Consider the following 115,343-nt stretch of genomic DNA (forward strand, 5'->3'; position numbering starts at 1 on the left):
GGGTCAGGAGCCGACTGAGCGCCAGAACCTTCTGTCGCCATCAAGTCGCGGGCGGCTCCGAGAGGGAATTGCCCGGTGCGATCGTGATCAATGACGAGGTAGGGCCGGCTCGTCATCAGAATCCAGCGGAAGTTTGGAATTGCTCGTTGCCGGGCGGGACGTCGGCAGGTCCCGGCATCGCCGGATCGGGGAGAAGAGCAGGATCAGTGCGGCGAGTGGGACCCCCGCTGTCATGATGGCCATGGCACTGCGGAGGCTGAGTGCGGTTCCGAGTGCGCCGCCGAGCAGTGCTCCGATGGGGATCGTTCCGTAGCTGAGAAATGCGGTGCTTGCGGTGAGGCGACCGAGGAGATCCGGCGGGCAGTAACGTTGCTGGAAGCTCGCCTTGATGATGTTGCCAGCGACGACGCCCGCGGAGACGCTGAAGCCACCTGTCACAAAGAGCAGGATCCCGGCTCCGCCGACGGTCAGCGGGATGAGCAGACCGAGCACGGGAAGGCCCAGTTCGAACAGCAGTATCGCGCGGGCCGTGCCGATCCGGTGAGCAACCCGGCGTGCGGCGAATGCCCCAGCTACGCCTCCGGCACTGGTCGCCGCGATCAGTACGCCGACCGTCCCCGGGGTCAGGCCGACGCTCCGGACCAGAAAGTCCACCTGGATTGACTGGTATCCCATAAGAGCCAGGTTGGAGGCGGCCCCGAAGAGTGTGAACGTGCGAAACCAGGGGTCGACGGCGATCAGCCGCAGGCCTTCGCGGACTTCACTGATCAGTGAAGTGGGGCGATGTTCGGTTCTGGTGATGCGTGGCTCGCGGTGCCGGATGCCTGCGAGGCACAGGAGGGAGACGAGGAATGTCGCGGCGTTGGCGAACATCCCGTTCACCGCACCTGCCAACTGTGCGATCAGGCCACCGGAGCCGAGCCCGGCAATCTGCGCGGCGGATGCGCTGCCGTGCAGTTTGGCGTTGCCTTCGGGCTGGTCATCGGGTTCCAGAATGCTGGGGAGATAGGCGCTGTAGGCGGTTTGGAAGAACACCGCTGCCGTGCCTGTCAGCAGGGCGACGGCCAGCAGTAGTCCGATACTCAGCTGGCCGGACCATGCGGTGACCGGGACGCTGGCGAAGAGTACGACGGAGACCGCGGCGGCGGCCAGCATGATCGGTCTGCGTCGCAGCCGGTCCACCCAGACACCGACCGGGAGACCGATGATCAGCCAAGGGGCCCAGGCGGCGGCGCTCAGCAGGCCGACCTCGAACGTACTGACGTGCAGGATGGAGACGGCGACCAGTGGCATCGCCACCCCGGTGACGGACGCGCCGAACTTGCCGGCGGTCTCGCCGCACCACAGCAGGCGGAAGTCGCGGTGGCGACGCAGGAGGCCACCGCGTATGCCGTAGCTCATGCGGAGCCACGCTCCTTGCGGGGGAAGGACTGGAGCTGCACGACGACAGGAAGCGCGTCCGGGGCGGGCTCTGCGTCCGGAGCAGGGGTATGGCGGGCGATGACAGCCATCAGCTCCGCGTTGAGCGCCTCCAGCTGCTTCGGGGTCATCCGCAGGTCACTCCAGTCCGAGACGGTGCCGGCGCTCCGCCACCTGTCGTCCCAGTCCTCGCTGATGTAGTTCACGACCCGGCTGAAGTACTGCTGCAGCAGTTCGTGCAAATAGACCGACAGCGCGCCCCGGGTGTCGGGATCGTCGCGGAAATCGGCAGTGTTCAGCTCATTCGAGACGTCGACCCTTCTCCACCAGCGCTCGCGTTTCGTGCCCCGTCCGGTTTCCTCCACGATGAAGCCGTGCTCGGCGAGGTGGCGTAAGTGCCAACTGATGGTGCCGGTGTTCTCCCCGAGGCGTTCGGCGAGCCTGGTGGCGGTTGCAGGGCCGTCCAGACTGAGCAGTTCAAAGATGTTCATCCGCAGCGGATGGGCCAGCCCCCGCAGGCTGCGCGCATCGAGGCGCCGGGTGGGCTTGGCGGGCTGTGATGTGCGTTCGGGTTCGTCGGACATGCCAACAGCGTAAGATGCAGAGTCTCCTCTGCATAGGGGTCTCTGCAGAGAAGGCTCTGCCAGTGCGTGGCCTCGCTGTCGGCTCGGTGGGTGAGACGGGACAATCGATGTCCCGTCTCATTTGATCTTTGCCGTTTGCATGGTGCCTGAACTGGGCTGATGTAACGGGTCGTGAGACCGGATGGCCTCGCTGGTCTCACATCTCGTTGTCGCTCAGGCGGGTTTGGTGCCGGGCGTCTCAGGTTCGGTTGCCGCTGATCTGCGTTTCGAGGTGGGAGAGGTTGAGGAGTCGATAGACCGTCGACTGGGAGACCTTGAACTTCTTGGCCAGGGCGGGAACGCGGGCGCCGTCAGCGTGCTGCTGGATGAGGTCCTGGACCTGGTGGTCGGTGAGCTTGGAAGGACAGCCGCCGATGCGCCCACGGACTCGGGCGGAAGCGAGGCCGTCGTTGGTGTTCGCGGCGACGAACTGCGCGTTGAGATCGGCGAGGATGGCGAGCATGCCGAAGAGGTCGCGGCCGTCGAGGCTTTCGCTGTCGATCTGCCGCTGGAGGCGGACGCCGCGGTTGCGGAGGTCGGTGCCCAGGACGACCAGGTTCTGGACGGAGTAGAAGAGTCGGTCCAGGCGCGTGATCTTGAGGGTGTCGCCGGCCCGGAGGCGGGGCAACAGCAGGTCGTGCTCGGGCCAGGCTGATTTGTGGCCGTTGGCGCGCTCGACGTAGATGTCCTTCTCGGCGACGCCGGCCGCGAGGAGCGTGCTGATCTGGGTGACCGGGCTGGGCCGATCACGGTGCGGACATAGCCAACGGTCATCGGGCCGTCGGCGCGTTCGACCACCGGGGAGTCGAGCCGGCGGTTGTTTCGGGTCATCGGGCTCCCGCGTGGGTGTGGTGGTGGTGCTCGGCCTCGATCCAGAGGGTGAGAGGGTCGTTGGAGGCGATCTTGTCGTCCCAGTAGCCGAGGGCGGCGCGGTCGCGAACCTCCTGGACGAAGCGCCGGTAGTCACCGGTGCCGCCGGTGAACGGCAGCGCCCGCAGGGCGGGTGTCAGGAAGAGGTCAGCCAGCGCGACGACCTCGGGATAGCTGCAGGCCGCGAGGGTGACGCTCTGGCCGTGACCGGCCTAGGCCGGGCCGCGCAAGGCGGATCGGCGGCGGTCCAGGGCCTGGGTGAAGCGCCGGTTGTCCCACCACGTGCCGCAGATCCGCAGAGCGTCGTCCATCGCCCGGCCGACGTCCTGCCAGCCGTGCCGGCGGATCAGCCGGTAGTGGCGGCGCTGGGCCTGGATGCCCTGGCAGGGGGCCGGCTCGGCGGCTGCGGGGGCCTTCGGTGCGGTGTGATCGCGGCGGGCTTCGAACCGGTGGACGCGGGTGCGGTGTCCGGGGCGTTGCGGGTGCTGCCGCCGGTGCCGGCGGACGGGACGGTGGACATCGAGGAGGCCGTCGGAGCGGGGGTCGTCGAAATGGCGGGCGCCGAGGCGGGCACGGTGGCCCTGAGCGACGGGCCGGTTGCCGTCCTGATGTCTCCGTTGTCGCTGCACGCGGCGATCGAGAAGGCGGCGAGCGCGACGCTCGCGCCAGCGGTGAACAAGCGGGTGCGGGAGGTGCGGACGGACATGCGGTCGTGCCCCTTTCTGCATGTGCCCAGGTGGTGCGTCGATCGGACGACCGAAGCTTGCTGAGCGAACCGTCCCAGCCGCCACGCCTGGCGCCAGGACAGGAATGCTGGGACGGCGAAAGAGGCTCTGACCAGCTGGTACGGGAAGAGCCTGGAACGCCGGAATGGGACGCCGGGGGTACGGCGGGGACGGATGCCGGAGGGCACGGGGGCCGCGGAGACGGAGGAGCTCGCGCGGTTGGCACGCGAACTCAAGGCCCGCTCGGGCCCGAGCTACGGAACGCCGGCCAAGCGGCTGCACCCGAGCGCGTCGACGCCGCACCGCTCCTGCAACGGCACGGCGCTGCCCCACGAGCACGTGCCGGCGGAGCACTTCGCACGGGTGCGCCGGGCGGCCCCGGAAGAGCCGGCGCTCGCTGATACACGACGGATACAAGGCCCGGACGGAGACCGGCCGGACGACCGGCGCGTGGTGTGACCAATGGCCGGGTACCAAGGTCCTACCGGGTTCTTGGTGTGAGGGGGCATCGAACATGCGTCTGCTCTTTTGGTCAACGGCCTTGGCGAGTAGCAGCGTTGCGGTCGCGCTCGCACTGTGGGCGACCCTCGGGGACGCCGCCGGGGCCGAGCTCGCGAGTGCCGTCGTCGGAGCGGTCGTCGGGCTCGCCGGGCTCGTCGCCTCGGTGTACGCGCTGCGGCGGGACGGACAGGCCGCGGGCAGCGCCGTCCGGGCCGACGGGCGCGGCGCGGTCGCCGCCGGAGGAAGCGTGACCGGTAACGCGATCGGCGCCGACAGCAGGGTCGCCGGCGCACCCCGGGCCCCGCGCTCCGTGTCCGGTCCGACGAGAGCCGTCTTCGCCCAGGGCGAGGGCGCGGTGGCCGCCGGGGGCGACGTCGCCGGCAACGCGCTGGGCCAGGGCGGCGAGGTGGCCGGCTGATGCCGGGGTCGCGCTTCCGGCGGCGCGGGAAGCAGGATCCTTCCGAACCCGAGCAGCCGACCGAGCACGTGGAGGTCCGCGGCGGCGGGGTCGGGGCCGGCGCCGATGTGGCCGGCAATGCCATCGGACCGCGCAGCTCTGTGACGAACAACTTCAACTACTACGGGACAGCGGAGCCCGACCCGCACACCGGTACCCCGGTGCCGACCGGCACGGCACCCCCGGTAACGATCGTCCAGGACGAGCGCCGTTACCAGGTGTTCGTGAGCTCGACCAGCCTTGACCTCAAACGGCACCGCGAAGCCGTCATCGACGAACTCGTCAAGGAGGGGTACATCCCCTCCGGCATGGAGCTCTTCGACGCCCGGTCGGAGGGCGCTTGGGAGGTCGTAGAGCGGGTGATCAACGACTGCGACTACCTCGTCCTCATCCTCGGGGCGCGCTACGGCGACCTCGCCGGAGGCGAAGTTGGTTTCACAGAGCGGGAGTACGACCACGCCCGCTCTCTGGGCAAGCCGATCCTGGTCTTCGTCCACGCCAACCCGGTCGAGTTGCACACCGACAGCTGGCAGCCGACACCGGAAGACATGGAGCGGCTCGAGGTCTTCCGGGAGAAGGTACGGACCGAACGCCTCTGGAAGCCGTGGCGCACGACCGCGGACCTGAGGAACGGCGTCACCCGGTCGCTGCGGCTGGCGGTCCGGCACAATCCCCAGCCCGGCTGGGTCAAGGGTAACTCGACCGCTCACACCTTCTCCGCCGAGTGGCAGAACCTGGTGGCCCCGGGAACGCAGATCGGGGTGGTTCGGATCAGCGTGGACGGGCAGGCCGGCAACGCCCTGAGCGAGAACCTCGGGAAGGCCTCGTCGATCGGGATCATGTCCACCAGCGGGAAGCGGCTGATCGAGATCCAGACGCCCTACCTGACAAAGGCACTCGCCGCCGGCGCGCGGATCCGCGTCCTGGTACCGCTCCCCGACGGGCAGTTCCTCGCCGACGTCGACGAGTCCGAGTCGCTGTGGGACCAGCGCTCGCCGATCACGGCCGAGGTGCGCGAGGTCGAGGCACGGCTGCGGGCGATCGTCCGTGAGGCCGGGGCGCGCAGTACGGCCGCCGGATCGGTCGAAATCGGCTTCTTCACCACCCACTTGCGGTCCACGATGATTCTCTGCGACCGGGCCTGGGGATGGGTCACGCTGACCCTGCCGCCGGCGAGGGCCCCGGAGACCCCGTCCCTGGAACTCCGCGGGACCCCGGACTTCGGTCTGATCGACGCCTGCTGGAAGCACTTCGATCGGACCTGGGCCATCGTCGGGGAGCGTGGCGAAGTGAGGACGATCTCGTGAGGCGGACTGCGATGGACCTGTGGGACACGGTGGCCCTCTCCCCCGCTGCGGCGAACCGGTGGCGCAACCGGCTCTCCACGGCCCAGGCCTTCATGCGGGAACGGCAGCACCTGCCGGGTGTGCTGATCGAGGTCGCGGCCCAGCACCCGCTGGTCGACCGGGCCACGCCCGGCGAGGAGTTCGCAGCCCGGCTGCGTCGCGGCCACGAGCTCTTCCAGGAGTACGCGGACACCGGTCGACCGGTGGAGATCTACGTGCCCGGCAGCCGCCACCGGCACCTCGGGGTCGAGGACGAGAGCAGCCTCAGCCGGGCGGGCGGGGACTTCCTGGGAAAGCTCGGCATCCCGTCCTCGGCCGTCCACGGCGACGACCTCAACGAGCGGTACAAGGGCGACGCCGGCGTCTACGGTTCGGCGGACGAGTGCTTTGTCGCCGCCTCGTACTTCAAGGACGGGGACTTCGGCACGCTCGTCTCCGTCTGCTCACCGGCCCAGATGATGCGCAAGACCGTGCACTACCTGCAGTTCGGGGTGTACCCGCTGAACCACACGGCGCCGACTCCGGAAGGCTTCCACGACTTCCTCTACGAGCTCCTGGTCGCGGTGCCCCAGGTCATGAGCACGGACGACACGCTCCAGGACGCGGGCTCGGACGGAGCGGAGCGTCTGCGGGCCGACCGCCGTCCTCCGCCCCGCTGACGCACGCCTCGACGGGGCCGTCGGGAATCTACTGGTCACTTCCAGGACTTCGGCTCGTTGGTCTGGTATGGGGCGTTTCGATGAGCTGATCGGTCCGTTACGGACGAAACTGGAGGCGGTGACCCCGCATCTGAACGAGCGTCAGCGTCGGCTACCGTACGCGGCGGAGGCCCGTCAGCTCGGTCACGGCGGGATCGCCGCGGTCGCCGCGGCGGCCATGGTCTCCAAGAGCTGCATCCGCCGGGGACTGGCCGACCTGGAGGAGGATGCCCAGGCGGACAGCCGGGTACGGTGCCCCGGCGCGGGGCGCCCGTCCGCAGCCGAGAAGGACCCCGGGCTGCGTGGCGCACTGACGGCCCTGGTCGAGGACCATACACAGGGCGACCCGATAGGGCCGCTGACCTGGACCACGAAGTCCCTGCGCCATCTGGCGGAGGAACTCGTCGCCCAGGGACATGCGGTGGGGCGGGACACCGTCGCCGCGCTGCTGAAGGAGGCCGGGTTCGGCCTGCGCGGCAACGCCGGAGTCCTGGCCGGCAGCTCGCACCCGGACCGCGACGCCCAGTTCCGGCACCTCAACGACAAGGTGCGGGAGTTCTTGGACGCCGGGGACCCGGTGATCAGCGTGGATGCCAAGAAGAAAGAGCAGATCGGGCTGTTCGCGCAGGCAGGGCGGGAATGGGCCCCGCCCGGCGCGCCGGTGAAGGTCCTCGACCACGACTTCCCCACCCAGACGACCGGCACCGCGATCCCCTACGGCATCTACGACGTGGGCCGCAACACCGGCTTCATCGTGGTCGGAACCGACCACGACACCGCCGCGTTCGCGGTCGCCGCCCTGCGCCGCTGGTGGACCGAGGAGGGCCGCACCGCCTACCCCACCGCGCGGCGGCTGCTGGTCACCGCCGGCGGCGGCTCCAACAGCTCCCGCGCCAGAGCATGGAAGGCCAACCTCGCCGTGCTGGCCACCGAGACCGGCCTGGAGATCACCGTGTGCCACCTGCCGCCGGGAACATCGAAGTGGAACCGGGTCGAGCACCGCCTGTTCTCCTTCATCTCCATGAACTGGCGTGCCCGCGCTGACCAGCTTCGACGTGGCACTGAACCTGATCGCTGCCACCACCACCGCGACCGGACTGCGCGTCACCGCCCGCCTCGGCAGCGACTCCTACCCCACCGGAGTCGAGATCGACACCCAGCACGCCGCCGCGCTGACCGTGAACCCCGACCAGTTCCACGGCGAGTGGAACTACACCGTCCCACCCCAGCCCGGCGTCCCCACGGTGCCGCTGCAGCCGCCCGGACGCCGCTCCCACCCCCGCGCGGCCCACACCTTCGACGCGGCCCTGACCACCCACCCCATCCTGACCGGCCTCACCCGCCAGGCCCTCGACCATCTCGTCGCCAAGATCCGCGAGATGCTCGACGCACTCCCCCCGAAACAGCGGCCCCCCACCGCAAACTCACCGCCGAGAACATCATCTGGGCCGCCGTCCTGGACCAGCGCGGCCTGCCCTGCTCACTGACCGCCTACCTCTTCCGCATCGGCGAAAACCAGATGCGCACCCTCCTCCGGCAGATCAGACCCCTGCTCCAGCAGCACGGGCACCAAAGCGAACCTCTCCCCGTCCGTCTCATCGACCCCTGCGGACTCGCCAGATACGTCACGCACGCGACGTCAACGAAGAGTTGACACGACACGCACCACTAATTCATCGACGGCCCCCGGATGCCGAGAATGAACTCGGTCATGGAGCGGTGGGTACAGACTTGCCGCCGTGAGCTGCTGGACCGGACATTGATCTGGAACGAGCGGCACCTGCTTCACGCCCTGCGCGAGTCCGAGAAGTTCTACAACGACCACAGGCCACACCAGGGCATCGCCAACGCCCGCCCGCTCCACCCGCTCCCCGAACCGATCGCCGATCCAGAGCAGGTCGCCCGCATCGACATACGCCGAACCGACCGACTCGGCGGCATCCTCCACGAGTACCAACACGCGGCCTGAACAGGGCGGATGAGGTTTCCGGCAAGAGCAGGGGCCGACCCACCAGAATGAGGAGCACAGCATGAGCGCCGCGGGGCAATCCCCGCGCGTGCGGGGCCGATCGCTCCCGAGCTGGGAGGAAATCCCCGCGCTCGCGGGGGTTGCTCCCGCACGGGGGTCTGTTGGGTGGTCACTCCTTAGTGGTCGGCTCCGGAAGTCCTTCGGGGGTTGGCCCCGCTGGGCCTGACGGATGTGTTCACCGGTCGGCGTCGAAGGACAGCGCGATGAAGCTCGACCACTGCGAGCCAGCCCAGTTCCGAGCCGCTGAGCAGTGGTGGTTTGCCGAGGCATCGCGTTCGCCCGATCTCGTTGTCGTCTTCACGTACAGTGCAGCCAAAAGGGGGGTTCGGATCCGTGTTCGCAAAGCGGATCCTGGATGCCCGCTGCACGTGCCAAGTGTCGAACCGCAGGGCTGTGCGTCGCGCGCACGTGCTCGGCGGAGGCACCCAGGTGTCTCAGAGAGGTTGTTGCCCACGTGGAGGCAGTCGTCGAGAGCGTTGACATGTCGCACGATACGCGGCTGGCGGCTTACAGTGCCGTCTCCACGGCGCTGGCCCTGTGCAGTGATCTTGAATTGCGCGACCTCGTGGCTGCGGCTGAGCCGATGGGATCCGGTATCGGCGGGACATCGGCGCTGTTGGACATCGGCGGGACCGCGGTCTTCGTCAAGCGGGTGCCGCTGAGCGATCTGGAAAGGCAGCCGGAGAACGTCCGGTCCACGGCGAACCTCTTCGGGCTACCTGCCTTCTCCCATTTCGGTATCGGGGTCATCGGGGGGCCGGGCTTTGGGGCCTGGAGGGAACTGGCCGTGCACACCATGACGACGAACTGGGTGCTCGCACAGGACTATGAGGGCTTCCCGTTGATGTACCACTGGCGGGTCCTGCCGCACCCCGGGCAGTCGCTTCCCGAGGAACTGGCCGACGTGGAGAAGGCTGTCACCTACTGGGGAGGCGGATCGCAGGTGCGCCGCCGGATCGAGGCTGTGCGAGATTCCTCGGCGAGCATCGCACTGTTCCTGGAGTACATCCCGCAGAACCTGCACGACTGGCTGGGTACTCAGGTCAAAGCCGGGGACGAGGCGGCCGAGAGGGCCTGCGCCATGGTCGTGAGGCAACTGCAGGCTGGGACCTCGTTCATGAACGCCCGCGGTCTCCTGCACTTCGATGCCCACTTCCAGAACATCCTGACCGACGGTAAGCGTCTGTTCTTTGCGGACTACGGCCTCGCGATCTCCTCCCGGTTCGACCTGTCCAAGGAAGAGGCCGACTTTTTCGCCGAACACCGGACCTATGACCGTTGCTACTCCGTCACACATCTGGTGATCTGGCTGGTCACCGCCCTGTACGGGTATAGGGGGGAGGAGCGCAGTGCGTTCGTGCGCGCATGCGCCCAAGGGGAGCGCCCGAAGGGGATTCCGCCGCAGGTCGCGGCGATCCTCACCCACCACGCCCCGCTCGCCGCGGTGATGACGGACTTCTACCGCAAGTTCCAACTGGAGAGCAGACAGACCCCGTACCCGATGGAGGAGATCGGCCGGATCGGCGGGTTGGGCAGCTCGTCCATCGTCTGATGGACGGGTGGCCATCAGACGTCAGCGCCTGCGGCAGGCTGTGGCTGCCCTGATCTACTTCTGCCGATCGGCCTGCCTGCCTTGCCTGTTGCCACCGCGCGCCCGATAGTCCTGACCGCCGCCGAGCGGCACCGGCTGAAGAAGGCCGCCTACGGTCACAGGACCGAGTACCGGGACCGGGTGCGGGCGCGGATCGTGCTCCTGGCGGCTCGGAGCAGGTCCAACGCGCGTATTGCCGTCGAGGCGGGAGTGCACGTCGACACGGTGCGCACATGGCGAGGCCGGTTCGCCGACCTGGGTCTGCGCGGCTTGCTCGACCGTCAGCGCACTGGCCGGCCCCCGTCTTCACACCCCTGCAGGCCGCGCAGGTCAAAGCGTTGGCCTGCCAGCTTCCCGCCGAGGCCGGCACGCCGCTGTCGCGCTGGTCGTGCCCGGAACTGGCCCGCGAGGCCATGTCGCGGGGCATCGCGTCGGTGTCGGCCTCCACCGTGCGCCGCTGGCTCGACCAGGACGCGATCAAACCCTGGCAGCACCGTTCCTGGATCTTCATCACCGACCCCGACTTCCGTCCCAAAGCGGCCCGCGTCCTGGACCTCTACGCCCGCAGCTGGGACGGCGAGCCGATCGGCGCGGACGAATACGTCATCAGCGCGGACGAGAAGACCTCCATTCAGGCCCGCTGCCGCTGCCACCCCACGCTCGCCCCGGGCCAGGCAAGAGCGATGCGGGTGAACCACACCTACGGGCGCGGCGGCGCGCTGGCCTACCTGGCCGCCTACGACGTCCACCACGCGAAGGTGTTCGGCCGCACCGAGGCGCGCACCGGCATCGAGCCGTTCATGGCCCTGGTCGCCCAGGTCATGAGCCAGGAACCCTACGCCAGCGCGAAACGGGTCTTCTGGATCGCCGACAACGGCTCCTCCCACCGCGGCACGAAGGCCGCCGACCGGCTGGCCGCGGCATTCCCGAACGCGGTCCTGGTACACACCCCGGTCCACGCCTCATGGCTGAACCAAGTGGAGATCTACTTCTCCGTGGTGCAGCACAAGGTCGTCTCGCCCAACGACTTCACCAACCTGACCCAGGTCAGGGACCGGCTCGGCGACTTCGAAGACCGCTACAACGCCACGGCGCAGCCGTTCCAGTGGAGGTTCACCACCTCCGACCTGGACGATCTGCTGGCCAGACTCGACCGGCACACCACCGATCACCAGGAAGAATCCTCCGCCGCCCAGCCAGACTGATCAACCCCCGAAGGACTTCCGGAGCCGACCACTTGGCTTAAGTTGATCAAGCTGCTGTTGGGATGTTGGCGAGGCGGACGGTAGGCGGGGTGCTGTGGCGGGTACCGGTGCCACCTGGGCGTTTGACGTGGTAGCTGTTGTGTCGGCGCGTTTGACGATACTTGGATAACTGCGTTCGCGGCGTTGGGGGTTGAGGTTCCTGGGGTGGGTGATGTCGTGACGTATAGCGTCGATGACACGGCCTTGGTGGTCAGGGGGAAAGGCCGCCGGCGTCGCGGTGACGTGGCGGCGGACGATCCGCAGGGTGCGGGTGAACTTGACCCGGTCGGGGTCGATTCCGGCATGGGTCGCGGCCCGGCAGATCAGGGCGCTGATCGCATGGTGCGTGAGCAGGTAGCCGTAGATCTCCTGGCGGATGAGGTCCGGGCTCTTGGATCGCAGGATCCTGCCCGGTCCGCGCATCGTGGTCTTGAGCTGCGCGGCTGCGACCTCGTGCTCCCACCGGTCGTGATAGGCCCGGGCCAGTTGTTCGGCGGTGACCGTGCGGGGGTCGGTGATCGTGGTGATCAGGCAGATCAGCTCCCGCTCCGCTTCAAGGCCGCGGTCGGGGATGTCATACTCGATCACTCGCACCAGCCGGGCCTGGTCGGGGTGCGGTTGCCGGCCCTCCCCAGCGGCCTGCACGATCCGGGCCTTGGCCTGCCTGGTATGCGCCTGACGGGAGAAGACCAGGGACAGGTAGGAGCCGTCCCCGAGGTCCTCGATCAGCGGCAGGCCCACCCTCACGCCGACCCGCCACAGCAGTTGCGCACCAGTGCCGGCCGCAAGGCGCCAGTCCTCGAAGCTGTAGAAGTTGCTGTCTGCCAAAAGGAGTTGGTCCTCTTGAAGGGTCGGGTAGAGCTGCCGGGCCAGGGACTGCTCGCCCGATCCCTCGCCGACCACCGGCCCGATCGCGGCGGCCAGGTGCGCATGCGAGGCGCACTCGCTGATGCTCACCAGCCTGGCCTTGGGGAACGCGGCTCCGCCGCCCGGGTATCCGAACGCGGCCGCGTTCTGCTCGCTGTCCGGCACGTCCCACTCCACCCCGTCGATCGCCATCAGGCGCCATGAGCCGAGGAACGCGCCCGGCGTGAGCAGGTCCGCGACCGGCTCGGCGACCCGCTCGAACACCTCCCGCAGCACCTCGGCCCCCATCCGCTGCCGGGCCTGGGTGATCCCACCGGTCGTCGGTGGCACCCACTCCACACCCACACTGCCCCAGGAGACCAGGGCCTGCGTCAGCCGGGCCATGACCTCCTCGTAGTCGTCATCGCCGAACAGCGCCAGCGCCATCGCGAAGTACACCACCAGATGCGGCGGCAGCTTCCCGCCCGTCCGCTGGGCTTGCCGCCCGCACACCGCGACCGCCTCATCGACCACGCCGCGCGGCGCCGACGCCGCCAGCACCCCGATCGAGACCTGATCCGGCAGGCCACCAGCTCGCTGACTCACAATCAGCAACGTAGCCCATGCCGCAGCTTCGCCAGCCAAGCACCCGCCCACACAAGATCAACTTAAGCTAAGCGGCATTGCCCATTGCCCCTTGACCCCCAGCCGGCGTCCCTGCTCCATGGCGGACAGCGGGTCGGCGAACAGGGCGAATCCCATTTCGGCGAGGGTGTCCATGAAGGCGGCGTGCTGTTCCAGTCGCAGCTGTCCAGTGATGCCCTGGCCGTCGGTCCAGGCGGCGCCCGCTTCGCGAGTGAAGGCCAAGTAGCGCATAGCGGGCCACCTCCTTAGAAATCGGTGTGCCCGGGCGAGCCGGCCGACTCAGGCGCGGGCGGTGGTGATCAGCCAGGTGGCTGACGGGTAGGGCACCGTGGTTGCGAGCGTGGCGACACCCTCACCCTGACCTACCCCGGCACGGGCCCCGGGCACGTCGCGCTGGTCGGTCACTACGACACCGTGTGGCCCACCGGCACCCTCGCCGGCTGGGCGCCGTCCGAGTCGGACGGCCGGGAGAAGCTCAGCGGGCCGGGCATCTTCGACATGAAGACCGGCCTGGCCCAGGGCATCTGGGCCCTCAAGCTCGCCCGGGAGTACGGCGTCTCGGTGCCCACGGTCACCTTCCTCTTCAACGGCGACGAGGAGGTCGGCTCCCGGTCCTCGCGCCCGGTGATCGAGGAGGTCGCGCACCACGCGGACGTGACGCTGGTGCTGGAGCCGAGCGCGCACGGCGGCGCGGTCAAGACCGCCCGCAAGGGCAACGGGACCTTCCGCGTCACCGCCAGCGGCGTCGAGGCGCACGCCGGGCTCGCGCCCGAGGACGGGGCCAGCGCCATCACCGCGCTGTCCGAGTTCGTGGTCGCCGCCGCCGCTGTCGCCGCCCCCGACAAGGGCACGACGATCAACCCCGGGCTCATCACGGGCGGCTCCGCCGCCAACGTCGTCGCCGGGCAGGCCACCGCGAGCGTCGACATCCGGGTCAGCAGCGAGGCCGAACGGGAGCGCGTGGACACGGAGCTGGAGGCCATCAAGGTCAGCGACCCACGGGTCCGGATCGACATCGACCACGCCTGGAACCGGCCCCCGATGACCCTCAACGCCGCCTCCGCCCCGCTCCTCGGCCTCGCCCGCGAAGTCGCCCGTGAACAGGGCCGCGACGGACTGCCCGCCGCCGCCGTCGGCGGCGCCAGCGACGCCAACTTCGTCGCCGCCCTCGGCCTGCCGGTGCTGTGCGGCATGGGCGCGGTCGGCGACGGCGCCCACGCCCAGGGCGAGTTCATCTACCCCGACACCGTCCCCGCGCAGACAGCCCTGATCGCGGGCCTGCTGGGACGACTGGCCGCACCCCTGCGCGGCTGAGCGGCGAACGCCGGAGGGCGGTCGGGCGGCTGCTGCCGTCGGCGCGGTGTTCGCCGAGTGGAGTGCCCGTTCCGACTGCCCGGCGGAGCGCCGGGGTCGGGAACGTGCGCAGCGCCAGAGGTACGCGCCGGCCGGCCGTCCGACGACGTCGCCCGACCGGTCGTCGGCGAACTCGACCCTCTCGATGACGACAGGCCTCGTCGTGCGTCGCGACCACGGAGTGACCTCCGGCGAGCCGGGGAGGGCCTGTTCCGGCAGAGTGAATGCGTAACCCTCGCGGACGGCGGTGCGGCAGTGCGCATGTGCGGATGTGCCGGCGGGCAGCCCCGACAGCGGCCAGGTCGCCGCCCGCCTCGACGGCGGACGGCGACCACGGGTCATCAGACGGGCAGGATCCAGATCTGGTTGGCCTGGTTGACCTCACTCACGCCGCAGCCGTCGACGATGATCGGGGTGGCGTCCGCGGTGTCGGACGCGTAGTCGTCCACGCACAGGTTCAGGCCGGTGTTCTGCAGGTAGCCGTTACGCTGGTAGGTCCATTGCTCGCTGGCCCGTCCGTCGCAGGGGTTCAGCACTGCCCAGTAGCCCACATGGCGGCTGTCGTTGCTCCGGTAGGCGGTGTCGAGGCAGCCTCCGAGGGTGCGGACGGTGCCGTCGCCCGGCATCGTCCAGCGCTGGTTGGCGCCGCCGTGGCAGCTGTAGAGGGTGACGGGGTTGTTCGGGCCCGTGCCCGCGTACGCGTCGTCCAGGCACTTTCCACCGATGCCGGCGATCTGTCCGGTGGGCTGCTGGCCGACGCAGCCCGCACCGGGGGTCACGCGGAAGATCGCGGTGCCGTGCGCGGGGAGCGAGGTGCTGATCGTGCCGGTGCTGGAGGAGCTCGTCCCGGTCCACAGGTCCTTGACGTCGGCCGAGCACCCGCCGCCCTGGAAGCCGACGGCGTTGAGCGTGGTGCCGGCCGTGATCGTGCCGGCGCCGCGGTTGAGCAGGGCGACGGCCCGGTCCCCGTTGGCCAGCGGGCGGGAGAGGACGTCGACGGTGCCGTTCCGGGAGACGATGCCCGCCTGCTTGCCGAGCGGGTCCTGGTCGATGGCGATGATGTCCGTGTTGGACAGCGTCGCCAGTGACGCGGCGGAGAGGTTGGGGATGTCGGTGCTGAGGATCAGTGGCGAGGCCATCATCGACCACAACGCGAACTGGCTGCGCGACTCCTCGTCGGTGAGTGCGTCACCGGTGATGAGGAAGTCCGGGTCGTTCCAGCTGCCGGGGCCCGAGTAGCGTGCGAGCTGCGAGTTGTACCCGTACTGGGCCATCACTCCTGCCTGGTTGCCGTCGTGGCTCCAGGCGTTGTGCGACGAGTGGTACATCTTGACGTCGTAGCCCTCGCGCCAGAGCTGGCCGCTCTGACTCGCCTGGTCGATGACCGTGTACCAGTTGGCGAGGTCGGACTGGCCGATGTAGAAGTAGGCGGGCGAGGATTCGGAGAAGACCATGTCGCGACCGCTGGCGTTGGCCTTCATGGCGGCGCCGAAGTCCTTGTACGCCTGGCCGTAGCCGGCCGCGGTGTTCGCCGAGGCGGGCATGTTGCAGCCGTCGAGCTTGATGTAGTCCACGCCCCAGGACGCGAAGAGGTTCGCGTCCTGCTGGAAGTGGTCCCAGCTGCCGGGGTAGCCGCCGCAGGTGTCGGTGCCGATGTCCTCGTAGAGGCCGAACTTGAGCCCCTTGGCGTGCAGTTGCCTGCCGAGCCAGGCCATGCCGTGCGGGAAGACCGTCGGGTCGGCGACGAGGTTGCCGGCTGCGTCGCGCGAGGCGGCCATCCAGCAGTCGTCCACGGTGACCGTGTTGTACCCCTTGGCCGCCAGCTTCTTGCCGACCAGGGCGTTGGCCTGGGCAAGGATCAGTTTCTCGCTCACCCCCGCGTCACCGGTGTTGGGGTTGTCGGTGCGGCAGCCGAACCGTGCCCAGTTGTTGAAGCCCATCGGCGGGGTCACGGCCAGCGCGTGGCCGTTCGGGCTGGTGGCGGTGGGGGATGCGACGGCGCTCGGGGTGAGCAAGGAGCCGGTCATTGCGGCGATCGCGGCGATGACCGCGGTGACGGATCGCCTGCGCCAGCGATGGGACGAAAGTGCCATGAGCCACGTACTCCTGACTGATGTCGCGGACTCGGTAGCCGGTCGCTCACCCGCTCGCGCGCACCCCTCTGTCGGCCACCGGAGGAGCTGATGGGCCGGTCAGCGCCGAGAGCGGCACGGGCAAGCCTGGTCAGAACGCGGCGAAGTGACGAGCCGGGACCCGATCCTCGTCATCTTCGGGGTGACGCCGATGAGGTGTCCGGCAGGTATGCCGCCTGCGCCAACCAGTGCAGTGCACCACGGCCTTGAGTGTCAAGAGATGCGCGAAAGATGACCATATCAAGCATCAATAAGCATACTCTTCGCATCATTGGGCGCCTCAGCAAGGACATCGGGCCGTCGGCACCTCGGCCCGTGCAGCGAGGCTGAACGCGGCAGGGCGAATCCCCCGCGGCGGCCCCGTGAACGCTCTTCCAGCAAGTGATCAAATATGCGTGAAAGCGCTTCAGAATGAGCAGATTCACGCTACCGTCGCCGCTGTCCGGTCAGCGCGGCGGGCGACGGTGGGAGGCCGGGTGTCCGGCGCTCCGCCGTCTGGAAGTCCGCGTGCGCACGGGAGTTGACCGGATCGGCACATGCCCACCCCCCTCAGAGGAACCGACCGTGATCATGCAGAAGCTCTTTCCGAGTGTCCGAAAGCGGCGGCGAACGCCGGGCGGGCTCACGGCCGCTGCCATGGCGGCCGCCGTCTCGCTCGTATGCACCGCCGCGGGACCCGCCACCGCCGCTACGCCCTCCGCGACGGCCTCCACGACGGACTCCGCCGCGCTGCCGCGTCCGGACCACGTGGTCATCGTGATGATGGAGAACGAGGACTACGGCGACGTCATCGGCAACACCGCTCAGGCCCCGTACATCAACTCCCTTGCGCAGACGGGTGCGTCGTTCAGCGACGCGCACGGCGAGTGGCACCCCAGCCTGCCGAACTACTACGCCCTCCTGTCCGGATCCACCCATGGGCTGACCAACAGCACTCCCCCGCCACCCGGTTCGATCAACGGGGACAACCTGCCCAACGAGCTGATCCAGCACGGCCTGGGCTTCGCCGACTACTCCGACGAAGCCACCCCGGCCGCCTGGCTGCGCTTCGCCGACCTGCCGGGCACCGCCACCGCCCCCAACCCGGTCGACAAGTGGCTGACCTGCCCGTCCCCGACCGCCGGCCAGGCCTGCGGCTTCCCCACCGCCGCCGACTACGCCACCCTGCCCGCCGTCACCTTCGCGCACGGCAACGAGCACGAGTCCATGCACGACGGCAGCATCCTGAGCGGAGACACCTGGGTCAAGAACGTCTTCGGCGGCTACGCCGAGTGGGCCAAGACCCACAACAGCCTGCTGATCGTCACGTGGGACGAGGACAACTTCACCTCCGCCAACCACATGCCCACCGTGTTCTACGGCGCGAACGTCCACCCGGGCAGCTACAGCGAGGCGATCAACCACTACAGCATGCTCCGCACCATCGAGGACATGTACGACCTGCCCTACCTGGGCAACGAAGCCGACGCGGCACCCATCCTCGACGTCTGGGGCCACACCACCCACGGCACCGGCAGCGGCCCCGGCCTGGTGACCGGCCTGAACAACTGGTGCCTGGACGACAGGAACGGCTCCACCGCCGACTTCAACCCGGTCACCCTCGCCGCCTGCACCGGCGGCGCCGGCCAGAACTGGACGCTGCCCGGTGACGGCACCGTACAGACCCTCGGCGCCTGCCTGGACGTCCTGCACAGCGGCACCGCCAACGGCACCGCCGTCCAGCTCTACCACTGCAACGGCGGCGGCGCCCAGCAGTGGGTCGCCCGCGCCGACGGCAGCCTGATGAACCCCCAGTCCGGCAAGTGCCTGGACGACCCAGGCTTCAGCCTCGACAGCCCCCAACTGATCATCTGGGACTGCAAGGGCAGCGACAACCAGAAGTGGCGCCTCCCGGCGTAAGCCTGGGGGGCAGTGGCAGAGGCGGCGGCATACCCATGTCGCCGCCCCTCGTGACGAACACCCGGCACGACCGTGGCGGTACGGGCAGCGCGGGCTCGGACGCCGTCGCCCTCGGTTCCGCCCTGGCGCTACTGAGCGCGGGCGGCCTGACATCCCGTCAAAGTCAACCCGCCGGCGGCGAAAGGACGACAGTTTCGCTCGCCACATCCGGTCGGCCCATGAGACGATCGGGGATATGTATTCGCTCCCTGGTATAGGTATAAACGATACAGCCGAGAACGCCTACCTCCTCCTCGTCGAGCGCGGCCCGCTGACCCCCGCCGAACTGGCAGGCGCCCTGCGGGTGACCTCGCACGCCATGAGCACGACCGTCGCCGAACTGACCGGCCTCGGCCTGGTCGAACCGGACGGCACACGGCTGGTCGCCCGACCCCCGCGCGCCGCGCTGGACGTCGTGGTGGACAAGCGCACCAAGGAACTCGCCGCCCTGCACCACGGCGTCGAGGAACTGTCCCGCTTCTGGCGCGACCACCACCACGCCGACGGAGCCGACTACATCGAAGTCGCCCGGACGGAGGCGGCCCGCAGCGCACTGGTCCGGCGGCTCTACGACGAGGCCACCGAACGGGTGCGCGGCCTGACCATCGGCTTCACCGGCCGATCCGCACGACCCAACGTGCTGGCCCCCGGCTGCCGGGAGGCGCTGACCCGCGGCGTCACGTGCACGGTCGTCTACGGGTCCCGGGTACTGCGGGACGGGGCCGCCCGGCAGGCCGTCCAGACCTCCATCGACCTCGGGGAACGAGCCCGCGTCTTTCCCGAGGTCCCGCTGAACATGGGCATCTGCGACGACCGATTCGCCCTCGTGTGCCCCCCGTCCAGCGACTGGGACCGTCGGCACCACGTCGTCGTGCGGCGATCGGACCTCCTGGACTCGCTGATCGGCGTGTTCGAGTCGTTCTGGCGGATCGCCGTCCCGCTGCCGGCCGCCGACGAGACGGCGGACGACGCCGGGACGGCTCCCGGTGCCGAGAGCCGGCGGCTGCTCACCTACCTCAGCGGCGGCCTGACCGACGAGTCGATCGCCCGCGAGATCGGCGTCAGCGAGCGGACGGTGGCCCGCCGCATCACCCGCCTCCAGGAACTCCTCGGCGCGCGGACCCGGTTCCAGCTCGGCGTCCAGGCAAGCCGTCGCGGCTGGCTCTGAGGAGCCGAGCCGTGCGGTACCCCGCGACGGGCGATGACCGGCCTGCTACCGCGCTTCCACAGCGGCCGGCGGTACGGGGCCGCCACCGTGGGTGGTCTCGTCGTGGTGGACCCGCACGTCTGCGGCCCGGGCGCGCGGCCGTGGGGGCGGCCGGTGCGCGACCCCGCACCGGGCACCGGGCCGCGCACCCGGGACGTCCTCAGTTCGTCGCGTCCGGCTTCACGAGGTCGGGCAGCTTCGCGTCGAAGAGCCCGCCGAGCTTCAGCGAGGGCATGATGTGGCCCTGGTTGGCGGCGTCGTTGACGACGCTCGCGGCCCACGCGGACGCCGCGAGGCGCTGGTTGGGCGTGCCGTGGTGCCCGTAGCTGCGGAAGCCGCAGTCGCCGACCTGGTAGTAGGACTGCTCGGAGGCCAGCAACCGCTTGGTGTTGAGGGCCTCGCCGCGCGAGTGGGTGAGGAAGTACGTGCCGAACGCGTCCGCCATCATCTCGACGCGGCGGCTGGCCTCCGGCCCGGTCAGTGTGGTGTTGGAGATCAGGTTGTCCTCGAACTGCACGTGGTGGCCGAACTCATGGGCGAGGATGCTACGCGGAGCGGTGTCGCCCAGGCCCACGGCTGCCATGCCCTGCAAGATGCCGTCGCCCATGACGATGTGGTCGGAGATGCCCCGCGGGTGCGAGCTGCCCTTCTCGGTGTAGGCGATCGAGTTGAAGGTGAAGTACGGGTTGGTGCCGCCCTTGAGGGCGGGCTCCGAGTTGATGAGCTCGATGAGGTACCGGGCCTCGGGAAGCTTGCCCTCGACGCTGCCGATGGGAACCCGCATGTACAGGGCGCGGGCCAGCCGCTCCGGGGAGGAGAAGACGTCACCGCCGTGCATCGGCACGATCTGGATGTCGTCGGAGTTGATGTCCCAGAACTTCTTGAGGTCCTTCCCTTCGGACCTCAGCTCGTTGGTGTACTCGCCGTTGACGCCGAACGTGGTGGACTTGGGATCGTCGGCGGTCAGCATCGCGTCGTACATGGCGAGGGTCCCCACCCCGAGCATGGGCAGGGCATACCTGAAGACCGGGTCGGCGTCCTTGAGCGTGTCCCTCGCGTAGGCCGTCAGCGCCGTGTTGCTGCACTGGTAGTCGCCCGGGTTGATGACGCCGTCGAGGATGTTCGCCCACGGGGTGTCGTCCATGCCGAACTCGGCGGCGGTGGCGGCGGCGCGCTCCTGCCAGCCGGCCGGCATCGCGGTCAGGATCTTGTCGACGAGGTCCTGCTGATGCGGGGTGAGCGAGGAGGTGTCGAGCCCGTAGGCGGAGGCCACGGCGCCGGCGGCGGCCGTCGTGTCGTCCGCCGCCGCTGCCGGCAGGGAGGCGCCGAGGGCGCAGGTGGCCGCGGTGACAGCGGTGACGGCCCAGGCGAGCGTCTTCTTCACGAGAACTCCTTCTGCGTACCGGAGCCGACGCGCCTGTTCGCCCTGTCGGGGCGGAAGAGGCGGTCGGCTGTGCCGTCGGTAAGAGTGCGTGGAGAACCACTTCCGGAGACAGCCGTCTGCACTGTCCGAATCCGGCATGACAGGAACTCGACATACTCCACGAGTCCGCGGGAATCCTCTGGGTGACAGCCTCCTGCGTCGTGCTTTGCCACGTGCTGCGCGGGCTCTGGGCAGGAACGTCGACGGCGTCTGTCGGTGCGGCCGTTGCGCCAGGGGAGGGTGAGTCCGGCGTCGACGGCGGCGCGGTCGAGTTCGAGGCCGTTCGTGAAGGAGTGCAGGTGGGGCAGGTCGGTGGCGCGGACCGGTGGTGATGGTCGGCAAGCGTGGCATCGTTGCCCTCCGCCGGGGTCAGCCGCCGGGCGAACTCGCGGGTGAGGTGAGCGAGTTCGGTCATCTCCGGGCGGCTCACCGCCCGGTTCGGGCGAGGAGCTGCTCGATGGTCTGCGCGGGGCGCAGCAGGCTGAAGTGGACGTTTCCGTCGGCGTCGATCCGGGCGCCGTGGACTGCGGGCTCGGGCAGGCTGTTGTAGTGGAAGGGGGTGGAGAAGTAGTACGCGCCGGTGTCGAGTAGTGCGACGATGTCGCCGGGTGCCAGCTCGGGCAGCGGACGGGCTTCGGCGACCAGGTCGCCGGCGAAGCAGCACGGGCCCGCGATGTCCTGGGGGACGAGTTCTCCGTCCTTGGGGGCACCGGAAGGGTGGTGGGCGGTGATCCGCAGCGGCCAGGACTCGGGCATGAACACGGTCCGCGCGGCGACCTGCGCACCGGCATGGGTGATCGCGATCGGACGTCCGCCGGAGGTCTTGGTGTACTCGACGTACGCGGCCATGAACCCGTTCTTGGCGAGCAGGGAGCGCCCGAACTCGGTGACGACCTGGTACTCGCCGGTGAACAGGGCCGGCACCTGGGCCCGCAGGCAGGCCACGTAATCGTCGAAGCCGGGTGCGGTCTCGTCGCTGGCGAAGTTGACCGGCAGTCCTCCGCCGATGTCGACGCCGACCACCTGGCGCCGGCCGAGCTCGGCGTTGACCTGTTCGGCGAAGGCCACGGCTTTCGCGATGCCCTGGGCCATCAGGTCCAGGGGGCAGCCCTGCGATCCCACGTGCGCGTGCACCCAGGTGAGCCGGGGACGGTCGCGGTATGCGCGCAGCAGCCGTTCCCGGTTTCCGTCGTCCTCCAGGGCGATGCCGAACTTGGATGTCGCGGTCGCGGTGCTCATCGCGCCGATCGACCCGCTGCCGACCTGGGGGTTGATCCGCACCCCGATCCGCGAGGCGGAGGGGCGGGTCGCGAGGATCTCGTCGATGCGGGAGAGCTCCTGGAAGTTGTCCGCGTTCACCGCGGCACCGATCTCCAGCGTCTGGATGAGCTCACCGCGGGTCTTCGCCGGGGAGTCGAAGACGATCCGTTCGGGCGCGAAGCCGGCGGCCAGCGCCTGGGCCAGCTCGCCCGCGCTGGCCACCTCGCAGCCCATGCCGTTGTTCCGGAGCTCCGCCAGCACCGGCACCAGGCAGTTCGCCTTCGCCGCGAAGGTGTGCAGCACCGGTACCGAGGCCGGGAAGGCGCGGTGCAGCGCCGCGACGCCGTCGGCGACGGCGTCGAGGTCGACGAACGCCGCCAGCACCGCGTGGTCGGGCTCGAGAATCCGTTCGTGCACTGCCGCACGCAGGATGCGCTCGCGCCGTTCGCCGGCCTGAGAACTCGTCACAATGCACCTTCCGGGTCGCCCTGGGGGAACGCCCGGCGAAGCTCCCGGGCGGTGCGACCAGGTTGCCCGCGGCCCGGCGGCCGCGTCTTCGTGCCGCAGCCCAGGGTTTCGCGAGCCATGCCTTGTCGCCGCCCAACTCGCCGGAAAACGATCACCCTTGTGGTGCCGGGCGACGAGACCGGCCCGCGCCCGTGGTGCGCGGCGACTACGCGCGCGGCAACGGTCTCAGCGGTCGCCGGTGGCGTCACGGCCCATCAGACGCAGTTGCAACTGGGCCAGCAGCCGCGCATCCAGGTCGTCCAGCTCGATCCCGCACACGTCACGCAGTCGCCGGATCCGGTACCGGAAGCTGTTCGGGTGGACACCCAGCGCACGGGACGCCTGGGGCACGTCCCCGAAGTGGTCGAGGTAGGCGCGCAGTGTGTCGACCAGTACGCTGCCGCCCTGCTTCGCGTCGTACGCCGCGAGACGTGTCGGCCGAGCCGTGGCCCTCCAGCAGGGCACGCGCCGCCTCCTGGACCAGGTGGGCCGCTCCCGCCCGGCGGGAGCGGTGATGGATCAGGTGCGGGGCCGCCGCCCGAGCCGCCGCGCGCAGCGCATCGGGCGCGGTCGCCGGCAGCGGACGGCCCGCGGCCGCCACCCAGATGGACCCGAGGACCTCACCACCGGCGGATACCGCGATGGCCAGGCGCTCCGGGACGTCGTCCTCGGCCGGACGGTGCACCACGTCCCCCGAACCCCACAGCGCGCGGAAGAACCCGGTCTCCTGCATGACCGCGACCCTCCACTGCGGTACCCGGCGACCGAGGATCGTCAGCCGGCGCAGCTCGTCCACGGCCTCATCGGTGGACGAGTACGCGAGCAGATCCGGCACGGCGGAGGGCCGGCGCTCGGCGGAGCCAGCTGAGTGCACGGGCACTCCCTGCGCTGATGACCATCGCGGATCTCGCCGCGGGGTCGACGGGCGTTCGACCGACGGCAGCCTACCGATCACCGGACCACCGTCCTCCGGGTGCGTGCCGGTCGGCAACGAGCCGAAGACCGGACGGGCCGGGCGGCCCGGCCGTTGCCGACATCGCGGGCCGCATGCGCTTGATCCTCGCTCCGGGCTGGTGACGGCCGGGTGGCCGGGTGGCCCACGGCTACCACCGGCCGCGTGACGGTGCGGAGTTGAGCTTGGCGCTGAGTGCCGCGAGGAAGGTCGGGAGCTTGTCCACCATGGACTTGGGGACCGGGGTGGTCTGGACGGTGTCCCGCACCACGTCCTGGACGACGAGCTTGTAGGTGCCGTTCTCCTCGACGAGTTCGGCGGCGTAGAGCAGTGTTTCCATCGAGGTTTCCAACGGGGTTTCCATCGGGGGTCCTAGGCTTGGGTGTCGTTGAGCCAGGCGGTCCATGCCTTGACGGCGGCCTGCTCGTCGGCGTCCTCGGCGAACAGGTGGTGGCCCAGCCAGAGCGGCCAGTTCCAGGTGCTGCCGTTGAAGAACCGGTACAGCGCGTCCGGGCCGCGCAGGCCGACGAAGTCGGGGCTGAGCCAGTCCACGACGACCGCCTCCGGTCCGCCGTCCGGACCGGGGACGTGGAGTTCGAGCCGGTCGCCGACGGCCGCGTCGTCGGCGAGGCCGAGGCGTCGGCGCAGGGCGGCGAAGTCGGCCGGGTCGGTGGTGGGTTCGGGGCGCTGGGCCTTGACGTAGACGGCGGGGCGGCCGCCGAAGTGCCGCAGGTACTCGGCGAGGCCGTGCTGGTAGAAGTGGACGTGCTTCTCGGCCGCGTCCGCCTTGGTGTCCCAGACCTCGTCCCAGACGCCCTCGTGCACCCAGTGGATTCCCATCTGCAGGTGGCTCGTTCCGCCGTCCACCGGCTCGATCCGGTAGCTGAGCGTGTTGGAGAACTCGTCGCCCAGGGTCGCCCGGACGGCGAAGTGGCTCGGCGGCTCCCACACCACGACGGTGCTGTCGGACCGGGTGACCTTTCCGCCGACGCGCGGCTCGACCTCCATGGGGTACAGCCAGCCGAGGTTGCCGCCGCCGGTGGCGACCGCGGCCCAGACCTGTTCGGGTGTCGCGGGCAGGTCCTGTTCCTTGCGGACCTCGAACTCTCGGGTCATGGTCGGTTCTCCTTCGTCATCGTTCAGGTGTCAGTAGGTGAGCGGGAGGGCGCTCAGCCGCCGTTGCAGCGGGTTGGGCCGCCATTCGAGGGCCGCCCCGCCGGCGGCTTCGTCGGCCAGCCGCAGCTGCGGGAGCCGGCGGACCAGCGTGCTGACGGCCACCTCCACCTGGAGCTTGGCGAGCGGGCCGCCGAGGCAGAAGTGCGGGCCGTTGCCGAAGCTGAGGTGCCGGTTGCCGGGGCGGGACAGGTCGAGCCGGTCGGGGTCCTCGAAGCGCTCGGGGTCGCGGTTGGTCGCGGCGAGGAACAGGTACACCAGCTCGCCCTCGCGCAGTGTCCGCCCGCCGATCTCGACGTCCTCCGCGACGACCCGGACGATCGCCTGGGTCGGCGTGTCGTAGCGGGCCAGTTCGTCCACGGCGGTGCGGATCAGCGCCGGGTCCTCGCGCAGCCGGGCCAGCTGGCCGGGGTGGCGCAGCAGGGCGAGCACGCCGTTGCCGACCAGATGGGTGGTGGTCTCGTCGCCCGCGGTGATCAGGACGAAGCAGGTGGACAGCAGTTCGGAGTCGGTGAGCCGGTCGTCCTGCGCCTGCGTCGCGACCAGGGCGCTGATCAGGTCGTCGCCCGGGTCGGCCCGGCGTCGGCGGACGAGTCGGGCGAGGTACTCCTCGTACTGCCCGATGGCCGCCTCGGACTTGTCGATGTCCTCGCTCATCCGGCCGAAGCGGCGGAACCAGGTCTTGACCTGCGGGCGGTCCTCGGGCGGGATGCCGAAGAGCTCGCAGACGACGGACAGCGGCAGCGGGGAGGCGACCGCCTCGATCAGGTCCATGGCCGGGCCCGCCGCGAGCGCCTCGTCGATGAGCCGGTCGACGATCCGCTGGATGCCGTCCCGCAGGGCTTCGACGCGCCGGGCGGTGAACGCGCGGTTGGCGAGCTTGCGCAACCGGGCGTGGTCCGGCGGGTCGGTGTTGGTCATCACCCGGCCGAGCCGGTCGGTGAGCCGGCTGAAGGCCTTCAGGTCGCCGCCGAGCGCGCCGTAGGCGCGGGTCATCCGGTCACGGTCGTTGGACAGCCGCAGGTCTCCCAGGGCCGCCTCGACGTCGGCGTAGCGGGTGAGGTGCCAGATGCCCTCGGCGCTGCGGTGGACCGGGCTCTCGCGCCGCATGCGGGCGTAGAACGGGTACGGGTCCCGGCGGGCCTCGGGCGTGCGCAGCGCCGCGGCGAGGTCGCCGGGCCGGGCGAGGCCCGCGCTGCCGCGGGCCTCGCCCAGGGTGTCGGTGGAGGTCACGTCGGCCGCGTTACCGCTGGGTGTCCATGGCGTCGGCCAGGCTCTTGGGCCGCATGTCGGTCCAGGACTGCTCGACGTACTCCAGGCAGGCGGCGTGGGTGTCGGGGCCGTGCGTGGCGGTCCAGCCCTCGGGGACGTCCGCGAACTGCGGCCACAGCGAGTGCTGGTTCTCCGGGTTGACGAGCACGAGGAAGGTGCCGTCCTGATCATCGAAGGGGTTGGTCATGGGAATCAGTCCTCCTGGTTGTGGATGGGGGTGTCACAGATGTCACCGGTGTCACCGGTGGCTTCGGCGAGCTTGGCGGCCAGGATCGGTCCGATCTGGGCCAGCGAACCGGCTTGGGTCATCCGGTTGTGCCGGGTGGCGATCTCGTGCGATTCGATCCGGCCGACGATGTAGGGGCGCCAGATCCCGGGCCCGGCGTTGTCCTCGGTCCGGTCGATCGTGGAGTTGAAGAGCAGCAGGTCTCCGTCGAACTCTCCGGGAACGAAGTCGACCGCCAGCTTCGCGTTGTTGATCATGATCTGGACGATGACCTCGATCTGCCGCTCCGTCAGCCCGGCCAGCGCGCTGCCCCGCCGGTTCAGGATCTCGGCGACCTCGCCGTAGGTCAGCGCCCGGTCGCCCAGCTCGTCCGGGTCGACGTCGAGCACACCGACCAGCACGTCCCGCTCGGTGGGCACGGGCACCTCCTCGAACTGCACGTCCTTCACCGGGTAGGCGTCGAGGATCGCCAGCAGTGCGGTGCGCTCGCCGCGCGACTGGAGCTCGCAGGCGAGCGCGTGGGCGATCAGCCCGCCGGCGGACCAGCCGAGCAGCAGGTACGGGCCCTCCGGCTGGATCTTGCGGATCTGCTCGGCGTAGTCGGCCGCCATCTCCTCGAAGGACGTCGGCAGCGGTTCGGGCCGGCCGAGGCCGCGCGCCTGGATCGCGTAGACCGGGTGCTGGGGACCGACGTGGTTCAGGAGCCCGCTGTACGACCAGCTGATGCCACCGCCGGGGTGGATGCAGAACAGCGGTGTCCCGTTCCCGGTGGTGCGCAACGGCAGCACCACGTCCAGCGCGTCGTCCGGATCGTTCATGACCAGGCGTTCGGTGAGCCCGGCCACGGTCGGCGCTTCGAACAGCGTGCGCAGGCCCAGCTCGACGCCGAGGGTCTCGCGAACGCGGGACGCCAGGCGGGCGGCCAGCAGCGAATGCCCGCCCAGGCCGAAGAAGCTGTCGTCGATGCGGACCTGCTCCCGGCCGAGGACCTCGGCGAACAGGTCGCACAGCAGCTGCTCCTGCGGCGTCCGGGGGCCGCGCCCGGTGCCCGGCGCACCGTACTCGGGGGCGGGCAGGGCGACCCGGTCCAGCTTGCCGTTGGCGGTCAGCGGCAGCGCGTCCACGGTGACGAACGCCGACGGCACCATGTACTCGGGCAGTTCGCGGCGCAGCCGGTCGGACAGCTCGCCCGGCTCGGGCACCCCCTCGGGGGCGGCCACCAGGTAGGCGACGAGCCGCTTGTCGCCGGGCTGGTCCTCGCGGGCCACCACGGCTGCCTGGGCGACGCCCGGGCAGCTCGCGAGCACGGCCTCGATCTCACCGGGCTCGATCCTCAGACCGCGCAGCTTGACCTGGTGGTCAGCCCGTCCGGCGAACTCCAGCGTGCCTCCCCCAGCGCCCCCGGCCTGGCGGCCGGGAGGTGCCCCCACCGGCCGGGGGTGCCCCCATGCCTGCCACCACGCCAGGTCGCCGGTGCGGTACATCCGGCTCCCGGCCGGACCGTACGGGTCGGCGGTGAACCGCTCGGCGGTCAGACCCGGGCGGCCCAGGTAGCCGCGGGCCACGCCCACTCCCGCGAGGTACAGCTCGCCGACCATGCCCGTCGGCACCGGCCGCAGGTGGTCGTCGAGCACGTAGGCCCGCATGTTGGCCATCGGAGCGCCGATCGGCACGGTCGCGGCGTCCTCGGAGAGGGTGCGCACCGGGTGGCAGGTGGCCAGGGTCGTGGCCTCGGTCGGCCCGTAGCCGTTGACCACCTCGAGGCCGGGGCAGGCCGCGCGCACGCGGGCGACGGCGGCCGGGGAGACCACGTCACCGCCGGTCCAGACCTCGCGGACCCCGGCGAGCAGGCCCGGCCGCTCCTCGGCGACCAGCCGGAACAGGCCGGCCGTCAGCCACAGGCCGGTGACCCGGTGCTCGGCGACCGTCCGCTCCAGCAGGTCGAGGTCGAGCCGCTCCGGTGGGGCGACCACGACCCGGCCGCCGCTGAGCAGCGGCACCCACAGCTCGTACGTCGAGAGGTCGAAGGCGGTCGGGGAGTGCATCAGCACCCGCTCGTGTCCGCCGCCGCGCCATTCGGGGGTGAGTGCGAGGCCCACCACGTCGCGGTGGGTGACGGCCACGCCCTTCGGCCGCCCGGTGGATCCGGAGGTGTACATGATGTACGCCAGCTGCCGGGGGTCGCAGGGGACTTCGAGTTCGGACGAGTCGGGCTCGGCCTGGACCAGCTCGGTCAGCACGTCCTCGGTGAGCGCCAGCGCGGCCCCGGTCTCCCGCAGGATCAGCTCGATGCGGGACGACGGGAAGCGCGAGTCGAGCGGCACGTAGGCGCCGCCCGCCTTGACGATCGCGAGGATCGCCACGACCAGCTCCGCCGAGCGCTCCAGCATGACCGCGACCGGCGTCTCCGGCCGGACGCCCCGGCGGGTCAGCGCCCGCGCGAGGCGGTTGGTCCGCAGGTCGAGTTCCCGGTAGGTCAGCTCGGTGCCGCCGGCCACGACCGCCACGGCGTCCGGGGTGGCCCGGACCTGGCGGGCGAACAGTTCCGGCACCGCGGCCTCGGGCAGCTCGGCGGTGGCGCCCGTGAACTCGGACAGCAGCCGGTGGCGTTCCTCGCCGGACATGATGTCGATCCGGCTGATCGGCCGGTCGGGGTCGGCGGCCGCCGTGCGCAGCAGCCGCGCCCAGCGGTCGAACAGCAGCTCCACGGTGGGCGCGTCGAACAGGTCGGTGGCGTACTCCACCGCGCCGACCAGGCCGTCGAGGCTGGGGGCACCTCCCGGGCCGCTAGGCCCAGGGGGACCGTCCGGGCGGAACTGCTCGGCCAGGCTGAAGGTCAGGTCGACCCGGGATGTCCCGGTCGGCGCCTCCAGGTGGCCGGTCTCCAGCCCCGGCAGCGCGAACTCGCCCAGCGGCGCGTTCTGCAGGGCCAGCATGATCTGGAACAGCGGGTGGTGGGCCAGCGACCGCACCGGGTTGACCACCTCGACCAGGTGCTCGAACGGCACGTCCTGGTGGTCGTACGCGGTGAGCGCCTTCTGCCGCACCCGGCCGAGCAGTTCGGCGAACCCGGGGTCGCCGCCGGTGTCGGTGCGCAGCACCAGGGTGTTGACGAAGAAGCCGACGAGCTCGTCCAGCGCCTGGTCGGTGCGGCCGGCGATCGGGCTGCCGATCGGGATGTCCGTACCGGCGCCGAGCCGGGTGAGCAGCGCGGCGAGACCGGCCTGGAGCACCATGAACAGGCTGGCGCCCCGCTCGGCGGCCAGGTCCCGCAGGGCCTGGTGCAGTTCGGCGTCCAGCCGGACCACGACCCGGCCGCCCAGCTGGGAGGCCACCGGCGGCCGGGGCCGGTCGGCGGGCAGCTGTACCTGCTGCGGAAGCCCCGCCAGCTCGTCCTTCCAGTAGGCCAGTTGCCGGGCGAACAGGCTGTCCGGATCGGCGGCGTCGCCGAGCAGATCGCGTTGCCAGCGGGTGTAGTCGGCGTACTGCACCGGCAGCGGGGACCACTGCGGCTCCTCGCCCCGGCAGCGCGCCGCGTAGGCCGCCGCGAGGTCGCCGGAGAGCGGGCCCATCGACCAGCCGTCGGCGGCGATGTGGTGCACCACGACCAGCAGCACGTGCCGGTCGGGGGCGAGCGCGTACAGCTCCGCCCGGACCGGCGGCTCCGCGGCGAGGTCGAAGCCGCGCCGGGCCACGGCCGCCAGCCGTTCGGCCAGCCGGCTCTCGTCGAGCTCGACCACCGGCAGCTCCGGGTGCGCCTCCGAAGTGCTCAGCACGACCTGGTACGGCACGCCGTCCGTCTCCCGGAAGACGGTCCGCAGGCTCTCGTGCCGGGCGATCACGTCCGCCAGCGCGGCGTGCAGGGCCGACCGGTCGAGTCCGCCGGTCAGGCTCAGCGCGAGCGGCATGTTGTAGGTGGCGCTCGGCCCGTCCATCCGGTGCAGGAACCACAGGCGGCGCTGGGCGAAGGACAGCTGTACCAGCTCGGGGCGCGGGTGGGCGGTCAGCGCGGGCCGCGCCGTTCCGGAGCCGTCGAGACGGGCCGCCAGCCCGGCCACGGTCGGGGTCTCGAACAGCGTGCGGACCTCCAGCTCCGCGCCGAGCGTCGCCCGCACCCGGGAGGCCAGGCGGGTCGCCAGCAGCGAGTGCCCGCCCAGGTCGAAGAAGCTGTCCTCGACCCCGACCTGGGCCAGCCCGAGCACCTCGGCGAACAGTTCGGCGAGGAGCTGCTCCTGCGGGGTGCGCGGCGCCCGCCCGGCTCCGGCGGAGCCGAGGTCGGGAGCGGGCAGCGCGCGGCGGTCGAGCTTGCCGCCGGCCGTCAGCGGAAGCGTCTCCAGCACCACGAACGCCGAGGGGATCAGGTAGTCGGGCAGTCGCCCGCGCAGCCAGTCGCGGAGGTCCCCGATGAGGGCGCCGGTGCCCCGGCTTCCGGTCGGGCGGTTGGTCAGCGAGGACAGCGTCCCGCCGGTGGCCCTGGCCGGCCGGGACGGCTCGACCGGGGAGCCGTGGTGCGCCCGCGGATCCGCGAAGACGACGTCCACGGCGTCGGCCTGGGTGGCCGACCAGGTGACTCCCACCCGGCGGTCGAGTTCCCGCCCGAGCTCGTGGAAGTCGTCCGGGTCGGGCAGGCCGCCCTCCTCCGGGGCGTGCAGCCGTTCCAGCAGCTCGGCGAGCGAGGCGTCCCCGTCCTGCACCGCGCGGGCCAGGGCGGACTCCCGCGCCACCCGGCGGTTGGGCACCCCGGTGACCCGCAGCGCGCCCGCGAGCGGCCGGGCGAGCAGCTCGCGCAGCTCGGCCAGGCCGGCGACCTGCCGCCCCCACTCCAGCTCGACCGGCTCGCTCGTGGCGGCCGGGGCGACCGGCGACTTGTGCAGCGTCACGTCGTAGCGGTAACGGCTCAGTTCGTTGTGGTGGCGGCCGCGCTTGACCTCCACGGCCACCGCACCGATGTCCGCACCGATGTCCGCACCGTGCTCCCGCAGGGCGGTGAAGAAGTCCGGGTCGACCAGGAGTTCCTTCTCGACCCGGAGGGCCTGCTCCACGGCGCGGCGCACCGTCGCGAGGTCGGCGCCGGCGCCGGTCCGGTGCAGTTGGACGGCCGTGGCCAGCGGGCGCAGCAGCCGCAGGTTGCGGACGTCGCCGATGAAGAGCGCGCCGCCGGGGGCGAGCAGCCGCATCAGCTTCCCGATCACGTCCGCCAGGTAGTCGGCGGACGGGAAGTACTGCACCACCGAGTTGATCACGATGGTGTCGAAAGTCCCGGCGGGCAGTCCGTCGGTGTCGTGCGCCGGGCGGGTCTGCAGCACGACGCGCTCGGCCAGGTCCTCCTGTCGGACCACCTGGGCGGCCAGCGCCTCGATCGCGGTCGCGGAGAAGTCCGTCGCCCAGTAGGTCTCGCAGTGCGGCGCGATCTGCGAGAGCAGCAGACCGGTGCCGACGCCGACCTCCAGCACCCGGCGGGGGCGCAGGGCCAGGATGCGGGAGACGGTCGCGTCCCGCCATTCCCTCATCTGCTCGACCGGGATCGGGCTCGCGTCGTAACTGCTGTTCCAGCCCACGAAGTTCTGGCCGAAGGCGGCTTCCTCGGGGGTGATGGGCAGGGCGTCGTAGATGTCCTGCCACTCGCCCACGTGGTCGGCTTCGAGCCCGCTGTCCCGGGACGCCTCCGGATGCGGGACGACGTAGCCGATGAGCCGGTCGTCCTGGGCGAGGACGGCGGCCCGGGCGACGGCGGGGTACTCGGCCAGGGCCGCCTCGACCTCGCCGGGCTCGACCCGGAAGCCGCGCACCTTCACCTGGTCGTCGGCGCGGCCGACGTACTCCAGCTGGCCGTCGGCGCGCCAGCGCACCAGGTCGCCGGTGCGGTACATGCGCTCGCCGTCGTTGCCGAACGGACAGGCGACGAATCGTCCGGCCGTCAGACCGGGCCGGTCCAGGTACCCGCGCGCCAGCCCGGCGCCGGCCACGTACAGCTCCCCCGGCACGCCCGGCGGCACCGGCCGCAGCCGCTCGTCCAGCACGTACACCCGGGCGTTGGCGATCGGACGGCCGATCGGCGGCACACCCGTCGCCGGGGACAGCGGGTCGCTCATGGTCGCGCACACCGTCGTCTCCGTCGGACCGTACGCGTTGATCATCCGCCGGCCGGGCGCCCAGCGCTCCACCAGCTCCGGCGGGCAGGCCTCACCAGCCACCACCAGCGTGGAGACGGTCAGCGAGTGCTCCGGCAGGGCGGCCAGGACGGACGGCGGCACGGTCACGTGGGTGACCGCCAGGCCCGGGTCGGTCAGCGCGGCCACCGGCTCGGCTGCGGGCAGCACCAGGGCCGCGCCGCGCAGCAGGGCGGTGAAGATCTCCGACACCGAGGCGTCGAAGCTGGGCGAGGCGAACTGGAGCACCCGACTGCCGGGTTCGATCGCGAACCGCTCGATCTGGGCGGCCACCAGACTGGCCACGCCGCCGTGGCCGACCACGACGCCCTTGGGGCGGCCGGTCGAGCCCGAGGTGTAGATCACGTACGCCGGGTGCCGGACGTCCAGCGCGACCACCGGATCGCTCTCCGGCCATTCGGCGACTTCGGACACCAACACCGGATCGTCGACCACCACCACCGGCCGCGCGTCCTCCAACATCAACGCGATCCGCGCCTGCGGGTACGCCGGATCCACCGGAAGGTACGCCGCCCCGGCCTTCAGCACACCCAGGACGGCCACCACCGACTCCACCGACCGCGGCAACGCCACCGCCACCAACTGCTCCGCACCCACACCCCGGGCGATCAGGGAATGCGCGAACCGGTTCGCCCGGGCATTCAGCTCCCGATACGTCAACTCCACGCCGCCGCAGACCAGCGCGACCGCATCCGGCGTCGCCGCCACCTGCACCGCGAAGGCCTGCGGCACCGGGACGGCGTCCACCTCGCGGGCTGTCGCGTTGCCCCGCTCCAGCAGCCGGTGCCGCTCGTCCGCGTCGAGGAGGTCCATCCGTCCGATCGGCTGCTCCGGATCGGCGGTGACCGTCTCCAGCAGGAGCGTCCAGCGCCGGGCGAGGGCGGCGACCGTCGACCGGTCGAACAGGTCGGTGGCGTACTCCACCACGCCGACGATCCCGGCCGGACTGCCGTCCGGACCGAACTGCTCGGCGAGGCTCACGCCGAGGTCGAACTTGGCGGTGCCGGTGGCCACCGCGAAGGTGGCCACGTCCAGGCCGGGCAGCGCGAACCGACCCATCGGCGCGTTCTGCACGGCCAGGATGGTCTGGAACAGCGGGTGGTGCGACAGCGACCGGGACGGGTTCAACACCTCCACCAGGTGCTCGAACGGCACGTCCTGGTGCGCGAACGCCTCCAGCGCCGTCTCCCGCACCCGCCCCAACAACTCGACGAACGACGGATCACCGCTCGTGTCCGTGCGCAGCACCAGCGTGTTGACGAAGAACCCGACCAGCTCGTCCAGCGCCTCGTCCGTACGCCCCGCGATCGGACTCCCGATCGGAACGTCCGTCCCCGCACCCAACCGCGTGTACAGCGCGGCGAGCGCCGCCTGCAGCACCATGAACAGACTGGTGCCGGTACGCCGCGCCAACTCTGTCAGGGCTGCGTGCAGTTCGGGGCTCAGTTGCAGGCCGACCTGGTCCCCGCGCCAGCCCGCGACGGCCGGCCGCGGCCGGTCGGTGGGCAGCGGGAGCAGCTCCGGAAGGCCGGCCAACTGGCGCTTCCAGTAGTCGAGCTGTTCGGCGAACCGGCTTTCCGGGTCGGATGCGTCACCGAGCAGGTCGCGCTGCCACAGCGTGTAGTCGGTGTACTGCACCGGCAGGAGCGACCAACCCGGCGAGCGGCCCTCGCACCGGGCGGCGTACGCCTCGGCCAGGTCGCGGGCCAGCGGCCCGGTGGACCAGCCGTCACCGGCGATGTGGTGCATCACCAGCAGCAGCACGTGCTCGTCCGGCGCGACCGCGAACAGCTCGGCCCGCAGCGGGGGTTCCGCCGCCAGGTCGAAGGGCTGCCGGGCGAACTCGGTCAGCCGCTCCGTCAGCTCGGCCGCCGGCACCTCGGTCAGCCGCGCCCGGGGCCGGGCCGCGCCGGGGTGCAGGACGAGCTGGCACGGTACGCCGTCGACCTCCGGGAAGACCGTCCGCAGGCTCTCGTGCCGGGCCACCACGTCGGCCAGCGCCTCGTCCAGTGCCGCCCGGCCGAGCGTCCCGGTCAGTCGGAGCGCCAGCGGAATGTGGTAGGTCGCGGTGGCGCCGTCCATGCGGTGCAGGAACCAGAGCCGGCGCTGGGCGAAGGAGAGCGGCACAGCCTCGGGCCGCTCGTGCGCGGTCAACGCCGGGCGGGCGTGGCCCGCCTCGCTCAGCGCCATACTCAGGCCCGCCACGGTGGGCGCCTGGAAGAGCGCGCGCAGCCCCAGTTCCACACCGAGCACCGAGCGCACCCGCGCGGCCAGCCGGGTGGCGAGCAGGGAGTGCCCGCCGAGGTCGAAGAAGTCGTCGTCGACACCGACCTTCGCCAGCCCGAGCACCTCCGCGAACAGCCCGCACAGGATCTGCTCCTGCGGGGTGCGCGGCGCCCGGCCCGCCTCCGTGGTCACCGACTCGGGCGCGGGCAGCGCCGCCCGGTCCAGCTTCCCGTTCGGCGTCACCGGCAGCGCGTCCAGCACCACGAAGACGGCCGGCACCAGGTAGTCCGGCAGGCGCTCGCGCAGGTGCGCCGCCAGCTCGGCAGGGCGAACCGCCGCCTCGGGACGCACGGCCACGTAGCCGATGAGCCTCTCGTCCTGGGCGAGGACGGCGGCCCGGGCGACGGCGGGGTGCTCGGCCAGAGCCGCCTCGACCTCGCCGGGCTCGACCCGGAAGCCGCGCACCTTCACCTGTTGGTCGGCGCGGCCGACGTACTCCAGCTGGCCGTCGGTGCGCCAGCGCACCAGGTCGCCGGTGCGGTACATGCGCTCGCCGTCGTTGCCGAACGGGCAGGCGACGAAACGTCCCGCCGTCAGACCCGGCCGGTTCAGGTAGCCGCGCGCCAGACCCGGCCCCGCGACGTACAGCTCCCCCGGCACGCCCGGCGGCACCGGCCGCAGCCGCTCGTCCAGCACGTACGTCCGGAAGCCCGCGACCGATCGGCCGATCGGCGGCACACCGGCCGACGGCGACAGCGGCTCGCTCATGGTCGCGCACACCGTCGTCTCCGTCGGACCGTACGCGTTGACCATCCGCCGGCCGGGCGCCCAGCGCTCCACCAGCTCCGGCGGGCAGGCCTCACCCGCCACCACCAGGGTGGTGGCCGTGAGCTCGGCGCCGTCCAGCGCGGCCAGGGCCGAGGGCGGCAGCGTCACATGGGTGACGGTCAGGCGGCGGTCCGTCAGGGCCTCCAGCGGGGCCTCGGCCGGGGCCAGGACGAGGGCGGCACCGGTCAGCAGGGCGCTGCACAGGTCCCAGAAGGACGCGTCGAAGCTGGGCGAGGCGAACTGGAGCACCCGGCTGCCGGGCGACACGCCGAGCCGCTCGACCTGCGCCGCCACCAGGCCCGACACACCGGTGTGGCTCACCGCCACGCCCTTGGGGCGGCCGGTCGAGCCCGAGGTGTAGATCACGTACGCCGGGTGCCGGACATCGAGCACGATCTCCGGATCGCTCTCCGGCCATTCGGCGACTTCGGACACCAGCACCGGATCGTCGACCACCACCACCGGCCGCGCGTCCTCCAACATCAACGCGATCCGCGCCTGCGGGTACTCCGGATCCACCGGAAGGTACGCCGCCCCGGCCTTCAACGCCCCCAGGACGGACACCACCGACTCCACCGACCGCGGCAACGCCACCGCCACCAACTGCTCCGCACCCACACCCCGGGCGATCAGGGAATGCGCGAACCGGTTCGCCCGGGCATTCAGCTCCCGATACGTCAACTCCAGACCGCCGCAGACCAGCGCGACCGCATCCGGCGTCGCCGCCACCTGCACCGCGAACAGCGCCGGCAGGCTCGCCGTGGCCTCCCCTTCCACCACGGCGGCGAGCAGCTCACCGCTCTCCTCGGCGGACAGCAGGTCGATCCCGCCGATCCGCTGGTCCGGAGCGACTGCGACCGCGGCCAGCAGCCTGGTCCAGCGGGCGACCAACGTCTCGACCGTCGCGCGGTCGAACAGGTCGGTGCTGTACTCGACCGCGCCGCCGAGCCCGGCCGGCGCGCCGTCGGGCCCGTACTCCTCCGCGAGGCCGAAGGTCAGGTCGAGCCGCGAAGTCCCGGTGGGCACTGCCACCCCGGAGACCCGGAGGCCGGGGAGTTCGAAGTCGCCGCCCGGCGCGTTCTGCACGACCAGCCCGGTCTGGAACAGCGGGTGGTACGACAGCGACCGGGACGGGTTCAACACCTCCACCAGGTGCTCGAACGGCACGTCCTGGTGCGCGAACGCCTCCAGCGCCGTCTCCCGCACCCGCCCCAACAACTCGACGAACGACGGATCACCGCTCGTGTCCGTGCGCAGCACCAGCGTGTTGACGAAGAACCCGACCAGCTCGTCCAGCGCCTCGTCCGTACGCCCCGCGATCGGACTCCCGATCGGAACGTCCGTCCCCGCACCCAACCGCGTGTACAGCGCGGCGAGCGCCGCCTGCAGCACCATGAACAGCGTCGCACCCGAGCGCCGCGCCAACTCCACCAGCGCCGCGTGCAGTTCGGCGTCGATCCGGATGTCCAGCAGGTCGCCGCCGTACGACATGGCGGCCGGACGCGGCCGGTCGACGGGCAGCTGCAGCTGGTCGGGCAGCCCGGCCAGCGCCTCGGTCCAGTAGCCGACCTGGCGTGCGAACACGCTGTCGGCGTCGTGCTCGTCGCCGAGGATCTCGTGCTGCCACAGGGTGTAGTCGCTGTACGTCACCGGCAGCGCCGGCCATTCGGGTGTCCCGCCACCCTGCCGGGTGGCGTAGGCGGTGGCGAGGTCGTGAGCCAGCGGGCCCATGGACCAGCCGTCACCGGCGATGTGGTGCACCACCAGCAGCAGCACGTGCTCGTCCGGCGCGACCGCGAACAGCTCGGCCCGCAGCGGCACCTCCGAGGTCAGGTCGAAGCCGCGCACCGCAGCCTCGCGCAGCAGGGCCGGCACCTCCGACCCGCCCGCCGCGCGCACCGTCAGCGGGACGACGGCCTCGGCCGCCTCCAGCACCCGCTGGTGCGGGACTCCGTCGGTGTCCGGGAAGACCGTGCGCAGGGTCTCGTGCCGGGCCACCACGTCCCCGAGCGCGGCGCTCAGAGCGGCCCGGTCGAGGCGGCCGGACAGCCGCAGGGCCAGCGGCATGTGGTAGGTGGCGCTCGGTGCGCCGAACTGCTGGAGGAACCAGAGCCGGCGCTGGGCGAACGACAGCGGCATCGGCTCGCGGCGCGGCCGGGGAACCAGGGCCTGCCGCGCGGTGCCCGCGCCGTGCAGCCCGGCCGCGAGCCCGGCGGGCGTCGGCGTCCGGAACAGGCTGCGCAGCTCCAGCTCGACGCCGAGGGTCGCCCGGACCCGCGACATCAGCCGGGTGGCGAGCAGGGAGTGCCCGCCGAGGTCGAAGAAGTCGTCGTCGACACCGACCCGCGGCAGGCCCAGGACCTCGGCGAACAGCTCGCAGAGGATCTGCTCCTGCGGGGTGCGCGGCGCCCGCCCGGCTCCGGCCGGGCCGAGGTCGGGAGCGGGCAGCGCCGCGCGGTCCAGCTTCCCGTTCGGCGTCAGCGGCAGTACGTCCAGGAGCACGAACGCCGACGGCACCAGGTAGTCCGGCACCCGCTCGCGCAGGTACGCCGCCAGTGTCTCCGTGGTGGCCGGCCCCTCGGCCGAGGGAACCACGTACGCGACGATCCGGGTCTCGCCCGGCTTGTCCTCACGGGCGAGCACCGCGACCTGGGCCACGCCCGGGTGCGCGGCCAGCTCCGCCTCGATCTCGCCGAGCTCGACCCGGAAACCACGCACCTTCACCTGGTGGTCCACCCGGCCCGCGAACTCCAGCTCGCCGTCGGCGCGCCAGCGGACCAGGTCCCCGGTGCGGTACATCAGCGTGCCCGCCGGACCGTACGGGTCGGCCACGAACCTGCTCGCTGTCAGCGCCGGTCGGTTCAGGTAGCCGCGGGCCAGCCCCGCCCCGGCCAGGTACAGCTCGCCCGTCACCCCGGGGGCGACCGGCCGCAGCGCCTGATCCAGCACGTACGCCCCGCAGTTGGCGATCGGCCGACCGATCGGCACCGGCAGCGGGCAGTCGGCGGGGTCGGCCGGCAGCGGGTAGGCGGTGATCACATGGGTCTCGGCAGGCCCGTAGTGGTTGTGCAGCGTCCGGCCCGGGCGACGGGTCTGGAAGCGGCGCACCGCGCCGCCGAGCCGCATCGCCTCGCCGGCCTGCGCGACCAGCCGCAGACTCGGCAGCTCCAGCCCGGCCTCCTCGGCGGCCTCGGCCAGCGCCTCGACCACCAGGTTGGGGGCGAACAGCTCGGCGACCCGGTGCCGGTCGAGCCAGTGCGCGAACAGCTCGGCGCTGCGGCGCTGCTCCTCGGTCGGCACGACCAGGGTCTTGCCGTACAGCAGCGCGGAGAGCAGCTCCTGCACCGAGACGTCGAAGCCGATCGCGGTGAACTGCGCGGTGCGCGTGCCGGGTTCGCCGCCGACGGCATTGTGGTGCCACGCCAGCAGGTTCAGCAGCCCGGCGGCGGGCATCACCACGGCCTTGGGCCGGCCGGTGGAACCGGAGGTGTAGATGACGTAGGCCGGGTGCCGCGCGTCCACGGAGACGGCCGGATCGTGCTCCGGCTGCTCCTCGGCCGGGGTGACGGCCGCGAGGTCGTCGAGGACGACGGCCGGCCGCGCGTCCTCCAGCATGTACGCGATGCGGGCGGCCGGGTAGTCCGGGTCGATCGGCAGGTACGCCGCGCCCGTCTTGAGCACCGCGAGGACGGCGACCACCAGCTCGGCCGAGCGCGGCAGCCGCAGGGCGACGACCTGCTCCGGCCCCACCCCCCGGGCGATCAGCGCGTGCGCCAGGCGGTTGGCCCGGCGGTTCAGTTCGCGGTACGTCAGCACGGTGTCCTCGAACACCACTGCCGGGGCCTGCGGGGTCGCCCGGACCTGTGCCTCGAACAGGGCCGGCAGGCCGTCGGCGGGAACCGGGCGGGCGGTGTCGTTGCGCGCCACCAGCAGCTCGTGCCGCTCCTCGGCGGTGAGGACGTCGATCCGGCTCAGCGGCCGGTCCGGCTCGGCGACCACTGCCGCCAGCAGGCGCAGCCACCGGGCGACCAGCGCCTCCACCGTGGTGTGGTCGAACAGGTCGGTGCTGTACTCGACCCGCCCGACGATGCCCTCGGCCGGCCCGCCGGTGCCGCCGCGCTCCAGCAGGTGGAAGCCGAGGTCGAACATCGCCGTGGACGTCCGGACCAGGAGGATCTCGGCGTCCAGACCGCTCAGCTCGAACTCGGTGCGGGGCACGTTCTGCAGCGCGAGCAGCACCTGGAACAGCGGCTGGCGGGCGAGCGACCGGGACGGGTTGAGGGCCTCGACGACGTGCTCGAACGGCAGGTCCTGGTGCGCGTACGCGGCCAGCGCGCCCTCCCGGACCCGGGCCAGCAGCTCGGCGAACGACGGGTCGCCCGAGGTGTCGGTCCGCAGCACCAGGGTGTTGACGAAGAAGCCGACGAGGTCGTCCAGCGCCTGGTCCGTCCGGCCGGCGATCAGGCTGCCGACCGGGATGTCGTCGCCCGCGCCGAGCTTGTCCAGCACCGCCGCCAGCGCGGCCTGCAGCACCATGTAGACGCTGGCACCGCGCTCCCGGCCCAGGCGCACCAGTGCGCCGTGCAGTTCAGCGTCCAGGTCGATCGCCAGGTGCCCACCACGGTAGGAGGCGGTCGCCGGGCGGGGCCGGTCGGCGGGCAGCCGGATCTGCTCCGGCAGGCCGGCCAGCCGCTCCGTCCAGTAGGCCGACTCCCGGGCGAACAGGCTGGTGGGATCGTCGCGGTCCCCGAGCAGCCGCCCGTGCCACAGGGTGTAGTCGGCGTACTGCACCGGCAGCGGTGCCCACCGCGGTTCCTCGTGCCGGCGGCGCGCCGCGTACGCGGTGGCCAGGTCGGCGGCCAGCGGGCCCAGCGACCAGCCGTCACCGGCGATGTGGTGCACCACCAGCAGCAGCACGTGCTCGTCGGCGGAGAGTTCGAACAGCTCGGCGCGCAACGGCGGTTCGGCCGCGAGGTCGAAGCCGCGCACGGCGGCGCGGGCCAGCAGCTCCGTCAGGCTCGTCTCGTCGGCCGGGGTGACCGGCAGTTCCGGCCGCACCGTCCCGGCGGCCAGTACCTGCTGGTACGGGACGCCGTCCACCACGCGGAAGACCGTGCGCAGGGTCTCGTGGCGGTCGACGACGTCGCCGAGGGCCGCCTCCAGGGCCACCCGGTCCAGCGGGCCGGAGAGCCGCCACGCCAGCGGCATGTGGTAGCTCGACCCGGCGCTCTCCAGCTGGTGCAGGAACCACAGCCGCCGTTGGGCGGACGACAGCGGTACCAGGTCGGGCCGCGCCGCCCGCTCCAGGGCGGGCCTGGCCCGGCCTGCGCCGCCCAGCCCGGCGGCCAGCCCGGCCACCGTCGGGGTCCGGAACAGGGCGTGCAGGGTCAGCTCCACGCCCAGGGTCGCGCGGACCCGGGCCACCAGGCGGGTGGCGAGCAGGGAGTGCCCGCCCAGGTCGAAGAAGTCGTCGTCGAGGCCGACCTCCGGCAGGCCCAGCACTTCGGCGAACAGCCCGGCCAGCACCTGCTCCTGGGGGGTGCGCGGCGCCCGGCCGAACCGCTCCCCGATGAACTCGGGCTCGGGCAGGGCGCGCCGGTCGAGCTTGCCGTTGGCGTTCAGCGGCAGGGCATCGAGGGGGACGAACGCGGCGGGCACCATGTAGTCCGGCAACCGCTCGCGCAGGTGGGCGCGCAGTTCCTCCGAACGGAGCTCCGCACCGACGGCGGGCACCAGGTAGGCGACCAGGCGGGTGTCCGCCGCCCGGTCCTTCCGCGCGATCACCGCGACCTGACCGACCTGCTGGTGCTCGGCCAGGGCCGTCTCGATCTCGCCGAGCTCGATCCGGAAGCCGCGCACCTTCACCTGGTCGTCGGCCCGGCCGAGGTACTCCAGCTGGCCGTCGGCACGGCGCCGCACCAGGTCGCCGGTACGGTACATCCGCGCGCCCGCCGGACCGAACGGGCAGGCCGTGAACCGGCCGGCCGTCAGACCCGGCCGGTTCAGGTACCCGCGCGCAAGACCCGGCCCCGCGACGTACAGCTCCCCCACCACCCCCGGCGGCACCAGGCCGAGGTGCTCGTCCAGCACGTACGCCCGGAAGCCGGCGACGGGACGGCCGATCGGCGGCACGCCCGAGCCCGGCGACAGCGGCTCGCTCATCGTCGCGATGACCGTCGTCTCGGTCGGACCGTAGGCGTTGATCATCCGCCGGCCCGGCGCCCACCGCGTCACCAGCTCCGGCGGGCACGCCTCGCCCGCCACCGCCAGCACCGGCACGGCCACGTCGTCCGGCGAGAGCGCCGCCAGCACCGACGGCGGCACCGTCGCGTGGGTGAGCGCGAGGCTCGGGTCGGTCAGCGCGGCGACCGGCTCGGTCGCGGGTGCCGGCACCAGGGCGGCGCCGGTGAGCAGGGCGCCGCACAGGTCCCACAGGGAGACGTCGAAGCTCGGCGAGGAGAACTGGAGCACCCGGCTGTCGGCGTCGATGCCGAGCCGCTCGGCCTGCTCGGCGACCATGCCCGGCAGGCCCGCGTGGCTCACCACCACGCCCTTGGGGCGACCGGTCGAGCCCGAGGTGTAGATCACGTACGCCGCGTTCCCGGGCGCGAGGCGGACTCCCGGGTCGGTGTCCGGCAGCCCGGCCGGCGCGGGGTCCGCGTCGAGCAGCAGCCGGTCGGGGCCGCCCGCCCCGGGCAGGAGCGGGTCCAAGTCGGTGGTGGTAACCAGCAGTGCCGGCCGGGCGTCGTCGAGCAGGTACGCGATCCGGGCGGCCGGGTAGCCCGGGTCGATCGGCAGGTAGGCGGCCCCGGCCTTGTGCACCGCCAGGACGGCGACCACCAGCTCGACCGAGCGGTGGAGGGCCAGCGCCACCAGCTGCTCCGGCCCCACCCCTCGTGCGATCAGGGCGTGTGCCAGCCGGTTGGCCCGGGCGTCGAGCTCGCCGTACGTCAGCGTGAAGCCCTCGCCCACCACGGCCACCGCCTCGGGCCGCTCCTCGACCCGGGCCCGGAACAGCGCGGGCAGGTTCCCCACCGGGACCGGGCGTGCCGCGTCGTCCGGAGCGGGCAGCAACTCGCGGCGCTCCTCGGCGGACAGCAGGTCGATGCGGCCGAGCCGCCGCTGCGGGTCGGCGACGGCCGCGGTCAGCAGTCGGACCAGCCGGGCCACCATCGTCTCGACGGTGGCCGGATCGTACAGGTCGCTCGCGAACTGGACGGACACGTCGATCCCGGCCGGGGAGCCGTCCTCGGTGTGCCGTTCGGCCAGCGCGAACCCCAGGTCGAACTTCGAGGTGGTGGTGGCCGGCTCCACCTCCTCGACCCGCAGCCCGGGCGGGGCGAACTCGGCCCGGACGTTGTTCTGCAGCACCAGCATGACCTGGAACAGCGGGTGGTGGGAGAGCGACCGGGACGGGTTGAGCGCCTCGACCAGGTACTCGAACGGCAGGTCCTGGTTGGCGTAGCCGGCCAGCGCGGTGTCCCGGACCCTGGCGAGCAGCTCGGCGAAGGTCGGGTCGCCCGAGGTGTCCGTCCGGAGCACGAGGGTGTTGACGAAGTAGCCGACCAGTTCGTCCAACGCCTGGTCGTTGCGGCCGGCGGTGAGGCTGCCGACCGGGATGTCGTCGCCCGCGCCGAGCCTGCTCAACAGCCCCGCGAGCCCGGCCTGGAGCACCATGAACAGACTGCTGCCGCCGGTACGGGCGAGCTCACGCAGCCCGCGGTGCAGCTCCGCGTCCAGCTCGGCCCGCACGTGGCCGCCCCGCTGCGAGGCGACCACCGGGCGGGGCCGGTCGATGGGCAGCTGGATCTGTTCCGGCAGGTCGGCCAACTGCCGTGTCCAGTAGGCCGCCTGGCGGGCGAACGGGCTGTCGCTGTCGGTGGCCTCGCCGAGCAGCTCCTGCTGCCACAGGGAGTAGTCGGCGTACTGGACGGCGAGCGGTTCCTGTCGCGGCTGTTCACCGCGGCAGCGGGCCGCGTAGGCCTCGGTGAGGTCGGCGGCCAGCGGGCCCAGCGACCAACCGTCACCCGCGATGTGGTGGAGCACCAGCAACAGCACGTGCTCGTCCGGCGCCAGCTCGAACAGCTCCGCGTGCAGCGGGAGTTCGGCCTCCAGGTCGAACCGGTGGGCCTGCGCCGCGGCCAGCGCGCCGGGCAGCTCGGCCTCCGTGGTCCGGCGCGCGGCCAGCCCCGGGCGGGCCGCCGCCACGTCCAGCACCCGCTGGTACGGCACGCCGTCCACCACCGGGAAGACCGTCCGCAGGGCCTCGTGCCGGGCCACCACGTCCGCCAGGGCCTCGCGCAGCGCCTCCGGGTCGAGCCGGCCGGACAGCCGCCAGGCCAGGGGGATGTTGTAGTTCCCGCTGTCGCCCTCCAGCTGGTGCAGGAACCACAGCCGCCGCTGCGCGAACGACAGCGGGAGCTGCTCGGGCCGCCGGACCGGCGCCAGCGCCGCCTGCGCAGGACCGGCGGCCACCAGGGCGGCGGCCAGGGCGGCCGGGGTCGGCGCCTCGAACAGGGTGCGCAGCGGCATCTCCACGCCGAGCGTGGCACGGATCCGGGCGGCCAGCCGGGTGGCCAGCAGGGAGTGTCCGCCCAGGTCGAAGAAGCCGTCCTCGACACCCACCGGCGCCGCGCCGAGGACCTCGGCGAACAGCTCGCACAGAACGTGCTCCTGCGGGGTGCGCGGCGCGCGGCCGGTGCCCGCGGGGGCGAGGTCGGGAGCGGGCAGGGCCCGGCGGTCCAGCTTGCCGTTGGCGGTCAGCGGCAGCGCGTCCAGCACCACGAAGGCCGACGGCAGCATGTGCTCCGGCAGCCGCCCGGCCAGGTGCGCGCGCAGGTCGGCCGCGCGCGGTGCGGTGCCGGTGGCGGGCACCAGGTAGGCGACCAGCCGGGTGTCGTCCACCCGGTCCTGCCGGGCCAGCACGGCGGCCTGGGCGACGCCGGGGTGCGCGGCGAGCGCCGCCTCGATCTCGCCGAGCTCGATCCGGAAGCCGCGGATCTTGACCTGCTGGTCGGCCCGGCCGACGTAGCGCAGGCTGCCGTCCGCCGCGCGGCGCACCACGTCGCCGCTGCGGTACATCCGGGAGCCGGCCGGCCCGAGCGGGTCGGCCACGAACCGCCCGGCCGTCAGACCCGGCCGGTTCAGGTAGCCGCGCGCAAGACCCGGCCCCGCGACGTACAACTCGCCCGCGACGCCCGGCGGCACCGGCCGCAGGCCGTCGTCGAGCACATACGTCCGCAGGTCCGGGATCGCCGTGCCGATCTGGCCGGCCGGGGTACCGGACCGGTCGAGTGCCGCGTGGGTGACGTGCACCGTGGTCTCGGTGATGCCGTACATGTTGACCAGCCGCGGCGCGTCGTCCGGGTGCCGCTCGTACCAGCTCGCGAGGCGGGCGGCCTCCAGCGCCTCGCCACCGAACACCACCGTGCGCAGGGCGAGTTCACGGCCGGTCCCGGGCGCCTCGCCGTCCTCCTGGATCAGCTGGTGGAAGGCGGACGGCGTCTGGTTGAGCACGGTCACCCGTTCGCGGGCGAGCAGCTCCAGGAACCGGCCGGGCGAACGGCTGGTCTCGTGGTCCACGACCACCAGTCGGCCGCCGTGCAGCAGCGCGCCCCACAGCTCCCACACCGAGAAGTCGAAGGCGTAGGAGTGGAAGAGCGTCCAGACGTCCTCGGCGGAGAAGCCGAACAGTTCCCGGGTGGTGTCGAACAGCCGCACCACGTTCCGGTGCGGGACCACGACGCCCTTGGGGTTGCCGGTGGAGCCGGAGGTGTGGATGACGTAGGCCGGGTGGCCGGGATCGACCGCGACCTCCGGGTCGGTGTCCGGCTGTCCGTCCAGGTCGGCGGTGTCCAGCGGCAGCCGGTCCACGCCGTCCGCTCCCGGCAGGTCGCCGGTCCGGCTGGTCGTCACGAGCAGTGCGGGCCGGGCGTCCTGGAGCAGGTAGGCGATCCGGGCCGCGGGGTACTCCGGGTCCACCGGCACGTACGCGGCGCCGGCCTTGAGCACCGCGAGGATCGCGACCACCAGCTCGGCCGAGCGCGGCAGCGCCAGCGCGACGAGCCGCTCCGGCCCCACGCCCCGGTCGATCAGGGCGTGCGCGAGCCGGTTGGCGCGGGTGTTCAACTCGGCGTACGTCAGCGACACTTCGCCGCTCACCACCGCGGTCGCGGCCGGGTTCGCCCGTACCTGCCGCTCGAAGAGCGCGGTGATACCGGTCTCCGGCAGCTCGCCGGCCCGGCCTTCACCGGCCGGCAGCAGCGCGCGGAGCTCCTCCGCGGACAGGACGTCCACCCGGCCGATCCGCCGGCCGGGGTCGGCGACCACGGCCCGCAGCAGCCGGAGCCACCGCTCGACGATCCCCGCGACAGTGGCCGCGTCGAAGAGGTCGGTGCTGTACTCCACCACGCCCGACAGCCCGTCCGCACCGGGCTGTTCGGTGACCATGAAGGTCAGGTCGCACTTGGCCGTCCCGGTGTGGACCAGGTCGGTCGCCACCCGCAGCCCCGGCAGCTCGAACGCGCCGAGCGGCGCGTTCTGCAGGGCCAGCATGGTCTGGAACAGCGGGTGGTGCGCCAGTGTCCGGGCCGGGTTCAGCGCCTCCACCAGGTGCTCGAACGGCACGTCCTGGTGCGCGTACGCGGCCAGCGCGTCGCCGCGCACCCGGCCGAGCAGTTCGGTGAACGACGGGTCGCCCGACAGGTCGGTGCGCAGCACCAGGGTGTTGACGAAGAAGCCGACCAGGTCGTCCACGGCCTCGTCGGTGCGCCCGGCGATCGGCGTGCCGATCGGGACGTCGGTGCCCGCACCGAGCTTGCCCAGCAGGGCGGCCAGTCCGGCCTGGAGCACCATGAAGAGGCTGGCCCCGCCGTCCCGGGCGAGCGCGCGCAGGCCCTGGTGCAGCTCGGCGTCGATCCGCACCGGCAGGTGGGCGCCCCGATAGGACATCGCGGCCGGCCTGGGCCGGTCGAAGGGCAGTTCCACCTGATCGGGCAGACCCGCCAACTGTTCTTGCCAGTAAGCGAGCTGGCCGTTCAGCAGGCTGTCCCGGTCCGAGCCGTCGCCGAGCAGCTCCCGCTGCCAGAGGGCGTAGTCGGCGTACTGGACCGGCAGCGGCGACCACTCCGGCTTCGCCCCGTCGGATCGGGCCGCGTAGGCGGTCGTCAGATCCTGCGAGAGCGGCCCCATCGACCAGCCGTCACCGGCGATGTGGTGCACCACGAGCAGCAGTACGTGCTCCTCCGGTCCCAGCTGGAACAGTTCCGTGTGCAGCGGCGGCTCCGCGGAGAGGTCGAAGCCGTACCGGGCCGCCTGCGCCAGCCGGTCCGGCAGGTCGCGCTCACCGGCCTCGGTCACCCGCAGCCGCGGCCGTGCCGCGTCGAGGTCCAGCACCCGCTGGCACGGCACGCCGTCGACCGTCGGGAAGGTGGTGCGCAGGCTCTCGTGCCGCTCGACCACGTCCGCCAGGGCGGCCTCCAGGGCCCGCTGGTCCAGGTTTCCGGACAGCCGCAGCGTCAGCGGGATGTTGTACGTGGCGCTCGGGCCCTCCATGCTGTGCAGGAACCACAGTCGCCGTTGCGCGAAGGACAGCGGGACCGTCTCCGGCCGCTCGCGCCGCCCCAGGGCCGGCCGCGCCCGGCCCGCGACGTCCACCGCCGCCGCCAGTTCCGCCACCGTCGGCGCGTCGAACAGGTCGCTCAGCCTCAGCTCCACGCCGAGCACCGACCGTGCCCGGGCGACGAGCCGGGTGGCCAGCAGCGAATGCCCGCCGAGGTCGAAGAAGCTGTCGTCCGGCCCGGCCTCGGCCACCCCGAGCACCTCGGCGAACAGCCCGGCGAGCAGGTGCTCGGTCGCGGTGCGCGGGGCGCGGCCCGGGGTGGCGGCGATCTGCTCGGGTGCCGGGAGGGCCCGACGGTCGAGCTTCCGGTTCGGTGTCAGCGGCAGCGCGTCCAGGGTCACGAACGCGGCCGGCACCATGTACTCCGGCAGCCGCTCGCGCAGGTGCTCGCGCAGCTCGGCCACGGTCACCCCGGCACCGGATGCCGGCACGACGTAGGCGACCAGCCGGGCGTCCTCTTCGGTACGCACCACAACGGCGGCCTGCGCGACCTGCGGGTGCTCGACGAGCACGGCCTCGATCTCGCCGAGTTCGATCCGGAATCCCCGGATCTTGACCTGGTCGTCGGTACGGCCGAGGAACTCCAGGTTCCCGTCCGTACCCCATCGCACCAGGTCACCGGTGCGGTACATGCGGGAGCCGGCCGGGCCGAACGGGTCGGCCACGAACCGCCCGGCGGTCAGAGCCGGCCGGTTCAGGTAGCCCCGTGCCAGGCCCGCGCCGGCGATGTACAGCTCGCCCGTGCCGCCCGTGGGCATCGGTCGCAACGCGCCGTCCAGCACGTACAGCCGGGCGCCCGGGACCGGCCGGCCGATCACCGGGCGCCGGCTCGACTCCAGCGGCGCGACGACCGAGTTCACGGTGCACTCGGACGGCCCGTAGAAGTTCAGGCAGGACACCCCGTCGGCCTCACGGAGCTGCTCCCACAACCGCTCCGGAACGGCCTCCCCACCGGCTGCGACCACCGCCGGACGCCACCGCGGATCGTCCAGCAGTCCCCGTGCGACGAGGACTTGGAGGTAGGACGGGGTGGCCTCGATGAAGTCGAGGCGACGGCGCCGGGCGTAGTCGACGAAGGCGTCCGGGTCGGTCCAGGTCGCGTGGTCCAGGACGTGCAGTTCGTGGCCCGCGAACAGGGCCAGCAGTTGGTTCCAGGAGGCGTCGAACGACACCGACGTGGTCAGCGCCACCCGCAGCCGTTGCCGGTCCTTCAGCAGTGGCGGGAACAGTGTCTGCTGCTGGCCGGCGAACAGGTGGAGCAGCCCGCCGTACGTCGGCACCACGCCCTTGGGCCGCCCGGTGGAACCGGAGGTGTAGATGACGTAGGCCGGGTGCTCCGGATCGACGGCCACCTGCGGATCCGCTGCCGGGCAACCCGCGACCAGCGCGGCCGTCTCCGGGTCGTCGACCACCAGCCGCTCGGCGGCACCGGGCTCCGGCAGCCGGTCCCGGGTGCGGGAGTCGGTCACCACCAGGACCGGTCGGGCGTCGTCGAGCAGGTACCCGATCCGGGCGGCGGGGTACTCCGGATCGACCGGGACGTACGCCGCCCCCGCCTTGAGCACCGCGAGGACCGCGACCACCAGCTCGGCCGAACGCGGCAGGGCCACCGCCACCGGCCGCTCCGGCCCCGCCCCGCGGGCGATCAGGGCGTGCGCCAGCCGGTTCGCCCGCGCGTCCAACTCCGCGTACGTCAGGGACGCGTCCGGCCCCACCACCGCGACAGCGTCCGGCGTCGCCCGCACCTGTGCCCGGAACACTTCCGGCAGGCTGCCGGCGGAGCCCTCGGCCGCCGGGCCGGCGCCCAGCTCCAGGAGGTCCTGCTCCTCGTCCGCGGTGACCAGGCCGAGCCGGCCGACCGGCTCCTGCGGGGCGCAGTCCGCGACGGTGTCCAGCAGCGCGAGCAGGCGCCGTTGATGGACGGCGAGTTCGTCGGTGCTCCAGGTCTGGGGCGCACCCTTGAGTTCGACCCGGAGTTCGTTGTCTCCCCGCCGACCGGTGATCCAGAGGGACAGCCCGGTGATCGGCTCCGGGAGCAGGTAGTGCAGCGTGGCGGGGTGCCCGGCGAAGCTCAGCGCGGAGTCGAAGGCCATGATGTTGACGACGAGCGGGAACGTCGCCCCGCCGGCACCGGGAGCGCCGAGGTCCCGGAACACGTCCTCGCTGCGGTAGCGCTGGTGCGCGAGGGCCGCGTCGGACTCCCGTGCCACCTCGGCGACCAGCTCGTGCCACCGCGTGTCCGGCCGCACCGACAGACGCAGGGGCACCACGTTCGCCACCGCGCCGGCGGAGGTCATCAGGGCGCGTTCGGCGCCCTCGCGCCCGGTGACGGGAAGGCCGATCAGCACGTCCCGGTCCCCGGTGAGCCGGTGGGTGTAGAGCGCTGCCGCCGCGATCAGCGCCCGCGACCAGTGGACTTCGGTCTCCTGTGCCGCCGACCGCAGCGCGTCCACGCGGAGCACCGCCGGTTCCACCACGGAACGGGGGCCGCTCCCGCTGCGCGGAGCCCGACCGGCGAGATGGGTCGGTTCCGGCCGGTCGGCGAACCGCTCCGTCCAGTACGACCGATCGGAGGCGAACTGCTCCGAGGTGCGGTAGTCGGCGTCGCTGCGGAGCAGGACGTCCAGGGAACGGAACGACGACGGCGGGACCGGTCCGCCTGCGGCCAGCGCGGTGTACACCCGCGTGATCCGCCGCCGGACGAGGGAGAGGCCGAATCCGTCCATCACCAGGTGGTGGTAGTTCTGGTACAGGATGTGGTGCGTCGGCGAGAGGCTGATCAGCGCGAAGCTGAAGAGCGGGTCACGGGTGAGGTCCAGCGGGCGCACCCGGTCCCGGGCCATCCATGCCAGGGCCGCCGCCCTGGGTTCGGGCTCCGAGCCGAGGTCGAGCCGGGCCGGTGTCCAGTCCCATCCCGCACGGACGATCTGACGCGGGTCCTGCCCGTCGTGGTCGAAGCTCACGTGCAGCGCGTCGATCTCGTCGACGACCCGGCGCAACGCGGTCCCGACGAGCTCCGCGTCGACCGGTCCGTGGATCTCCAGGTAATCGCCGATGCGGTAGGCGTCGAGTGCCGTCCGCGCGTGCTGTTCGGCGAGCCAGATCTCGCGCTGTGCCGCGGTCAGGGGAAGGACGTCGCCGTCGCGACGGGACATGGGGGTACCTCCAGAAGTGTGGGCGGGCGTGCGCGCAGGGCACGCCGGGCCCCGCCGGCCGCGGTGACGTCACGCGGTCGGCGGGCGGGCGCTGCTGCGGTGCTCAGGCGGCGATTTCGCCGGCCTGGAGCCGCCAGAGGGATGCGTAGAGTCCGTGCTGGGCGAGGAGTTCGTCGTGGGTTCCCTGCTCGGCCACGACGCCGCCCTTGTCCATGACGTAGATCCGGTCGGCGTGGCGGACGGTGGAGAGCCGGTGGGCGATCACGACCATGGTCCGCTCGGCGGCGAACCTCCGGAGCGTGCGCTGGATGGCGGCCTCGGTCTCGTTGTCCACGGCGGAGGTGGCCTCGTCGAGGATCACGACGGGCGCGTCCTTGAGGATCGCCCGCGCCAGGGCGATCCGCTGCCGCTGGCCGCCCGAGAGCGCGGCGCCGCGTTCGCCGATCACCGTGTCGTAGCCGTCCGGCAGCGTCGCGACGAAGGCGTGCGCCTCGGCCATCGTGGCCGCCTTGACCACGGACTCGTCCGAGGCCCCGAAGCTGCCGTAGCGGATGTTGTCGGCGATGCTGCCGTCGAAGAGGAACGGGTCCTGGGCGACGAACCCGACCGCGTCCCGCAGGTCCCGGCGCGGCAGGTCGCGCACGTCGCGCCCGTCGAGCAGCACGGCACCGGACTCCGTGTCCTGGAAGCGCATCAGCAGCTTGGCGACGGTCGTCTTGCCGGAGCCGGTGGCGCCGACGAGCGCGGTGACCTGGCCCGCGGGAATGGTCAGTGAGAGGTCCTCCAGCACCGGCGGGCGGCCGGGGTAGGCGAAGGTCACGTCGTCGAGGACGATCTCGCCCCGCACCTTCTCGGTGTCGAGCGGTCCGCCGGTGCCTTCGGTCTCGACGGGCAGGGCCCGCAGGTGGTGGACCCGGTCGTAGGCGGCCAGCGTGCGCTGGTACTGGTCGACGATGCCGCCGAGCCGGTTCATCCGCAGCAGCACCATCTGGGGCAGCCCGATCAGGGGGCTGAACACCTCGAACGGCAGGCTGCCGTTGAGCACCGACCGGCCGCCGATCAGCAGGGTGCCGGCCATCGAGCCGGTCGTGCAGACCCTGACGGTCTCGGCGTGGCGGATCGTGCTCCGGTCGGTCTGCTCGTTGCTCTCCTGGGCCGCCGCGCTCAGCCGGTCGATGCGCTCGGCCTCGTAGTCCTCGGTGCAGAAGCTCTTGACGGTGGCGCCGGCCTCCAGCGTGTTCACCAGCTGGCTGTGCAGCCTGGCCCGGTGCTCACCGGAGACGGCGTAGTCGGCCGTGACCTTGTCCTGGTACCGGAGCGACAGCCAGGCGATGACCGGGATGGGCAGGAAGGCGATCCAGGCGATCTGCGGTGCCAGCAGGAGGAACAGCGGCACCAGGATGGCCAGGCTGGTGCCCAGCTGCAGCACGTCGTTGGCCGAGGTGGCGAAGAAGGTGCCCAGCTGGCGGACGTCGTCGGTGAGCACCCCGGCGATCCGGGTGGTCCGCTCGCCTTCCAGGTGCCGCAGTTCGAGGTGCTGCACGTGCTCGTACGTGCGGCCCCGCCAGTCGTGCTCGATGTCCTGGCCGAGCTGACGCCACTGGAGGTTCGAGGAGTAGGAGAGGCCCGCGACGGCGGCACAGGCGATGGTCACCAGCCCTGCCAGGCCCCAGAGTTGGGCGGACGCGGTGGTCAGGCCGAAACGGACCAGCGGCGCGGCCTCGCCCTTGATGAGCACCAGTGCGGTCCAGCCGAGGAAGGTGCCGAGCGCCATCTCCGAGATCTGGCAGGCGACCGAGAGCGCGGAGGCGCGGTAGAGGCGGCGACGGTGCGGTCCGACGATCTCCAGCAGGGGGTGTCGCCCGGGGGCCCCGGACAGGTCCCTGGTCGCGTCGGCCGTTCGGCGCCAGGCCTTTCGGACGACGGCCGCGGTCGCCGCCGCGACGCCGCCCAGCGCGACCAGCTGCCTGCTCAGCGCCGATCCGCGGATCAGCGCGACGCCGGCCGCCACGCACCCTCCGACGGCGAGCACGGGGCGCACGACGACGCCGCGATCCACCCGCGCGGCCGGTTCGGCGCCGGGCCGGTTCGGCGCCCGGCGTCCCGCGCCGGCCGGGCCCTCCGCAACCAGGGTGACGGCTCTGCGGACGATCCGGCCGACGTCCGTGGCACTCACCCGCGCGTCGTGCCGGACGAGGACCCCGCCGGTGACCGGGCTGGCCTGCGCCTCGCGGATCCCGGGGACGCGCCGCAGGGCCGCGGCGAGGACTTCGGCCATCCGGGGCCGCCCGAGGACCAGCTTGACGTCCCAGCGCTGCCGGCCCGGAATGACCGAGCGCGGGCGCACGTCCACATCCACGGAGCGGTATCCGGCTGCGGCACCCAGCAGAGAGGGCATGTGTACGATCACCTGTTTGCGGAGGTCGCGAGAAAACCGTCACGGGCACGACGGAATTGCCGCGACAGGGGCGGGAATTCTTGAGGGGATATTGCTGCTACCGACAGGCCCGCAGCCGACCGCCGCGCGGGAGCCTTGTTCCGAGATTGATCGGAACATGCGCTCACACGGCGGCCGGGGTCGCCGGGCGGGCCGTCAGTGCGCCTTGCCGACGCCGGCGGTCGCGCGGATCTTCGGGCTCCTTGCCTCGTGTTCGGACCGGTCGGCGGCCTCGCTCTTCTCGCCGTGCGGGACGGCGACCTCGGCGGCGCGCCGGCCGTCACCCGAGGGGGCCTCGCCGTCACCGGCGGAGACCTGCGCCGCCACGACCTCGGCGGCCACCTCGGCCGCGAGGTCGTGGATGTTCTCTCCGGCCTCGTGGGCCGCCTTCTTGACCTCCAGGGCGAGGCCGACGGAGGTCTTGACGACGCCTCGCACCAGCGGCTTGAGGAGACGCTTGGCCAGTGGCGCGACGATGAGGCCGACCAGGAAGGGCGGTACTAGGGGCGGCATGATGCTCCATCCTCTCTACGCGGACGTATGACAGGGACCCCGGGCAACTGCGGACGCACCGGAGCACCGCACGACTGGGCGGACGGAAGCACCCGACTCCGGAATTCGACGTTCCCCGCCGGATTTCCCGCCGGGATGAATTCCGCACTCGAGGGACCAACCGCCCGCTCTCGCTTCACCGTAGTCGAGCCGGGTCCGTCGAAGCCAAACATTCCCACCCGGTTTCACTCATGCGAGTGCTCTCGATCTTTCTCTGTAGCTCGAATTGACGAACGCATGCCCACATGCCAATACGCTCATATGACTTTCCATTCATTGGGGCGTACCGAGTTCACGCGTCACCCGCCGCCGGAGGGCGGGAAACGGCAGCCCGCCACCGCCCAGGACCGCCTCGTGGAAGGCCCGCACCTCGAACCCGGCGCCCAGGCCGGCCTCAGCCCGCTCCCGCAGCCGGGCGAACTCCAGGTACCCCGCGCGGTAGGACAGCGCCTGCCCGGGCAGGTCCGTCGAGTACCGCAGCAGGTCCGAGGCGATCTGGGCGTCCGCCTCGGTGGAGTTGGCGCGCATGAAGTCCCGCGCCTGCCCCAGGTTCATGGTGCCGAGGTTGAGCCCGGTGTCGACGACGAGGCGCTGCGCGGTGAACCGCTCCTGCGTGAGGCGCCCGTACGCGTCCCACGGGTCGTCGTAGAGGCCCATCTCCCAGCCGAGACCGGCCGCGTACTCGGCCCAGCCCTCGTTGAACGCGCCGAACTCGGCCACCTCACGGCGCAGCTGAGGCAGCGATCGGTCCTCCGCCTGGCGGGCCAGGTGGAAGTGGTGGCCCGGCGCCAGCTCGTGGTAGATCAGCGAGGCCGCGCCCAGCAGCGACCGCCGTTCCAGGCCCGCGCCGTTGTAGCGGTAGCGTCCGATCGGGTCGGCCGCCGTGGGCTGCTGGTAGTACCCGAAGGTCATCCCCGCCTCCAGCGCCCGGTCCAGCCGGGCCAACCCGTACGGGGCGGCCGGCAGCGCGGCGAACCACCGCGGCAGCGACGGGGCCAGCCGGTCGAGGTACCGGCGGTAGCGGGCCTCGACCTCCTCGGGCGACCGGGCGTACAGCCGGGGCTCGCTCCGCAGCCGCTCGTGGAACTCCTCCTCGGGGCCCGGGAATCCGAGGGCGGTGCGGACCTCCCCCATCCGCTCGGCCAGTTCACGGCACTGCTCGCGACCGAGTTCGTGCAGCCGCTCGGGCGGCGTGTCGCCCCCACTGTGAGTCTGGACGAACTCCCGGTACGCCTCCTCCCCGCCCGCGTACTGCGCCCAGCCGACGGACCGCGGCGCGTCGCGCAGGTAGGCCGGGTCGTCGAGGACGGCGAGCAGGCCGTCGAAGGCCGGTGCCAGCTCGACCTCCACCAGCCGATGCACCCCGTCGCGGAGCCGTCCGCGGTCGGCGCGGCCCAGTCCGCCGAGTCGGTCGTCGTCCACCTCCACCCGGCGCGCCACGGACGCCCGCAGGCCGACGACGGTGGCGCGTGCCCCGGCCAGGGCAGGGGCCGGCACCCGGAAACCGCGTACAGCCTGCTCCGCCGCCTTGTCGGCGATCGAGCCGACCACCCGGGCCAGCTCGTGCAGCAGCGACAAGTACCGCTCGACGTCCGGCCGTTCGGCGAAGCGGAACGGGCACAGGACCGCGTCGACGTACTGCGACAGCGGGAACAGCCGGTACGGCGTGGCCGCGGGCGTCAGCCAGTAGCAACGGTGGGACCGCAGCTCCTGCTCGGCCAACCCCGCGAGGAACGCGGCGGTGTCGGCGTCGACTCCGGACGACCCCACACCCTCGAGTGCCCGGACCCGCCCGAGCACACCCTCCGCGAACCGCGCCCGCTCCTCGGCCTCGGCGAGCGAAGCCCCGGGGAGCATCTCCACCGGGAGGCCCTGGCGCACCCTCAGCAGTGGATCGCGCTCCAGCAGGAACTCCCAGTAATCGTCGGCCAGTCGACCGAACTCCTCGCCCGACTCGCTCGTCCTCGTCCTCATGCGGCCAGTGTGGCGATGACCGGCCGCCCAGTCGCCCGGTCCGCGGAACCGCGGCCGTACTATCCCTCGAACGGGTGAGACGAACCCGATCGCCCGGGGCCGCGCGAACGGCTCCCGGACGCAGCCACAGGCGACTTTCGCTCTTCGAACAGACTTGCCACACACGTCAGTTGACTCGTCAGCGGGACAACTCGGTGGCACCATGGCGCCCATGCCCCGTCGCACCCTGCCGGCCGCCCGTGCGCTCGCCGCCACCGTCACGGCCGTCGCGGTGGCCGGCTGCGGGGGCACCGCCCGGTCCTCGACGAGCACTCCGCTCGTCGAGCACGGGACCGTCCGGATCGCCGCGGCCAGTGAGACGCCGAGCTTCGACCCGTACTCGACCTTCGGCGCCGCCCAGGCCCGCTACGCCTACGACTCGCTGGTCAACCTCGCCCCCGACGGCACCGTGGTCTCCGGTCTGGCCTCCTCCTGGCAGGCCACCACCACCACGGCCACCTTCACTCTCCGCCCCGGCATCACCTGCTCCGACGGCGCCCCCCTCACCGCCTCGGCGGTGGCCCGGGCGCTGACGTACGCGGGCGACCCGGCCAACCAGCTCGCCGGCGCCCAGACCGTCCTGCCCGACGTCCCCTTCACCGTGACCGCCGACGACCCGACCGGCACCGTGTCGGCCGGCACCGCCGCCCCCTTCCCCTTCCTCACCCGCACCCTCGGCCTGCTGCCGATCGTCTGCCCCGCCGGACTCGACCGACCCCAGTCACTCGACCGCGCCACCCACGGCACCGGCCCGTACGTCCTGAGCCGCTACTCCCCCGGCGGGCCGTACGAGTTCACCGTCCGCGAGGGCTACACCTGGGGCCCGGACGGCGCGACCACCGCGGCGCCCGGCCTGCCGGCCCGCCTCGTCATCTCGGTGGTGCCCCAGGCCTCCACCACCGCGAACCTGCTGCTCACCGGGGGCGTCGACATCGCGGACGTGAACGGGCCGGACCGCGCCCGGCTCACCGGCCACGGCCTGTCCACCACCGACGTGGCGACCGTCGTCGGAATGACCTTCTTCAACCAGCGCCCCGGCCGGCCGCTGGCCGACCCGGCCCTGCGCCGGGCCCTGGTGTCCGCGCTCGACCGCCAGGGCCTCGCCAACGTCGCCGTCGGCGGCACCGGCCGGCCCGCCACCGACTTCGGCGCCGAGGGCGCCGTCTGCCACGCCGACCTCGCGGCCGCGAACCTGCCGACGCAGGACGCCGCCGAGGCCCTGCGCGCGGCCGGCTGGAACCGTGGCCCGGACGGCCGGTTGACCAAGGACGGCAAGCCGCTCCGGCTGCGCCTGATCACCAGCCCGGACCTCGGACCGACCCTGCCGCCCGCCGCCGAGCTGATGGCCCGGACCTGGACGGCACTCGGCGCGGACGTCAAGCTGGTCACCGAGAGCCTGCCCGCGCTCGTCAACGCCATGTACCAGACCGGCGACTTCGACGTCGTGGTCGGCACCTCACCGGGCTTCGCCCTGCCGGTCGGCTTCGTCCCGTTCTTCTCCGGCCCCACCCCCGCCCAGGGCCTCAACTTCGCGGGCGTCGCCAACCCCGAGTACGACGCCCTGGTCGCCGAGGCCCTCCGGGAGCCGGACACCGAAGGCTGCGGCACCTGGAACCGGGCCGCCGCCGCCCTCTTCCGCTCGGTCGACGCCCTGCCGATCGCGGACGGCCGGAGCACCGTGTACGGCCGGAGCACCACCTTCGCCACCACCTTCGGCGGTCAGCTCGTCCCCACCAGCATCCGCCTCCACCAGTGACCGGGGGCCCACCGTGTCCTTGCCCCATCTGCTGCGGAATCCCTGGACGGCGTTCCTCGGCCGCCGCACGGCCCGGCTGCTCCTCTCCCTCGGGGTCGTGCTCACCGCGTCGTTCGCGATGATCCGTCTCGTCCCCGGCGACCCGGTCCGCGCCGCGCTCGGCGTCGACGCCGCTCCCGCCCTGGTGGCCGCGCGCCGACACCAACTCGGGCTCGACGCGCCGTTCCTGTCCCAGTACCGGGACTACCTGAGCGGCCTCGCGCACGGCGATCTCGGCACCTCGCTGGTCACCGGGACCCCGGTCGCCGAGCTGGTCCGCACCCGGCTGCCGGCCACCCTGGAGATCGCCGGCCTGGCCTTCCTCGTCACCCTCGCCGTCGCCCTGCCCTGCGGGCTGCTCGCCGCCGTCCGCACCCGCGACGGCCGCCACCCGCGCAGTGAGCTGGCGTTCACGGCACTGACCGCCGGGCTGGCCGGAGTGCCGGACTTCGTCCTGGCCGCCGGGCTCACCGCGTTCCTGGCCGTCGGCCTCCAGCTGTTCCCGGTGGCCGGCTCGGCAGGCGTCGAGTCCTTCGTCCTGCCGGTCCTCGCGCTCTCCCTCGCGCCCACGGCCGTCCTGGTGCGCATCGTCCGGGTGGAGGCGCTGAAGGTGCTGTCCGAGGACTACCTGCGCACCGCCCGGAGCAAACGGCTGTCCCCCGCCCGCCGCTACCTGCTGCACGCGGCGCCGAACATGGCGACCGCCGCGCTGACCGTCGCCGGGAGCCTGCTGCCCGCCTTGATCGCCGGCACGGTGCTGGTCGAGAAGGTGTTCGCCTGGCCCGGCATCGGCTCGGCGCTGGCACAGTCGGTGGTCACCCAGGACTACCCGGTGGTCCAGGCGATGGTGCTGATCCTGGGCACGACCGTACTGCTCGCCGGCCTCCTGGTCGACGTACTGCTGGCTCTGCTGGACCCGCGCTCGGCGATCAGGGAGAGCTGAGGATCCGATGTCCCTTCCCATCAGGTACCCGCGCTCGCCGATGGCCTGGGCCGCGGCGGCCATGCTGGCGTCCCTGGTCGTGCTCGCACTGGCCGGCCCGCTCCTCTGGGGCGCGGCGGCCGACCGGCCCGACCCCACCGCGGTGCTGCAAGGTCCGTCCGCAGCACACCCGTTCGGCACCGACAGCCTCGGACGGGACGTGCTCGACCGCGTCCTGACGGCCACCCGGCCCTCCCTGCTGCTCGCGCTGGCTGCGGTCCTGCTCGGTGCGACCGGGGGCATCCTCCTCGGCGCGTCCACCGCCGTCGTCGGCCGCCGCACCCGCCGGCTGCTCGCCGGGCTGATCAATCTCCTGCTCGCCTTCCCCGCACTCCTGGTCGCGATGTTCCTCGCGGTCGTGTTCGGCGCGGGCGCCGGCGGGGCGATGCTCGCCCTCGCCGTCTCCAGCGTGCCCGGTTTCGCCCGGCTCGCCCAGACGCTCGCCGCCGCCGTCGCGGGCACCGACCACCTGGCCTCGGCCCGGGTCCTCGGTCTGCGCCGGCACCGGCTGCTGTGGCGGCACGTCCTGCCCAACATCGCCGAACCGCTGCTGCTGAGCACCACCACGGCCGCGGGCACGGCCCTCGTCGCGCTCGCCGGGCTGAGCTTCCTCGGCCTGGGCGTCCAACCGCCCGGCTACGACTGGGGGCAGCTGCTCAACCAGGGACTCGACCGCATCTACGCCGAGCCCCTGCCCGCCCTCGCACCCGGCCTGGCCGTCCTCTACGCGGCGGTGGCGTTCCAACTGCTCGGTGAGGTGCTGGCCGGCGGCGTCGCCCGGCGCAGCCCGGCACCCCGTACGCCCGCTGCGCCGGCCTCCACGAGCGGGCCCGCCGCGGCGGGTCTCGTACTCCAGGTCGAGGACCTCACCGTCGAACTCCCCACCCCGGACGGTGTGATCCGACCAGTGCGCGGCGTGAGCCTGTCCCTGCGGCCCGGTGAGATCGTCGGACTCGTCGGCGAGTCCGGCTCCGGCAAATCGCTCACCGCGCTCGCCGTCGCCGACCTGCTCCCGGACCGGGCCCGGATCTCCCGGCGGACCCACCGTCTGCTCGGCGCCGACCTCGCCGCCATGACGCCGAAGGAGCGCGAACGCCACCTCGCGACCGGCCTGGCGATGATCTTCCAGAACCCGGCCTCGGCGCTCAACCCGTCGCTGCGCATCGCCACCCAGCTCACCGAGACCGTCCGCACCCATCGCGGCGCGAGCCGCGCCCAGGCGTTGGCGGAGGCCTCCGACGCCCTGCGCCGGGTCGCCCTCCCTCCGGCCGTGCTGCGGGCACGCCCCCACCAGCTCTCCGGCGGCCAGCGCCAGCGGGTGATGATCGCCGCCGGGCTGATGGTGCGGCCCCGCTTGATCATCGCCGACGAGCCGACCACCGCACTCGACGTCACCGTGCAGCGGCAGATCACCCGGCTGCTGTCCGAGATCCGGCGGGACACCTCCGCCGCCGTCCTGTTCATCAGCCACGACGTCGCGCTGGTGGGCGAGTTCTGCGACCGCGTCCTGGTGATGTACGCGGGGACCATCGTCGAGAGCCTGCCCGCCGACCGACTCCCGACCGGCACCCGGCACCCCTACACCCGGGCCCTGGTCGCGTCGGTACCGGACCTCACCGCGGACCGCGACCGGCCGCTGCCGACAGTGGAGGGCGCCCTGCCCGAGCCGCTCGCTCCCGCCCCGGGCTGCCCGTTCGAGCCCCGCTGCCCGCGCCGCCGGGACCACTGCGCCGAGGAGGCCCCACCGCTGGAGGACCTCGACGCGGTCCACCGGGTGGCCTGCTGGTACCCGGTGGCGGCGGAGGTGTTCGCGTCATGACCGCCCTTCGGCTCACCGACCTCACCGTCCGCCACCACGGCCCGCGCGGCCCCGTCGCCGCCGTGGACGGGGTCTCGCTGGAGATCCCGCCCGGCACCACGCTCGGGCTCGTGGGCGAGTCCGGCTCCGGGAAGTCGAGCCTGGCCCGCGCGATCGTCGGCCTCACCCCCGTGCACGGGGGTCGGGTCCTGCTCGACGGCCGGGAAGTCCGGGCCCGCACCGTCGGCGACCGGCGCCGGCTCGGCCGCCTGGTCCAGATCGTCCTCCAGGACCCGGACACCGCGCTCGACCCCCGGATGACCGTCCGCCAGACCCTCGTCGAGGCCGCCACCGTCTTTCACCGGCTCGACCGGCCCGCCCGTGCCGAGCGCGTCGGTGATCTGCTCGAACTCGTCGGCCTGAACCCCCGGTTCGCGGACCGCCTGCCTCGACAGCTGTCCGGCGGCCAGCGCCAGCGGGTCGCCGTCGCCCGCGCCCTGGCCGTCGAGCCCGGACTGCTGATCGCCGACGAGATCACCTCGGCGCTCGACGTCTCGGTGCAGGCCTCCGTCCTCAACACGATCCGCGACCTCCAGCAACGGCTCGGCCTGTCCATGCTCTTCATCGGCCACAACCTGCCCGCGGTCTGCTACGTCTCCGACGCGGTGGCGGTCATGCGGCACGGTCGGATCGTCGAGACCGCCCCCACCGAGGCCCTGCTGCGCGACCCACGGCACCCCTACACCCGGACGCTGCTCGCCTCCGTGCCCAGCCTGCGCACCTCCCTGCCCGGTGAGAGGCCGTCATGACCACCGGCCGACCGGACGCGGTTGTCGTCGGGGCCGGGGTGATCGGCGCCGCCGTCGCCCTCGAACTCGCCCGCACCGGGCGGCAGGTGGTCGTCGTGGACAAGGCGGGCGCCGTCGGCCACGGCTCCACCAGCGCCTCCAGTGCGATCATCCGGTTCAACTACTCCACCTTCGACGGCGTGGCCACGGCCTGGGAGGCCCAGCACCTCTGGACGTCCTGGCCCGACCACCTGCGGCTCACCGGCCGCCGCCCGCTCGCGGCCTTCCACCGCACCGGCGCCGTGCTGCTCGACTCCCCCGCCGTCACACCGTCCGGGGTCACCGCCCTGTTCGACCGCGCGGGCGTCCGGTACGAACGGTGGGACGCCCCTACGCTGCGCCGGCGCCTCCCCGGGATCGACCCCGGGCGGTACTGGCCGCCGAAGCCGGTGGACGACGACGCCTTCTTCGACGCACCGACCGGCGAGCTCGGCGCCCTCGTCACCCCGGACGCCGGGTTCGTCGACGACCCGCAGCTCGCCGCCCAGAACCTCGCCGACGCGGCGGGTGAGCTGGGCGCGAGCTTCCTGTTCCACCACACCGTGGTGGCCGTCGACCGGCACGCGGACCGGGTGGCGGGCATCCGGCTGGCCGACGGAACGCGAATCGCCACGCCGGTCGTGGTCAACGCCGCCGGCCCGTGGTCGGGAGGCCTCAACCGGCTGTCCGGCGTCGGCAGCGACTTCACCATCGGCGTGCGCCCGTTGCGCGAGGAGGTCCACCAGGTCGTCGCACCGAGCGGCCACACCACCGGTCCCGGACTCGGCCCCGTCGTCGCCGACCTCGACCTCGGCACCTACCTGCGAGCGGCCTCCGGCGGCCACCTCCTGGTCGGCGGTACCGAGCCACCCTGCGACCTGCCGGAGTGGATCGACGACCCGGACGAAGCCGACCCCCGCCCCACCGCCCACCGCTTCCGCACCCAGGTCACCCGGGCAGCCCGCCGCTTCCCGGAGATCGGCGTCCCGAACCGGCCCCTCGGGGTCGCGGGCGTGTACGACGCCGCCGACGACTGGACCCCGATCTACGACCGCACCGCCCTCGACGGCTACTACGTCGCCATGGGCACGAGCGGCAACCAGTTCAAGAACGCCCCGCTGGTGGGCCGCTACCTCGCCACCCTGATCGACCTGGTCGAAGCCGGCCACGACCACGACGGCGACCCGGTCCGCTACCGCTGCGAGCACACCGGCAACGTCGTGGACCTGGGCGCCTTCTCCCGCCGGCGCCCGGCCCGGGCCGGCTCCGCCCGCACGGTCATGGGCTGAACGTGCGCAGCTCCCGCACCAGCTCCGCGACCACCCCCACCACGAACCCGGGCGCCTCGGTCGGGAAGTCATGGCCGGTGCCCGCCGGCGTGTACACCACCCGGGACGCGGTCGACGCCGCGAGGTAACGGGTCCGGGCCCCGAGGTAGAAGCGGCCGACCCGCTCGGCCTCGGCCGCGTCCCCGGCGGCGGCCAGCACCGCCTCGCCACCCGTGAGGTCGCGGGGTATGACCAGCACCAGCGGCAGGTCACCGAGGTCCCCGTCGTAGACCACGGTCTTCCAGCCCACCCCCGCCAGCCCGCCGGGCGAGAGCTCCGCGAAGATCGACGCGGCCGCGCAGTACTGGCCGGTCCGGCCGCCCCGGCCCCGGTGCACACCGAACAGGTGCCGCACCGCCGTCAGCAGGAACTCCCCGCGCATGCCCGCGACCAGCCGGTTGGGCGGCGCGAACGCGATGACCTCCAGGGGTGTCGGATCCAGCAGCACGAGCCCGGCCACCAGGTCCGGCCGCCGCCTGGCGGCATTCGCGACCAGCAGCCCGCCGAAAGAATGGCCGACGAACACGTACGGAGCCCGCTCCCCCGCCGCCTCCAGCGCAGCCACCAGCTCCTCCGCCTCGGCCGCCGTCGTCCTCGGGAAGGGCCCGACATCACTCCAGCCCGAGCCGAACCGGTCGACCAGCACCGAGCGGGTCCGGGCCGCCATCATCGCGTGCAGCCGCCCGAACTCCGCGCCCGGCGCATGCCCACCCGGCATCCAGACCACCGTCGGCCCGCCCCCGGCACCCCCCTCGGCGAGGACGTGCATCCGGTGACCGCCCACGTCGACCAGCGTCCCCGGCACCGGTCGCGCCCCCGACTCGCGGGCCACCAGCACCATGTGCCGCACGGCCCCCGTCAACAGCACCGCACCGACAGCCACCAGGACACCACCGAGCGCCACAACCCACGACCCCGCGTCCAGGCCGACGAGCCAGCCACCCGCGCCGACCACCGTCAACGCAACCGGCACGCCCAGCCAGTCCCGGCTCAGCAGGGCGAGCAGCGAGTTCACGACCCGTCCGTCCCAGCGCATCGATCCTCCGGCGTAGCACTCGAAACCTGCCGCCATCCGAACCTTTCCCCCATCCGCGCCTTCGAACGCAGGCTCACGGGTCACAACTCGATGCGAACGCACCGCTCATGACCTGCTGCTCGGAGTCACGGCCGCGCATCTCGTAGTCCGCTCTCGCCCGGGCCTTGCCCCTGCCGAAAACCTCATCCAGGGCAGCGTCGGTGGGTGGTGTAGTCCCACTTCGCGGCGATGAACCTGCGGTGCCAGGCGAGTAGGGTGCTGGGGGTGACCGGGAAGACCTCGTGCCAGCACCGCCGGGGTATCAGCGCGGACAGGGCGGCGAACCAGAACCGGTCGGCTGGCTCGTAGCGGACCCCGGGCCGGCCAGCTGCCTGCGCAGCACCGCATTCTCGTGCCTCAGCACGAGCAGCTCCGCGCCCTTCGCCGCCTCCCCGCGAAGCAAGACCGACGAGACGGACAGCAGCCTCCGGGCCACCTTGTACAGCAGGCACACGATCACGCGGACATGATCCCAGTGAACCATCGACGCCTCGCCCAGCTGCGACGATGACTTTTCGAGCGGCACAGCCGCATCGATGTCGGCGTCGGCGTTCTCCCCTTATGGCGGAGTTGTGCGGCCCGGGGCCCCGCGTTGTCGCCGGGCCCCGGGCTGCATCGTGGTCAGTTCTTCGGTGAGCTGCTCGGCTGGGCGCTCGTGGGCGTGTTTCCGATCTCGCGGGTGACGATTGGCCACTCGTGGTTGTAGATCGGGAAGGGTAGGTCCTTCTCGAGGAGCGGGGTGCCGAGGATGGCGATGCGGGCCATCACGGCGCCGTTCACGTCCAAGCCTCCGTAGAGGCCGACCTTGCCGTCGACGGTCGGCTTGGCGCCGCTGCTGTCCACGCTGACGGAGCCCTCCACCGCGGCGCGCAGGTACGGCTCGATGGTCGCCTTCACGCCCAGGGTGTCGTAGAGGGCGACCGAGCCGTCGGCGACCAGGCTGGCGCGGACGCTGGCCTGGCCGGAGAACGTGGCCTTGACCGGGGAGACGGTGGTGGTGCCGGGGTCGGTGGCGGGGGTCCAGCCGCCGGCCTTGGTGTAGTCGGCGTGGACGCCCCAATTTCCGTCGTAGGACTGGGTGGTGTCGACGGTGACGGTGCCGTCGGCGGAAACCTCGGCGTAGACGCTGAGGTCGAGGACAATCACGACGGGCACCTGGCCGACCATGATCACGGGCATGGCGGTGAGCTTGGCGATCGGAATCTTCACCGGGCCGGTGGAAGCGGTGACGCCGGCGGTGAGGTGCCAGTTGGCGTGCGCGCCGAGGTCGAAGCCGACCCTGGCCTGCTGGGGGCTGAGAATGCCGCCCTGGTAGGTGAAGTCGACGCTCGGGTCGAGTTCGAGCGAGCCGGAGAGCACGGCCGAGGCACCGCCTGGCAGGGTGACGCTGTTCTTCACGTCCAGTTCGAGCGCGGCCGAGGCGCCGCCGCTGCCGCCGCGGGGGTTCGGGACGTAGGAGGCCTTGAGGTCCTTGACCTGTGGCGTGATCTGGATGTTGTGCGGGTCGAGCGCGCTCTTGATCTTGGCCCAGGTCTGGCCGAGCAGTTCGGAGATGGTGGCCGGGCGGGTGCTGACCGCCACCTTCCCGTCCGCGGCGGGCTGGACATCGGTGATCGCCAGCAGCGCGCCGCGCGGCGCGACGGCCGACGGCGGGCTGTCGATCACCTGACCGGTGCGGACGGCGGCGGTGGCCGCGGCCGTGGCTGCCGGGCTGGGGGTGCCGGCGGCGGTGTCGGCGGCGGCGAGGACGGCTTTGCCGGTCTGCTGGTCGTAGGCGGCCAGCTTGAGGTCCGGGGCGGCGGCCACGACGGGCTGACCCGACGGGGACGGGCTGGTCGAGGACGGGCTGGCAGGGGCAGCCTTCGGCGCGCCGGAGGCGGTCGGGCCGGTCTTCGGGCTCCCGGGGGGCGGGGTGACCAGCGTCACCTTCGGACTCCCCGTGGGAGCCGGCGCACCCGGCACACCCGCGGTGGCCGGGGCGACCAAGGTCACCGTCGGGCTTCCTGTGGGAGCCGGCGTGCCCGGCAGGCTCGTGGCGGTCGGGGTGGGCGCGGCCAGGGCGGCCGCAGCGGTGGGATTCGCTGGCTGGGTTGCCGGCGTCGTCGGGTCGCAGGCGCTGAGCGTGAGCACGACGGATGCGGCGAGCGCGGGCAGCGCGAGGGTGCGTATGGACAAGTTGTATGGCCACCTTCAGCGTGAGGGTCGGGGAAGGCAGGGCAGGATCGGACCTGCGGCGGCATGCTACTGACAAATGGTCAACAAGGACTAACGGCAGCTCAAGTAATGCTCAAGGCGCAAACACGCCGCAGCATCGTGCGTGCACACGTCACCGCCCGCCGGGCATCCCGGCGCGAGCGCCACCGCAACGCGACGCGCGAGTCGATGGCAGCAGTCGGCACCTCGGCGTTGCGGTCGCCTCCGGGCCGACGGCCAGGAGCACCTGCTGCACGGGTCGTGAATTCGGCCGGCCTTCGCGCGTGCGAGGCAGGGCGGAGGGCCGCGGTGGAGACGGCCAGGATGAAGGTACGCAGGCATGCTGCTGCCTTGACCGCCCTGGAAGCCGACGGGCGCCACGTCGGCCTGACGCTCAGTCATGCGATCTGGGCTCCCCGCCGTTGCCGTGTGCCTTGCTCGCCGGCATGTACTGCGAGCCTGCCCCCGGCCCTGCGCGGTCCGTTGCCGAGCTTGCGCTCTCCGCCTGCACTACCGGGCAGCTGGAGAGACCAACCGGGTGGCGCTTGGAGTCGCTCGGTGGTTCGCGTTGCGGATCACGGATGGGCTCGCAAGATTGCTCTGGGGAACGCCGGACACTTCGCCCGCCTTCCGGCGTTGCCCCGGTCCTGTGCCGTCCATCAGCAGCGAAGCCCCCGTGCGCCAGGCGGGGGCGGGCTCCCGGCCGTCCAGTGCACCCGACACGGAAGAAGCGCCATGCCAACCCTGACCACGCGTGACGGCGTCGAGATCTACTACAAGGACTGGGGCAGCGGACGCCCGGTCGTCTTCATCCACGGCTGGCCGCTGAACGCGGACGCCTGGGAGGACCAGATGAAGCTGGTCGCCGACCACGGCTTCCGCGGCATCGCCCACGACCGCCGGGGCCACGGCCGCTCCAGCCAGCCCTGGGACGGCTACGACTTCGACACCTTCGCCGACGACCTGAACGACCTGATCACCAAGCTCGACCTGCGCGACGTCACCCTGGTCGCCCACTCCATGGGCGGCGGCGAGCTCGCCCGCTACATCGGCCGCCACGGCACCAGCCGGATCAGCAAGGCGCTCCTGCTCTCGGCGATCCCGCCCCTGATGCTCAAGACCGCCAGCAACCCCGAGGGCGTGCCGGCCGAGGTGTTCGAGACCATCAAGGGCGGCATGCTCAAGGAACGCTCGCAGTTCTGGAAGGACTTCGCGCCGGCGTTCTTCGGCGCCAACCGCGAGGGCAGCCAGGTCACCCAGGGCAACCTCGACGCGTACTGGCTCCTGGCCATGCAGCAGAGCCTCAAGGCGGGCGTGGACTGCGTGACGGCATTCGCGGAGACGGAATTCACCGACGACCTGAAGAAGTTCGACATCCCGACCCTGATCGTGCACGGCGACGCCGACCAGATCGTGCCGATCGACGCAACCGGCCGTAAGGCCGCGAAGATCATCCCGAACGCCGTCCTCAAGGTCTACGAGGGCGCCTCCCACGGCATCGCCGTCGTCCCCGGCGAGAAGGAGAAGTTCAACCAGGACCTCCTGGACTTCCTCCAGAGCTGATCCCGCCGCCCCCGGTGATCAAAGGGCCCGCCCACCGAGACACGGTCATCGACCTCCGGTGAAATTCCACCCCAGGCCGGGACCGTGGACCGCCGACGAGATGCTGGGTTCCGAAGGCGGTCCACCTCACCTGTCCGAGACGGACCGTGTGTCCTGCCCGTTCATCAGGCCGAGCTGTGCCGCGGCCCGGATCGCGAGCCAGACCTCGGCGAACGCCCCGGTGGAGGACAGGTCGCGTCCGGTGATCTCGGCGAACCTGCGCAACCTGTAGGCGAGGGTGTTGGGGTGGATGTGGAGGGCGGCTGCCGCGTCGTCGGTGCGCCGGTCCCGTTCCATCCAGGTGCGGACCGAGGGCAGCATCTGTGAGTTGTGGGCGGTGTCGTACCGAAGGGCGGCGCCGAGCACGTGCTCGACGAGCGCTGTCAGCACCACGGGGTCATCGGGGAGCCAGCGGCCCGCAGTGTCGTCGCCGTACCTGACCAGTGGCCGGCCCGACTCGGCGGCGTTGGAGGCCGCCCAGAGGGCTTCGCGCTGGGCGACCCGCAAGGGCTCGCCCGGAGGGAAAGGACGGCTCATGCCGGCCGCGACGCCGGGCATGGCCGCGACCGCCTGGCCGAGCTCCGGCGAGCCGAGCACGTACCGGTCCTCCCCGCGGCCGAGCAGCAGGTGCGGCTGCCCGTCCAGACTGCGCAGCAGGGCGTCCTCGCTGACGCCGCGTACCACCAGCAGGGCCGTCTCCCCTTCGATGGAGTGCCGCAGGAGCCGGCGGCGTGCCGTCGCCGGGTCGAGGACGTCCTGCAGTAGCTCGGCGAGGATCTCCGCGCCTTCACGGCGCAGAGTCTCGCGTTCGGTGCGGACCATGGCGAGTTGGAGCGCGGCCACGGTGGCGATGTGCTGGACGACGGCGAGCCCGGCCGGGCGGGCGCCCTCGCGTGCGAACGCGATCAGGAATCCGGCGGGGCCGCCGGGCGCGAGCACCGGCAGGGCGAACCCGCCCGGGATGGTGGGTGGGGCGTCCGTCGAGGCCGGGATCACGGCGGGGTCGGGCGCGGGAACCCCTGGCAGCAGCGGGCGCCCCTGCGGAGTGCACAGGTACACGTCGTACCCGGACAGTCGTTCCAGTCGCTGGAAGAGGGTGGCTGTGTCGAGGTTCTCGGAGGCCAGCCAGCGCAGGGCGCCGAAGACCTGGAGCTGGGCGCCGAGCCGCTGCCGGGCGTCCTCCTGCACGGCAGCCGCGACCTCCTGGGCGACCGCGATGAACGGCACGGCCAGCGGGACCTGCAGCACGGGCATGCCCCGCTCCTCCGCCGCCGCGAAGAACGCCTTGTGCAGCGGTGGTACGTGCAGCTGCGCGGAGAGCGCCAGCGCCGCGACTCCGGCGTCGTCGAGCCGCTCCAGGTAGGCCCGCTGGCGGGCGGCCGCGCGGGGGATCGCGAGTCCGGTCGTCATGATCATCTCCGCGCCCAGGAGCCAGGGCGTGGGATCGTCCAGCTCGCTCACGTGCGCCCACGACACCGCCCGTCCAAGCCCGCCCTCGCCGGCCAGGAGCCGGAGCTGGAGGGCCGGGAACGACAGCAGGTCCTCCACAGTCAGTTTGTTCCTGTCCACAAGAAGCACGGTACATCTTCGGGAATGAACCAATTGCTGTCGCGGTGGACAGCACCCCAGACTGGGCGAAGTCCGGCTGCCGCATCCCCCCCGAGCGGCAGCCGGCAATCTCACCGCCCCGCAGGCCTGAAACGCTGATGAGCCGCTTGCGAGAGGGCTGTGCCGCTCAGAGAGGAACCACCCCCCATGACCGAACCCCGAGGCCCCGTCGACTCCTCCCGGATCCCGCGGTTCGCAGGCCCGGCCACGTTCGCACGGCTGCCACGTCTGGACGAGGTAGGGCGGTGCGACGTCGCGGTGGTGGGCGTGCCGTTCGACAGCGGGGTGTCCTACCGGCCGGGTGCCAGGTTCGGCCCGGCGGCGGTCCGCGAGGCCAGCCGGCTGCTGCGGCCGTACCACCCGGGCCTGGACGTCTCACCGTTCGCGCAGATGCAGGTGGCCGACGCCGGGGACATCGCCTGCAACCCCTTCGACATCAACGAGGCCGTCGAAACGATCGAGCACGCCGCGGGCGAACTCATCGCCGGCGGCGCGAGGCCGGTCACCATCGGCGGCGACCACACCATCGCACTGCCGCTGCTGCGCGCCCTGTCCAAGCGGCACGGCCCGATCGCGGTCCTGCACTTCGACGCCCACCTGGACACCTGGGACACCTACTTCGGCGCCGAGTACACCCACGGCACGCCGTTCCGCCGCGCGGTGGAGGAGGGGATCCTCGACACCGAGGCGCTCAGCCACGTCGGCACCCGCGGCCCCCTGTACGGAAAGAAGGACCTGGAGGAGGACCGCCGGCTCGGCTTCGGCATCGTCACCGCCGGCGACGTCCTGCGCAGAGGCGTGAGCGAGGTGGCGGACGCGCTGCGGCAACGGATCGGCGACCGCCCGCTCTACGTATCCGTCGACATCGACGTGCTGGACCCGGCGCACGCGCCCGGCACCGGTACCCCCGAGGCCGGCGGCCTGACCAGCCGCGAGCTGCTGGAGATCCTGCGCGGCCTGGCCGGCGCCAACCTGGTCGGCGCCGACGTGGTCGAGGTCGCCCCCGCCTACGACCACGCAGAGATCACCTCGGTGGCCGCCTCGCACGTCGCCTACGACCTGATCAGCCTGCTCGCCCTCACCAAGAGACCCTGACCCCGCCCCCCACACCGCGCCACCCGGAGTCCCCCATGTCTCAAACCTCAGCCCCCGCCAAGACCGGGACCACCGCCGAGACCACTCGGGCCAAGGTCACCGAGGTGGAGCCGCACGGCGTCGCCCCCATCCCGCCCGAGGAGCAGACCTCCCGGCCGCTGGACCTGTTCCGGCTGGTCTTCGGCGGGACCAACACCTTCGCGACGATCATCCTGGGCACCCTGCCCATCGCCTACGGCCTCGGTTTCTGGGCCTCGGCCTCGGCTGTCGTCGTAGGTGTGGTCGCCGGCGCGCTGATCCTGATGCCGATGGCGTTGTTCGGCCCCCGCAACCGGACCAACAACGCGGTGTCCTCCGGGGCGCATTTCGGTGTGGTCGGCCGCTGCGTGGGATCGTTCCTGTCGCTGCTCACCGCGATCGCGTTCTTCTCCATCTCCGTGTGGGTCAGCGGCGATGCGATCGTGGGCGCTGCCGGCAGGCTGTTCGGCATCGACGGCGGGGACGCACTGCGCGCCACGGCGTACGGCGTGATCGCCATCGCCGTCCTGATCGTGTGCATCTACGGCTACCAGTTCATGCTCCTGATCAACAAGATCGCGGTCGTCGCCGGCAGCGCGATCATGCTGCTGGGCGTCGTCGCTTTCGGCGGCTCCTTCCACGCCTCCTTCGCGGGTAGCGGCCATTACGCCCTGGGCAGCTTCTGGCCCACCTGGGTTCTCGCCGCGCTCACCGCGCTGGCCAACCCCGTCTCCTTCGGGGCCTTCCTCGGAGACTGGTCCCGCTACATCCCCGACCGCTACAGCCCCTCCCGGCTGATGGCCGCCCCCTTCCTCGCCCAGGTCGCCAGCCTGCTGCCCTTCCTCTTCGGCGTCGCCACCGCCACCCTGGTCGCCGACCCGAACAACTACGTGGCCGGCCTGGCCGCCGTCTCCCCACTCTGGTACGCCGTACCGCTCATCGCGATCGCCCTGATCGGCGGCCTGTCCACCGGCACCACCGCGCTCTACGGCACGGGGCTGGACTTCTCCTCGATCTTCCCGCGCCTGAGCCGGGTCCAGGCCACCGCGCTGATCGGCACCCTGTCGGTCGCCTTCATCTTCATCGGGAACTTCGTCCTCGACATGGTCGCCAGCATCAACGCCTTCGCGACCCTGATCGTGCTGTGCACCTCACCCTGGATGGCCGTCATGATGATCGGATACTTCGTCCGCCGCGGCTTCTACCTCACCGACGACATCCAGGTTTTCAACCGCGGCCAGAAGGGCGGCGCCTACTGGTTCACCAACGGCGTGAACTGGCGCGGCATGGCCGCCTGGATCCCCGCCACCACCGTGGGCCTCCTGATGGCCAACACCCCACTGATCGCCGGCCCCTGGCGAAACATCGCCGGCGGCATCGACCTGAGCCTGATCGCCACCCTCGCCGTCGCCGCCGTGCTGTACACCGCGCTGCTCATCGTCTTCCCCGAGCCCCGCGCCGTCTTCGGCCCGGCCGGCCCCCGCCTGGTCCCCGCCAAGGACACTCCGCTGGCCCCGGTCACCGCCGAATGACCACCACCGCACGATCCGCTCCCTGGAGTTCACGATGAACAACACCGGACCCGCCGCAGAGGTGCGGGCCGCCGCGGCCGCCCTGGTCGCCGCCTTCGCCGACGGTCGCCTCGACGACTACTTCGCCGCCTTCGCCGCGGACGCGACCTTCCTCTTCCACACCACCCCACAGCGCCTCACGTCCGTCGAGGAGTACCGCCGACTGTGGCAGAGCTGGGAAGCGGAGGACGGCCTACGGATACTCGGCTGCAGCTCCACCCAGCCCCTGGTCCAGGTCCTCGGCGACACCGCCGTCTTCAGCCACCACGTCGAGACACAGGTCGCCACACGGGCGGGCGAGGAGACCCTCCGCGAGCGCGAGACGATCGTCTTCAGCCGCCGGGGCACCGACCACTGGCTCGCCGTGCACGAGCACCTGTCCGCAGCCGCCGATGACTGACCACACGGCCGCACACGGCACAGACACACCGGCATCAGTGAACGACGAGGAATGACAGATGAGCACGTTTCGCAACTACGTCAACGGTGAGTTCGTCGATGCGGCGGACGGCCGCACCCTGCAGATCGTCGACCCCACCACCGGCCAGGCGTACGCGACCTCCCCGCTGTCGGGCGCGGCCGACGTGGACGCGGCGATGGCCTCGGCCGCCGGCGCCTTCGAGACCTGGCGGGACGCCACGCCGTCGACCCGGCAGAAGCTGCTGCTGAAGATCGCTGACGCGGTCGAGGCTCGGGCCGACGAACTGGTGGATGCCGAGTGTCGCAACACCGGCAAGCCGCGCGGCCTGACCAAGTCCGAGGAGATCGGCCCGATGGTCGACCAGATCCGGTTCTTCGCGGGTGCCGCCCGGCTGCTTGAGGGCAAGGCCGCTGGTGAGTACATGGACGGAATGACCTCGATCATCCGCCGCGAGCCGGTCGGCGTCTGCGCCCAGGTCGCGCCGTGGAACTACCCGATGATGATGGCGGTCTGGAAGTTCGCCCCGGCCATCGCCGCCGGCAACGCCGTGGTCCTCAAGCCCTCCGACACCACCCCGGCCTCCACCGTGCTGCTGGCCGAGATCGTCGGCGCCGCGATCGCCGAGCTGGAGCTGCCGGCCGGCATCTTCAACGTCATCTGCGGCGACCGTGAGACCGGTCGGCTGATGGTCGAGCACCACACGCCCGCGATGGCCTCGATCACCGGCTCGGTCCGGGCCGGCATCCAGGTCGCCGAGTCCGCCGCCAAGGACGTCAAGCGCGTCCACCTGGAGCTCGGCGGCAAGGCCCCGGTCGTGGTCTTCGAGGACGCCGACATCGCCGAGGCCGTCGAGGGCATCTCGGTGGCCGGCTTCTTCAACGCCGGCCAGGACTGCACCGCCGCCACCCGCGTGCTGGTGCACGAGTCGATCCACGACGCCTTCGTCGAGGCGCTGGCCAAGGCCGCGGCCGAGACCAAGACCGGCGGCATCGACGACGAGGACGTGCTCTACGGCCCGCTGAACAACGCCAACCAGCTCGCCCAGGTCTCCGGCTTCATCGAGCGGCTGCCCGCCCACGCCAAGGTGGAGGCGGGCGGTCACCGGGTCGGCGAGGTCGGCTACTTCTACGCCCCGACCGTGGTCTCCGGCCTGCAGCAGGACGACGAGATCATCCAGAACGAGGTCTTCGGCCCGGTCATCACCGTGCAGAAGTTCACCGGCGAGGACCAGGTCGTCGCGTACGCCAACGGCGTCGACTACGCGCTGGCCTCCTCCGTCTGGACGAAGGACCACGCCCGCGCCATGCGGATGTCCCGTCACCTGGACTTCGGCTGCGTCTGGATCAACACCCACATGCAGCTGGCCGCCGAGATGCCGCACGGCGGCTTCAAGAAGTCCGGCTACGGCAAAGACCTCTCCTCGTACGGCTTCGAGGACTACACCCGGATCAAGCACGTCATGACCGCCATCTAACTTCTAACTTGGGCATCACAGCGTCGCGGGTTCAAATCCTGTCGCCCGACAGCAAGTCTCTCGCAGGCCAGAGGCCGTTTCCACAGAAGCTGCGGGAACGGCCCTTCTGCGCGTGACCCGGGCCGGTGGTCGCAGGGGTGGTCGCGCCTCCGTAGGCCGGCGGGACCGCCGAACAAGTGGTCATGTCCGTCAACTTTCCATCATAGGCAGACAGTTGTCGCAACCTTCCGCCTTCCGCCGCTTCCTTGCGAGCCGGGCGGAGTTGGCCTTCGAGAGCAGGTGAGCCCGAGTCGGTTCGACCTCGACATCACCGGGCTGATAAGCGTCATCGCCGCGTTCACCCCGCAGTTGGTCAACACTGCCGACGAGCGTGGCGTGGCCGACTCGATCACCCTCCTCGGCGGGCCGCTGCTCCCGTATCGTCGGTCGTATGACGCGTCCGCTGCTGCACCAGCGTTGGCCCGAACTGGCCCAGTCGCTGCCGCACCTCCCGCTGGGCGACGCGCCGACGCCGGTGCGGCCTCTGGCCGAGCTCGGCTGCCGGTCTCCGCTCTGGCTGAAGGACGAGAGCGGCTACGGGCACGGCGGATGGGGCGGAAACAAAGTCCGCAAGCTGGAATGGCTGCTACCCGAAGCCCACCGGCGCGGCGCCCGGACACTCCTCACCGTCGGCGGTCTCGGCACCAACTGGGGCCTGGCAGCGGCACTCTACGCCCCCGAGCAGGGCCTCACCGTCGCCCTCGCCCTGATCGACCACCCGGTCGACGATCACACCCGGGCCCAACTCCGGCGCCTTCGCGCATCCGGCGCCACCTTGCACTTCCTGCACACCAAGACCCGCCTGATCCTCGCCGCCCCCTGGCTCTTCGCACGCCATTCCTCGATGCGACATCCCACCTTCCCGTACTTCCTCCCGGCCGGCGGATCCTCGCCGCTCGGCACGCTCGGGTACGTCGAGACCGCACTGGAGCTGGCCGCGCAGGTGTCGAACGGGCTGTTGCCCGAGCCCGGTTGGGTCGTGACCGCGGTCGGCTCGGGAGGCACCGCCGCCGGCCTGGCCCTGGGGCTGCGGTTGGCCGGCCTGCGCACCCGTGTCCTCGGGATCGTCGTCAACGACACCCTGCGCCTGGACAGCACAGCGCTCAACGCGCTGGCCCGCAAGTCCGAGGCGCTGCTCCGCAGTCGAGGCGCCGCCCTGCCACCAGTCGGCCTCAGCTCGGACGACATCCGCCTCGACCGCGGCTGGCTCGGTCCCGGCTATGCCCACCCCACCGCCGAAGCCAACGCGGCACTCAACCGCGCCGCCTCCGACGCGGGGCTGGCACTCGAACACACCTACACCGCCAAGGCCCTCGCGGCGCTCCTCGACCTCGACGCCTCCGGGCGCTTCGGCGACGAGCCGGTGCTCTTCCTCAACACCTTCGGCCCCAGATAGAGGGCACCGGACCGGCCAAAGCCCGCGAGTACGGGGCCCCGGCCGATCCGGCGCTTCCCGGATGCACGCCAACTGCGAACGGGGGATCGCCGATGGGTGCAGTTCGGGACGTGTGCGACGGGCTGTGGCTGGGGGCGGAGGCGAGGTTCACCGAGGCCATGCGTTCCAAGCTCAAACGCCCGGTGGTGGACGGGGTGCTGGTCGAGGTGGAACCAGGGCTGTTCACCCGCGCCAGGACGGAGACGGCCGCGTGAATGCGGGACGGAGGGCGGACGCGGCCGATAGCCAGGGCGCGTCGGCCTCGGCAGCCGGACCCCTGTGGCCGGCGCAGCCTGCCGGGTCGGTGTGTCTTGCTCAGGCCGTCACAGCCGGTCGGGTGGGTGGCTTCGGACTCAACGGGTGGGGCGGCGGGCTTCGGCGATCACGTAGCCGAGTTTTTCCGTGTAGATGGACAGTCCGGCTGGTAGGAGCTGGTCCATCTGGGCTGCGAAGTCCGGCCCATAGTGGTCGGCCAGGCGCTCCCTGTCCGCGCTGTATCGGGATTGGAGCCAGCTCATGCTCGGCCTGGTCTGCTCGGTGACGTCGTGGGCCTGGATCACTTCGAGTCCGGACTGGGAGAGCGCGTCGCCGTGGTTCCCGGGGTGCAGGAGGGACGAGAACGCGAATCCCTTTGTGAGGAGGTCCCGTTCCTCGCCCGTCAGCTGCTCTCGTTCGACGAATTCTGCGAGGACAACCCGGCCCCCCGGTTTGAGCGTGCGGTGGATCTCCCGCAGGACCTGGAGGCGGTCGGGCACGTGGAACAGCATCTCCACGGCCCACGCGGCGTCGAACGTCTCGGATTCGCACGGCAGGTTCATGGCGTCGACATGGATGAACTCCAACTGCGCCGACAGGCCGGCGTCGCGGGACTTCGCGATGGCGCTCTGCACCTGCGAGGAGCTGATGCTCACTCCGAGCGCCCGGGCTTGCGCGCGTTCGGCGAGTCTCATTGCGGGACGACCCGTCCCGCAGCCCACATCGAGCAGGTACTGGCCGCTCTGGAGCCGCAGAAGGTCGGTCAGGCGATCGGTCAGGCGGGTCTGGGCTGCGAACATCGACGACCCGTCGCCAGTGTCCCAGATACCGACATGGATGTTCTCTCCGAAGATCGAGGCGAAGAGCACCCCCATGTGGTCGTAGAAGCTCCCGACCGCTTCACTCGACGCGTGGAACTCTCTCCTGTGGTCGCCTTCCAAAGCAGTTCCCTTCGAGTAGGTGAATGCTCGGTTGGAAGCCCGCCGTCCGGTATGAGATGTCGGCGGGTACCCGTCCAAGCCCTGATGAGAGCCGTTCCACCTCACCACCGCCCCGGCGTGGCCGCGGGGCCCCCGTTGCGCAGGCAGGGCCGTTCTCGGTTGCGGACGAGAGCCGAATCACGGGTGGCACACCGGGGGCTCCCTCACCCCTGGTGACTACTCAACTCCCTGGTCCCCTCCGGCTCGGCGGGGGCGACGGTGTCGAAGAGGGCGCGTCCGTAGTGCCCGGCGAGGACAGGCTCGGAGGTGTTGAGAGCAAGGGTGAGCAGGCCGCACAGGTGCATCAGGCGGGTGGCCGGACGGAGTTGGGCGGGGTCGGTGCCGGTGGCGGCGAGGTGATGGAGAACGACCAGGAGGCCGACGACGGACAGGTCGACCATCGGGGCGATCAGCGGGGCGACGCCGCGTTGGCGGTGAGCCAGGTGTCCTCGTCGCAGATGAACGGCACTCCGCTGTCGGCGCGTTGGTGGCGGAGAGCGGTGCGAATCCCCTCGACGGTCAGCTGATCGTGATCGGGCAGCGGGGCCAGGGCGTGCAGGACGCAGAGGTGGATGAGGAGGTTTCCCTCCCACACCTCCCCGGGGTGCTGGGTGGAGCGCAGCAGGTCGAGGTCCTGGTCGTCGATCAGGTTCGGTCGTCCGTGGGCGTGGGCGAGGACGGCCTTGACCGCGGTGACCTGGACCCGCGCCCATGAGTGCAGACCGCGCTGGGAGAACGCTTCGGGCGGGGGGAGTTCGGCGGTAGGGATCGCGCCGAGCAGCAGGAGGATCGCGTGCAGGAGGGCGCGTCTGCGGGGGGCGGTGAAGTCCGGGGCCTGGGCGAGGAACTGGTCGACGTCCGGTAAATCGGCCTCGGCCGGTCGTTCGTGAAGGGCGGCCCTGGCCAGCAGACGGTCCAGCGGTCTCGGGGAGTCACGGTGCGCGCCGAGGTAGTGGGCCAGGCGAAGACGGGCGGACGGCTCCAGACGGGTGCGGTCCAGCAGGGCCAGCAGCAACGCGGACTCCAGGACCCGGCTGCGGCAAGGGTCGCGGACCGTCCCGTCCGGCTCGACCCGGGCCAGGAGATGAGCGCGAAGGCGGGCGGTGGCAGGCGCGAGGGTCGTGGGAAATGCTGTACGGGGCCAGCAGGGCAGGCGCGCGGATATCGGGACGGGCCTCATGGCGTTCCGTTCTCTATCGTCGATCGCGGGTCGCGCGCGGAGCTGGCGGTCAGGGCTGCGGCACTGCCAGGTGGTGCGGGCTCGGGGGTGAAGCGCCCGGTGACGGCCAGCCAGTGCAGGGTGGCGGTCATGAACGTCTCCACCAGGTCCACGTAGCGGCGGAGCCCCACGACCTCGTGCTCGGCCAGGTCGGGTGTCGCGCGCAGGGTCGCCGCCGTGGCCGCGAAGTTCGCACGGCGCTCGTCAAGCATCGCAGCAACGCGCGGCCAAGGCTGTTGAGATTCCATCCCGGCGGGCGACGAGCGTCACAAGGTTGTCCTGGCCGGCGGCCGCGTCGTCGGACTGCGAGGCCAGGTCGTTCGCCCAGTCGGCGACATCGGCCACCGCCCAGCGTAGGTCCCACAGCCGGCTGTCCACCCGGGGATCCTCCACCAGGTCGGCATGGCCGGTGCGTTCCAGAATGTCCAGCATGGGGAGCAGGGTGATCGTGCGGCGTCGCAGCCGGTTGTGGTCCGCCAGTGGAAGCCTTACCCCGGCCCGGCGCACGGCCACCCCCTCCTCACAGGTGCTCAGGAAGTCGGTGTAGTCCGCCGCGAGGCGCTCCCGCCAGCGAGCCGGCATGCCAGCGGCCGTGCGCTCCCACAGCCATGCCAGCACCACCGCGTGCCCGTTCGCTGCGGTGGCCCCCTCTCCGTCGCGTGCGAGCACGTGGCGCAGAGGTGCGGTGAACCGCTCCAACTCACCGGGTACCGATCCCAGGTCCCGCCGGCCGATCTGGTCGTCCAGCCAGCAGATGAACGCCGCCCACTGGGCCGCCAGCGCCACGTCCTGCGCGTCACCCCGCGGCAGGGCGCTGGCAGCCAGGACCTCCAGTCGCATCGCGGCAAGACGCCGCTCCTCGCGGGCATCGGCTACCAGGCCAGCCTGCCGCGCCCACGGCAGTAGCGTCGCGGCCGCGGTGGACAGCGGGCCTGACGAGGCATCAGTCACCGCATGATCATGCCAGATTGCCTCCGGCCCGGAGAGTGCATCCGACGATCCACATGAATCAGCCGAGGGCGGCTTCGGCAGGCCATAGCCCTCGGCTCTATGGGAACTGTGCCGCTGCCGCTGAATCATCCGGCCAGGGCATGAGCTTGATCGTCGGCCAGAGGCGGCCAACGGCGGTCGCTCCGCTCGCTTCGGCGATCTCCGCTCTGACCTGACTGACGCAGGAGCAGCCTGCCCCAGCCGCCGGGCAGGCGCTGCTGGCGCGGTCGGGCTGCGCAAGGGTCGTCAGCGGTAGCCCGGCGACGATGGCCATGGTGGTGTTGAAGAGGCGGGCGAGGTTCGCGGACGGGGTTCGCCTGCGCCGAGCGTCTTGCCGTCGTAGGTGAGGTCGGGGCTGGAGAAGCAGGGGATGCGCTTGCAGCTCACTGCTATGGGTGAACCCCAGGCTGCTCTCGGCCGTTCTGCGCGGCACCAACAGGGCCAGAAGCCCGGGCCGTCCCGGCCTACCCGGGCACTGACGGCCGTATTCCCCGCCAGTACAGGGAGGTTGTGGCGAGGAGGCGGGTGGCCGGTATCCGGTCACCCGACCGCCGTGCCCTACCAACCCGGGCGGGTCCAGGGAATCATAAGAACCTCCCAATGCTCCTGTCGGGCAACGGGGTTCGACAGGAGTTCAGCCGCGTGCGGATCTGTGGATCGCACCAAGTTCCTGAGGAGTCGGCATGCCGACAACCGCCTTGAAGAAGTACGCCAAGCAGACGGATGCTCAGACCGACCTGAAGCTGTACATCGATATCGGGCGCCACACCGCGCTGGGCCAGGCGCTCAATGACGCGTACGACGGAAAGGGCAAGGACAGCGGGAACCACGTGGTCGACGGCGAGAAGGTGAACGTCCGCCACTCCAGCGCCGGGGTGGCCGGGAAGGCAACCGTCACGCTCTTCCACTTCTTCAAGAACAACGAGTTCCACCTGGTAGCCCTTGGCGAGCACGTCTCCAGTACCGCGTACAGGATCGACGACGTACTCGGACAGGAGACCGCCCCCTTCCAGAAGAAGAAGACCGTCGGAGCGACCGGCTGACCGGAGCGAGGCACGTCCACACGCATCCACCGAGTGCCCAGACACGCCTGGTCACCGCACAGGCTGCGAAGGCAGGTGCGGACGACGACTGCCAGTAGCCCTCGTGTGCGAGCGGATTGACGCTGCCTCGACAGCTCGACCTTGCTCTGGAATCCCGTGGCCGGGTCGGTGACGTTCATGCGAGCGTCGGTGGGCACCTGCTGCGCGATCTCGACCGTGTACCCGGCGGCCTCGTACGCCGCGGCAGCCCGCGCGACAGCGGCCGGCATCTCCTTCGCCGCCCGGTCTATCGGCGCGAACAGGTCGACATCGTCGCTCAGCCGGTCCACGATGCGGTGCGCCTGGACGGCGTAACCGCCCGCGAGGGCGTAGCCGTAATCCTCGGCGAGGGCATCCAGCCCGATCCTGATCAGGCGCCGGTGCAGGTCGTCCACTACGCGGCAGCCCGTAGATCTGCGGCCTTCCCCTCACGCTCACGATCCGCCATCCGAGGTAGACCGGGCTCCTGAGGATCTTGCCGACGGTGCTGACTCGCACGGGGCCCCACGTGCGCCCGTCCATCCGTCAGCTGTCAGTCCCAGCGTGATCTTCCGCTGTGATTTCCCCTGCGCCGCCTCGTCGTAGATTCGCTCGATCATGGGCCAGCGCTTGCTGCCCTTCAGCTTGCCTTCTTCGTGACCTTCAGCCCATCCGGCGGTGTGCCGAGCCACTTTCCCGCGTCCCGATCAACCGCCTTGGCCTGCACCGCCTCGTCGAACTCCGGACGCTTGACCCCGGCCTTGTAGGCGGACAGGTTCTCGCGGAAGACGCGGCGGATCGTGTAACCGTTCCGCTTGCCCCAAGCCCGCCCCTGACTCTCCTGGGACTTCAGGGACAAGATGTCGCGCGCGGCGGTTCCCCGAACCACCTGGGACTTCCGAAGGAGAAGATCCAGGTACTTCACCTCGCTCGCCATGGCTCCACACTCCGATCAGCGGAGCGCATCCGCATCCAGAGGTGGACACCTGACTACGCGCTCTGGGGCGGCTACTGCGCCACCATCGCCCAGGCCCAACGTGGCCACTACGGCCTCCCCGACCAGGCCTGCGCGTTCTTCGACTTCTTCGCCCAGCCCGCCACCGCTCTCGAACAGCAAGCCGCCGACGCCCTCGGGCCGGACCCGCTGGACGGACCGCCCCTGGCCGCGGCCCGCGAGTACGGTCTGCTGCTCCAGGCGCACGAGCACCTGTTCTGGGACACCCTCGACCGACCGAACTGACCGTCCCGGCCCGGACCACCCGTCACCTGGCCGCCCCGGACCACCCGGCTGCCCGGGCCCTCGGCCGCAGCCCGACGGGTGCGGGGGCCGGACCCCCGGCCCCCGCACCCGCCCAGGTCCGCTGCCCGCCCGCTCAGGCCTGCCAGTGCGGCTTGCCGCTCACCATCCGGCAGTAGATCATCCGCCCGTTGGCATCATGGGTGCTCCTGCCGAGGTCGGCGTTGCGGCAGAACTGCCCGGCCGCGTAGCAGTTCCCCGCGTTCGAGCGGATCTCGCACTCCGCACCGCCGCCGGCTGCCGCGGTCTGCTGCGGCTCCGGGTCGGTCGGCGGCTGGGCGGTGGTGATCTTCGGCTGCGGCGTCTTGGGGGCGGGCGACTGCGCGTGGCTGCTGGGTGCGGCCGGCGCCGGGGCGGCCGGCGTGCTCGGCGCGGAGCCGGGTGCGGCCGGCGGCGTGCTGACCGGGGGCGCGGCCGGCGAGCTCGCCGGCGCGGCGGGCGGTGCCGCCGGCGGGGTCACCTGGGCGGTGGCCGTGGCGGCCGCCGAGGGCGACGCCTTGGCGCCGCCGTCGGCGGCCGACGGGTCGCAACCGGTCAGCGCCAGACCGACGGTGAGGACGAGTCCGGCGAATCCGGCCAGGCCGGCACGCCGGTGCCCGCGTATCCGTGAAGGCATGGGTGAAGAACGCTCCGTTCCGTTTGGGTGAGGTGCGTGATTCAAGCAGAGCCGACACGCGATCCGCACAAGCATCGCCCGCTCGTTGGCGGATCGAGATCTTCTGACTACCGAGCGTCGCCATTCGCCGGGCGGCCGTCACGCTGCGCCCAACCACCGGCCGTCCCGACAGGGGGACAACACCGGAGCGCGGCAACCCGCAGCTGCGGGGCGTCCGGGCGATCCGCGTGCAAACTGTCACGTGGAAGGAGCCATCCGGCTACCGTTGGTTACATCGGCAGCGCGCGGTCGACCTCAGCCCACGCCGGCGCACGCCGGGTGCATTCCGGCCACCGGGCCGGCCGTGGACCGGAGTGCCCGGGCTGTCACCCACTACGGAAGGGCGGCGCCATGGACGCTGACTCCCGGACCAGGACGGCGATCGAGGAGCATTGGCGGGCCTCGGAACGCGGGGACACCGAAGCCGAGCACGCCATCTACGCCCCGGACGCGATCCTGGACTACCCGCAGTCAGGTGAGCGGTTCCGGGGCCGCGCGACGATTGCGGCGCAACGCGGCGGACATCCGGCCGACCGGCACTTCAGCGTGCAACGGATCACCGGACAGGCACATCTATGGGTGAGCGAATGCATCATCACCTACGACGGTGTGCCCTCGTACTCGGTGAGCATCATGGAGTTCGCCGACCAGCACGTGGTCCACGAGACGCAGTACTTCGCCGACTCCTTCGGCGCACCCGCCCGGCGGGCCGCGCTCGCGGAGCCCATGCCGGGCCGGAGCATCGCCGGAACCTGATCGCACCCGCCGGGAGCCGCCGTTCCAAGGCACAAGCGGGTCGTTCTGCCGGGAGCCCTACGGCAGTCCCGCCGTCCGGCGCTCGAAGACCTCGGGGCGCGCGGTCTCCAGGGCCGTGGCGACCGCACCGAGGAGCACCGCCTCCTCCCCCAGCAGGCTCGGCGCGAGCGTCGGGCGCATCGGGGTGATCCGGTGCAGGGCCTGCTCCAGCGGTTCCAGGAGCAGGTCCGCGCTGCTGCCGATGCCGCCGCCGAGGACCACCAGGTCCGGGTCCAGTACAGCGGACAACACGGCGACGGCGTAGGCGAGTTGTCCGGCCTCGTGGTCGACCGCCCGGACGGCCGCCGGATCACCGGCCCGGGCCCGCTCGAACACCTGCTTCGCCGTGGGCGCGCCGCCCATCCCGAGGTCCTGGGCGGTGCGCACCACGGCGTCCGCGGCGGCCTCGCGCTCGATGGTCGCCACGGGCTCGCCGGGGCGGGCGGGCAGCGGGACCAGGCCGATCTCGCCCAGCGCGCCGTGTGCACCGAGCAGCAGTTCGCCGTCCTTGACCACGCCCACGCCCAGGCCGGTACCGACGAGCAGGTAGGCGAACATCCGGCTGCCCCGGCCGGCGCCGAGGGTGTACTCGCCGAGCGCGGCCAGGTTGGCGTCGTTGGCGACGGTGACGGCCGTCCCCAGGCCCTCCCCGATCCGGTCGAACAGGCCGGGCCGGCCCCAGCCGGGCAGGCTGGTGGCGTAGCGGACGCCGCGCCGCTCCTCGTCCCACACGCCCGGGGTGCCGATCACCGCGTGCCCGATGTCGGCGGCGGCCAGGCCCGCCTCGGCGATGGCCTCATGGGCGGCGGCGACCACGGCGTCGGCGACGGCGTTCGCCGAGCGGCCCCGGTTGGCCACGTCCCGGCGGGCGACGACCGTCCCGGCGAGGTCCGCGACGGCGACCCGCAACCGGGCCCGACCGATGTCCACCCCGAGCACGTGCCCGGCCGTCGGGTCGACCTCGTACAGCACGGCGGTGCGGCCGCGCTCGGGGGCGAACCGGCCGGCCTCGCGGACCAGCCCGGCCTGCTCCAGCGCGGCCAGGGCGGCGGAGACGGTGGGCTTGGACAGACCGGTGTCCCGGGCGAGTTGGGCCCGCGAGGAGCCGCCACCGGTGCGCAGCAGTTCGAGCAGCAGCCACTCGTTGTTGCTGCGCAGCCGCTGCCGGTTCCACGGCACTGCCGGGGCCCCGGCCGCCGGGCGGTGGGTCGACAGGTGGCGGCTCATCGGTTCCTCCGGTGTGGGCGGGACGGCTGGCGAAGCGGGCGGGCAGGGCGTGACGCAGGCAAGGCAGGGCAGGGCGGGCCTGGCACGGCCCGCGGCGTCCGGTGTCGGGCGCCGCCGCCCAAGTATGACCGGTGATCATTCCGTTCCCGCCCCGACTGCCGAACCCGCGCTACCCAAGGCCGTGCCTGGCCGACCCACCGACCCACCGACCCACCGAATCCCGCCACCCGGCCAAGCCCGCCAGCCCGCCACTCGACCCCATCGCCCGTCAGACCACCCAGGCGCCCGTCATCCCCCGCACCGCCGAGCCGTCCAGGTCGGCCAGCTTGGTACCGGCGAAGGCCCGAGCCGTTTCGGAGGTCTGCACCCGCAGCGGCGGCCGCTCGGCGGTGAGCGCCGCGACGATCGGCTCCGCCGCCGCCTCCGGGGTCTGGGCCTGGCCGAAGGCCTTCAGCGTCCGGTCGATGTAGGCCTCCAGGGCGGGGGCGTACGGTCCGGCCGCAGCGGTCAGCGCGGGCAGGTCGAGGGCCTGGTTGCCGACGAACTCGCTGGCGACGGCGCCCGGTTCGACGACGGTGACGTGCACGCCGACGGTGGCGGCGACCGGGGCCAGCGACTCCATGAAGCCCTCGACGGCGAACTTGGCCGCACAGTACGCCTCGTTGAAGGGCTGTCCGACCACGCCGCCGACGCTGGTCACGGTGATCACCCGGCCGCCGGTGGCCCGCAGGTGCGGCAGCGCGGCCCGGGTGACCTCGACCACGCCGAAGTAGTTCACCTCCATGGCGGCCCGCACCGGCGCCATCCCGTCCTGCTCGATGGTGCCCACGAATCCGGCGCCCGCGTTGTTGACCACGGCGTCGAGCCGGCCGTGCCGGGCGAGGACGGTGTCCAGGCAGGCGGCGACGGACTCCGGGTCGGTGACGTCCAGTTGCTCGACCTCGATCCGCCCGTCGACGCCCGCCTCGGTGGCGGCGCGGTGCAGAGCCCCGGCCCGTCCGGTGTCGCGCATGGTGGCGACGACGCCGTACCCGGCGCGGGCGGCGGCGACGGCGGCGGCCAGACCGATCCCGGAGGAGGTGCCGGTGATGAGGACGATCGGGGTGGCGGCGGTGTCCATGGTGGTCTCTCCTCGGGCTCTCCGGGGCGTCCCCGGGGCTTGATGTGTGCGTGTGCACGCACCATACATTTATGTGCACGCACACGCAAATGGCTCCGGCCACGACTACAACACGGCCTCCGGCCGGTCAAGGTTTCACCCACTTGTGGGCGTGCCGCGCCCGGGCGCGTGATCATGGGCCTATGCAGTTCCGGCACGGCAACCGCGCAGAAGACGCCCCGCCCGCGACACCGGCGCCCCGACCCCTCGCGGCGGCGGCTGCCCACGCCGCGAGCCTCGGCTCGCTGCCCGAGGACAAGAGCGACACCGACCGCGACGGCAACAGCCCGGACCTGCTCCGCGACCTGCTCGCCACCGCCCCGGTCGGCGTCGCCCTGCTCGACGACCAGTTGCGCTGGCAGTACCTGAACACCGCCTTCGCCGCCGCCACCGGGCTGCGCCGCGCCGACCTGCTCGGCCGCCCCGCCGAGGCCACCCCCTTCGCCGGCGCCGCACCCACCCTGCGCCGCGTCCTCGCCGACGGACACGACCGCGAACACGCCACCGGCGGGCCCGAGGGCCCCGGCTCCCCCGTCCCACCCGGCCTGCGGGTGCGCTACCGACCGCTCGAACACGCCGGGCGGACCACCGGCGTGATCGTCGTCGTCCTCGACGACCCGGCCCCGGCCCGCGGCCGGCTCCACGAGCTCGAACAGGCCCGCGCCCGGCTCGCCCTGCTCGACGCCGCCGCCGAGCGGATCGGTACCACCCTCGACCTCTCCACCACCTGCGCCGAGCTCACCGCCTTCACCGTGCCCGGCTTCGCCGACCTCGCCACCATCGACGTCCTGCCACCCGACGCCGACCCGGCCCGGCCCGGACACGGCGCGCCCCTGCGCCTGCAGCGCGCGGCCGTCGACGCCGTCCCCGCCCTGCGCGCCGCCCTCGGCGAGTCGATCCGGCCCGGCGAGTCCGTCCGCCACGGGGAGGGCTCGGCCGCCGCCCGCAGCCTCGCCGGTGGCGGTGCGGTCCTCACCGAACCCGGCCCCGAGGACGCGAGCCCGGTCGGGATCACCTCCCTCCTCGTCCTACCGCTCGCCACCCACGACCGGCTCGTCGGCCTGCTCACCCTCGGCCGCAGCGCCGCCACCCCCGCGTTCACCCCGGACGAGGCCGCGCTCCTCGGCGCCCTCGCCGCCCGCGCCGCCGCCGCCATCGACCACGCCCGCCGCTACACCCGCTCCCAGGGCATCGCCCTGGAACTCCAGCGGGCCCTGCTCACCGAACCCGGCAACCCGCACCAGAACCTCCTCCTCGCCTCCCGCTACCTGCCCTCCGGCACCAGCTCGGTGGTCGGCGGCGACTGGTACGAGACGGTCCGGCTACCGTTCGGCCGCACCCTGCTCGCGATGGGCGACGTCATGGGACACGGCGTCGAGGCCGCCGTCGACATGAGCCACTACCGCTCGACCCTGCGCGACGTCGCCGGCATGGACCTGCCGCCCCACCGGATCCTGCGCCAACTCGACAACGTCATCTCCGCCAACGACACCGCCCGGCCCGCGACGTGTCTGCTGGTCCTCGCCGACCCCGGCCGCGGCCGCTGGACGCTCTCCAGCGCGGGCCACCTGCCGCCCGCCCTCATCACCCCCGACCACGCCACCGAACTCCTGCAGGTGCCCACCGGCCCACCCCTCGGCACCGGCCTCGGCGGCTACGAGCAGACCACCCACCCACTCACCCCCGACCAGACCCTCCTGCTCTACACCGACGGCCTGGTCGAACGCCGCGACGAGGACATCGACGCCTCCCTCGCCCGCCTCGCCGCCCTCCGCCTCCCCGCCACCGGCGACCTCGACGACCTCCTCGACGCCGTCCTCCACGCCCTCGCCCCACCCGGCCCCACCACCCACGGCACCACCACCGACGACGACATCGCCCTCCTCGCCGCCCGCCCCAAACCCCGCTGACCCCGTACCTCGGATCCGGACACCACTGAGGGTGAGGGCGGCGGGTGGACGTGATCGTTGCGATGGATCCGTTCGGTGCCGCAATCGCGAATTCGGTGAAGTCGCGGCCGGCGGGGACGCCGACGGTGCCCTCACCGTGTTGCGCTCGCGGCTCCGGTCACCCGGTCGGCGCCCGTCACCGGCTCGTGGATGACGACGTCCGCGCCGTACTCGACGGGCCGGCAGAGCAGCGGCGTCGCGAAGGTGTTGTCGGCGAGCATGGCGAAGGTGCCGCCGTACAGGCTCTGTTGGGCGATCACCTGGTCGCCGGAGCGCAGCAGGGCGAGCAGGACGGTGTTGATCGCGCCCATGCCCGAGGCGGTGGCGATGGCGTCCGCGCCGCCTTCGAGGTCGGCCACCGCGGTCTCCAGCGAGCGTACGGTCGGGTTGCCGTAGCGGTTGCAGCAGAACGTTCCGTCCGGCCCCCGAAAGCCTGCGAGAGTGCCTCAGCCCGTCGAACAGGCTGTCACTACAGTGAGGCCTTAACTGCGAGTCACCAACTTTCCGCAAGCCGGGCAGCTGGCAAGGGAGTTACGAGATTCGATCGCCCGCCTACTTCGTGAACCGCTCCCGATGGACAGCGATCAGGTCTCGGTACCAGGCATACGAGGCCTTCGGCGTGCGGCGCTGCGTCTCGAAGTCAACGTGGACCAGACCGAAGCGCTGACTGAACCCCTCCGCCCACTCCAGGTTGTCCACCAGCGACCACGCGTAGTAGCCACGGACATCGACGCCCTCGGCGACGGCCTGGGCGAGGGCGTCGAGGTGGGCGGCCAGGAAGTCGATGCGGGGCTGGTCGGGGGTGGTGGACTCGGTGACGGAGCAGCCGTTCTCGGTGATGGTGATGGGCGGGAGGGCGGCACCGTACAACTCCTTCAAGTCGAGGAGGAGTTGGCGGAGGGCGTCGGGAACGACGGGCCAGCCGAAGGCGGTGTGGGGGACGTCGGGGATGTCGACCAGGTCGAAGGGCAGGCCCGGCTCGGTGGGGGCGGCGACGCGGGTGGGGTTGTAGAAGTTGAGGCCGAGGCCGTCGAGGCCGGGGGTGTGGATGAGGTCCACGTCACCCGGGTGGACGGCACCGAAGATGTCGTCGGGGACGCCGAGGGCGGAGAGGTCGGGGTAGCGGCCGAGGAGGACGGGGTCGGTGAACAGGCGGTTGTGGAGGGTGTCGTAGGCCTCGGCGGCGGCCACGTCTGCGGGGTCCGGGGAGGCCGGCTCGACGGGGGTGAGGTTGTTGGAGAGCATCACCTCCAGGCCGCGCTCGTGGAGGATCGAGGCTGCCAGGCCGTGGGCAAGGAGCTGGTGGTGAGCGGTCGGGAGCGCCTCGAACATCAGGGTGCGGCCGGGGGCGTGGGTGCCCAGGGCGTAGCCGAAGACGGTGTGGACGAAGGGCTCGTTGAGGGTGATCCAGGCCGGGACGCGGTCGCCGAGGCGGTCCGCCGCCACCGACGCGTACTCGGCGAAGCGGTACGCGGTGTCGCGATTGAGCCAGCCGCCGTCATCCTCCAGCGCCTGCGGGAGATCCCAGTGGAAGAGGGTGGGCAGCGGGGTGATGCCCGCCTCCAACAGGGCGTCCACCAGCCGGTCATAGAAGGCGAGACCGGCGGGATTGACCGCGCCCGCGCCGGTGGGCAGCACCCGGGGCCAGGCGATCGAGAACCGGTAGCCGTCCAGCCCGAGACCCTTCATCAGGGCGATGTCCTCGGGGTAGCGGTGGTAGTGGTCGCAGGCCACCGCCCCCGTGTGCCCGTCCCGGACGGCGCCGGGGCGGGCGGCGAAGACGTCCCAGACGGACGGGCCGCGGCCGTCCTCGGCCACCGCCCCCTCGATCTGGTAGGCGGCGGTGGCGGCACCCCAGCGGAACCCCGCCGGCAGGTCGAAACGGTTCGGCATGGCAGCCTCCCGACGGAGAACATGAGGAGGACTCATGTTACTGACGCCGCGCCGAAACACCAGAGGAGGCCCACCGCCACCCGGAGGTCGCACACCCAATGACCCCGAACCCACTTGACCCCCAGTCGCCCGGCGATAGCCATCGCTGCACGTCAGCCGGTAGACAGCCCGCGCTGTCCGCTCGCCGGAAGATGCCTCCGGGACGGCCGTGTTGCAACGTGTGGTCCCTGGCGAGTCCCCTGACTGGTTGCCCGTCAGACCCAGCCTCCCCGGCCCTCGGGGTGGGTGGCCTGCTCTCCCGCGCCGCGAGCAGCCGGGCGACCTGCTGGACGAAGAACGGGTTGCCGCCGGTCCGGCGGTGCACCAGGGCGGCGGTCTCGGCCGCCGCCGGCGGCCCGTACCGGGCCAGCAGCGTTCCGACGTCCGTCACGTCCAGACCGCCGAGCACCACCACCTCGGCATCCGGCAGCGGGTGGCCGTCGGGCAGTTCGACGTCCCGGTAGGTGCCGATGAGCAGCAGCGGCTCGTGCCGGGCACGCCGGGCCAGGCGCCCGAACAGCAGCAGGGCGGCGGCGTCGGCCCACTGCAGGTCGTCCGGCGCCACAAGCAGTCGGCGACCGTCCCCGTAGCAGCGCCCCCGCGCTGCGGTCGAACTGAGCGAGCCGGGAGTCCGCACTGCTCGTCCGGGCAGCCGCGGCTTCCGTGAACGGTCGTCAGTCGGATGTGCGTGCGCCCCGGTTCACGAGAGGGCGCGCCAGGCAGTGTTCAGGGACTCGCGGAAGCGGTCGGCCTCCTCGGCGGTGAGTCCGGCGACCATGCGCGCCTCCAGTTCCCGGGTCGAGGCGGCGTACTCGGCGAGCAGGTGGCGGCCCGGCTCGGCGAGCAGCACGAGGCGTTCGCGGCGGTTGCCGGGGTTGGGCTCGCGACGGATCAGGCCGCGTCCCTCCAGGGTGCGGATCATGTCGGCCATCGACTGGGCGGTGACGAAGGAGTCGCGGGCCAGCTGGGCGGCCGAGATGCCGTCGTGCCGCTCCAGCACCGTGAGCGCCGTGTACTGCAGCGCGGTGATGCCGGCGGGCTTGAGCAGCTCGTCGAGCCGTGCGCGCACCGCCAGCTCCGTCCTCTTGACCAGGTACAGCAGCGAGGTGCCGGTCACTGCGGGTCGGTCCATCTCGTTCCCTTCGCCGAGCGCCGTCGGTGCGGCGGCGTGGCCAAGCCTAGGGCATTGACAGGAATCCTGATGATTGACGAGACTGCCATTCATCAGGATTCCTGTCGATCCTGGCGCCATCCCCTCCCATCACTCCCACGAGAGGTGCACCCTCATGGATCTCCAGGGCAAGGTCGCCGTCGTCACCGGCAGCGGCCGCGGTCTCGGACTCGCGTACGCACAGGCCCTCGCCGCGGCCGGCGCGGCCGTCGTCGTCAACGACGTCGACCGGGCAACCGTGGATGCCGCCGTCGCCACCATCACCGCCGCCGGTGGCCGCGCCACCGGCGCCGTCGCCGCGGTCGGCGACAGCGAGGCCGCCCAGTTGCTGGTCGACACCGCCGTGACGGAGTTCGGCAGCCTGGACGTGCTGGTCACCAACGCCGGTATCCTGCGCGACCGGGTGCTGTGGAAGATGACCGACGAGGACTTCGACGACGTCGTCCGCGTTCATCTGCGCGGCACCTTCACCTGCGCCCGCGCCGCCGCGATCCGCATGCGCGAGCAGGGCACCGGCGGCCGGCTCGTCCTGATCTCCTCCCCGGCCGGCCAGCGCGGCAACTTCGGCCAGACCAACTACGCCGCCGCCAAGGCCGGCATCGTCTCGATGGCCCGCACCTGGGCGATGGAACTCTCCCGCGCCGACATCACCGTCAACGCCGTCGTCCCGGTCGCCGCCACCGAGATGACCAGGACCATCCCGGCCTTCGCCCCGGTGATCGAGGAGGCCGAGCGCACCGGCAACCCGCTGCCCGACTGGCTGCGAAAGGAGGAGGGACTCGGCACCGTCGAGGACGTCGCCGCCCTGATCACCTTCCTCGCCTCCGACGACTCCAAGGACGTCACCGGCCAGGCCATCGGCATCGGCGGCGACCGCCTCGCCCTGTGGGCGCACCCCCGGGAGAAGGCTGTCGCCCTCGCCGACGGCGGCTGGAGCGCCGACGCCATCGCCGCGCAGTGGCAGGGCGGCGTCGGCGCCGAACCCGAGACCTACGGCATCCCCGCGCCCAAGGCCCCGGAGGCCTGACATGGTCGACCTCGCACACGACCTCGCACTCGACCTCGACCGGCTCACCGCCATCGACGTGCACACCCACGCCGAGATCTCCAAGGACGGCCACGGCGCACTGAGCCCCGAGCTGTTCGGGGCCTCCGAGGCGTACTTCAAGGCGCACGGCCACCGGCAGCCCACCATCGACGAGATGGCCGAGCACTACCGCGAACGCCGGATGGCCGCCGTGGTCTTCACCGTCGACGCCGAACACGCCACCGGCCATCCGCGGATCTCCAACGAGGAGATCGCGGAGAGCTGCGCCGCCCACCCCGACGCGCTGATCCCGTTCGCGAGCATCGACCCGCACAAGGGCCGTGCGGGGGTGCGGGAGGCCCGGCGCCTGGTCACGGACTACGGCGTCCGCGGCTTCAAGTTCCACCCCAGCATCCAGGCGTTCTCCCCGAACGACCGGCTGGCCTACCCGCTGTACGAGGCGATCGAGGAGCTCGGCGTGCCCGCCCTGTTCCACACCGGCCAGACCGGCATCGGCGCCGGCGTCCCGGGCGGCGGCGGCATCCGGCTGAAGTACTCGAACCCGATGCTGGTCGACGACGTCGCGGTGGACTTCCCGGAGCTGCGGATCGTCCTCGCCCACCCGTCCTTCCCCTGGCAGGACGAGGCGCTGGCGGTGGCCACCCACAAGCCACACGTGTACATCGACCTGTCCGGCTGGTCGCCCAAGTACTTCCCGCCGCAGCTGGTGCGCTACGCCAACACGCTGCTCAAGGACAAGGTCCTGTTCGGCTCCGACTACCCCGTCATCACCCCCGACCAGTGGCTGGCGGACTTCGCCCGACTCGACATCAAGCCCGAGGTCCGGCCGAAGATCCTCAAGGAGAACGCCGCCCGACTGCTCGGGCTGCGCACGGACTGAAGGAGCACCCGTGCTGAACCAAGGCATCGGCTCGTGGCCCGCCCGCCGGGCCCGCAAGACACCCGACCGGGTCGCGGTCGTCCACGAGGGCAGCAGCCGGACCTACCGTGAGCTGCACCAGCGCGTCCTGCAACTCGCCCACGGCCTGCGGGTGTCGGGCGTGGAGCGGGGCGACCGGATCGCGTACCTGGGGCCCAACCACCCGGCCTTCCTGGAGACCCTGTTCGCCGCCGGAGTCCTGGGTGCCGTCTTCGTCCCGCTCAACACCCGCCTCGCCGCCCCGGAACTGGCGTACAGCCTGGCCGACTCGGGCAGCACCGTCCTCGTCCACGCGCCGGAGCAGGCCGGGGCCGCCCGGGCCGCGGCCGAGGAGGCCGGGGTCCGGCACCGGATCGCGCTCGACGGACCCGGCCAGGACGTCTCCGGCTACGAGGAGCTGATCGCCGGCGTCTCCGGTGAGCCGCTGGATCTCGCCGTCGCCCCGGACGACCCCTGCATGATCATGTACACCTCGGGGACCACCGGCCGTCCGAAGGGCGCGGTGCTCTCGCACGGGAACATCACCTGGAACAGCGTCAACGTCCTCGTCGACACCGACCTGGCCGGCGACGAGGTGACCCTGGTCGTGGCGCCGCTGTTCCACACCGGGGGCCTCAACATGACCTGTCTGCCCACCCTGCTCAAGGGTGGCCGGGTGGTCCTGCACGGGGCCTTCGACCCCGAGCGGGTGCTGGAGACGATCGAACTGCTGCGCGTCACCTACATGTTCGGCGTCCCGACGATGTACGACGCGATGGCCGCCCGGCCCCGCTGGGCCACCACCGACCTCTCCAGCCTGCGTACTCTCAACTGCGGCGGCGCACCGGTGCCGACCCGCACCATCGCCGCCTACCTCGACCGCGGCCTGGCCTTCAGCCAGGGCTACGGCATGACCGAGGCGTCGCCCGGCGTCCTCTTCCTGGACGAGGAGCAGGCCTCTGCCAAGGCCGGCTCCACCGGGGTGCCGCACTTCTTCACCGACACGCGCGTCGTCCGGCCCGACGGCAGCGACGCCGGGCCGGGGGAGCGCGGCGAGGTCCTGGTCCAGGGCCCCAACGTGATGACCGGCTACTGGGGCCGGCCGGAGGAGACCGCGGCCGCGTTCACCGACGGCGACTGGCTGCGGACGGGCGACGTCGCCCGCACCGACGCGGACGGCTACGCCTACATCGTCGACCGGGTGAAGGACATGTTCGTGTCGGGCGGCGAGAACGTCTACCCGGCCGAGGTCGAGGACGCGATCCTCGCCCACCCCGCCGTCGAGGAGTGCGCCGTCATCGGCGTGCCCGACCCGGTCTGGGGCGAGGTCGGCCGCGCCGTCGTGGTCCTGCGGGCCGGCGCTCGCGCCAACGAGCACGACATCCTCGGCCACCTGTGGGGCCGGCTCGCCAAGTACAAGATCCCCAAGTCGGTGGTGCTCGCGCAGACCCTGCCCCGCACGGCCACCGGAAAGATCGTCAAGGCCGCCGTCCGCGAGCTGCATGCGTCCGGGAACCCCTCCGCGTCCTGACAGACGCACCGTCACACCACGTGTCCACAACGGAAAAGGATTTTCCATGCCCACCACCGCCCACGGCATCGACGGACTCAAGGCCCTCGGCGGCGCCGACCTCGGCCGCACCGAGTGGCGCGAGATCACCCAGGACCGGGTGAACACCTTCGCCGACGCCACCGACGACCACCAGTGGATCCACACCGACCCGGAGAAGGCCAAGGACGGCCCGTTCGGCGGCCCGATCGCCCACGGCTACCTCACCCTCTCGCTCATCATCCCGCTCTTCGGCGAGCTGCTGGACATCACCGGCATCTCCATGAGCGTCAACTACGGCCTGGAGAAGGTTCGTTTCCCCAGCCCCGTCCCGGTCGGCGCGAAGATCCGGCTGCACGGAGCCGTGGGCGCGGTGGAGGAGGTCAAGGGCAACGGCGTGCAGATGCCGCTGGCCTTCACCGTCGAGGTCCAGGGCAGCGAGAAGCCGGCCTGCGTGGCCCAGGCCGTCTACCGCCACTACGCCTGACCGGCCCCCTGGCACGAAGGCCCTTCGGCCCGGGACGGACCACGGAGTCCGTCCCGGGCCGAAGGGCCCTTTCGTCATTCCTTCCTCACCGGCTACCACCGGATCGCCCGCTGATCCGCGATGGCCGGTCCTGTCAGGTCGCGTCGGCTGCGGCAGACCACACCGGCCGCCGGAGGGTGACGCCGATGCTCGGGGCGCACCTGGTCCGCCATGACGCACGCCCGGGCCGGAAGGGAGGCTGCCGGTCGCGCCATTGCGGCCGGGAGGTGCCGCGGCGCCCCCGACCGCCCGAATCTCCCGGCGTGCGCGGTGTCCGCCCCGGCCGGAACCGAGGAGGCTTCAGCCGAAGTCCCGGACGGCCCGCATGCCCTTGGCCCGCGCGGTCGCCCACAGCTCCTCGGCCTCGAACAGGTCGAGCACCCCGGCCGCTCGGACCGGTTCGGTTGACGCGGCCAGCACGCCCCCGCTGAAGGTCGTGCTGATCGCGGTGTCGCCGGGCAGCGGCCCGACCACGACCACGCCGGGCAGATCCATCAGCTCACTGTGCTGCTGGAAGGCCAGCTCGACCCCGCCGGAGGCGAGCAGGCTGCCGGCCGGGACCCCCGGAGGCGCCTGGACGAGCCGCGGTGCGAGCTCCGCGGCGAGACCCAGCCGGGCCGTCAGCTCGACCAGCGCCGTACCGCTGGGGCCGGTGGAGTACGCGATCCGCCGTGCGGCCAGCAGGGCTGCCCGCAGGTCGGACTCCGAGGCGAGGGCGGGCAGCGGCGACCCCTCGGGCACAGCGGCGACCACCTGCGAGACCCACAACGGACGCAGCGTGCCGCCGACCAGCAGCCCCGCCCCCTCCAGCCCCGCCATCGCGTCCTCGGCGAGCACCAGCAGGTCGCCCTCGGCTCCTTCGCGCACCCGCCGTGCGACCTCGACCCCGCCGGCCGACTCGAACCGCACCTGCGCGCCGTAGGAGTGTCGGAGATGGTCGGACAGCTCGGCCAGGAGCTGCCTGGTCGCCATCGAGGACAGACCGGTGATCTCTCGGGACACGTCGTTCTCCTTGTGGGCGGCCGCTGCCACGGCGGGTGAACGGGCGGCTCAATGCCTGTCTGCGACACTGACCGCGTGAGCGCAACCCGGAGCACGGCGGCTGGAAAAGTTCTCGAAGTCCTCTCGACGTTCGGCCGCGACTGCCGGTCGCAGACCCTGTCGGAGATCGCACAGCGTACGGGCCTCGCCCTGAGCACCGCGCACCGGGTTGTCGCCGAGCTGGCTGCCTGGGGCGCCCTGGAGCGCGGCGAGGACGGCTCCTGGCACGTCGGGCTGCGGCTCTGGGAGATCGCCTCGGGCTGCCCGCGCAGCCAGATTCTGCGCGACGTGGCGCTGCCGTTCATGCAGGACCTGTACGAGGCGACGCACGAGAACATCCAGCTCGCGGTGCGCGAGGGCACCGAGCTGGTCTTCGTCGAGCGGATCGCCGGGCACCGCTCGGTGGAGCTGGTGACCATGGTCGGCTCGCGTTTCCCGACCGGCTCCACCGGGATGGGCCGGGTGCTGCTGGCGCACGCGCCGGGCGACATCCAGGAGGCCGTGCTGGACGCGCCGCTGCGGGCCTGGACCCCGCACACCGTCACCGACCCGAAGACCCTGCGCGCCCAGCTGGACCGGATCCGTCGCGAGCAGGTCTTCGTGAGCGACCGCCAGCTCTCGGAGAGCACCGTCGCGGTGGCCGCACCCGTGCGGATCGGCCGGACCGGCCCGGTCGGCGCCGCGCTCGGGATCGTCATCGCGGCGAGCAGCGCGAGCCGCGCCCGCGGCCTGCGGGAGCCGCTGCTGCGGGCCGTGCACGGCATCTCCGACGAACTCGGCCGACGGGCCCGCGCGACGGTCTGAGTCGGCGATTCCAGAGAGGACTTCCGCCTGGCGGAAGTGGTGCTGACCGGCGGAGGTCGCGGATGCCAGCGTTCGGGGTGTTCCGAACCCGCGCAGCCGCTCAGGAGATCCCATGGCCGAGGCCACCGCCGACACCGTCACCTCGGTACCCGTCGCCGTCGTCGGAGCCGGTCCGGCCGGCCTCATGCTGGCCCACCTGCTCGGCCGCGCCGGGGTCGACACGGTCGTCGTCGACACCCGCACCCGGCAGGAGATCGCCACCACCCATCGGGCCGGCATCCTCGAGGCCGACGTCGCCCGGGACCTGGTCGAGACCGGCGTGTCCGACCGCGTCGTGCGCGAGGGCCACGAGCACGAGGGCATCGAACTGCGCTTCGGCGGACGGCCGCACCGCATCGACTTCAAGGAGCTGGTGGGCGCGTCCACCTGGCTCTACCCGCAGACCGACGTGTTCACCGACCTGGCCGACGCCCGGGAGCGCGACGGCGGCACGGTCCTGTTCGGGATCGAGGACACCGAGGTCCTCGACATCACCACCGACGCCCCCCGGGTCCGCTGCACCCTGCCCGACGGGAGCCGGCGCGAGATCCGGGCCCGGTACGTGGTCGGCGCCGACGGTTCGCGCAGCATGTGCCGCGACCTGGTGCCCGAGGACCGGCGGGTGCGCCACGGCAAGGAGTACCCGTTCGCCTGGTTCGGCATCATGGCCGAGGCCCCGACGAGCGCGCCCGAGCTGGTCTACGCCCACTCCGAGCACGGCTTCGCGCTGATCAGCCAACGCACCGACGCGGTGCAGCGGATGTACTTCCAGTGCGCCCCCGACGAGTTGGTCGACACCTGGAGCGACGACCGGATCTGGGAGACCCTCCAGGCCCGGGTGGCCGGGCAGGACGGCTTCCGCCTCACCGAGGGGCCGGTGCTGGAGAAGACGGTGCTGCGGTTCCGCTCCTTCGTCCAGGAGCCGATGCGCTGGGGCTCGCTGACCCTCGCCGGCGACGCCGCGCACACCGTGCCGCCGACCGGCGCCCGCGGACTCAACCTCGCGCTGCACGACGTGAAGGTCCTCGCCGACGTCCTGCTGCGGGCCCTCGGCGGCGAGGGCGACACCGCGCTCGACGACTACCAGCCGCGCGCCCTCCAGCAGATCTGGCGGGCCCAGAACTTCTCCTCCTGGATGACCCGGCTGCTGCACACCGAGCCCGGCGACACCTCCTTCGACCTGCGCCGCCGACTCGGCGAGCTCGACAACGTGGCGGGCACCCGGGCCGGCCGCAGGTACCTCGCCGAGCAGTACACCGGCTGGCCCACCGGCACCCGGGCCTGACCCGGCCCACGACCCCGCACGACCACCAGGAGGCCCCCCGTGATCATCGACTGCCACGGCCACTTCACCACCGCCCCACCGCAGTTGGCCGCCTGGCGGGACCGGCAGGTGGCGGCGGCCGGCACCCCCGGCGACGCGCCCGACCCCGACGAGCTGGTCATCACCGACGACGACCTGCGCGGCGCGATCGAGGGCAACCAGTTGCGGCTGATGGACGAGCGCGGCATCGACCTGACCGTCTTCTCCCCGCGGGCCAGCTTCATGGCCCACCACATCGGTGACTTCGAGGTCTCCTCGGTGTGGGCGCGGATCTGCAACGACCTGGTCCACCGGGTCAGCCGGCTCTACCCCGACCGCTTCGCGATGGGCGCGATGCTGCCGCAGTCGCCGGGCGTCGACCCCGCCACCTGCCTGCCCGAGCTGCGCCGCGCGGTCGAGGAACTCGGCGCGGTCAGCGTCAACCTCAACCCCGACCCCTCGGGCGGGCACTGGACCGCGCCGCCGCTGACCGACCGCAGCTGGTACCCGCTCTACGAGGCGATGGTCGAGTACGACGTCCCCGCCATGATCCACGTCAGCACCTCGTGCAACCCGGCCTTCCACACCACCGGCGCCCACTACCTCAACGCCGACACCACGGCGTTCATGCAGCTGGTCCAGGGCGACCTGTTCGCCGACTTCCCGACGCTGCGGTTCGTCGTCCCGCACGGCGGCGGCGCGGTGCCGTACCACTGGGGCCGGTTCCGGGGCCTGGCGATGGCGCTCGGCCGGCCGGACCCGGAGGAGCTGCTGGACAACGTCCTCTTCGACACCTGCGTCTACCACCAGCCGGGCATCGACCTGCTCACCCGGGTGATCCCCAGCCGGGCGATCCTCTTCGCCAGCGAGATGATCGGCGCCGTCCGTGGCGTCGACCCGGACACCGGGCACCACTTCGACGACACCTGGAGGTACGTCGACGCCACCCCGTACCTCTCCGGCGAGGAGCGGACCGCGGTCCGCTCCGGCAATGCCCTGCGCGTCCACCCCCGGCTCGCCGCCCGCCTCGCCGCGGCCGGCCGCCTCGCCGCCGCCGATCGCTGACCCCAGGAGAAGAACCATGGAACACACCGAGATCGGGGTCGTCCGCACGTCGATCACCCGCGCCGACCCCGAGGCCGTCGCCGCGCTGTCGGCGTTCGGCGTGGCGACGATCCACGAGGCGATGGGCCGGGTCGGGCTGATGCGCCCCTACCTGCGCCCGGTCTACCCGAGCGCCCGCCTGTGCGGGACGGCGGTGACCGTGCTGCTGCAGCCCGGCGACAACTGGATGCTGCACGTCGCCGCCGAACAGATCCGCGAGGGCGACGTCGTGGTCGCCGCCTGCACCACCGAGAGCGAGGACGGCTTCTTCGGCGAGCTGCTCGCCACCTCCTTCCGCGCCCGGGGAGCCCGCGGCCTGGTCATCGACGGCGGCGTGCGCGACACGGCCGACCTGGAGCGGATGGACTTCCCCGTCTTCGCCCGGGCCGTCAACGCCAAGGGCACGGTGAAGGCCACCCTCGGCTCGGTCAACGTGCCGGTGATCTGCGCCAACGCCCTGGTGCGGCCCGGCGACGTCGTGGTGGCCGACGGCGACGGCGTCGTCGTGGTGCCGCGCGAGCGGGCAGCCGAGGTCGCCGAGGCCTCGGCGACGCGGGAGGCCGCCGAGGAGGGCAAGCGCGCCCGGTTCCGGACCGGCGAACTCGGCCTGGACATCTATGGCATGCGCGGCCCGCTGGCCGAGCTCGGACTGCGATACGAGGACCGATGACCACGCCCTTCGAGAAGACCCCCGGCTGGCTGGACTGGTACGCCGACCCGAGCCGCCCGCGGTTCGAACTGCCCGCGGGCGCCGTCGATACCCACTGCCACGTCTTCGGCCCCGGCGCCGAGTTCCCGTACGCCCCCGAGCGCAAGTACACTCCCTGCGACGCATCCAAAGACCAACTCTTCGCACTGCGCGACCAGTTGGGATTCACCCGGAACGTCGTGGTGCAGGCGACCTGCCACGGTGCCGACAACCGGGCCATGGTCGACGCCCTGCGCGCCTCCGGCGGCCTGGCCCGGGGAGTGGCCACCGTGCGGCCCGGAATCCCGGACGCGGAACTGCGCGAGCTGCACGAGGCCGGCGTCCGCGGTGTCCGGTTCAACTTCGTCAAGCGACTCGTCGACGCGGCGCCGCGGCAGGACCTGCTCGACGTCGTCGAACGGATCGCACCGTACGGCTGGCACGTCGTCGTCTACTTCGAGGCCGCCGACCTCGCCGAGCTGCGCGACTTCCTACTCTCCGTCCCGGTGCCGCTGGTCGTCGACCACATGGGCCGCCCCGACGTCACCGCGGACCCGCGCGGCCCCGACTTCGAGGCCTTCCTCGACCTCCTGCGCGCCCGGCCCGACATCTGGTGCAAGGTCACCTGCCCGGAACGGCTGTCGGCGGACGGCCCGCCCGCCCTCGACGGCGAACAGCGGGCGTACCGCGACGTCGTCCCGTTCGCCCGCCGCGTGGTCGAGGAGTTCCCCGACCGGGTGCTGTGGGGCACCGACTGGCCACACCCCAACCTCACCGACCACATGCCCGACGACGGCCTGCTCGTCGACTTCGTCCCGCACATCGCGCCCACGCCGGAGCTGCGGCACAAGCTCCTGGTCGCCAACCCGATGCGCCTCTACTGGCCGGACGCCGACTGACCGAATGACCCGCACCGCACGATTGGAGACCGGCATGGCGCTGGACAAGACCTACAAGCTGGTCCCGGGGACGACCGTCTTCGACGCCGAGCAGTCCGCCAAGGGGTACCACCTCAACCAGTTCTGCATGTCGCTGATGACCGCGGAGAACCGCGCGAGCTACCTCGCCGACGAACGCGCCTACCTCGATGCGTGGCCGCTGCGCGAGGAGCAGAAGCAGGCCCTGCTCGACCGTGACCTCAACGCCGCGATGCGTGAGGGCGGCAACATCTACTTCCTCGCCAAGTGGGGTGCCACGCTGGGGCTTTCGTTCCAGCAGATGGCGGGCTCGATGACCGGCATGACCGAGCAGGAGTACCGCGACATGATGGTCGGCGGCGGCCGCTCCGTCGAGGGCAACCGGATCGACCACGCCGTCCTCGAAGCGGCGTACGCCGACTCGGCGCCACCGGCCGAGCACGCCGTCGTCACCGGCGCGGTCTTCACCTCGCACGTGCCGGCGATCGGCGCGGCGATGGACCACCACAAGACCGAAGAGCCCTACTGGAAGCCGGTCTTCGACGGCTACGAGTACTCCAGGCAGTGGCAGCGGGAGAACCTCCCCGACGTGATCTTCCTGGTCTACAACGACCACGCCAGCGCCTTCGACCTGTCGCTGATCCCGACCTTCGTGCTCGGCACCGGCGCGGCCTACGCCACCGCCGACGAGGGCTACGGCCCCCGGCCCGTCCCCGGCATCGAGGGCGCCCCCGACCTGGCCGCGCACATCGCGCACTCGCTCATCCGGGACGACTTCGACCTCACCCTGGTCAACGAGATGACCGTCGATCACGGCCTGACCGTCCCGCTGTCGCTGATGTTCGGCGACGTCGAACAGTGGCCGTGCAAGGTGATCCCGTTCCACGTCAACGTGGTGCAGTACCCCGTGCCCTCGGGCGCCCGGTGCTTCGAGCTCGGCCGGGCACTGCGCCGGGCCGTCGAGTCCTACGACCGGCCGCTGACGGTCCAGGTGTGGGGAACCGGCGGCATGAGCCACCAACTGCAGGGCCCCCGCGCGGGCCTGATCAACCGCGACTGGGACAACGCCTTCCTCGACCGCCTGGTCGACGACCCGGCCGGCCTCGCGCAACTGCCGCACCTGGACTACGTCGAACAGGCCGGCTCGGAAGGCATCGAGCTCGTCATGTGGCTGATCGCCCGCGGGGCGATGAGCGACATCGACGGTGGCGGAACGGTCGAGACCAAGCACCGCTTCTACCACGTGCCGGCGTCCAACACCGCCGTCGGCCACCTGATCCTGGAGAACCACCCGCGGGCCGAAACGCCCGGCACGGAGGAATGACATGACCGACCAGCAGACCGTCCGGATCGCCCTCGCCGGAGGCGGCGCCTTCGGCGCCAAGCACGCCGCCGCGCTGCGGCGGATCGACGGCGTCGAAGTGACCGCCGTCGTCAGCAGCAGCCTCGACAGCGCCCGGAAGTTCGCCGCCGAGCAGGGCATCGGCCGCGCCTCCGCAAGCCTGGACGAGGTACTGGCGATGGACGACGTCGACGCCGTCATCCTGGCCACGCCCACCCCGATGCACGCCGCCCAGACCCTCGCCTGCCTGGAGGCGGGCAAGCACGTCCAGGTCGAGATCCCGCTCGCCGACGCGCTGCCCGACGCCGAGGCGTGCCTGGCCGCACAGCAGCGCACCGGACTGGTCACGATGGTGGGCCACACCCGGCGCTTCAACCCCAGCCACCAGTGGATCCGGCAGCGGATCCAGGCCGGCGAGTACCGCATCCAGCAGATGGACGTTCAGACGTACTTCTTCCGCCGCACCAACCTCAACGCCCTCGGCCAGGCCCGCTCCTGGACCGACCACCTGCTGTGGCACCACGCCGCGCACACCGTCGACCTGTTCGCGTACCAGACCGGGTCGCCGATCGTGCAGGCCAACGCCATCCAGGGACCGGTCCACCCCGGCCTCGGCATCGCGATGGACATGTCGATCCAGCTGCGCGCGGCGAACGGCGCCATCTGCACCCTGTCGCTGTCGTTCAACAACGACGGGCCGCTCGGCACCTTCTTCCGCTACATCGGCGACACCGGCACCTACCTCGCCCGCTACGACGACCTGCTCACGGGCAAGGACGAGCCGATCGACGTCAGCGGCGTCGACGTCTCCACCGACGGCATCGAACTGCAGGACCGCGAGTTCGTCGCCGCCATCCGCGAGGGCCGCGAACCGAACTCCTCCGTCACCCAGGTGCTGAACTGCTACCGGACACTGGCCGACCTCGAGCGGCAGCTCGACGCCGCCCGGACCTCGTGACCGTGTCGACGACGGCGGGCCCGGGCCGGACGCTGCGCCGGATCGGGCCCTTCGAGGTCCCGGCGATCGGCCTGGGCTGCATGAACCTCAGCCACGCCTACGGCGTCCCGCCCACACCGGAGGCGGCCGAACACCTGCTCCGTACGGCCCTGGACGAGGGCGTCACCCTCTTCGACACCGCCGCCCTCTACGGCTTCGGTGCCAACGAGGAACTCCTCGGCCGCGTCCTCGCCGACCACCGTGACCGCATCGTGCTCGCCAGCAAGTGCGGCATGACCGGCGTCGACGGCCGACGCGTCATCGACGGCCGTCCCGACACCGTCCGCCGCACCGCCGACCAGGCGCTGGCCCGGCTGCGCACCGACACCATCGACCTCTACTACCTCCACCGGGTCGACCGGCAGGTCCCCGTCGAAGAGAGCATCGGCGCGATGGCCGATTTGGTCACGGCAGGGAAGGTACGGGCGCTCGGACTCTCCGAGGTGTCCGTCGCCACGCTGCGCCGGGCCCACGCCGTCCACCCGATCGCCGCCCTGCAGAACGAATACAGCCTCTAGAGCGACCTCGGCTGGCACCATGTCCGCGTGATCGTTTCGCTGCTTTACAAGGTGGCCCGCAAGCTGTTGTCCGTACCCGGGGTGCTGCTGCGCCGCGACACCGCCAAAGACGCGGAGCTGCTCGCGCTCCGGCACGAGAACGCTGTGCCGCGCCGCCAGATATCCGGCCCGCTCCGCTACGAGTCCGCGGATCGGTTCTGGCTGGCAGCGCTCTCCAGCCTGATACCCCGTCACCGTTGGCGGGCAGCCTTCCCGGTCACTCCCGGCACGCTGCTGGCTTGGCACCGCCGACTCATCGCGGCGAAGTCGGACTACAGCACACGGCGCGCCCGCACCGGGCGACCGCCGACCAGAGCCGCGCTCAAGGACCTTGTGCTACGACTGGCTCGGGAGAACGCGAGGTGGGGCCACAAGCGGATCCAGGGCGAGCTGGCCCGTCTCGGGCACCCGATCGCCGCCTCCACGGTGTGGGAGATCCTCCATGCCGCCGGCATCGACCCAGCCCCGCGTCGCACCGGCCTGACCTGGCGCGAGTTCCTCACGAACCAGGCCGAGGGCATACTCGCGGCGGACTTCCTCCATCTGGACACCGTGCTCGGCCAGCGGCTGTACGCGCTGGCGTTCCTCGAACACGGCACCCGACGCCTGCACATCACCGGCGTCACCGCCCACCCAACCCGAGACCGGGCAGCACAGCAGGCCCGGAACCTGGCAGCCGACCTCGGCTCCCACGCGGAGTCCCTACGCTTCCTGCTGCGCGACCGGGACGGCAAGTACGGCCAGTCCTTCGACGCCGTCTTTGAGGCCGAGGAGATGGAGATCCTCAAGAGTGCGCCGCGAACTCCCCGGATGAACGCCCACTGCAAGCGAGTGATCGGGAGCATCCGGCGTGAGGCCCTCGATCATGTTCTCATCATGAACGAGGCCCACGCCCGGCAGGTCCTGACCGCCTACCAGCAGCACTACAACGCACACCGCCCCCACCGCGCACGCAACCAGCTACCGCCCGGCGCCCACGAGCAGCCCACCGCACACGACCTCGAGGGCCGAAAACTCCTGCGTACCCGCGTCCTCGGCGGCGTCATCAACGAGTACCGATACGCGGCTTGACCAGCAGCGATGACTTTCCGAGCCCCACAGGGTCTGCGACTGCTCTACTTGATCTTCTGCCGCGTACTGGGCTGGCTGGTCCTGTTGCGCCGCTCCTCCCCCTCGAACAACGCCGAGATCCTCGCCCTACGCCACGAGGCGGCCATACTCCGCCGCCAGGTGGAGAGACCGCGGATGTCCTGGGTGGACCGCGCCGTACTCTCCGCGCTCGCCCGCCAGCTACCCTCCGCCCTACGCCGGAACCGGCTCGTCACCCCCAGCACTCCGCTGGCCTGGCACCAATGCCTGGTCCGCTGGAAATGGCGCCAACCGCCCGCCAAGCCCGGCCGACCGCCGCTGCCCGACGAGATCGCCGCTCTCATCCAACGCCTCGCCAAAGAGAATCCGAGCTGGGGCTACGTCAGGATCCAGGGCGAACTGCGACGGCTCGGCCACCGGGTCGCCGCCGCCACCATCCGCCGCATCCTGCGCCGCTCCGGCCTGCCACCAGCACCACAGCGCGCCTCCCGGCAGACCTGGCGAACCTTCCTCCACACGCAGGCCCACACCCTCCTCGCCTGCGACTTCATGCACGTCGACACCGTCTTCCTCCAGCGCCTCTACGTCTTCTTCGTCATGGAGATCAAGACCAGACGCGTCCACGTCCTCGGCGTCACCGCACACCCCACAGGCGAGTGGGTCACCCAACTTGCCCGGAACCTGCTGATGGACCTTGAAGACAGAGCCAAGCCCTTCCGGTTCCTCATCCGCGACCGCGACTCGAAATTCACCGCCGCCTTCGACGCAGTCCTCGCCGGCAACGACACCGAAGTCATCCGGACTCCGCCACAGAGTCCACGGTCGAACGCATTCGCGGAACGATGGAGACGCACCACGCGCGCTGAGTGCACCGACCGACTCCTCATCACCAGCGAACGCCACCTGCGCACCGTCCTCAACGAGTACGTCGACCACTACAACATCGGCCGCGCCCACCGCGGCCTGGACCTACGAGCTCCCGACGACATTCCCAACGTCATCCCCCTGCCTGCTGCAGCAATCACGCGCCACCGAGTGCTCGGCGGACTGCTCAACGACTACCGCGCCACCCCGATCAGGCCGCCCCTCGCCCCGCAGGAAACGCCCAGCTCAGCGGCCTGATCGGAGTTTTGACACCCTTCACGGGGAATTGGAGAAGCGTCCGATCATGGTGAGGTGACTTCCGAACCAATTGATCGATCATCACACTTTTGGGCTATGTGTTGAAATCCTTGGCTATCAGGGTAATTCTCAATCGATGCATCGTCTCCGGCCCAAAGGCGAGTTGGTTTCCATCGATCATCCGCTTCACGCGGCGATGCGGCTCTTGCTTGCACGAGACATGGGCGGCATCCCGCTTCGCGAACAAGGGGTACGCCATGTCTGTCCTGACCGATGCCCGCTCCATTCAGCAGCGTGAGACGCGTTTCTCGCTGACCGCGTTTTCCGCCGTCGTGATTCCGGTTGGTGGCAATCCCCTGGGGGTAGCTCTCACGCCCGACGGGACACGCGCCTATGTGGCCAACAGGTCGTCGAACGCGGTCGACGTGATCGACACCGCCACCAACACCGTCATAGCGACCATCGCCACAGGCGCGGGGCCCACCCTCGTGGCGATCGCACCTGATGGGGCCCACGTCTACGTGAGCGTGGCCGCCGATGCGCTGCTCAGCGTGATCGACACAGCGACGAACACCGTCACGGCGAGCGTCGCGGTGGGGGCGGGAGCCACTGGCGTGTCGGTCACTCCGGACGGGGCCCGTGTCTATGTGGCGAACCAGAACGCGAGCACGGTCAGTGTGATCGACACTGCCACCAGCACCGTCATCGCGACCATCGCGGTGGGCGATGGGCCGACCGGCGTGACGGTCACTCCGGACGGCGCCCACGTCTATGTGGGCAACCTCGCCAGCAACACCGTCAGTGTGATCGGCACTGCCACCAACACCGTGACCACCACCATCGCCGGGCTTAACGGGCCCGCCGTTGTGGGGATCACCCCGGACGGCGCCCGCGGCTACGTCAGCAACGATGGCAGCGACACCGTCGCTGTGATCGACATCGCGACGAACACCATCACTGGCAGCATCGTGGTGGGCGGCCAGCCGCGTTTCGTGGTCGTCAGCCAGAATGGCGCCCACGTCTACGTGGCCGACTACGCCTCCAACACGGTCAGTGTGATCGACACCGCCACCAACACGCTCGCCGGAAACCTGAGCACCGGGCAAGGCGCGACCGGCGTCGCGGTCACCCCGGACGACTCCCGCCTCTACGTGACCAACACCGACGCGGGCACGGTCAGCGTCATCCCCCTGACCCTGATCCCCCACGAGGGAAGTACCAGCGGCGGCGCCACCGTGACCATCAACGGCCACAATCTCGCCAACGCCAGCGCCGTGCACTTCGGCACCGCCAGCGCCACCATCCTTACCAACACCGCGACCTCGATCACTGTCGTCAGCCCAGCCGGGGCCGGGGCGGTCCCCGTGACGGTCACCACCCCCGGCGGCACCGGATTCCTGGGGGATTTCATCTACTTCCCGGCCCCCCAGGTCAACGACGTCAGCCCCACCGACGGCCCCTCCGACGGCGGCAACACCGCCATCATCACCGGATTCAACCTCGCCGGCGCGATCTCCGCCTCTTTCGGCCCCAACCGCGCCACCATCCAGTCCGCCACGGACACCCAGCTCACCGTCACCGTCGCCTCCGCCCAGAACCCGGGCAGCGTCCCGGTCACCGTGACGACCCCGGGCGGAACCGCCGCCGGCCCCTATTACACGTACTGGCCCCAGCCGACCATCACCAATGTCACCCCCAACACCGCGTCGACCAGCGGCGGTACCCCCGTAACTCTCACGGGCACCGACCTTGCCACCACGCAACAAGTCACCTTCGAGAACGTCCCCGCCGACTTCTCCGTCATCTCCGACACGCAGATCACCGCCGTCGCGCCACAGCAATCTCCGGGCCAGAACATCACCATCTCGGTCACCACCGCCGGTGGCAGCAACTCCTGGAACTCCTTCACCTACCAGGACAACGCGTCCATCTGAGTTGGCACGTCAAGGCAGGGGCGCCTTCCGAGCGCCGCCGCAAAAGCGCCCAGCCCCGGCACGGCGGCCCCGTGGGGTCTATCAGGAAATCCTGATAGACCCGCCCCGCGCGGGTCAGATGGCAGGTACTCCAGCCGTAGATCGTAATCTTGCTGGTGGGGCCCGGTGGGGAGATGGCTGCGGCCACCGCTGATCATCGGTGTGTGAAGACAGAAGATCATGCGGTGGCCGCAGGTCACAGCGTAGACCCTGCCCGTTGGCAGGAGGCGTTCGAGGGCCTGATGGGCCGGATCGCAGGGCGGTTCGCGAGGGTCGAGCCCCGGCGTCGGGTACGGCAGTTGGTGCTCGGGCTGCTGTCGGACCTGCCGCGCAAGAACTGCTGGACGATCGCCGAGTGGGCCGGAGAGGCAACTCCGGACGGGATGCAGCACCTGCGGGGCCGGGCCAAGTGGGACGCCGACCTGGTGCGCGACGAGGTATGCGACTACGTGGTCGAGCATCTGCACGACGACCAGGCGGTGCTGGTGGTCGATGAGACCGGGGACGTGAAGAAGGGCACGCACACGGTCGGCGTCCAGCGCCAGTACACCGGCACCGCGGGCAGGATCGAGAACTCGCAGGTCGCCGTCTACCTCGTCTACGCGGGCGCGCGGGCACGCCGCGGTGAACCGGGAGTTGTACGTCCCGCGCTCGTGGACGTCCGAGCCCGACCGCTGCCGGGCCTCCGGGCTCGGCGATCAGACCATCTTCGCCACCAAGCCGGAGCTGGCCGCCCGCATGATCGGCCGGTTCCTTGACGCGGGCCACCGGGCCCCGTGGGTCGCCGGCGACGAGGTCTACGGCGGCAACCCGAAGCTGCGGGCCGCGCTGGAGAAACGCGGCTGCGGCTACGTTCTCGCCGTCGCCCGGACCCACGAAGTCCCCACTCACGCCGGGAAGTTCCGGGCTGACGCCCTGGCCATGAAGCCGCCGAAGCGGGCTTGGCAGAAGCTGTCCGCAGGAGCCGGCGCGAAGGGGCACCGCTTCTACGACTGGGCCGTCATCGAACTCGTCCACCCCGGCCCGGGCAGCCACCAGCTGCTGATCCGTCGCAACCGCAGCACCGGCGAACTCGCCTTCTACCGCTGCTACTCGACCATCCCGGTGCCGCTGACCACGCTGGTGAGAGTCGCGGGATCAAGGTGGCGGGTGGAGGAATTCTTCCAGTCCGGCAAGGGTCTGGCCGGACTCGACGAACACCAGGTCCGCCGCTTCGCTTCCTGGTCCCGCTGGGTCACCCTCGCGATGCTCGCCCACGCCTTCCTCGCCGTCGTCCGAGCCGACGAGCACGCCCGGCAGCCCGGGCCAGCCGACCTGATCCCGCTCACCTGCAACGAAATCCAGCGCCTGTTCATCACGCTCGTCGTCCGGCCAATCCACGACGCGGCCCACCGGCTCGGCTGGTCCCGCTGGCGACGCCGGCACCAAGCCCGCGCTCATTACAGCCGACAAGTCGCGAATCAGGCATGAAGATCACGAACTACGACCGAAGTCCTCGGCGGAGCCCGCGTGGGGCGGGGGGCTGGCGTCTGCGGGAGCAACCAGGTCGGCGGGAAGAGGCTGGGACGGGAAAGGGTGGGGCGGGTAGGGATGCGGCGGGAGCGGGGCCGAGCCTTCGGGGCGCTTGCGGGTGGCGGCGGCCTTGGCGCGGTCGAAGGCAGCGCGGCCCTTGCCCGCCGCCGCGCGGCTCAGCTCGGAGTCGACAACTCGCCGAACGGCCTCATGTTCGACGATCTTCTGTCCGCTGTCCTGGGCGCTCTGGATCACGTTCTCCCAGGCAGCCCGGCCACCGCGGGCACCGGTGCGACCCAGGTCCACCGCCTGGCGGACGCCCTGCTGTGCGGTATCCCAACCGGGCCGGGGCAGCGTGATGTTGCCGACGGTAGTGCCGGCCAGGCGGTCGGCGAGGGAGCGCCTGCGGCCCAGCAGGGCGGGGAGGGCGTTGGCCCAGAAAACGGCTACCGCGACCGCCCAGCACAGCACCGAGAACGCGACTGAGCCGCCGACCAGCGCGCAGCAGGCCACCGCGAAGCAGCCGACGTCGGCCAGCGTGGTGACGGTGGCGCGGATCGCGGCCCGGCGGCGCCCGAGGCGACCCGGTTCGACGCCGGAGACGCGCAGGCCGAGCAGCAACTCGCCGAGTGTGCGGTTAGTCAGCACGAGCGCCATGAACTGGTAGGCGAAGGTGGCGAGCGCTAACGCAGCGAAGGCCTCTTGGACGTCCAGCACAGCGGAGTCCCAGAGCGAGGTCCCGAACTGCTCGGCGGTGCCGAGCGGCCGACCGTGCGAGGTGAGGACTTGCCCGTGCCCCGGAAACACCAGAGGCAACCGGCCGTCATCACAACGGCGTTGTTCCGCGCCTCAGGAGCCACATCCGGCAACGGAGGCCGCGAGAGGTCCTGCTACCGCCGTTGCGTGAAGCGGGGCACACGGGGCCTCACAGTCCCGTCGACTGCTCCGTCCGAATGCTGTGCGCGCAGCCACTCCCCAGGTTGCCCGTCTACCGATCAGTACGAGTGTGCAATGACCGTGCCACGTACGTCCGCTGTCGCTGCGTCGTACGTCGCGAACCCCTCCGTCCGCAGCCCCCTGGAGCCCACCCATGCGTTCGCTCAGGCTCATCGTCCTGCCGCTGGCCGCTGCCCTTCCGTTCACCGTGATGGCCTCGGCCGGCACCGCCGTCGCCGCCGCGCCGGACCGGTCAGCGTCCCACCGCACCCCTCTGCCGTCCGACTGTCCGGACCTCCTCCCGCCGGAGGACCCGACCGTCTACTACTGCGGCCGGTCCGAGCTGGGCCCGGCCGAACTGCCGACGACCGGACCGGTGGCGACGCTGCTGAACCACTACAAGCACTTCGGGGGCCTGCAGCCGACCCAGTTCCTCGACTGGTACCGCGACGGCACCCAGTGGAAGTACCCGGGCAACCGAGGCTTCGCGGAAACCAACGGCACCCTCGACATGCACGAGCAGGCGATGGACGTGGGTCAGGCCCTCGACCGCTTCGGGGCCGAGACCGGCGGCTTCCTGGCGACCGGCGGAACTCCCTACGCCAAGCGCGCCCTGCCGCCGGACTCGCTCAACGGCCCCGGGAACGGCTACCACTGCTACGAGGTGAACCGCTCCTTCCGCGTGCAGGCGGGCCGGATCGCGGCCGGCTTCAACCAGCCGGGGTTCGGCTACCAGCAGTGGCTCGACCCTCAGCTCAAGCCGTCCGATTTCGCGGACGCCGAGCGCTACAGCGTCGCCAACCTCCTCAAGCACGAGTACCTGAAGGTCGCCGAGCCCGAGCGCTGCGTCGGCACGGGCCACGGCTCCTGAACCACGGCCGGCTGGACGGGGCATCACCATGCCGTGCGGTGCCGGAGTTCAGCCTCGAGCCAGCCGACCAGGTCCGGCGAGGGGCTCTTGGTCGGTGGTTCGTGATGGTACGCGGGCACGGGCCGGATCCTCGGAGGACCGCGAGTGGGCGGAAGCCCGTCGAATGACAGTACGTTCGACGGGCTATCGCCCACTCGTAGTTGTCGAGCAGCGACCAGGTGTAGTAGCCGCGAATGTCGACGCCTTCGGCGACGGCCTGGGCGAGGGCGTCGAGGCGGCCCGGGCGGGCCGCCGCTTCCGCGTCGACGGCGCCTGTCTTGCCACGGCGTCGGCGTGCTGCCTTGTCGGGCTGGTTGACCTCGGTCACGTCGATGCCCTCGGCGCGCAGGTGGCGGGCGAGCGCGGCGCCGTAGGAGCCGGTGCACTCCCCCCGGCCCGGCGCAGGGTGCCGAACGAGCGGGCCCAGGCGACGAGCTGGCGGTAGCCCTCGGTGGTGGCCGGGAAGGTGCGTCCGTCCAGGGCGGCGCCGAGGACGTTGACGACGGCCGCCGCGTGGAAGTCCTCGTGGGTGTCGACGCCGAGGAGGATCTCTTCAGCGGTGTCGGCCGGGATGTGACACGGGGCAGCGGGCTGCGTGATGCCGGGCGAGGTCGCCGGTCTCCCGATCGCCTCGCAACCGGTGGCCGTCGCCGGGCCGGGGAGGTCAGGACTGTGACGGTGCCTGTCGCGAGGGCCCCTGATCGGGGCACGTCCCCTGCCCGGCGGCAGTAGATGCCGCTCCGCGCGGTGGCCGACAGATCAACAGGAAGGCACCAAAGCCAATCCTTCCGCGGGTCAGGCCACCGCTCGAAGCGGCACCAGGTCATCCGCACGGTCTTTCCGGATGTGATTGCGGCGATTCCGCTGGTCGGGCATGGGCGCGGTGGTTCCGTGGGAGTTGTGGCCTGTCGGGTCATCGCTCCCCGGGAGGTTGTGAATGCTGTCGGTCGTGGGACTACTGGAACAGCACGAGCGTGCTGCCCGTGGAGGCGCTGCGCTCGAAGGCGAAGCGCCGGGTGGCCTGCGGCTGGCCGGCCGAGCCCGCGCCGGGACGATTCACGCTCGCGAAGGGACTGGCCGGGCCAGGCGACGGCAGCGCGGGGGTGCGGCCGGCAGGGCCGCTGGGGCCGCCGGGGCATTGGGACGGCCCAGCGTCGACGGTGCCTCGCAGGCCGCCGGGGCCAGCACGACCTGTGAAGCCGCAAGGCGACGGGGCAGGCGGCCCGTCTGCGGCCCCGAGATGCACCGGGCAGGCAAGCGCCGCACCCTGGAGCAGAGACACGCGAGTCAGGACGGGCCGCCGATCGCGAAGGCCTCGCACGAGTGGTCACGCGGCGGGTTGTACGCCTGCACGAGGGGGCAGCAGGCCCTCCCCAGGAAGGATCACCACAGTGTCAGTGAACTCCGAGTCTCTCAGCCCGTACCGTCGTGTCACAGTCGTCGGATCAGGTGTCATCGGGACATCCTGGGCCGGGCTGTTCCTCGCCCGGGGCCTGGAGGTCACCGTCAACGACCCCGCCCCGGACGCGGAGGAACGGGTCCGCGTCGGTCTGGAGGAGATTCTTCCCGCCTTGGAGGGTCTGGGCCTGCCTACCGCGGGTCTCACCGACAGGCTGCGCTTCGAGACCGAACTGGCCGCGGCCGTCGCCGACGCCGACGTCGTCCAGGAGAACGGTCCCGAGCGGCTGGACCTCAAGCAGCAGATCTGGACGACCATCGAGCAGTCCGCTCCCGACCACTGCCTGCTCGCGACGTCCACCTCCGGTATCCCGGCCACTGACATCGCCCAGGCCATGCGCCACCCCGAGCGCCTGGTGGTCGGCCACCCCTTCAACCCGCCGCACCTTCTGCCTCTGGTGGAGGTCGTGCCGGGCGAGCAGACCTCTGCCGAGACCCTCCAGCGCGCCCGCGACTTCTATACCGCCATGGGCAAGAAGCCGCAGGTGCTCCGCAAGGAGGTGCCCGGGTTCGTCGCCAACCGCCTTCAAGCGGCGCTGTTCCGTGAGTGCGTGCACCTGGTCGTCGAGGGGGTCGTCACCGAGAGTGAGCTGGACGAGATCGTCACCTCCTCCATCGGCCTGCGATGGGCGGTGGGCGGCCCGTTCCGAACCTTCCACCTCGGCGGGGGCCCGGGCGGACTGCCCCAGTTCCTCCAGCATCTGGGCCCCACCCTGGAAGGGCTATGGCAGCAGCTGGGCAGCCCCTCACTCGACGCACCGACCGTCGAACTGCTTATCCGCCAGGCCCAGGAAGCCTTCGGAGACCGCTCGGTCGACGCCCTCGCCGCCGAGCGCGACCGCGCCCAGATCGCTGTGCTGAAGGCCCTCGGCGAGTCCCCCACGGCAGGCGCCTGACAGGAACGTGCTGCCCAGGAACGTGCTGCCGCTGACCGTGCCGACCCCGCCGAGGAAGGTGAGCAGGCCGGGGCGGCGCGTAGGGCACGGGCGGTGTGCGCTGTGCTCATCGCGTCTTCGGGGAAGCGTCTCCCCGACCTTCTACGGTGAGGCCTCCGGCGGAATCACTCGTGCAGGGCGTCGAGCGCGCTGCGGAGGCGGGCCGCCGCCTCGTCCGTGACGGGCGTCAGCGCGCTCTGGTCACTGATCTGCACCATGAGCTCGGGGTCCATGGCCTCCACCACCGTCCCGCCGGCGGCGGATCGCACCACCACGTTGCACGGCAGCAACAGTCCGATCCGGCGGTCGACGCCCAGGGCGCGGTGCGCGAGCTGGGGGTTGCAGGCGCCGAGGATCAGATAGTCCTCGATCTCCTCGCCGAGCTTGGCCCTCAGCGTCGCCCGTACGTCGATCTCGGACAGGATGCCGAATCCCTCCTCGGCCAGTGCGGCGCGCACGCGTTGGACCGCGTCGGCGAAGGGGAGATCGAGCCAGACGCTGATTCCGTAGTCCATGGTCGCCTCCGATGCTGGTGGACGCCTCTTCATCGTGAGCCCGCGACGGCCGGCTGTCGTGGTGGGCCGTCCCTCGCCCGGGGACCGAACGGCCCTGGGGCGAGACGTCGATCTTCCTGTCCTCGCGCACCCGCACGCAGACCCGCTCGCCTCGAACACCCGGGCGGAGAAGGTGACGCCGTGGCCGGGGAATGGTGGTGGTGACCGTCGACAGGGCCTGTGCGTCGCCGGCGCGGGCTGCTGCTTCGGCCTGCGGGTCGTCATGCTCCTTCACGAAGGGCTCGCACGAAGGAGGGAGGAACCGAGGTACTGACAGGCGAGCAGCGCGACCTCCAAGTCGGCGCGGCGTTCGTGGACCGGCCGTCCCATGGCTTCCTCGGCTTTCCGGATGCGGTACTGGACGGTGTTCTTGTGCAGAATCTGGCGGCTGGCGGTGGCGGTGTGACTGCAACCGGTGGCAAGGAAGATCTGCAGGGTCTCCCGGAGGCGTGCGCAGTGCTCGTCGTCGATCGCCAAGGAGCCGAGAACGCTCCATACCCAGGCACGTATGTCGTCGATGTCCGTACACATCAATGCGACGGGACCGACGTGAGCGTATGCCGTGACGCGAGCGCCCGGACTCGCGACCATGGCCAGCTCCTGCGCACGCAGCGCCTGGCGATGCGTGCGACGGAAACCTTCGACACCGGGTTCCACGTCCCCCACGGCCACCCGAGCAGTACGGTCGCCGTCCTCGACCGTACTCGACAGCAGATCCCAGGGGACCTCGCTGCGCGAGCCGAAGGGCAGCCAGGACCAGGACAAGGTCTCGTCCCGGGCGACGAACAGCGGCTTCGTACAACACCTGAGTTCTTCGGCGATCCCGCTTGTGAGTCGGTCGAGCCGGGCGAGTCCTTCCCCGCTATGAGTCCGCTCGGGCAGCCAGAGCACCATCCCGACGTGATGCTGGCGCAGCCGGTAGCCGAGGGCTGATTCCGCCCGGTCGGCGTCCACCTGCCTTTCGGCGAGGATCTCTTGTACGCGTCCGGCGCGTACGGCGGTCTGGTTCAGCAGCCAACGGTCCCGTTCGAGCTGGTAGACCTCGATGACTCGTTCGCTGACACGGTCGATGTAGCCGAAGCTCGCCTCCAGCATGCGCCGGGTGGTCGCGGCGAAGACGTCCTCATCGGCGCATTGGCGGTGGAGCTCGTCAAGGCACCACTGCAGGAAACGGCAGTGCCCGATCCGGTAGGCCCTGATGAGCGCGCTGATGGGAACATTGCGCTGTGCCAGTCGTCGTGCATAATCCAGTGCCGACGCCGGTCCCTCAATATTATCCAGCGGCATGTCGTTCTCAAAGAGATGCAGCATTGTGGCGATGTTTTCCTCGACACTCGATTTCAGAATGTTGAGGATTGTCTCGTCGCCTCTTAGCTGTGGGATTTCGGCAATCAGCAGCTCCCACACATCTCGGCTGACTTCCGAGATGTGCGCCGCCACGTGCGTCGCCACGATCGACAGGTACTTCGTGGCAACGAGGCTGCCCCCAGCCATGTCCTCACCCTACAGCGGTGGCGCGGACCGCTGCCATCCGGCGCTCCCGGGCCGGATCCTCAACAGTCCTTCCCGGCGCAGGCGTGCGCCGGAGCGGAACTGCGCATGGCAGTGCGGCCTTCCCATCCCGCACGCTTTTCTGTGCCGGGGTGGTCACCGCGAGTGCATTGGGTCGTGGGCACAAGTTCCTTCGGAAACTTCGTGTTCTGCGTCCGATGGCTTCCCTCGGGATCGTCCCTAGCGTCGTGCTCAGGGGGCGGGATCGGATCCAGGTCCAGCAAGAAAGGAGCGTCGAGAAATGAACACGACACGGCCGAATTCCGCCGATACGGCGCAAGGCACCACCACTGCTGGCGCCCGGGGCACGGACGGGAGGCCGGTGGTGGAGCCGCCGGTACTGGGTGGTCCCGAACAGACGGACTACTACCTGCTGAACGAGCTGCTGACAGACGAGCAGCAGGCACTGCGTCGCCGGGTGCGTGACTTCATGGACCAGGAAGTCATCCCGATCATCAACCCCTACTGGGAGCGCGCGGAGTTCCCCCACGAACTGGTCCCCAAGCTGGCGCAGCTGGGTATTTCGGGGTTCCAGATCCCGGGCTACGGGTGTCCGGGGATGAGCAATGTGACGGCCGGGATCGTGATCCTCGAACTCGCCCGCGGTGACCTGAGCATCTCCACCTTCGCCGGTGTGCACTCCGCGCTGGCCATGACGTCGATCGCGCTGCTGGGGTCGGAGGAGCAGAAGCAACGTTTCCTGCCGCCGATGGCGCGCCTGGAGAAGATCGGCGCCTTCGGCCTGACCGAACCCGCTCACGGAACGGACGTGGTCAAGCTGGAGACGACCGCGCACCGGGACGGCGACTCCTACGTGCTCAACGGCCACAAGCGGTGGATCGGCAACGCCACGTTCGCGGACTACGTGATCATCTGGGCGCGCGGTGATGACGGGCACGTCGGCGGGTACGTGGTCGAGAAGGGCACACCGGGGTTCGACGCCCAGTTCATCGCGGGCAAGACGGCCCTTCGCTGTGTGCAGAACGCGCAGATCTCCCTGAAGGACGTCCGGGTACCCGCCGAGAACCGGCTGGCCGAGGGCCACACCTTCCGCGACACCGAGAAGGTCCTGCTGGCCTCACGGTTCTGTGTGGCCTGGGA

At 71.6% G+C, this 115,343-nt stretch carries 78 protein-coding genes and 9 pseudogenes (1 of these 87 only partly in view); 47 read left to right on the forward strand and 40 right to left on the reverse strand.

Annotated elements, in window-relative coordinates; all coding sequences use genetic code 11:
- Positions 1-87 precede the first annotated feature (87 nt).
- From P3T27_RS16275 to P3T27_RS16285, 3 genes are all read right to left on the reverse strand, one after another.
- Complete coding sequence (locus tag P3T27_RS16275; protein WP_280678952.1) at positions 88-1,401, reverse strand: MFS transporter; 1,314 nt, start codon at positions 1,399-1,401, stop codon at positions 88-90.
- A complete protein-coding gene (locus tag P3T27_RS16280; protein ID WP_280678954.1) occupies positions 1,398-2,003 on the reverse strand; it encodes a helix-turn-helix domain-containing protein in 606 nt (201 codons plus the stop codon). The genes P3T27_RS16275 and P3T27_RS16280 overlap by 4 nt, the downstream gene beginning before the upstream one ends.
- A 238-nt stretch (positions 2,004-2,241) precedes the next feature.
- The gene (locus tag P3T27_RS16285) at positions 2,242-3,009 is read right to left on the reverse strand and encodes a recombinase family protein (protein WP_280678956.1); all 768 of its coding nucleotides are present in this window, start codon (positions 3,007-3,009) and stop codon (positions 2,242-2,244) included.
- Here P3T27_RS16285 and P3T27_RS16290 point away from each other — a divergent pair.
- The 10 genes and pseudogenes from P3T27_RS16290 (at position 2,891) to P3T27_RS16335 (ending at position 11,464) form a co-directional block, all read left to right on the forward strand.
- A complete protein-coding gene (locus tag P3T27_RS16290; RefSeq protein WP_280679315.1) occupies positions 2,891-3,682 on the forward strand; it encodes a hypothetical protein in 792 nt (263 codons plus the stop codon). The genes P3T27_RS16285 and P3T27_RS16290 overlap by 119 nt on opposite strands.
- A gap of 129 nt (positions 3,683-3,811) precedes the next feature.
- Positions 3,812-4,024: pseudogene (locus tag P3T27_RS16295) on the forward strand (transcriptional regulator); the annotation flags it as partial.
- A 154-nt stretch (positions 4,025-4,178) separates the two neighbouring features.
- Positions 4,179-4,556: a hypothetical protein gene (locus P3T27_RS16300; protein WP_280678958.1), complete on the forward strand. Its 378-nt coding sequence runs from the start codon at positions 4,179-4,181 to the stop codon at positions 4,554-4,556.
- Positions 4,556-5,902 (forward strand): DUF4062 domain-containing protein, encoded by a 1,347-nt coding sequence (locus P3T27_RS16305; protein ID WP_280678961.1) that lies wholly within the window; start codon positions 4,556-4,558, stop codon positions 5,900-5,902. The genes P3T27_RS16300 and P3T27_RS16305 overlap by 1 nt, the downstream gene beginning before the upstream one ends.
- The gene (locus tag P3T27_RS16310) at positions 5,899-6,600 is read left to right on the forward strand and encodes a hypothetical protein (RefSeq protein WP_280678963.1); all 702 of its coding nucleotides are present in this window, start codon (positions 5,899-5,901) and stop codon (positions 6,598-6,600) included. The genes P3T27_RS16305 and P3T27_RS16310 overlap by 4 nt, the downstream gene beginning before the upstream one ends.
- 67 nt (positions 6,601-6,667) lie before the next feature.
- Positions 6,668-7,868: pseudogene (locus P3T27_RS16315) on the forward strand (ISAzo13 family transposase); the annotation flags it as partial.
- Positions 7,869-8,329: 461 nt separating this feature from the next.
- Positions 8,330-8,608 carry an integrase core domain-containing protein gene (locus P3T27_RS16320; protein ID WP_280678965.1) on the forward strand — a complete coding sequence of 93 codons (279 nt, stop codon included), beginning with the start codon at positions 8,330-8,332 and terminating at the stop codon, positions 8,606-8,608.
- A gap of 541 nt (positions 8,609-9,149) precedes the next feature.
- Positions 9,150-10,220: a protein kinase family protein gene (locus tag P3T27_RS16325; RefSeq protein ID WP_280679293.1), complete on the forward strand. Its 1,071-nt coding sequence runs from the start codon at positions 9,150-9,152 to the stop codon at positions 10,218-10,220.
- 195 nt (positions 10,221-10,415) lie between these two features.
- Positions 10,416-10,502: pseudogene (locus tag P3T27_RS16330) on the forward strand (hypothetical protein); the annotation flags it as partial.
- A 95-nt stretch (positions 10,503-10,597) separates the two neighbouring features.
- Positions 10,598-11,464 (forward strand): IS630 family transposase, encoded by an 867-nt coding sequence (locus tag P3T27_RS16335; protein WP_280678966.1) that lies wholly within the window; start codon positions 10,598-10,600, stop codon positions 11,462-11,464.
- Positions 11,465-11,740: 276 nt separating this feature from the next.
- Here P3T27_RS16335 and P3T27_RS16340 read toward each other — a convergent pair.
- A pseudogene (locus tag P3T27_RS16340) lies at positions 11,741-12,964 on the reverse strand (IS4 family transposase); the annotation flags it as partial.
- A gap of 48 nt (positions 12,965-13,012) precedes the next feature.
- Positions 13,013-13,225, reverse strand: coding sequence for a hypothetical protein (locus tag P3T27_RS16345; protein WP_280678968.1), 213 nt, complete (start codon positions 13,223-13,225; stop codon positions 13,013-13,015).
- A 105-nt stretch (positions 13,226-13,330) separates the two neighbouring features.
- On the opposite strand from P3T27_RS16345, the pseudogene P3T27_RS16350 reads away from it, so the two are divergent.
- Positions 13,331-14,308: pseudogene (locus P3T27_RS16350) on the forward strand (M20 family metallopeptidase); the annotation flags it as partial.
- Between the two features lie 380 nt (positions 14,309-14,688).
- Here the strand turns inward: P3T27_RS16350 and P3T27_RS16355 are convergent.
- Positions 14,689-16,440: a ricin-type beta-trefoil lectin domain protein gene (locus P3T27_RS16355; protein WP_280678970.1), complete on the reverse strand. Its 1,752-nt coding sequence runs from the start codon at positions 16,438-16,440 to the stop codon at positions 14,689-14,691.
- Between the two features lie 675 nt (positions 16,441-17,115).
- On the opposite strand from P3T27_RS16355, the gene P3T27_RS16360 reads away from it, so the two are divergent.
- Together P3T27_RS16360 and P3T27_RS16365 are read left to right on the forward strand one after the other, a co-directional pair.
- Complete coding sequence (locus P3T27_RS16360; RefSeq protein ID WP_280678972.1) at positions 17,116-18,378, forward strand: alkaline phosphatase family protein; 1,263 nt, start codon at positions 17,116-17,118, stop codon at positions 18,376-18,378.
- 235 nt (positions 18,379-18,613) lie between these two features.
- A complete protein-coding gene (locus P3T27_RS16365; RefSeq protein WP_280678974.1) occupies positions 18,614-19,585 on the forward strand; it encodes a MarR family transcriptional regulator in 972 nt (323 codons plus the stop codon).
- Between the two features lie 199 nt (positions 19,586-19,784).
- Here the strand turns inward: P3T27_RS16365 and P3T27_RS16370 are convergent, their stop codons facing one another.
- From P3T27_RS16370 to P3T27_RS16425, 12 genes and pseudogenes are all read right to left on the reverse strand, one after another.
- Positions 19,785-21,008 (reverse strand): hypothetical protein, encoded by a 1,224-nt coding sequence (locus P3T27_RS16370; RefSeq protein ID WP_280678975.1) that lies wholly within the window; start codon positions 21,006-21,008, stop codon positions 19,785-19,787.
- 251 nt (positions 21,009-21,259) lie between these two features.
- Positions 21,260-21,432 (reverse strand): annotated as a pseudogene (locus P3T27_RS16375) (ISL3 family transposase); the annotation flags it as partial.
- 41 nt (positions 21,433-21,473) lie between these two features.
- Positions 21,474-22,778 (reverse strand): diaminopimelate decarboxylase, encoded by a 1,305-nt coding sequence (locus P3T27_RS16380; RefSeq protein WP_280679295.1) that lies wholly within the window; start codon positions 22,776-22,778, stop codon positions 21,474-21,476.
- 222 nt (positions 22,779-23,000) lie between these two features.
- The gene (locus P3T27_RS16385; RefSeq protein WP_280678977.1) at positions 23,001-23,279 is read right to left on the reverse strand and encodes a helix-turn-helix domain-containing protein; all 279 of its coding nucleotides are present in this window, start codon (positions 23,277-23,279) and stop codon (positions 23,001-23,003) included.
- A 638-nt stretch (positions 23,280-23,917) separates the two neighbouring features.
- Positions 23,918-24,106, reverse strand: coding sequence for a hypothetical protein (locus P3T27_RS16390; RefSeq protein ID WP_280678979.1), 189 nt, complete (start codon positions 24,104-24,106; stop codon positions 23,918-23,920).
- Positions 24,107-24,138: 32 nt separating this feature from the next.
- A complete protein-coding gene (locus P3T27_RS16395) occupies positions 24,139-24,882 on the reverse strand; it encodes an SRPBCC domain-containing protein (RefSeq protein ID WP_280678981.1) in 744 nt (247 codons plus the stop codon).
- A 30-nt stretch (positions 24,883-24,912) separates the two neighbouring features.
- Positions 24,913-26,172, reverse strand: a complete 1,260-nt coding sequence (locus P3T27_RS16400) for a cytochrome P450 (protein ID WP_280678983.1) — start codon at positions 26,170-26,172, stop codon at positions 24,913-24,915.
- A gap of 10 nt (positions 26,173-26,182) precedes the next feature.
- Positions 26,183-26,398, reverse strand: a complete 216-nt coding sequence (locus P3T27_RS16405) for an MbtH family protein (protein WP_280678985.1) — start codon at positions 26,396-26,398, stop codon at positions 26,183-26,185.
- 5 nt (positions 26,399-26,403) lie between these two features.
- On the reverse strand, positions 26,404-50,436 hold the full coding sequence (locus P3T27_RS16410; RefSeq protein WP_280678987.1) for a non-ribosomal peptide synthase/polyketide synthase: 24,033 nt from the start codon (positions 50,434-50,436) through the stop codon (positions 26,404-26,406).
- A 103-nt stretch (positions 50,437-50,539) separates the two neighbouring features.
- Entirely contained in the window at positions 50,540-52,834 is a 2,295-nt protein-coding gene (locus P3T27_RS16415; RefSeq protein WP_280678989.1) for an ABC transporter ATP-binding protein/permease, read from the reverse strand.
- 195 nt (positions 52,835-53,029) lie between these two features.
- Positions 53,030-53,386 carry a DUF5132 domain-containing protein gene (locus P3T27_RS16420; RefSeq protein WP_280678991.1) on the reverse strand — a complete coding sequence of 119 codons (357 nt, stop codon included), beginning with the start codon at positions 53,384-53,386 and terminating at the stop codon, positions 53,030-53,032.
- Between the two features lie 312 nt (positions 53,387-53,698).
- Positions 53,699-55,399 (reverse strand): DUF885 domain-containing protein, encoded by a 1,701-nt coding sequence (locus tag P3T27_RS16425; protein ID WP_280678993.1) that lies wholly within the window; start codon positions 55,397-55,399, stop codon positions 53,699-53,701.
- 211 nt (positions 55,400-55,610) lie between these two features.
- Between P3T27_RS16425 and P3T27_RS16430 the strand changes: the two genes are divergently transcribed.
- From P3T27_RS16430 to P3T27_RS16450, 5 genes are read left to right on the forward strand one after another with little or no spacing between them, the layout of a single operon-like run.
- Positions 55,611-57,194, forward strand: a complete 1,584-nt coding sequence (locus tag P3T27_RS16430) for an ABC transporter substrate-binding protein (RefSeq protein ID WP_280678995.1) — start codon at positions 55,611-55,613, stop codon at positions 57,192-57,194.
- 13 nt (positions 57,195-57,207) lie between these two features.
- On the forward strand, positions 57,208-58,176 hold the full coding sequence (locus P3T27_RS16435; RefSeq protein ID WP_280678997.1) for an ABC transporter permease: 969 nt from the start codon (positions 57,208-57,210) through the stop codon (positions 58,174-58,176).
- A 7-nt stretch (positions 58,177-58,183) separates the two neighbouring features.
- A complete protein-coding gene (locus tag P3T27_RS16440) occupies positions 58,184-60,034 on the forward strand; it encodes a dipeptide/oligopeptide/nickel ABC transporter permease/ATP-binding protein (RefSeq protein ID WP_280678999.1) in 1,851 nt (616 codons plus the stop codon).
- Positions 60,031-60,822: an ATP-binding cassette domain-containing protein gene (locus P3T27_RS16445; RefSeq protein WP_280679001.1), complete on the forward strand. Its 792-nt coding sequence runs from the start codon at positions 60,031-60,033 to the stop codon at positions 60,820-60,822. Before P3T27_RS16440 ends, P3T27_RS16445 begins: the two co-directional genes overlap by 4 nt.
- On the forward strand, positions 60,819-62,129 hold the full coding sequence (locus P3T27_RS16450; RefSeq protein ID WP_280679003.1) for an FAD-dependent oxidoreductase: 1,311 nt from the start codon (positions 60,819-60,821) through the stop codon (positions 62,127-62,129). The genes P3T27_RS16445 and P3T27_RS16450 overlap by 4 nt, the downstream gene beginning before the upstream one ends.
- Here P3T27_RS16450 and P3T27_RS16455 read toward each other — a convergent pair.
- The 3 genes and pseudogenes from P3T27_RS16455 to P3T27_RS16465 form a co-directional block, all read right to left on the reverse strand.
- A complete protein-coding gene (locus P3T27_RS16455) occupies positions 62,119-63,240 on the reverse strand; it encodes an alpha/beta hydrolase (RefSeq protein WP_280679005.1) in 1,122 nt (373 codons plus the stop codon). The two genes, P3T27_RS16450 and P3T27_RS16455, sit on opposite strands and share 11 nt — an antisense overlap.
- Before the next feature lie 170 nt (positions 63,241-63,410).
- Positions 63,411-63,703, reverse strand: a pseudogene (locus tag P3T27_RS16460) (integrase); the annotation flags it as partial.
- 161 nt (positions 63,704-63,864) lie between these two features.
- Complete coding sequence (locus P3T27_RS16465) at positions 63,865-65,418, reverse strand: hypothetical protein (RefSeq protein ID WP_280679007.1); 1,554 nt, start codon at positions 65,416-65,418, stop codon at positions 63,865-63,867.
- Positions 65,419-66,171: 753 nt separating this feature from the next.
- Between P3T27_RS16465 and P3T27_RS16470 the strand changes: the two genes are divergently transcribed.
- Positions 66,172-66,999: an alpha/beta hydrolase gene (locus P3T27_RS16470; RefSeq protein WP_280679009.1), complete on the forward strand. Its 828-nt coding sequence runs from the start codon at positions 66,172-66,174 to the stop codon at positions 66,997-66,999.
- A gap of 126 nt (positions 67,000-67,125) precedes the next feature.
- Here the strand turns inward: P3T27_RS16470 and P3T27_RS16475 are convergent, their stop codons facing one another.
- Complete coding sequence (locus tag P3T27_RS16475) at positions 67,126-68,607, reverse strand: PucR family transcriptional regulator (protein ID WP_280679011.1); 1,482 nt, start codon at positions 68,605-68,607, stop codon at positions 67,126-67,128.
- 186 nt (positions 68,608-68,793) lie between these two features.
- Between P3T27_RS16475 and speB the strand changes: the two genes are divergently transcribed.
- From speB to P3T27_RS16505, 6 genes are all read left to right on the forward strand, one after another.
- Complete coding sequence (gene speB, locus P3T27_RS16480; RefSeq protein ID WP_280679013.1) at positions 68,794-69,741, forward strand: agmatinase; 948 nt, start codon at positions 68,794-68,796, stop codon at positions 69,739-69,741.
- A gap of 35 nt (positions 69,742-69,776) precedes the next feature.
- A complete protein-coding gene (locus P3T27_RS16485; protein ID WP_280679015.1) occupies positions 69,777-71,291 on the forward strand; it encodes a cytosine permease in 1,515 nt (504 codons plus the stop codon).
- A 34-nt stretch (positions 71,292-71,325) separates the two neighbouring features.
- On the forward strand, positions 71,326-71,730 hold the full coding sequence (locus P3T27_RS16490; protein ID WP_280679018.1) for a nuclear transport factor 2 family protein: 405 nt from the start codon (positions 71,326-71,328) through the stop codon (positions 71,728-71,730).
- A 58-nt stretch (positions 71,731-71,788) separates the two neighbouring features.
- Positions 71,789-73,225, forward strand: coding sequence for a gamma-aminobutyraldehyde dehydrogenase (locus P3T27_RS16495; RefSeq protein ID WP_280679020.1), 1,437 nt, complete (start codon positions 71,789-71,791; stop codon positions 73,223-73,225).
- 430 nt (positions 73,226-73,655) lie between these two features.
- The gene (locus P3T27_RS16500; protein ID WP_280679022.1) at positions 73,656-74,660 is read left to right on the forward strand and encodes a pyridoxal-phosphate dependent enzyme; all 1,005 of its coding nucleotides are present in this window, start codon (positions 73,656-73,658) and stop codon (positions 74,658-74,660) included.
- A 92-nt stretch (positions 74,661-74,752) separates the two neighbouring features.
- Positions 74,753-74,914 carry a hypothetical protein gene (locus P3T27_RS16505; RefSeq protein WP_280679024.1) on the forward strand — a complete coding sequence of 54 codons (162 nt, stop codon included), beginning with the start codon at positions 74,753-74,755 and terminating at the stop codon, positions 74,912-74,914.
- 138 nt (positions 74,915-75,052) lie between these two features.
- On the opposite strand, the gene P3T27_RS16510 is transcribed toward P3T27_RS16505, so the two are convergent.
- The 5 genes from P3T27_RS16510 to P3T27_RS16530 all read right to left on the reverse strand — a co-directional run bounded on the left by P3T27_RS16510 (position 75,053) and on the right by P3T27_RS16530 (position 78,104).
- Complete coding sequence (locus tag P3T27_RS16510; protein WP_280679026.1) at positions 75,053-75,895, reverse strand: methyltransferase domain-containing protein; 843 nt, start codon at positions 75,893-75,895, stop codon at positions 75,053-75,055.
- Positions 75,896-76,098: 203 nt separating this feature from the next.
- The gene (locus P3T27_RS16515; protein WP_348534105.1) at positions 76,099-76,335 is read right to left on the reverse strand and encodes a hypothetical protein; all 237 of its coding nucleotides are present in this window, start codon (positions 76,333-76,335) and stop codon (positions 76,099-76,101) included.
- An 8-nt stretch (positions 76,336-76,343) separates the two neighbouring features.
- Positions 76,344-77,114: a hypothetical protein gene (locus tag P3T27_RS16520; protein ID WP_280679028.1), complete on the reverse strand. Its 771-nt coding sequence runs from the start codon at positions 77,112-77,114 to the stop codon at positions 76,344-76,346.
- On the reverse strand, positions 77,111-77,365 hold the full coding sequence (locus tag P3T27_RS16525; protein ID WP_280679030.1) for a hypothetical protein: 255 nt from the start codon (positions 77,363-77,365) through the stop codon (positions 77,111-77,113). The genes P3T27_RS16520 and P3T27_RS16525 overlap by 4 nt, the downstream gene beginning before the upstream one ends.
- Positions 77,358-78,104: a terpene synthase family protein gene (locus tag P3T27_RS16530; protein WP_280679032.1), complete on the reverse strand. Its 747-nt coding sequence runs from the start codon at positions 78,102-78,104 to the stop codon at positions 77,358-77,360. The genes P3T27_RS16525 and P3T27_RS16530 overlap by 8 nt, the downstream gene beginning before the upstream one ends.
- Before the next feature lie 722 nt (positions 78,105-78,826).
- Between P3T27_RS16530 and P3T27_RS16535 the strand changes: the two genes are divergently transcribed.
- A complete protein-coding gene (locus tag P3T27_RS16535) occupies positions 78,827-79,186 on the forward strand; it encodes a hypothetical protein (protein ID WP_280679034.1) in 360 nt (119 codons plus the stop codon).
- A gap of 658 nt (positions 79,187-79,844) precedes the next feature.
- Here the strand turns inward: P3T27_RS16535 and P3T27_RS16540 are convergent.
- Together P3T27_RS16540 and P3T27_RS16545 are read right to left on the reverse strand one after the other, a co-directional pair.
- Positions 79,845-80,141: a recombinase family protein gene (locus P3T27_RS16540; protein WP_280679035.1), complete on the reverse strand. Its 297-nt coding sequence runs from the start codon at positions 80,139-80,141 to the stop codon at positions 79,845-79,847.
- 436 nt (positions 80,142-80,577) lie between these two features.
- Positions 80,578-81,117, reverse strand: a complete 540-nt coding sequence (locus tag P3T27_RS16545) for a hypothetical protein (protein ID WP_280679037.1) — start codon at positions 81,115-81,117, stop codon at positions 80,578-80,580.
- Between the two features lie 390 nt (positions 81,118-81,507).
- On the opposite strand from P3T27_RS16545, the gene P3T27_RS16550 reads away from it, so the two are divergent.
- Positions 81,508-81,912: a nuclear transport factor 2 family protein gene (locus P3T27_RS16550; RefSeq protein WP_280679039.1), complete on the forward strand. Its 405-nt coding sequence runs from the start codon at positions 81,508-81,510 to the stop codon at positions 81,910-81,912.
- A 57-nt stretch (positions 81,913-81,969) separates the two neighbouring features.
- On the opposite strand, the gene P3T27_RS16555 is transcribed toward P3T27_RS16550, so the two are convergent.
- Both P3T27_RS16555 and P3T27_RS16560 read right to left on the reverse strand, forming a co-directional pair.
- Positions 81,970-83,178 carry an ROK family transcriptional regulator gene (locus tag P3T27_RS16555; RefSeq protein ID WP_280679041.1) on the reverse strand — a complete coding sequence of 403 codons (1,209 nt, stop codon included), beginning with the start codon at positions 83,176-83,178 and terminating at the stop codon, positions 81,970-81,972.
- A 268-nt stretch (positions 83,179-83,446) separates the two neighbouring features.
- A complete protein-coding gene (locus P3T27_RS16560) occupies positions 83,447-84,298 on the reverse strand; it encodes an SDR family oxidoreductase (protein WP_280679043.1) in 852 nt (283 codons plus the stop codon).
- Between the two features lie 182 nt (positions 84,299-84,480).
- Between P3T27_RS16560 and P3T27_RS16565 the strand changes: the two genes are divergently transcribed.
- The gene (locus P3T27_RS16565; protein WP_280679045.1) at positions 84,481-86,247 is read left to right on the forward strand and encodes a SpoIIE family protein phosphatase; all 1,767 of its coding nucleotides are present in this window, start codon (positions 84,481-84,483) and stop codon (positions 86,245-86,247) included.
- A gap of 131 nt (positions 86,248-86,378) precedes the next feature.
- Here the strand turns inward: P3T27_RS16565 and P3T27_RS16570 are convergent.
- The 4 genes and pseudogenes from P3T27_RS16570 to P3T27_RS16585 all read right to left on the reverse strand — a co-directional run.
- Positions 86,379-86,690: pseudogene (locus P3T27_RS16570) on the reverse strand (PLP-dependent transferase); the annotation flags it as partial.
- 148 nt (positions 86,691-86,838) lie between these two features.
- The gene (locus tag P3T27_RS16575) at positions 86,839-88,179 is read right to left on the reverse strand and encodes a GH1 family beta-glucosidase (RefSeq protein WP_280679047.1); all 1,341 of its coding nucleotides are present in this window, start codon (positions 88,177-88,179) and stop codon (positions 86,839-86,841) included.
- 37 nt (positions 88,180-88,216) lie between these two features.
- Entirely contained in the window at positions 88,217-88,783 is a 567-nt protein-coding gene (locus P3T27_RS16580; protein WP_280679049.1) for a hypothetical protein, read from the reverse strand.
- Between the two features lie 135 nt (positions 88,784-88,918).
- Positions 88,919-89,350 (reverse strand): MarR family transcriptional regulator, encoded by a 432-nt coding sequence (locus P3T27_RS16585; RefSeq protein WP_280679051.1) that lies wholly within the window; start codon positions 89,348-89,350, stop codon positions 88,919-88,921.
- Positions 89,351-89,504: 154 nt separating this feature from the next.
- Here P3T27_RS16585 and P3T27_RS16590 point away from each other — a divergent pair, with 154 nt between their 5' ends.
- The 4 genes from P3T27_RS16590 to P3T27_RS16605 are packed head-to-tail and all read left to right on the forward strand — an operon-like array spanning position 89,505 to position 93,371.
- On the forward strand, positions 89,505-90,416 hold the full coding sequence (locus tag P3T27_RS16590) for an SDR family NAD(P)-dependent oxidoreductase (protein WP_280679053.1): 912 nt from the start codon (positions 89,505-89,507) through the stop codon (positions 90,414-90,416).
- 1 nt (position 90,417) lies between these two features.
- A complete protein-coding gene (locus tag P3T27_RS16595) occupies positions 90,418-91,317 on the forward strand; it encodes an amidohydrolase family protein (protein ID WP_280679055.1) in 900 nt (299 codons plus the stop codon).
- Positions 91,318-91,327: 10 nt separating this feature from the next.
- Positions 91,328-92,866, forward strand: a complete 1,539-nt coding sequence (locus P3T27_RS16600) for a long-chain fatty acid--CoA ligase (protein ID WP_280679057.1) — start codon at positions 91,328-91,330, stop codon at positions 92,864-92,866.
- A 46-nt stretch (positions 92,867-92,912) separates the two neighbouring features.
- Positions 92,913-93,371 carry a MaoC family dehydratase gene (locus P3T27_RS16605; protein WP_280679059.1) on the forward strand — a complete coding sequence of 153 codons (459 nt, stop codon included), beginning with the start codon at positions 92,913-92,915 and terminating at the stop codon, positions 93,369-93,371.
- A gap of 339 nt (positions 93,372-93,710) precedes the next feature.
- On the opposite strand, the gene P3T27_RS16610 is transcribed toward P3T27_RS16605, so the two are convergent.
- A complete protein-coding gene (locus P3T27_RS16610; protein ID WP_280679061.1) occupies positions 93,711-94,412 on the reverse strand; it encodes a substrate-binding domain-containing protein in 702 nt (233 codons plus the stop codon).
- A gap of 75 nt (positions 94,413-94,487) precedes the next feature.
- On the opposite strand from P3T27_RS16610, the gene P3T27_RS16615 reads away from it, so the two are divergent.
- The 12 genes and pseudogenes from P3T27_RS16615 to P3T27_RS16670 all read left to right on the forward strand — a co-directional run bounded on the left by P3T27_RS16615 (position 94,488) and on the right by P3T27_RS16670 (position 107,856).
- A complete protein-coding gene (locus P3T27_RS16615) occupies positions 94,488-95,255 on the forward strand; it encodes an IclR family transcriptional regulator (RefSeq protein ID WP_280679063.1) in 768 nt (255 codons plus the stop codon).
- Positions 95,256-95,367: 112 nt separating this feature from the next.
- Positions 95,368-96,579 carry a 4-hydroxybenzoate 3-monooxygenase gene (locus P3T27_RS16620; RefSeq protein ID WP_280679065.1) on the forward strand — a complete coding sequence of 404 codons (1,212 nt, stop codon included), beginning with the start codon at positions 95,368-95,370 and terminating at the stop codon, positions 96,577-96,579.
- Between the two features lie 39 nt (positions 96,580-96,618).
- Positions 96,619-97,662, forward strand: a complete 1,044-nt coding sequence (locus P3T27_RS16625) for an amidohydrolase family protein (protein WP_280679067.1) — start codon at positions 96,619-96,621, stop codon at positions 97,660-97,662.
- 16 nt (positions 97,663-97,678) lie between these two features.
- Positions 97,679-98,371: a 4-carboxy-4-hydroxy-2-oxoadipate aldolase/oxaloacetate decarboxylase gene (gene ligK, locus P3T27_RS16630; RefSeq protein WP_280679069.1), complete on the forward strand. Its 693-nt coding sequence runs from the start codon at positions 97,679-97,681 to the stop codon at positions 98,369-98,371.
- Complete coding sequence (locus tag P3T27_RS16635) at positions 98,368-99,288, forward strand: amidohydrolase family protein (RefSeq protein WP_280679072.1); 921 nt, start codon at positions 98,368-98,370, stop codon at positions 99,286-99,288. Before ligK ends, P3T27_RS16635 begins: the two co-directional genes overlap by 4 nt.
- 4 nt (positions 99,289-99,292) lie before the next feature.
- Positions 99,293-100,630 (forward strand): protocatechuate 4,5-dioxygenase subunit alpha, encoded by a 1,338-nt coding sequence (gene ligA / locus P3T27_RS16640; protein WP_280679074.1) that lies wholly within the window; start codon positions 99,293-99,295, stop codon positions 100,628-100,630.
- Between the two features lies 1 nt (position 100,631).
- A complete protein-coding gene (locus P3T27_RS16645) occupies positions 100,632-101,606 on the forward strand; it encodes a Gfo/Idh/MocA family oxidoreductase (RefSeq protein WP_280679076.1) in 975 nt (324 codons plus the stop codon).
- 2 nt (positions 101,607-101,608) lie between these two features.
- A complete protein-coding gene (locus P3T27_RS16650) occupies positions 101,609-102,163 on the forward strand; it encodes an aldo/keto reductase (protein ID WP_280679078.1) in 555 nt (184 codons plus the stop codon).
- A gap of 27 nt (positions 102,164-102,190) precedes the next feature.
- Entirely contained in the window at positions 102,191-103,273 is a 1,083-nt protein-coding gene (locus tag P3T27_RS16655) for an integrase core domain-containing protein (protein WP_280679080.1), read from the forward strand.
- A 9-nt stretch (positions 103,274-103,282) separates the two neighbouring features.
- Positions 103,283-104,413: an integrase core domain-containing protein gene (locus P3T27_RS16660; protein WP_280679085.1), complete on the forward strand. Its 1,131-nt coding sequence runs from the start codon at positions 103,283-103,285 to the stop codon at positions 104,411-104,413.
- Positions 104,414-104,670: 257 nt separating this feature from the next.
- Positions 104,671-106,347, forward strand: coding sequence for an IPT/TIG domain-containing protein (locus P3T27_RS16665; RefSeq protein WP_280679087.1), 1,677 nt, complete (start codon positions 104,671-104,673; stop codon positions 106,345-106,347).
- Positions 106,348-106,628: 281 nt separating this feature from the next.
- Positions 106,629-107,856, forward strand: a pseudogene (locus P3T27_RS16670) (IS701 family transposase).
- A 3-nt stretch (positions 107,857-107,859) separates the two neighbouring features.
- On the opposite strand, the gene P3T27_RS16675 reads toward P3T27_RS16670, so the two are convergent.
- Positions 107,860-108,705 (reverse strand): RDD family protein, encoded by an 846-nt coding sequence (locus P3T27_RS16675; protein ID WP_280679297.1) that lies wholly within the window; start codon positions 108,703-108,705, stop codon positions 107,860-107,862.
- A gap of 283 nt (positions 108,706-108,988) precedes the next feature.
- Between P3T27_RS16675 and P3T27_RS16680 the strand changes: the two genes are divergently transcribed.
- Positions 108,989-109,705 carry a TNT domain-containing protein gene (locus tag P3T27_RS16680; RefSeq protein WP_280679089.1) on the forward strand — a complete coding sequence of 239 codons (717 nt, stop codon included), beginning with the start codon at positions 108,989-108,991 and terminating at the stop codon, positions 109,703-109,705.
- Here P3T27_RS16680 and P3T27_RS16685 read toward each other — a convergent pair.
- The gene (locus tag P3T27_RS16685) at positions 109,641-110,072 is read right to left on the reverse strand and encodes a family 1 glycosylhydrolase (RefSeq protein ID WP_280679091.1); all 432 of its coding nucleotides are present in this window, start codon (positions 110,070-110,072) and stop codon (positions 109,641-109,643) included. The genes P3T27_RS16680 and P3T27_RS16685 overlap by 65 nt on opposite strands.
- Before the next feature lie 1,069 nt (positions 110,073-111,141).
- Here P3T27_RS16685 and P3T27_RS16690 point away from each other — a divergent pair.
- Entirely contained in the window at positions 111,142-112,098 is a 957-nt protein-coding gene (locus P3T27_RS16690) for a 3-hydroxyacyl-CoA dehydrogenase NAD-binding domain-containing protein (protein ID WP_280679093.1), read from the forward strand.
- 164 nt (positions 112,099-112,262) lie between these two features.
- Here P3T27_RS16690 and P3T27_RS16695 read toward each other — a convergent pair whose 3' ends face one another.
- On the reverse strand, positions 112,263-112,652 hold the full coding sequence (locus tag P3T27_RS16695; RefSeq protein WP_280679095.1) for a DUF302 domain-containing protein: 390 nt from the start codon (positions 112,650-112,652) through the stop codon (positions 112,263-112,265).
- A 270-nt stretch (positions 112,653-112,922) separates the two neighbouring features.
- Positions 112,923-114,185, reverse strand: a complete 1,263-nt coding sequence (locus P3T27_RS16700; protein ID WP_280679097.1) for a helix-turn-helix domain-containing protein — start codon at positions 114,183-114,185, stop codon at positions 112,923-112,925.
- Positions 114,186-114,483: 298 nt separating this feature from the next.
- Here P3T27_RS16700 and P3T27_RS16705 point away from each other — a divergent pair, with 298 nt between their 5' ends.
- On the forward strand, positions 114,484-115,343 hold the 5' portion of the coding sequence (locus tag P3T27_RS16705) for an acyl-CoA dehydrogenase family protein (RefSeq protein WP_280679099.1). 427 nt of this gene lie beyond the right edge of the window; only the first 860 of its 1,287 coding nucleotides appear in the window; its start codon is at positions 114,484-114,486; the stop codon falls past the right edge of the window.

The sequence above is a fragment of the Kitasatospora sp. MAA19 genome (genome assembly GCF_029894125.1).
In the GTDB taxonomy this organism is placed as follows: domain Bacteria; phylum Actinomycetota; class Actinomycetes; order Streptomycetales; family Streptomycetaceae; genus Kitasatospora.

Excerpts from the sequence above, each read along its gene's own strand:
- P3T27_RS16405 (WP_280678985.1), bottom strand. The coding sequence starts at position 26,398 with ATGACCAACCCCTTCGATGATCAGGACGGCACCTTCCTCGTGCTCGTC.
- ligA (WP_280679074.1), top strand. The coding sequence starts at position 99,293 with ATGACCCGCACCGCACGATTGGAGACCGGCATGGCGCTGGACAAGACC.
- P3T27_RS16485 (WP_280679015.1), top strand. The coding sequence starts at position 69,777 with ATGTCTCAAACCTCAGCCCCCGCCAAGACCGGGACCACCGCCGAGACC.
- P3T27_RS16635 (WP_280679072.1), top strand. The coding sequence starts at position 98,368 with ATGACCACGCCCTTCGAGAAGACCCCCGGCTGGCTGGACTGGTACGCC.
- P3T27_RS16665 (WP_280679087.1), top strand. The coding sequence starts at position 104,671 with ATGTCTGTCCTGACCGATGCCCGCTCCATTCAGCAGCGTGAGACGCGT.
- speB (WP_280679013.1), top strand. The coding sequence starts at position 68,794 with ATGACCGAACCCCGAGGCCCCGTCGACTCCTCCCGGATCCCGCGGTTC.
- P3T27_RS16365 (WP_280678974.1), top strand. The coding sequence starts at position 18,614 with ATGTATTCGCTCCCTGGTATAGGTATAAACGATACAGCCGAGAACGCC.
- P3T27_RS16440 (WP_280678999.1), top strand. The coding sequence starts at position 58,184 with ATGTCCCTTCCCATCAGGTACCCGCGCTCGCCGATGGCCTGGGCCGCG.
- P3T27_RS16415 (WP_280678989.1), bottom strand. The coding sequence starts at position 52,834 with ATGCCCTCTCTGCTGGGTGCCGCAGCCGGATACCGCTCCGTGGATGTG.
- P3T27_RS16305 (WP_280678961.1), top strand. The coding sequence starts at position 4,556 with ATGCCGGGGTCGCGCTTCCGGCGGCGCGGGAAGCAGGATCCTTCCGAA.
- P3T27_RS16430 (WP_280678995.1), top strand. The coding sequence starts at position 55,611 with ATGCCCCGTCGCACCCTGCCGGCCGCCCGTGCGCTCGCCGCCACCGTC.
- P3T27_RS16575 (WP_280679047.1), bottom strand. The coding sequence starts at position 88,179 with ATGCCGAACCGTTTCGACCTGCCGGCGGGGTTCCGCTGGGGTGCCGCC.
- P3T27_RS16535 (WP_280679034.1), top strand. The coding sequence starts at position 78,827 with ATGCCGACAACCGCCTTGAAGAAGTACGCCAAGCAGACGGATGCTCAG.
- P3T27_RS16410 (WP_280678987.1), bottom strand. The coding sequence starts at position 50,436 with ATGTCCCGTCGCGACGGCGACGTCCTTCCCCTGACCGCGGCACAGCGC.
- P3T27_RS16595 (WP_280679055.1), top strand. The coding sequence starts at position 90,418 with ATGGTCGACCTCGCACACGACCTCGCACTCGACCTCGACCGGCTCACC.
- P3T27_RS16275 (WP_280678952.1), bottom strand. The coding sequence starts at position 1,401 with ATGAGCTACGGCATACGCGGTGGCCTCCTGCGTCGCCACCGCGACTTC.
- P3T27_RS16455 (WP_280679005.1), bottom strand. The coding sequence starts at position 63,240 with ATGGCGGCAGGTTTCGAGTGCTACGCCGGAGGATCGATGCGCTGGGAC.
- P3T27_RS16620 (WP_280679065.1), top strand. The coding sequence starts at position 95,368 with ATGGCCGAGGCCACCGCCGACACCGTCACCTCGGTACCCGTCGCCGTC.
- P3T27_RS16680 (WP_280679089.1), top strand. The coding sequence starts at position 108,989 with ATGCGTTCGCTCAGGCTCATCGTCCTGCCGCTGGCCGCTGCCCTTCCG.
- P3T27_RS16590 (WP_280679053.1), top strand. The coding sequence starts at position 89,505 with ATGGATCTCCAGGGCAAGGTCGCCGTCGTCACCGGCAGCGGCCGCGGT.
- ligK (WP_280679069.1), top strand. The coding sequence starts at position 97,679 with ATGGAACACACCGAGATCGGGGTCGTCCGCACGTCGATCACCCGCGCC.
- P3T27_RS16525 (WP_280679030.1), bottom strand. The coding sequence starts at position 77,365 with ATGCTTGACGAGCGCCGTGCGAACTTCGCGGCCACGGCGGCGACCCTG.
- P3T27_RS16420 (WP_280678991.1), bottom strand. The coding sequence starts at position 53,386 with ATGCCGCCCCTAGTACCGCCCTTCCTGGTCGGCCTCATCGTCGCGCCA.
- P3T27_RS16355 (WP_280678970.1), bottom strand. The coding sequence starts at position 16,440 with ATGGCACTTTCGTCCCATCGCTGGCGCAGGCGATCCGTCACCGCGGTC.
- P3T27_RS16470 (WP_280679009.1), top strand. The coding sequence starts at position 66,172 with ATGCCAACCCTGACCACGCGTGACGGCGTCGAGATCTACTACAAGGAC.
- P3T27_RS16395 (WP_280678981.1), bottom strand. The coding sequence starts at position 24,882 with ATGACCCGAGAGTTCGAGGTCCGCAAGGAACAGGACCTGCCCGCGACA.
- P3T27_RS16605 (WP_280679059.1), top strand. The coding sequence starts at position 92,913 with ATGCCCACCACCGCCCACGGCATCGACGGACTCAAGGCCCTCGGCGGC.
- P3T27_RS16425 (WP_280678993.1), bottom strand. The coding sequence starts at position 55,399 with ATGAGGACGAGGACGAGCGAGTCGGGCGAGGAGTTCGGTCGACTGGCC.
- P3T27_RS16505 (WP_280679024.1), top strand. The coding sequence starts at position 74,753 with ATGGGTGCAGTTCGGGACGTGTGCGACGGGCTGTGGCTGGGGGCGGAG.
- P3T27_RS16390 (WP_280678979.1), bottom strand. The coding sequence starts at position 24,106 with ATGGAAACACTGCTCTACGCCGCCGAACTCGTCGAGGAGAACGGCACC.
- P3T27_RS16520 (WP_280679028.1), bottom strand. The coding sequence starts at position 77,114 with ATGAGGCCCGTCCCGATATCCGCGCGCCTGCCCTGCTGGCCCCGTACA.
- P3T27_RS16515 (WP_348534105.1), bottom strand. The coding sequence starts at position 76,335 with ATGGTCGACCTGTCCGTCGTCGGCCTCCTGGTCGTTCTCCATCACCTC.
- P3T27_RS16325 (WP_280679293.1), top strand. The coding sequence starts at position 9,150 with ATGTCGCACGATACGCGGCTGGCGGCTTACAGTGCCGTCTCCACGGCG.
- P3T27_RS16445 (WP_280679001.1), top strand. The coding sequence starts at position 60,031 with ATGACCGCCCTTCGGCTCACCGACCTCACCGTCCGCCACCACGGCCCG.
- P3T27_RS16660 (WP_280679085.1), top strand. The coding sequence starts at position 103,283 with ATGACTTTCCGAGCCCCACAGGGTCTGCGACTGCTCTACTTGATCTTC.
- P3T27_RS16540 (WP_280679035.1), bottom strand. The coding sequence starts at position 80,141 with ATGGCGAGCGAGGTGAAGTACCTGGATCTTCTCCTTCGGAAGTCCCAG.
- P3T27_RS16545 (WP_280679037.1), bottom strand. The coding sequence starts at position 81,117 with ATGCCTTCACGGATACGCGGGCACCGGCGTGCCGGCCTGGCCGGATTC.
- P3T27_RS16555 (WP_280679041.1), bottom strand. The coding sequence starts at position 83,178 with ATGAGCCGCCACCTGTCGACCCACCGCCCGGCGGCCGGGGCCCCGGCA.
- P3T27_RS16565 (WP_280679045.1), top strand. The coding sequence starts at position 84,481 with ATGCAGTTCCGGCACGGCAACCGCGCAGAAGACGCCCCGCCCGCGACA.
- P3T27_RS16560 (WP_280679043.1), bottom strand. The coding sequence starts at position 84,298 with ATGGACACCGCCGCCACCCCGATCGTCCTCATCACCGGCACCTCCTCC.
- P3T27_RS16695 (WP_280679095.1), bottom strand. The coding sequence starts at position 112,652 with ATGGACTACGGAATCAGCGTCTGGCTCGATCTCCCCTTCGCCGACGCG.
- P3T27_RS16360 (WP_280678972.1), top strand. The coding sequence starts at position 17,116 with ATGGCGGCCGCCGTCTCGCTCGTATGCACCGCCGCGGGACCCGCCACC.
- P3T27_RS16345 (WP_280678968.1), bottom strand. The coding sequence starts at position 13,225 with ATGCGCTACTTGGCCTTCACTCGCGAAGCGGGCGCCGCCTGGACCGAC.
- P3T27_RS16500 (WP_280679022.1), top strand. The coding sequence starts at position 73,656 with ATGACGCGTCCGCTGCTGCACCAGCGTTGGCCCGAACTGGCCCAGTCG.
- P3T27_RS16450 (WP_280679003.1), top strand. The coding sequence starts at position 60,819 with ATGACCACCGGCCGACCGGACGCGGTTGTCGTCGGGGCCGGGGTGATC.
- P3T27_RS16700 (WP_280679097.1), bottom strand. The coding sequence starts at position 114,185 with ATGGCTGGGGGCAGCCTCGTTGCCACGAAGTACCTGTCGATCGTGGCG.
- P3T27_RS16280 (WP_280678954.1), bottom strand. The coding sequence starts at position 2,003 with ATGTCCGACGAACCCGAACGCACATCACAGCCCGCCAAGCCCACCCGG.
- P3T27_RS16490 (WP_280679018.1), top strand. The coding sequence starts at position 71,326 with ATGAACAACACCGGACCCGCCGCAGAGGTGCGGGCCGCCGCGGCCGCC.
- P3T27_RS16550 (WP_280679039.1), top strand. The coding sequence starts at position 81,508 with ATGGACGCTGACTCCCGGACCAGGACGGCGATCGAGGAGCATTGGCGG.
- P3T27_RS16585 (WP_280679051.1), bottom strand. The coding sequence starts at position 89,350 with ATGGACCGACCCGCAGTGACCGGCACCTCGCTGCTGTACCTGGTCAAG.
- P3T27_RS16645 (WP_280679076.1), top strand. The coding sequence starts at position 100,632 with ATGACCGACCAGCAGACCGTCCGGATCGCCCTCGCCGGAGGCGGCGCC.
- P3T27_RS16495 (WP_280679020.1), top strand. The coding sequence starts at position 71,789 with ATGAGCACGTTTCGCAACTACGTCAACGGTGAGTTCGTCGATGCGGCG.
- P3T27_RS16320 (WP_280678965.1), top strand. The coding sequence starts at position 8,330 with ATGCCGAGAATGAACTCGGTCATGGAGCGGTGGGTACAGACTTGCCGC.